This window comes from Enterobacter sp. NFIX59, from assembly GCF_900113755.1.
In the GTDB taxonomy this organism is placed as follows: domain Bacteria; phylum Pseudomonadota; class Gammaproteobacteria; order Enterobacterales; family Enterobacteriaceae; genus Enterobacter; species Enterobacter pseudoroggenkampii.
In genome coordinates this window covers 173015-287099 of record NZ_FOQN01000004.1, presented here as the reverse complement: position 1 = coordinate 287099, position 114085 = coordinate 173015, and the positions used below count along the sequence as shown (strand labels likewise).

Genomic DNA, 114085 nt, shown 5'->3' with positions numbered 1-114085 from the left:
CGGCATCGTCCGCCTCGACTACGGCCAGGCTGCGCTGCAAAATGCGTATTCCGATGAGTATGTGAATAACGGCACGGCGGCAAAAGCGTGTCAGAGCATGGGTTATGCCACTGCCTCAGCCTATGGTCAGCCCATTAAAACCTGCACTCTGACCAGCGGCTCTTTGTGCCTGAACGAGAGCGTGACCATCCAGTATAAATGTATGGGTTACGCCGTTAATCCTAAGTCAACTAATCCGTGGTATTAATCGAAGCTGCCAGCGCATGCTGGCAGTTTATTTCATTACGAACAAAAATAATTCTCATTAATAAGTTATAAAAATCGCCAATGCGTTTTATTCCCATTCGTATTTTAAATAAATAAAATAAAGATTTTACGTTTTGCAAATAATTAAATAACAAATTATAGTGTCGCTCATTGTGAACCAGAAATAATAATCCGGAGCGTCACCATGCTGAAAACTGAAATGATCGACAAGCTCAACGCACAAATGAACCTTGAGCTTTTTTCATCCCTGCTCTACCAGCAGATGAGCGCCTGGTGCAGCTACCACAGTTTCGAGGGCGCTGCCGCGTTTCTGCGTCGTCACGCTCAGGAAGAGATGACCCACATGCAGCGTCTGTTTGATTATCTGACAGATACGGGCAGCCTGCCGCGCATTGAAACCGTGGCATCACCGTTCGCTGAGTATAATTCTCTTGATGAACTGTTCCGCGCCACCTACGAGCACGAGCAGCTTATCACGCAGAAAATTAACGAACTGGTTCATGCCGCGATGACCAGCCAGGATTATCCAACCTTTAATTTCCTGCAGTGGTACGTCGCTGAGCAACACGAAGAAGAGAAGCTGTTTAAATCCGTGCTGGATAAATTATCTCTGGTCGGGAAATCCGGCGAAGGTCTTTACTTTATCGATAAAGAACTCTCCACTCTTGATACGCAGAATTAATTTCAGCGCGGTGCCGGTTTCCGGCACCGCGTTAATTTACATACACCCCGCACAGCTGGTGCAACGCCAGTCATGGGGATTCACGGCCTGGTAAAAATAGCGGTAGCTGGACGTCTCCAGCGGAATACCCACCTCGAAAAACAGATCCGTTAACCAGTCGACATTCTCGATGATCCACTCATCTTCCTGTAAGCCTTGTGCAAAGGTTTCATCTTCAGGATCAATAACCGAATAGATTGCCCAGGTGCCCATATCCTTTTCGCGACGGGACTCGGGAAGGTTCAGGGGCTGATTCTGCCAGCTGATTATCCAGTGACCATGGCACAACAGGTTACCTCCCCGGCTCCATGCCGCGGTAAAGGGATTCTCCCCTGCCATAAGACCCTCACTTAATTTGATAATTTGTATTTATTGTTTACGTTACGCCGGAATGTCGCGCAGCAGTATTGCCCTTATGAGGTAGGCACAGGCCTGGGTCATTAATACGTAAAAAATTTTTTACACCACTTGTAACGGTGATTTGACGAGTAACGGCTTTTCCCTTACTCTGCGCCGCAGATTTTGTCGCGGTTAAGAAGCGTTGTAGAGGAAAGCGTGAAAAACAGAACTCTGGGAAGTATTTTTATCGTCGCCGGAACGACAATTGGCGCAGGAATGCTGGCAATGCCCCTGGCAGCCGCGGGCGTGGGATTTGGCATGACCCTGCTGCTGCTGGGAACGCTCTGGGCGCTGATGTGTTACACCGCACTGTTGCTGCTTGAGGTTTACCAGCACGTACCCGCCGACACCGGTCTGGGTTCGCTTGCGGCGCGCTATCTCGGACGCTACGGCCAGTGGATAACCGGCTTTAGCATGATGTTCCTGATGTACGCCCTGACCGCCGCCTATATCAGCGGTGCCGGGGAGCTCATCGCCTCCAGCGTCAACGACTGGTTTGGCTCTGACATTACCCCTGCGACGGGCGCCATCTTCTTTGCGCTCATCGGCGGCGGCGTGGTCTGCGTGGGCACATCGCTGGTCGATCTGTTTAACCGTTTTCTGTTCAGCGCCAAAATTCTCTTCCTGATTGTCATGCTGGTGCTGCTGGCGCCGCACGTGCACAAGGTTAACCTGCTGACGCTGCCGCTGGAAAAAGGGCTGGCGCTCTCCGCGATCCCGGTCATTTTCACCTCGTTTGGCTTCCACGGCAGCGTGCCAAGCATCGTCAGCTATATGAACGGCGATATCCGAAAACTGCGCCGGGTCTTTGTTATCGGCAGCGCGATCCCGCTGATTGCCTATATTTTCTGGCAGCTGGTGACGCTGGGCAGCATTGACTCTTCAACCTTTATTGGGCTGATGGCGCAACACGCTGGCCTGAACGGTTTTCTGCTGGCACTGCGCGAGGTCGTCACCTCCCCACACGTGGAGCTGGCGGTACACCTGTTTGCCGACCTGGCGCTGGCAACCTCATTCCTGGGCGTGGCGCTCGGCCTGTTTGATTATCTGGCCGACCTGTTCCAGCGCCGCAATACCGCGGCCGGACGGTTACAGACGGGCGCAATTACCTTCCTGCCGCCGCTGGCGTTCGCGCTGTTTTATCCGCGCGGATTTGTGATGGCGCTGGGCTACGCAGGGGTAGCGCTGTCGATCCTTGCCCTCCTCCTCCCTTCCCTGCTGGCATGGAAAAGCCGTCAGCAACATCCTCAGCAAGGGTATCGCGTGGCGGGGGGAAAACCGCTGCTGTGCGTTGTCTTTGGCTGCGGGGTGGTGATTATACTGGTGCAGGTGTTGATTGCAGCCGGGATGCTGCCGGAAGTGGGTTAAATAAAAAAAGGGGCTGTCATCAGCCCCTTTTTTATCAGTGCAAACAGCAGCTCTTAAACTTCTTCCCGCTGCCGCAAGGACACGGATCGTTACGCCCGACCTTTGTGCCGTTCACAATCGGCTTCTTCGCTTCCGGCTGCTGCGGATTGTTTACCCAGTATTGATATAAACGCAGTGCCGCAGGCTGGATGCTCTCGATGCTGGCGATGTACTCCTCTTCGGACAGTTCATCCAGCTTGTCGCTGTTCTCTTCCGTGCCGTGCAGCGCAATCACCTCAAGATCGGCCTTCAGGGCTTCCGGCAAGGCAGACCAGTCCGTCAGCGCCACGCCGCGCATGTAGCCGTAGCACCACTCTTCCACCACGGTATAACTCTCACCGTCAACGTCGTTATAGCCAAACATCGGTTCGAACTGATCCGGGTATTCGCTCAGACGCTCGGCAATATCGTTCATGTGCTTAAAGCAGAGATCGATAAAACGGTTCATCTCACGATCGTTTTTCCAGCGCGGAATGTACTTCTCGCCACCCCAAACCGCCACCAGCCAGGCATCTGGCTCAACGACAACAGGACCGGAAAGCACTGCGGTAAGCATGCCGTCCAGTTCGGACACGTCAATCACGGACGCGTCATCATGACCGTAAGACATTAACGTCTCTTCAAGCCACGCCATTTCGCTTTCATTCAATGGGCCTTCAGTCATCGCTGATACTCCTGCAAAAAAGGAAACGATCCTAACACATATCTCACCCCTCTCCGGGCTGAAGTTTAGGTCTTTATTGCTGCAAAAACGTGCAAACCGTGAGCTTTGCACAACTTATGGGCTTTATTGTTAACGATATGTGATCTCCGCTGTAATTTCTTCTCCTCCCGCAAGGCGGCATAACGCGGCGCTCTATACTCAAACATGTCGCATGCTCGTCAATGGGTTAACCATTCTGGCAACGTTTTTGCTTAACGTTCTTCGCGCGTCCCTGCGCAGGGAAATCTCGCCGTAATATGCAGGATGCCGTCTGTATCTTGTTCGTTTAGTGCATTTTGTTCTTGCTCGTGTTTCGGATTGGCTGCGCCGTCGGGCGTTCGGGTTTACGCCGTGGTGCAAAAACCTCTTTGCTAAGGAACATAATAATGTCGCTGAAATTTATCAGAACTCCTCTTTCTCTTGTGTTGGCCGGTTGCCTGGTGACGGCGTTTTCCGCCCGGGCAGATATTGTGATTGGCGTGGCCGGACCGTTCACGGGTCCGAACGCCACCTATGGCGATCAGTACTGGCACGGCGCAACGCAGGCCGCTGAAGACATTAATGCCGCAGGCGGCATTAACGGTGAGAAAATCAAACTGGTTCAGGGGGATGATGCCTGCGAGCCCAAGCAGGCCGTGGCCGTCGCCAACCGTTTAGTTGACCAGGATAAAGTCAACGCCGTGGTCGGCCATTTCTGCTCCTCTTCCACCATGCCCGCATCCGAGGTGTATAGCGACGCAGGCATTATTGCGATTACCCCCGGCTCAACTAACCCGCTGATCACCGAGCGCGGCATGAGCGATATGTTCCGCATGTGCGGCCGCGACGACCAGCAGGGTCAGGTTGCCAGCGACTTCATCATCGACAAGCTGAAAGCCAAACGCGTAGTGATCATTCACGACAAAGACACCTATGGTCAGGGTCTGGCTGACGCCACCAAAGCGGCGCTGGCGAAACGCGGGGTTCAGGATGTGATGTACGAGGGGTTATCCCGCGGTGAAAAAGACTTTAACGCGCTGGTCACCAAGATCGGCGCGCAAAAACCGGACGTCGTGTTCTTCGGTGGCTGTCACCCGGAAGCCGGCCCGCTGGTTCGCCAGATGCGTGAGCAGGGCGTACAGGCAAAATTCTTCTCCGGGGACTGTATTGTCAACGAGGAGATGGTGACCGCCGCGGGCGGCCCGCAGTACACCAATGGCATTTACATGACCTTCGGTAAAGACCCGCGCCTGATCCCGGACGGCAAAGCGGTTATCGAGAAATTCCGCGCCGGTAAATTCGAGCCGGAAGGTTACACCCTCTACTCCTATGCCTCCGTACAGGCCATTGCCGCGGCCTTCAAGGCCACCGGCGGCAAGGACTCCGCCAAAGCCAGCGAGTGGCTGAAGGCCAATTCCGTCGACACGGTGATGGGAAAAAAAGCCTGGGACAGCAAAGGCGATCTGAAAGTGTCTGACTACGTGGTTTACCAGTGGGACGACAAAGGGAAATATAAGGAAGTGCAGTAACGGGACGGAGTCACGCTCAACGTCGGCGGGCCTGCCCGTCGGCGCGTAATAAACATCAGGCTGCGCGGCTCGCGCAGCCTATAAAACGAGCGCGCTAAGATGAGTACATTCTTCCTGCAACAGTTAATCAATGGCTTAACGCTGGGTTCCGTCTACGGCCTGATCGCCATCGGCTACACCATGGTGTACGGCATTATCGGGATGATCAATTTCGCCCACGGCGAAGTGTATATGATTTCCGCCTATCTTTGCGCCATTGGCCTGGCGCTGCTCTCGTTCTTCGGCCTGCAGTCCTTCCCGCTGCTGATCCTCGGCACGCTGGTGTTCACCATTGTGGTCACCGGGGTGTACGGCTGGACTATCGAGCGTATCGCCTACAAACCGCTGCGCAACTCCACGCGCCTGGCGCCGCTGATCTCCGCCATCGGGATGTCGCTTATCCTGCAAAACTACGCCCAATTGAGCCAGGGCCCGCGCCAGCAAGGGGTACCGACCATGCTGGACGGCGTCATTCGCCTGCATCTGGGCGAAGGGTTCGTGCAGATAACCTACACCAAAGTGTTTATCCTGGTTGCCTCGTTTGCCGGCATGCTGGTGCTCACCTGGATAATCAACCGTACCCGGCTGGGGCGGATGTGCCGTGCGGTCCAGCAGGATCGCAAAATGGCCTCCATTCTGGGCATTAATACCGACCGGATTATTTCGCTGGTCTTTGTCATCGGCGCGGCGATGGCGGGCCTGGCGGGGGTGCTGATCACCATGAACTACGGCACCTTTGATTTCTACGTCGGGTTCGTGATCGGCATTAAAGCCTTTACTGCAGCAGTACTCGGCGGCATCGGCTCCCTTCCCGGCGCGATGCTCGGTGGCCTTATCCTGGGCGTGGCGGAAGCGCAGTTCTCGGGCATGGTGAACTCGGACTATAAAGATGTCTTCTCGTTCGGCCTGCTGGTCATGATCCTTATTTTCCGTCCTCAGGGCCTGCTTGGACGCCCGATTGTGGCCAAAGTGTGAGGCAGAGAATGATGACATCACACGGTTTTTCACTTAAACGCTGCATTCTGGACGCGATTTTTTCCGGGCTGATTGCGCTGATTATCTTCGGCCCCATCGCGGGCGTGGTGCTGGACGGGTACAGCTTTAACTTCGCCGGGCAGCGACTGGCCTGGATGGTTGGCATCGTCATGCTCGGACGCTTTCTGTTGAGCGCCTTTTTAGGTACCGCCCCGGGGGCCCGTTTCCAGGAGCGCTTCGAGGCCGATAGCGCGGGCGTATATGTCCGGCCACCGGAATACAAAAGCCGCATGCGCTGGATTATTCCTCTGGTGATTACCCTTGCTATTTGCTTTCCGTTTGTCGCCACTAAATATGTGCTGACCGTCGCCATTCTCGGGCTGATCTACGTGCTTCTCGGTCTGGGACTGAACATCGTCGTGGGCCTGGCCGGTCTGCTGGATCTGGGATATGTCGCGTTCTACGCGATTGGGGCGTACGGTCTGGCGCTGGGGTACCAGTATCTCGGCTTAGGCTTCTGGAGTATGCTGCCGCTGGCGGCAATCATGGCCGCCGCCGCAGGCGCCCTGCTCGGTTTCCCGGTACTGCGCATGCACGGTGACTATCTGGCCATCGTCACCCTCGGGTTCGGAGAGATTATTCGCCTGATACTGAACAACTGGCTGACCTTCACCGGCGGACCCAACGGCGTGTCGGCCCCTCCCCCCACCTTTTTCGGTCTGGAATTTGGACGACGGGCGAAAGAAGGCGGCGTGCCCTTCCACGAGTTTTTCCACCTGACCTACAACCCGAACATGAAGTTTATCTTTATCTACGCGGTGCTCTTTCTGGTGGTGATGCTGGTGCTCTACATCAAGCACCGCCTGACGCGCATGCCGATTGGCCGGGCGTGGGAAGCCCTGCGTGAAGACGAAATTGCATGCCGCTCAATGGGGTTGAACCATGTTCTGGTGAAGCTTTCCGCCTTTACGCTGGGTGCGTCGACCGCGGGCATTGCCGGGGTGTTCTTCGCCACCTATCAGGGGTTCGTGAATCCAACCTCCTTTACCTTCTTTGAATCGGCACTGATCCTCGCCATTGTGGTGCTGGGCGGTATGGGCTCGACGCTGGGCGTGGTGCTGGCCGCCTTTGTGCTCACGGTCACGCCGGAACTGCTGCGCAGTTTTGCCGAGTACCGCGTCCTGCTGTTTGGCATGCTGATGGTGGTGATGATGATCTGGCGTCCACGCGGTTTGATCCGCATTAACCGCAGCGGGTTTGCCGTGCGTAAGGGCGTCGCGCCATGAACGAAACGATATTACGCGTTGAACATCTGATGATGCATTTTGGCGGGATTAAGGCGCTAAACGACGTCAACCTGGAGGTGCAGCGCGGCTCCATTACCGCCCTGATTGGGCCAAACGGGGCGGGAAAAACCACCGTCTTTAACTGCCTGACGGGGTTCTACAGAGCCTCCGGCGGCAACATTTTGTTTAACACCCGCAATAAAACGACCAACGTGATTCAGGTCCTTGGACAAAAATTCCAGCCGGGTGACTGGATTAACCCCGCGCAGTTCGGGCAACGTCTGTTCTACAAAATGTTTGGCGGAACCCACCTGGTCAACCGAGCCGGGCTGGCGCGCACGTTTCAAAATATTCGTCTTTTTCGCGAGATGTCGGTCGTGGAAAACCTGCTGGTCGCGCAGCATATGCGGGTGAACCGCAATCTGCTCGCCGGGATCCTGAATACGCCGTCCTACCGGCGGGCGGAAAGCGACGCCCTGGACAGAGCCTTCTACTGGCTGGAAGTGGTGGATCTGGTGGAGTGTGCCAATCGCCTGGCGGGAGAGATGTCGTACGGCCAGCAGCGGCGTCTGGAAATTGCGCGGGCAATGTGCACTGGGCCAGAAATGATCTGTCTGGATGAACCCGCCGCAGGGCTGAACCCGGTTGAAACGCATAAGCTGAGCAGCATTGTTCGCTTTCTGCGGGATCACCATGACATCACGGTATTACTGATTGAGCATGATATGGGGATGGTGATGGACATTTCGGACGACATTATCGTGCTCGACCACGGCGATGTGATTGCCAGAGGAAAACCCGAGCAGATCCAGCATGACGAAAAGGTCATTGCCGCCTATCTGGGCACGGATGAAAGCGAGGTCACCCTATGAACGAACCGCTGCTGGCTTTTCGCGAGGTGGATGTGTTTTACGGCGTCATTCAGGCGCTGAAGCAGGTCTCCCTCGAGGTGAATAAGGGTGAAACCGTGGCGCTGATTGGCGCAAACGGCGCGGGTAAATCGACATTGCTGATGTCCATCTTTGGTCAGCCTCGTATTCGCAACGGACAGATCCTTTTCCGCGGTGAAGATATCAGCCATAAGTCCACCCACTACGTCGCGTCCGGCGGCATTGCGCAGGCGCCGGAAGGCAGACGAATCTTCCCGGATATGACCGTTGAAGAGAACCTGCTGATGGGGACCATTCCCATCGGCAGCCAGTTTGCCGCTGAAGATATGCAAACCATGTTTGACCTTTTCCCTCGTCTTAAAGAGCGGCGTAAACAGCGCGCGATGACCATGTCAGGCGGGGAACAGCAAATGCTGGCGATCGCCCGGGCGCTGATGAGCCGTCCGAAGCTGCTGCTGCTGGATGAACCGAGCCTGGGCTTAGCCCCGATTGTGGTGAAGCAGATCTTCCAGACGCTGCGCGAGCTGGCCCGCAGCGGCATGACCATTTTTCTGGTGGAGCAGAATGCGCACCACGCATTGAAGCTATCTGACCGGGGGTATGTGATGGTGAACGGACAGATCCGGCTGAGCGGCAGCGGTGAGGAATTGCTGGGCAATCAGGACGTGAGGAAGGCGTATTTGGGCGGGGTGTGATTTGACACCTGCCGAATGGGCTTATGCCGTGATGGATCTTTTCGGCACATACGGGATAGAAGCACTGGAGGATACGTTAGTCGATATCGCCTCTTTGTTTGGATTGCTTCCGGCAGTACTTACAGGTTTGTTAGTAAGAAAAGCAGTAAAAAGAATGTGACTTATGAGCCTTCAGGCTTAGCCTCGAAGGCTTTTTTGACTCGGAAACGCAAAACCCCGAAAGTTGGATACCCAACTTTCGGGGTTCACTTCATTTCTGTGGTTTCACGATAACGTCGTTAAATAAAACTGTCGTCGTCATTGCTATAGTCGTCATCTACATCGTCGTTCTGCCAGGTGTCGTTATTATTGCCGAACGGATCGTTCTGGTTGAGGAAACGGGTGTCAGAGACGTTATTAACGTCGCCGTATTGATTACCGACCAACGGTTCACCACCGACAGGCATTGTCGGTTCTTCGATAATGTTCACGATCTCTTCCGGCCGCGACTGATGGAACATGCTGGTAAGCATCTCGGCCAGCGCGATGCCACCGGCCACGCCAGCGGCTGTCTGGAGTGCGCCAGCCATAAAACCGCCGCCGCGAGTAGCCGGCGCTGGCGCCCGTGAGTAATCCTGCGCCGGTGGCTGTTGCGGCTGGGCATTCCAGCTGTTGTCAGGCTGCGGGTTACTTTTCCCACCACCAAACAGGCCGCCGAGGAAACTGCCGCCCGTCGAGGGTTTGCTTTTTTGCGCGGCTAATTCGCTTTCAAGCTCCAGAACGCGGGCCTGCAGGCGTTTCAGCGCCGCTTCCTGAATCAAAATCGATTGCGCCATATAGTAGGGGGCCGCAGGCTGCTGTCTGACGAATTCGGCGATCTGACGCTCTGCATCTGCGTCCCGTTGGCTGTTTTGTTGTCCGGCCTGTTTCAGACGCTCGAAAAGGCCGTTGATAAGCTGCTGTTCTTCATATTGCATGACAATAACCTTCCGCTCTCCAGGGTGGATACCAACCAGTTTATCAGCGGCGGCAACCTGTGTCTGGCGAGTGAAATCTTTGTTTAAGATTGGTTGCAGGTTTGCTGAAAATCGCCCTGCTTTCCGGGCTTGATATTAGAGAATTAGGCTTAACGTTCTGGTATGGCAGCAAATTCTCGGGCACAGCACGATCGTGATGACGATGAGATACGCTCACTTCGCGCTAAACTGGAGGCACAAAAAAACCACCATTCGGTGGTTTCACGACACTGCTTATTGCTTTGATTATTCTTTGTTTCCCATGGTAGCCGGAGTGGGACTTGAACCCACACAGCGCAAACGCCGAGGGATTTTAAAACTATAAGGAAGGTTAGAAATGGACAGCGCGAAATCCTGGCTGAAGAGTCTGGGTGCTGGCGATTCCGGCTTCCAGGTTTCTGTAGCGCAGGGAATGCTCTATTTTCCGGTTAGCATGTATTACCTCGGTTATGACTTCATAGACACGGCTCATCGCCATGCTAATTTTGATGGTCGTGTGAGGATGGCGAACATGTTCAAACGAGGAATATCGGTTACTCAGGAAACTCAAAAAATAGTTAACGCTGTTATCAGAGAGTTCATGTCAAAAGTTAACATGGATAATATTCAGGGGATTGCACAAAATTTTACCGGCGTAATGGCTGGTAAATTCATATTCGCTGAGCTAACCGGAGTAAAACTAGGTGCTGCCGTATCGTCACGCATTATGACCTCGTTCGCCGCAGGCGTGGTCATCGGAAGCGCTCTCACAATTGGCGCAGAAACATCGAGAGCTATCTATACGGCTAGAAAGCTTGAAAACCAGAACCCTGTACTCTACTACCGACTTAAGAGTATGGGTGATTTAGATCTTCTGTATTTTCTTGTTGAAGAAAAATTGAAACCTTTTCTTGACGCATGCAGCGTAGCAGATGTAAACAAGCATGAATTTAACGAAGTATGTAAATACTTTTTTGGTGGGTTATGAACGCTCAGGACATTATCAAGTTAATAGCATCCCGAATTTTGCGCGGGTTGGGAATGGGAATTGCTTCTGCGGGCCTATTGTCCTGTATTTACTTCTTTTCATTTTCAAAAGACGAATCCCGTTTTATCTGGGGTGCAGCGTCAGGTGCTCTCATTGTCCTTGGTTACTTTATATACCGAATTGCGATACTCAAGGTTTTTGACGAACGTTGAAGACCTCAATTGCTCATACTCCATCAAAAAGCCCACCGATTGGTGCGCCTGGCGTTAGAGGGTCAGGGTTAACTGCTTCCTACCATAATGAGATGACGGAAAAGCATCGGATGGGATGAAATCAGCTGGTAACTTATCGCGTGGTGCGCGTTTGGTTGATGATCGCGGGGCAGTAATGCCCTCTTCTTGTGTCGAAGATGAATGGTGAAAAATAGACAATAAAAAACCACCTTTCGGTGGTTTACACGACACTGCTTATCATTGATTTTATTCTAGTTTTCCCATGGTAGCCGGAGTGGGACTTGAACCCACACAGCGCGAACGCCGAGGGATTTTAAATCCCTTGTGTCTACCGATTCCACCATCCGGCCAGGGAAGAAAGTGGAGGCGCGTTCCGGAGTCGAACCGGACTAGACGGATTTGCAATCCGCTACATAACCGCTTTGCTAACGCGCCGTTAAATCTTTAAAGCTGACACCCGCTACTGCGCATGTCTTTAATTTGGAGCGGGAAACGAGACTCGAACTCGCGACCCCGACCTTGGCAAGGTCGTGCTCTACCAACTGAGCTATTCCCGCATGTCATCAAGTAACTGTCTAACCACTTGATTTCATTATCGTCCGGCTGGCTGTGCCGCCGTTCGATGCGTTGCATTCTACTGATATGACGTTATGAGTCAACGTTATTTTTTACATCCCCGAATCGTTTGCTGAAATTTACGGCGAAACGATCACTGATCAAGCAAATCCCCGCGCGCAGCGTTCAAATATTGCAGCATGGACCACAGCGTCAGCACTGCCGCGACCCACAAGAGGCCAATCCCCGCCCACTCAACCCAGGCGTTCGGACGCCAGAGCATCCAGACCAGCGCGGCCATCTGCGCCGTCGTTTTGACTTTACCTATCCACGAGACCGCTACGCTGCTGCGTTTCCCCAGCTCCGCCATCCACTCGCGCAGTGCAGAAATGATGATCTCACGGCCGATCATGGTTGCCGCAGGCAGCGTTACCCACCAGGTATGATAGTGCTCGGCCACCAGCACCATGGCGATAGCGACCATCACTTTGTCCGCCACCGGATCGAGGAAGGCACCGAAACGGGTGCTTTGATTCCAGCGGCGCGCCAGATAGCCATCAAACCAGTCTGTTACCGCTGCGATCAGGAAGAGCAATGCACAGGCAAAAGGTGCCCAGACAACCGGCAGGTAAAACGCCAGCACAAAGAACGGGATGAGTACAACACGAAAAAGAGTGAGCAACGTAGGGATATTATATTGCATAGTGACGGTAACTATTTGTTGTCAGTAAAATTTAGCTCTATGTTGCTACAGAGCCCTCAATGTTTCAACGAGTAGTAGATCTTTTCTGCCAGCCCTTGCGAAATACCCGGCACTTTTGCAATTTCCTCCATGCTGGCGTTGAGTAATCCTTGCAATCCGCCCATATATTTCAGCAGCATCTGACGACGTTTTGGCCCCACGCCTTCGATCGTCTCCAGTGAACTGGTGTTTTTCACCTTCGCCCGTTTTTTGCGGTGACCGCTGATGGCGTGATCGTGCGATTCATCGCGAATATGCTGGATGACGTGCAGCGCCGGGGAGTCCGGTGGCAGACTGAAGCCCTCACCTTCCGGCTCGAAGAACAATGTCTCCAGCCCGGCCTTACGATCGGCCCCTTTTGCAACACCCAGCAGCAGCGGATGGTTTTTATCCCAGCTGACATCAAGCGACTCAAATACTGCTTTCGCCTGGCCGAGCTGCCCTTTCCCGCCGTCAATCAGGATCACATCCGGGATTTTGCTCTCCTCTATGGCTTTACCATAGCGACGACGCAGCACCTGATTCATCGCCGCATAGTCATCACCCGGCGTGATCCCGGTGATGTTATAGCGGCGATACTCGGCGCGCAGTGGGCCATTCGCATCAAACACCACGCAGGACGCTACCGTCTGTTCCCCCATCGTATGACTGATGTCGAAACACTCCATCCGTTTCACTTCCGGAAGCTTCAGCAGCGCCGCCAGGGCCGTTAAACGCTGGTGCACCGTCGACTGCTGCGACAGCTTAGTGGTGAGTGCCGTCGCCGCGTTGGTTCGCGCCAGCTTGAGATAACGCGCACGATCGCCGCGCGGTTTGGTTTGAACATTCACCCGGCGGCCCGCCAGTTCAGAGAGCGAATCGGCCAGCAGGGTTTTATCGTCAAGATTAAAATCGAGCAGGATCTCAGAAGGCAACGTGCGCATCTGGCTCCCCTGCAGATAGAACTGGCCGACAAAGGTTTCCACCACTTCACCCAGCTCGGTACCGCCAGGGACCTTCGGAAAATAGCTGCGGCTGCCGAGCACTTTGCCCTGTCGAATGAAAAGAACGTGCACGCAGGCCATCCCGGCGTCAAAGGCGACGCCGATGACATCAAGATCGTCACCGGTATTCGAGACAAACTGTTTCTCTGTGACTCTGCGCACCGCCTGAATCTGGTCGCGGATACGCGCTGCCTCTTCGAACTCCAGAGCAGCGCTGGCTTTTTCCATCCGCGCGATCAGCTGCGTTAAGACCTGATCGTCTTTTCCGGCTAAGAACAGGCGCACATAATCCACCTGCTGCGCATACTCTTCTTCACTCACCAGTCCGGCCACGCACGGTCCCAGGCAGCGGCCAATCTGGTACTGCAGGCACGGGCGCGAGCGGTTACGGTAAACGCTGTTTTCACACTGGCGGATCGGGAAGATTTTTTGCAGCAGCGCCAGCGTTTCACGCACGGCATAACCGTTAGGGAACGGCCCGAAATATTCACCCTTCGCATGTTTTGCCCCGCGATGCATGGCGAGGCGCGGATGGGTGTCGCCGCTCAGAAAGATAAACGGGTAGGATTTATCATCCCGCAACAGGACGTTATAGCGCGGCTGGTAGAGCTTAATATAGTTGTGCTCAAGCAGCAGCGCTTCTGTCTCTGTATGCGTGACGGTAACATCAATATTCTGAATGAGTGAGACCAGCGCTTCGGTCTTACGGGAGGCCAGATTGCTGCGAAAATAGCTGGAGAGACGTTTTTTAAGATCTTTAGCCTTCCCCACATAGATAACCGTACCGCCAGCGTCATACATGCGATAGACGCCAGGCTGGCTGGTTACGGTTTTCAGAAATGCTTTTGAATCGAACACATCACTCACTGACTTAACAACGTCTCCGCATTACACAAACCATGTCGGATGGCCAGATGCGTCAGTTCGACGTCACCATGAATGTTCAGTTTACTGAACATCCGATAACGATAGCTGTTTACCGTTTTCGGGCTGAGATTCAGCTGTTCCGAGATCTCATTCACCTTCTGACCTTTGGTGATCATCAGCATAATCTGCAATTCACGCTCGGACAAACTGGCAAACGGTGATTCGGTTTTCTCGGGCTCAATCTGACTCAGCGCCATCTGCTGAGCGATGTCGGACGCAATATAACGCTGTCCGGCAAACACGGAACGGATAGCATTGACGACTTCCTGCGGTGCAGCACCTTTACTCAGGTAACCCGCGGCCCCCGCCTGCATCACTTTCGCGGGCAGTGGATTTTCGGTATGCACGGTCAGCATGATGACTTTGGTGTCTACAAAGGTACGCGCGATTTTGCGTGTTGCCTCAAGACCACCGATACCGGGCATGTTCATATCCATCAGCACCACATCGGCGGAGTTAGTACGGCACCATTTTACCGCATCTTCACCACAGCATGCCTCACCGGCAACTTTAATACCTTTAATATCTTCAAGAATGCGTCGTATCCCTGCGCGCACCAGTTCGTGGTCATCAACAAGAAGGACGTTGATCAAAGGAAATGTCTCCAGAATAGGGATAACGCTACTGAGTGATAATTTGGTTTATATTAACGGTTTTCCTGACAAGATTAAAACGTTAAAAAACCGGCTATTCGATTTTGCTCTCGTTTTTGGAAATTAGCCTGTACAGGCGGTGGAAAGAGAGGCCGTGTTTTTAGGGCTCTTGCGGCTTTTTTTAATCATCTGTATTCAAAAAGTTACAAAAAACTTGCAGGCTTTCCCTGCAAAAAAAACAGATCTCAAATTTTTGTAACAATAATTAACGGCAAGCGAACCGGGCATAAGCAATTAATAGCCTGTAACAGCGCTTCAGTTTACCGGTACGTTCTGTTTACGCAATTAAACATCCACGTAAAAGTACGAAAAACAACCGCTGCATTTTTTGCTTCAGCTTGTGGTATACTCCGCCGCCTTGACTTTCGTCGTCGCGCTTTAGCGCCGTTTAATAATGAGGAAAATAAATGAGCACACCTGAATTTGCCACTGCGGAGAATAACCAGGAACTGGCACAGGAAGTAAACTGCCTGAAAGCACTGCTGACGCTGATGCTGCAGGCGATGGGCCAGGCTGATGCCGGTCGTGTGATCATTAAAATGGAAAAACAAATCGCGGAGATGGAAGACCAGGCTGAATCAGCGGTATTTGCTAACACCGTTAAGCAAATCAAGCAAGCGTACCGCCAGTAACAAAAAACGGCTGGATGCAGTGCATTCAGCCGTTCGCTCGTCTGTCACGCAGAACGTTTTACGGAGTCAGATCAGTCCCGTTGCCGCCGCATAGCATGCGATCTGGGTCTTATTGGGCGCGTTAAATTTCTTCTGCATATTCTTCTGATGGAAGTTAACGGTATTCTCTGAGATCGAGAGAATGATCGCTATTTCCGCTGACGTCTTCCCTTCCGCAGTCCATTTCAGAATTTCACGTTCGCGCTTGCTGAATTTCATTTCGGGTGGCATGACCATCTCATGGTCAAAACGCATCAGAGAGGTTAAGGCCATTTGCACCAGCATTTGCAACCGCAGTTCTATTTCCTCATGGGATAATGGCCCTTCCTGTACACGTGTACGAGAAACAGAGAGGAAGCCGAGCGCATGATTCGGCAGCATCAGGCACTGCGTTATTCCCGCGCGTAAACCGTGGTCCTGGGCGCTATGCCATAATTCCTGCGCCTCAGCGAATAATGCGTCTGTCCAGGGGAGATGCCCCTGAATGAAATTCTCCGCTTTTAAAACCGGATCGATCGCGAAATAGTTCGCGGATTGATATTGCGCCATCCACAGCTTGGGGTAAGTGGTTTGCAGGGAGATCTTAGGGCGGGTAAATGGCACGGGATGGCGCACGCAGAGCGCGTAATAATCAAATTCCAGCGCCTGAGTTTGTCGCTCCAGCTCCTGATATACCTCGGCGGCACAGGTCAACTCCTGAAACCGGAGGGAGCAATCCCGTCGCCAGGTGAAAAAGTCTAAATCCTTCATACTTACTAAATGAAGCCTCTGAACAGATAATCATTATTATGGTGAATATAAGCTAACACAGAAAACTTTTTTCTAACCACAAAATATCGGCAATAGCACAATTAACTTTACTATTGATAAGGTTTATCCGAGCCGGATGGAATAAAAAAACAGAGGCCTTCACAAAGAGGGAGAATAATTTGCTCCAGGGTAATTTTCTGGAGCAAATGCGTGCAAAAATGCTACTGCATAAGGAATTTTTCAAGGAACTGACGGGTTCGCGGCTGTTGAGGGTTGGCGAATAAGCTTTTCGCCGGCCCCTGCTCCACAATCCGCCCCTGATCCATGAAGATGGCTCTGTCAGCAACATCGCGGGCAAAGCTCATCTCATGCGTCACGATCACCATCGTCCGTTTTTCCTGCGCCAGCTGGCGAATGGTATTCAGCACCTCACCTACCAGTTCCGGATCGAGCGCTGAAGTCGGTTCATCAAACAGGATCACGTCCGGGCGCATCGCCAGCGCGCGCGCTATCGCCACGCGCTGCTGTTGCCCTCCCGACAGACGCCGCGGATAGCTGGTCTCTTTCCCCGCCAGCCCGACTTTGGCCAGCAGCTCGCGAGCGCGCGCCGTCGCTTCCTCTTTAGGCTCACCTTTAACGATAACCGGCCCTTCAATAATGTTCTCCAGCACCGTACGGTGCGGGAAGAGGTTGAAGTTCTGGAAAACGAAGCCGACATGCTGGCGCAGACGGCGAATCAACCCTTTCTGCTGGCTGATAGATTTCCCGGTATCAATCGTTATCTCCCCGACCCGAATGGTACCGCCTTCCGGCTGTTCAAGCAGGTTAATGCTGCGCAGCAGCGTGGTTTTCCCTGAGCCGCTCGGCCCAATGATTGCCACCACTTCGCCCTGCTCGACTTCAAGATCGATCCCGTGGAGCACCGTTTGACCGTGGAATTTTTTCACCAGGTTTTTGACGTCGATAGCACTCATTTTGGATCACGCTCCTGGCGATTAAGCTGGTTTTCGAAATAGTTTTGCAGGGCAGACAGCACCGTCGCCATCACCCAGTAAATCAGCGAGGCAGCCAGATACATGGTAAAAACTTCAAGCGTACGGGAGGTGATGAGCTGTGCCTGACGGAACAGCTCCGGTACCTGAATCGTTGCCGCCAGGGAAGTATCTTTCACCAGACTGATGAAGCTGTTGCTCAGCGGTGGAAGCGCCACGCGCGCCGCCTGCGGCAGAATGGCCCGGCGAAGCGTCTGCCATGGCGTCATCCCGATACTGGCCGCCGCTTCCCACTGGCCTTTGTCAATGGAGGAGATGGCCGCACGCAGGGTTTCAGAGGTATACGCCGCAGTATTGAGCGACAGACCAATCATCGCTGCGGGAATCGGATCCAGCTCGATACCAAACTGCGGTAAGCCGTAGTAGATCATAAAGAGCTGGGCGATAAGCGGCGTACCGCGAAAGACGGAGATATAAAAACGCGCCAGCCAGCGCACCGGCAGGATGGGTGACATGCGCATTAAGGCCAGCACAAATCCCAGTACCAGCCCGAAGAACATCCCGCCGATACTGAGCTGCAACGTAAATACCGCACCTTTCAGCAGATACGGCAGAGAATCAATAACCAGTTGAATACTTTCTTGCATTATTATTTTTCGACCTGACTTTTAGACATGAGGATGGTAGGCAAACAGCGCAGGCGCCCCGCCTGTATGGACAAATAAAATCGGCCCTTCATCCTTAAAGCGTTTCTGCGCAATGCCATCAATCAGTCCGGCCATCGCTTTGCCGGTATACACCGGATCGAGCAGTATCCCCTCGAGGCGGGCCAGCAGTTTCACCGCTTCCATGCCCTCTTCGTTCGGCGTGCCGTAACCCGGCGCAAAATAGTCATCCCAGAGCAGAATATCGGCCTTTGCCTTCAGCTCCAGCTGCGCGGCGACCGCCTGCTGTAAAGTGACCACTTTCGGCTTCTGATCCGCGACGCTACGGGACACCGTCACGCCAATCAGCTCGACCTCCGGCAGCAGTTGCTCCAGCCCTACCGCCAGCCCGGCATGCGTGCCTGCACTGCCGGACGCGACCACCACGGAGGAGAGGCCCACCGCGCCCTCGCACTGTTGGGCAATTTCCAGCGCACTTTCCACATACCCCAGCGCGCCCAGTGCATTCGAACCGCCAACAGGGATAACGTAGGGGCGGAAACCCTGCGCTTCCAGACGCGTCGCCAGCTCATCGAGCTGGGCGGTCGGGTCGGTCAACGCATCCACCATTTCGACCTGTACATTAAACAGGTCCAGCAGCAGACGGTTACCGTTGGTGAGATAGTTTTCTGCCCGCGTGCCAATCGGGTTTTCCAGCAACGCCACGCAATGGAGTCCGAGCTTTGCCGCCACTGCCGCCGTCTGACGAACGTGGTTGGACTGGATAGCCCCGGCAGTGATGAGCGTATCCGCGCCCTCGCGCAGGGCGTCCGCCGCCAGAAACTCCAGCTTACGCAGCTTATTGCCCCCCATCGCCATGGGCGTCACGTCATCACGCTTAATAAAAATATCGCGCCCTAAATAATCAGAAAATCGCGGCAGGTACTCCAGCGGCGTCGGCGCGCCGATAAACTCCAGGCGAGGAAAGCGCGTTAAATTCTGTAGTGACATGGGTTCTCCGGTAACTCTGACAAAATGTGATATTTTTCATTATGCACGCAGACGCGAAAGAAATAAAAAAGGCGCTTTTAAAAGCGCCTTTTTTTACGTCAGAAACTTATTTCGTGACGTCTGCACCGAACCACTTCTCGGAGAGCGCTTTCAGGCTTCCGTCTTTTTGCATGTCAGCAATCGCGGAATCAATCGCTTTGACCAGGTCTTCGTTACCTTTACGCACGGCCACACCTGATTCCTGACGAGAGAACGCATCACCCGCTACCGCCAGGGTGTTGTTGGTTTTCTTCACCAGATCCAGCGCTGCCAGGCGGTCAACCAAAATAGCGTCGATACGGCCCACGCGCAGATCCTGGTATTTCGTCGGGTCATCATCATAGGTGCGGATATCCACGCCCTGCACGTTCTGGCGCAGCCACTCTTCGTAGTTAGTCCCCAGACCAACACCGACTTTCTTCCCTTTCAGGTCTGCGGCAGTTTTAATCCCGCCTTCGTTGCCTTTCTTCACCAGCGCCTGAATACCGGACACGGTGTACGGCGTAGAGAAGTCATACTTCTTCTTACGCTCGTCAGAAATGGTCACCTGATTAATCACCACATCAATACGTTTGGAATCCAGCGACGCCAGCATACCGTCCCATTTGGTCGGTTTCAGTGACGCTTTAACGCCGAGGTGCTTCGCCAGCTCTTCAGCAAACTCCACTTCGAAACCGGTCAGCTTACCGTCATCGCCCTGGAAGCTGAACGGAGGATAGGTTCCTTCCAGCCCGACCAGCAGCGTACCGCGCTCTTTTACTTTATTCAGCAGGTTTTCTGCGGCGAACGTTTTCACGCTCATGCCCGCAACCAGCGCAACGGCCATAACACCCATCAGCGCCTGACGACCCAGAAGTGCAAATTTCATAAATACCCCGATATAGTGGAATTTTTACGTAGTGTAGAGAAATCGCCTGTAACGTCAAAGGCGACTGCGCTACATCTTATTCTTTTTTAATATATATCAGAAGTTGTTCCGGCGTGGGCTTTCTGCTTTATGGCACCCGGCATTTGTACCTTGTATTGCGCATACTTGCGCAGCGCAATTCGGTAGTTATTGGTGCTGGTCGCAGGCAGCCACGGCTCCAGATTTTCATCCAGATAACCGGTTTTCAGCAGATCGCGAGAAATATTGTTTACGGTCAGATGTTGCCCAAGGCGACGCAGGCGAACCACATATTCGCGAACGGTGCCGTGGCTCATCTCCGTTTGTTCAAACAGGAATTGCTTGAAGCCGATGATGTCGAAGAAGTCGCTTTGCTCTTTGCAGTGGAGATCCCCACAGAAACGGCAAAGCGCCACCCACTCTTTTTGCTCTTCGAGCCATGCTGCTTCGTCCATCAACGTGTCGAGACGCGAAATCGCAATCTTATTGACGATTTCGCCCCGGCGAACCAGCGTGATACGATCGAGTAACTTGTTACAGTGGGCGCAATGCGTCTGGCTGTGTTTAAAGTCTTTCAGGTAGCGGCTTAAAGGCCGTCTTTTAGATTGCTGCACCGTCATGATAACTCCTGGTTGTCAATACGTTGTGCGGCATTTTTCAGGTGAATCAATCACCTATAACTTACCCAGCTTGGTTCGTAAGCGTTTAATGGCCTGGCTGTGCAGCTGGCTCACCCGCGACTCTCCCACCTCCAGAACAGCGCCAATCTCTTTGAGGTTAAGCTCTTCCTGGTAATAAAGGGTCAATACCAGCTGTTCGCGTTCAGGCAGAGCTTCAATAGCCTCCATGACGCGCTGGCGTAAATTCCCTTCCATTAAATGGTGTAACGGGTTTTCTTGCTGGTGCTCATCCGTCACCAGCTCGATGCTATCGCCATGCTCTTCGCGCCACTCGTCATAAGAGAAGAGTTGGCTATTATTGGTATCGAGCAACATCTGACGATACTCTTCAACAGCAATGCCAAGACGTTCCGCCACTTCGGTTTCCGTTGCGTTACGTCCCAGTTCCTGTTCCAGCTGCCCCATCGCATGCGCCACTTCGCGCGCGTTGCGGCGAACACTGCGCGGCACCCAGTCGCGGCTGCGCAGCTCGTCCAGCATCGCACCACGAATACGCTGAACTGCGTAAGTCGTAAATGCCGTTCCTTGCAGAGCGTCGTATCGGTCAACTGCATTCAATAACCCGATACCGCCCGCCTGTAGCAGATCGTCGAGTTCCACGCTCGCCGGCAAGCGCACCTGGAGGCGCAATGCTTCGTGACGCACCAGCGGGACATAACGCTGCCACAGCGAGTGTTTATCCATTACACCTTCAGCGGTATAGAGTGAATTCACGATAAACAGCCCTGCGTTAGTTGAGTTATCGGCATGATTATCCGATTCTGCAGGGCGTTCAATTGGATGAAAAAGGGGGATAAAATGAGGTTATTCTGAGGTTGCCCACAACAGGGGCAACTTTTCTGCCTAAATTAACAGTTGTAACAATGAAAGATCGTCGCCCAGTTTGACGCTATCTATATGTTGATGAAAGAGCTTTCCCGCTTCCTGATTATGCTGGCTAAGGGAGTGGAAGCTGTAAATAACATCAATAATATTATCTTGTTCAATTTTTCCCGCCACGAGAGCCTGACCGGCAAGTAACGTTTTCAGGAAATAGAACTCCGCAACGATTAAATAAAGATTATTCAACATGCTGCGGCCATTGTTCTGTGGGAAGCCCTGCTCCCAGAGTTTGTATTTAAAAAAGTTCTTAAATAAATGGTCATTGGTCGCCAGGTAACTGCCCGCCACATCGCGCCAGACGGACTCGATGTTCTCCATGACCTTCTCTGCCGGTACGGCATCACCGACAGATTCGAACTGTTGATAAAGCTGAGTAAAATAGCGGTTTAATACCGCGCCGCCGCGAGCGGTCGCTTTCTTCGTAAAGTAGCTCTGGATAAGCGAAATTAACGCGAATTTCAGGCTGTAGTTCTGATTAAACCCGCCCAGTTCCGTTTTGATTTTACCGCTCACCAGTTCGTTAACCAGCGAGAAATAAACCGTTTCAAGCGTGCCGATATTCTCTTCGAGACTCTCGAGCTTTTCAGCCACCATGAGGAATTTCACCACGGCGTAAACCTGCTCTTCAACGCAGACCGCTTCAACGCTGAAAAGGTTTTGGCAGAAGAGATTGATGACCTTTGCTTTTAAATCAATCATTGGCGCAGTATTGACGTCCTGCTGGACAATGACAGATTCCATCATCGACATAGACTCCCGATCGTTCAACAGAAGTCGGGTCACTTCCGGACACGAGAGGTTCAGCGATTTTTCGATTTCATTTTTATAGACCCGGTTTGTCCGTGGAAACGACGAACAGGTTGGGCTTAACGCCTGCGCGCCCATGGCGCTATGAATAGAACAGAGTTTTTCAGTATCCATAAACGGGCAGTTTTTACTTTCCGTATGGAAAATCACTTCGCCCCAGTTGCCATACTGTTTTTTGGTAACTTTTATCGCCGTTTTCGCCGTATGACGAATGGCGGCATTTTTGCTGTTCAGGTAACGGTTAACGGAGGATTTATCAAACGCGATGGTCCAGCCCTGACAACAATGTTCACGGCATTCCCCACCGACACATGAAAAATCTGCGACCAGCTTTGGTTGAGTGACACTGATTTGTTTCACAGGTGGATTCTCAAATAGCAGAGATAAAAAAACCCCGCCGAAGCGGGGTTTCACGCGTAATATTAACGCAGCAGAGACAGAACGGTCTGTGGAACCTGGTTTGCCTGAGACAGAACAGAAGTACCAGCCTGCTGCAGGATCTGCGCGCGGGACATGTTGGAAACTTCAGTTGCGTAGTCAGCGTCCTGGATACGGGACTGAGCAGCAGACAGGTTGTTAGAGGTGTTGTTCAGGTTGTTGATTGCAGAAGTGAAGCGGTTCTGCACAGCACCCAGACCAGAACGTGCTTTATCAACGGTAGCGATAGCTTTGTCGATGGTGTTCAGGTCAGTAGCGGTCATTGCTTTCAGGTCGATAGCGTTCACGCCCAGAGTAGTAGAGTCAGCTTTAGCGCCGCTCAGATCCAGGTTGATGGTGTCGCCGTCGTTAACGCCAACCTGAATTTTAACCACACCAGCAGTACCTGCAGTGCCGTCCAGCAGTTTGATGCCGTTGAAGTCAGTTTTGCCCGCAACACGGTCGATTTCAGCCAGACGAGCGGTAACTTCATCCTGCAGAGAAGCCAGGTCAGATGCGCTGTTGGTGCCGTTGCTTGCCTGAACAGCCAGTTCACGAACACGCTGCAAGTTGTTGTTGATTTCGTTCAGAGAACCTTCAGCAGTCTGCGCCATGGAGATACCGTCGTTGGCGTTACGTGCAGCCTGGGTCATCCCTTTGATCTGAGCGGTCATGCGGTTTGCAATCGCCTGGCCAGCAGCATCGTCTTTCGCGCTGTTAATACGCAGACCGGAAGACAGACGCTCGATAGCAGTGCCCAGAGAAGACTGAGATTTGTTCAGGTTGTTCTGAGTGGTCAGGGACAACAGGTTAGTATTGATAACTGCCATAATTTTGTTTCCTTCAAAAATTGGGTTTTAGGTCCGGTGCCTAACACTCACAGCGTCTCTCACCGTCAACAAGGTTATCGACGGGTCCCCAAAAGACTTTAGAATCAATTTTGAAAAAATTACAAGCCGATGATTATTAATGATTTTATTTTTAAAAAAATCAATTAAGGTCCGCCAGAGGCTTATTATTTACGCTTTTTAAATGCACAAAGAGATGACAAAAAAGGCACACACTTATTCGTGTTTTCAATGCTGTGATAATGACCCTAAAGTGCAATCCTTTCATTTACCCCGCCAGGACGCGTCTATTCTTTGGATTATTTTTTTCTCGCCATCGTAAACTTTTACCTTGAGAGGCCGATAAGAGTCCTGAACTACTTTCGTATTTTAAGGAAAATATGCATGGCTACTATCAGTAACCTCGGGATAGGTTCTGCAGGACTCGGGGATTTATATAATCAGTTGGAAGCGGCAGAGAAAACCAAGCTGACGACGATTACTTCCCAGCAATCAACGTATAACGCACAGCTAAGTGCTTACGGCAAGCTGCAGAGCGCCATGACATCGCTGCAGACTGCGACCGCTGCACTGGGTAAAGCAACCACCTGGAACTCAACGTCCGTTAGCAGCACCAACACGGCCTTTACTGCCACCACAACGGCTGACGCGTCCGTGGGTTCCTTTGTTGTCAACGTCAACCAGGTTGCGAAAGCACAGGCACTCACTACCGGCTCCTATGCTAACAACACGGACCTGCTGGGCGATACGACAGGTACAACGCGTAAAATCACCATCACCCAGCCGGGTACCACAACGCCTTTAGAGGTCACCCTGGCAGATGGCGATACGTCGCTGGCCGGGATCGCGAGCGCCATTAATAAAGCGAACGGCAACGTCACCGCCAGCGTCATTAAAGCGAAAGACGGTGATTACCGCCTGATGCTGTCATCAAAAACCACCGGTACCGATGGTGCGATGACGGTAAGCGTTACCGGCGACGCCAAGCTGCAAAGCGCCATTGGCTACGATTCAACCACCAAAACGGGCGCGCTGACGGTGAATACCGCCGCACAGAACGCGATTGTGGTGGTGAACAACATCTCGATCGAGCGCCAGTCAAATACCATTACCGATGCGCTGCCTGGGGTCACCTTCAGCGTGAAAGCGCAAAGCACGGCAGACGAAACCCTTGAGGTTTCACGCGCAACGGATGCGAACCAGAAGGCGATCACGGACTGGGTCACAGCGTATAACTCGCTGCAGTCTACCATTAACAGCCTGACGAAGTATGTTCCGGTCGATGCAGGCTCCGGCAGCCAATCTACCAGCAACGGCGCGCTGGTCGGTGATGCGAACGTGCGTGGGGTTCAGTCTCAGCTGCGCGGCCTGCTGACCGAAGTGCAGACCGGCTCCATTCAGATTATGGCCCAGTTGGGGATTACCCAGGATCCGGTGAAAGGCGCGGACGGTACCGTCGGTAACCTGAAAGTCGACACCGATAAGCTGAAAAAAGCGCTGACCGACAACCCGAACGCCGTACAGCAGTATTTTGTCGGTGACGGAAAGAAAACCGGTATGGCGACCCAGATGAACAACACGCTGACCACCATGCTCAGCACCAGTACCGGCAGCGCCGGGGTGATCCAGAACGCGAAAGACGGGATCAACAAAACGCTGAAAACGCTGGGCGAACGTTACGATGCCATGGATGCTCAAATTGAAGCCACCATGGCACGTTACAAAACCCAGTTCACCAGTCTGGACGTATTAGTCACCAAAATGACCAGTACAGCCAACTACCTGACCCAACAGTTCTCACAAAAGTAGTCGTAGCCTTCAGGAGTGGATATGTATAAGACCTCTGGTGTTCAATCCTATCAGCAGATAGGAGTCGAAAGCGCAGTCATGAATGCCAGTCCACACCAGCTGATTGTCATGTTGTTCGACGGGGCGCATAGCGCCCTTGTTCGCGCGCGTCTGTTCATGGAAGCCGGACAAATTCGCGAAAAAGGCGAAGCCTTATCCAAAGCCATCAACATCATCGACAACGGTTTAAAAGCAGGACTGAACATGGAGGTTGAGAGCGAGTTGTCCGGTAACCTTGCCTCCTTGTACGAATATATGGTTCGACGTTTGTTACTGGCGAATGTCAGTAATGACGTAGACGCAATTGTTGAAGTCGAGGGTTTATTAAACAACATTGCGGATGCGTGGAAGCAAATCGGCCCCAATGCGTCCTCTATATCAGGATAATTTTTGATGAATAATCCCAGCGCAGCGCTTAGCCACTGGCAGGCGCTACATGCTCAGAGCATTGCTATGCTAAATCTCGCACATTCTGGTCAATGGGATGCGCTTATCGAGCAGGAAATGCATTACGTACAACTGGTGGAAAAGATTTCGCAAACGCCCATCATGTCATGCCCTCCGGCTCAGGTTGAGCAAGCGCGTGCGCTGCTGGAAATGATCCTTGAAAATGAGAATGCGCTAAAGGCACTGTTGAAAGTCCGCATGGACGAACTGCGCAGTCTGATTGATCAAACCGGTAAACAGCAATCCATCACTTCTACCTATGGAAAGCTGTCAGGGAATATTCTTTATCCAGAAAGTTTTACCCGCGACACACAACTATGATTTCTTCATCCATACTCCAGAAGTCTGCCAACCGGCTTCTGGAGCAAGGATGATGAAAAACCCCACCCTGTTACAATGTTTTCACTGGTATTACCCTGCTGGCGGTGAATTGTGGCGAGAGGTCACGGCGTTAGCTCCCAATCTTAACGAAATCGGCATCAACATGATCTGGCTGCCACCCGCCTACAAAGGTGCGTCCGGCGGGTATTCTGTCGGCTATGACTCTTACGACCTGTTCGATCTCGGCGAGTTTGACCAGAAAGGCAGTATTGCCACGAAATACGGCGACAAAGCGCAGCTGCTGGAGGCCATTAACGCCCTCAAAAGCAACGACATTGCCGTGCTGCTGGACGTGGTGGTCAACCACAAAATGGGTGCAGATGAGAAGGAATCTGTCCGCGTTCAGCGTGTGAATGAACAGGACCGCACGCAAATCGATGACGAGGTCATCGAGTGTGAAGCCTGGACCCGCTATACCTTCCCTGCCCGCGCCGGGCAATATTCCCGGTTTATCTGGGACTACAAATGCTTCAGCGGCGTCGACCATATAGAAAACCCCGATGAAGACGGCATCTTTAAAATCGTCAACGACTACACCGGCGAAGGCTGGAACGATCAGGTTGATGATGAGATGGGTAACTTCGATTACCTGATGGGCGAAAATATCGACTTTCGCAATCACGCCGTGACCGAGGAGATCAAATACTGGGCCCGCTGGGTCATGGAACAGACGCGCTGCGACGGTTTTCGTCTGGACGCCGTCAAGCATATTCCCGCCTGGTTTTACAAAGAGTGGATTGAGCACGTCCAGGAAGTCGCCGACCAGCCGCTGTTTATCGTGGCGGAATACTGGTCCCACGAGGTGGACAAACTTCAGGCCTATATTGACCAGGTCGAAGGCAAAACCATGCTGTTTGATGCTCCCCTGCAGATGAAATTCCACGAGGCGTCACGTCAGGGTCGGGATTACGACATGAGCCAAATCTTCACCGGTACCCTGGTGGAAGCCGATCCATTTCATGCTGTCACCCTCGTCGCGAACCATGACACCCAGCCTCTGCAGGCGCTCGAAGCGCCGGTCGAAGCCTGGTTTAAACCGCTGGCGTATGCGCTGATCCTGCTGCGGGAAAATGGCGTGCCAAGCGTCTTTTATCCGGACCTCTTCGGCGCCAGCTATGACGACACGGGAGGAGACGGTGAAACGTACCATATTGATATGCCGGTCATTGAGCAGCTTCACGAGCTGATCCTCGCGCGTCAGCGTTTTGCCCACGGCGTGCAGACGCTGTTTTTCGACCATCCTAACTGCATTGCCTTCAGCCGCAGCGGCACGGATGACGATCCCGGCTGCGTGGTGGTGATGTCAAACGGGGACGATGGTGAAAAAGTGATTTGTCTTGGGGAAAACTACGGCAACAAAATGTGGCGGGATTTTCTCGGCAATCGCGAAGAAACCATCACTACGGCGGCGGATGGCGAAGGCACTTTTACCTGCAAAGGCGGAAGCGTGAGCGTGTGGGTAATAGAGGATGCGCTGTAGAACGGGAAACGTGCGGCCTGATGCCCTCACCCCGTCCCTCTCCCACAGGGAGAGGGCGCAAACACCAAAAACGGCAACGAGGTTGCCGTTTTGCGTTTACCTTTAGGGCAGTTTACTCGCCAGCGGATTCTTGCTCAGGTAATCGGCACACTCAACCGTTGGACGATCGACCTTCTGCAGCTCCAGCCCGTCGTACTCAAGCGTCAAGCCATCGCGCTCCAGCGGATAGATATCGAGCTTACGCGTCACGTTGTAATAACTGTCTGAACGCAGCATGATTTTACCCGGCACGGCAATCACGCGCTGCCACTGACGGCAGTCCAGCGTATCGCCCTCCTCCGTCACCACCAGCGTGGCAATCGCATTCGGGCTGACCATGTTGCTCTGCGGCCCTTTCGACTGCCAGTACCCTGCCAGATGCGCCGGGACAGGATGCTTAATCACGTCGTTATAGTTATCGACCTGAACGCACCCGGTCAGTGCCAGCAGCGCGCCAGCAATTGCTATTTTTTTCATCATCTTTCCTGCAATCGAAGAAAAAAATATTGTGGCATTAAAGCGCTGCGGCTGCCAGCGAAGATCGCCAGGTCTTAAACCTGCATCCCCATGACCTCTTGATAGGCCGACACCAGCTTGTTACGCACCTGGATCCCCATCTGCAGGGAAACCGAGGCTTTTTGCAAATCGGTCATCACATCATTCAGCGCCACGCCCGGCTCACCGAGGGTGAACTTTTCTGCCTGAGTGCGCGCTGCGGTCTGGGTATCACTGATACGGTCAAGAGCGGCATGCAGTTGCCCTGCGAAGCTGATGCTCGGCTGCTGATCTGCCACATTCTGATTACGGGCCGTCATCGCCGTTGCCTGCAACTGACTGATTACCCCTTCAATGCCCTGTATAGCCATAACTTTCCCCTGGATGGTTTTTTACGCGGTCAAGACTAACAGCTTGTCAATAAGATAATGGCGGTAAATAGCATGAAAAAACCAGGTTATTTGACGCATAGAAAATCACGAATCATCAAATAATGGCAGGGCCATCAATATGGAACTTTTGTCGTGTTTGCCGACCCGGGAGTCAGTTTTGTTTCTCTACACGAATAACGTAAACCACCAGGATTTAAGAGGTGCGCAATGAGTGCAACAGCATCGACAGCGCCGCAGAATAAATCACTCGAGTGGATGAACCGCCTTCGCGCGAATCCTAAAATCCCGTTGATCGTGGCAGGCGCTGCCGCAATTGCGATCCTTGTAGCGATGGTCCTGTGGGCGAAAAGCCCTGATTACCGGACACTCTACAGTAACCTTTCCGATCAGGATGGCGGCGCCATCGTCACCCAGCTTACCCAGATGAACATCCCTTATCGCTTTGCCGATAATGGCGGTGCGCTTGAGGTACCGGCAGATAAGGTGCACGAACTGCGTCTGCGTCTGGCTCAGCAGGGGCTGCCGAAGGGCGGCGCGGTGGGTTTTGAGCTGCTGGATCAGGAAAAATTCGGTATCAGCCAGTTCAGCGAGCAGGTGAACTACCAGCGTGCGCTGGAAGGTGAACTGGCCCGCACCATTGAAACATTAGGCCCGGTGAAGAGTGCCCGCGTGCACCTGGCGATGCCTAAACCTTCTTTATTTGTCCGTGAACAGAAATCACCTTCGGCTTCCGTTACCGTGAACCTCGAACCTGGCCGCGCGCTGGACGAAGGGCAAATCAGCGCGGTGACGCATCTTGTCTCCAGCGCCGTCGCCGGTCTGCCACCGGGTAACGTAACGCTGGTTGACCAGAGCGGTCACCTGCTGACGCAATCCAACACCGCCGGTCGCGATCTCAATGACGCGCAGCTGAAATATGCCGCCGATGTCGAAAGCCGTCTCCAGCGTCGTATTGAAGCGATCCTCGGCCCGGTTGTGGGTAACAGCAACGTGCACGCGCAGGTTACCGCGCAGATCGACTTCGCGAATAAAGAACAAACTGAAGAACAATACAGCCCGAACGGCGATGCGGCTCAGGCGGTAATGCGTTCACGCCAGATCAATTCGAACGAACAGGTCGGCGGTGCATACCCAGGCGGCGTGCCGGGTGCGTTGTCTAACCAGCCGGCCCCGGCTAACGCGGCGCCGATCTCTACGCCTCCGGCCAATCAGCAGAACGGTCAGCAAAATAATCAGCAGACCACCTCAACGGCCAGTAACGCCGGTCCGCGTACCAGCAGTCGTAACGAAACCACGAACTACGAAGTGGACCGGACGATTCGCCACACTAAACTGAACGTGGGCGATATTCAGCGTCTTTCCGTTGCGGTAGTGGTGAACTACAAAACGCTGGCGGATGGCAAACCGTTGCCGCTGACCGCCGAGCAGATGAAGCAGATTGAAAACCTGACCCGTGAAGCGATGGGTTACTCCGAGAAGCGTGGCGATACCCTCAACGTGGTGAACTCACCGTTCAACTCGGTTGAAGAGACCGGCGGTGAACTGCCGTTCTGGCAACAGCAGGCGTTTATCGACCAGCTGATGTCCGCAGGACGCTGGCTGCTGGTGCTGATTGTCGCGTGGCTGCTGTGGCGTAAGGGCGTTCGTCCGCAGCTCCAGCGCCGCGCTGAAGCCGAAAAAGCGGCTCGCGAGCAGATGAATGCGCGTCAGGAAACCGAAGAAGCGGTTGAAGTGCGCCTCAGCAAAGATGAACAGATGCAGCAGCGTCGTGCTAACCAGCGCATGGGAGCTGAGGTCATGAGCCAGCGCATTCGCGAAATGTCAGATAACGATCCGCGCGTCGTGGCGCTGGTCATCCGCCAGTGGATGGGTAACGAACATGAGTAATACGCTTACGGGCACCGATAAAAGCGTCATCCTGCTGATGACCATTGGCGAAGATCGCGCGGCAGAGGTGTTTAAACACCTCTCCCAGCGAGAAGTGCAAATTCTCAGTGCGGCCATGGCCAACGTGCGTCAGATCTCCAACAAGCAGCTGACTGAAGTGCTGGCAGAGTTTGAACAGGAAGCCGAACAGTTTGCCGCGCTGAACATCAACGCCAACGACTACCTCCGTTCCGTGCTGGTCAAGGCGCTAGGCGAAGAGCGTGCCTCCAGCCTGCTGGAAGACATTCTGGAAACCCGCGATACCGCCAGCGGTATCGAAACGCTCAACTTTATGGAACCGCAGAGTGCCGCCGACCTTATTCGCGACGAGCACCCGCAGATTATCGCCACCATCCTTGTCCACCTTAAACGTGGTCAGGCGGCCGATATTCTGGCGCTGTTCGAAGAGCGCCTGCGTCACGATGTGATGCTGCGTATCGCCACCTTCGGTGGCGTCCAGCCTGCCGCGCTGGCGGAGCTGACCGAGGTGCTGAACAACCTGCTCGACGGCCAGAACCTCAAGCGCAGCAAAATGGGCGGCGTGAGAACGGCGGCGGAAATCATCAACCTGATGAAAACGCAGCAGGAAGAGGCTGTCATTACGGCGGTTCGCGAATTCGACGGCGAGCTGGCCCAGAAAATCATCGACGAGATGTTCCTGTTCGAGAACCTCGTCGAAGTGGACGACCGCAGCATCCAGCGCCTGCTCCAGGAAGTGGATTCCGAGTCGCTGCTTATCGCCCTCAAAGGCGCCGAGCAGCCGCTGCGCGAGAAGTTCCTGCGCAACATGTCTCAGCGTGCGGCCGATATCCTGCGCGACGACCTTGCCAACCGCGGCCCGGTTCGTCTGTCTCAGGTGGAAAACGAACAGAAAGCCATTCTGCTTATTGTTCGTCGTCTGGCGGAAACCGGCGAGATGGTGATTGGCAGCGGAGACGACACCTATGTCTAATGAGCTGCCGTGGAAGCGCTGGACGCCGGACGATCTGGCTCCTCCCCTCTCCGAGTTCACGCCAGCCGCGCTCCCGACCGAGGAGCTTGACCCGGACGTCGAGCAGCCCGAGCTGAGCGAAGAAGAGCAGCAAGCACAGATGCTGGCTCAGTTGCAATTGCAGGCGCACGAGCAGGGCTACAATGCCGGTCTGAACGAAGGCCGGCAGAAAGGCCACGAGCTGGGGTACCAGGAAGGCCTGTCGAAAGGGTTAGAGCACGGTATCGATCAGGCGCGCCAGCAGCAGGCGCCGATCCATGCCCGCATGCAGCAGCTGGTCAGCGAGTTTCAGCACACGCTGGACGCGCTGGACAGCGTGATAGCCTCGCGACTGATGCAGATGGCGCTGGAAGCCGCGCGTCAGGTCATAGGCCAGACGCCCGTAGTGGATAACACTGCGCTGATTAAACAAATTCAGGGCCTGCTGCAGCAGGAGCCGCTGTTCAGCGGGAAGCCGCAGCTGCGCGTCCATCCGGACGATCTGCAGCGTGTGGAAGAGAGCCTGGGCGCGACGCTAAACCTGCACGGCTGGCGCCTGCGTGGTGACCCGTCGTTACATCACGGCGGCTGCAAAGTCTCTGCCGATGAAGGTGACCTGGATGCCAGCGTCGCCACCCGCTGGCAGGAACTGTGCCGCCTGGCGGCACCGGGAGTCGTCTGATGACCGCACGCCTCACCCGCTGGCTCACCACGCTCGACAACTTTGAGACGAAGATGGCGCAACTGCCATCTGTTCGTCGTTATGGGCGACTGACGCGCGCCACCGGTCTGGTACTGGAGGCCACCGGCCTGCAGCTGCCGCTGGGCGCGACCTGCGTGATCGAGCGTCAGGACGGTCTGGAAACGCGTGAAGTGGAAAGCGAAGTAGTCGGGTTCAACGGCCAGCGCCTGTTCCTGATGCCGCTTGAAGAGGTGGAAGGCATTCTGCCCGGCGCGCGCGTGTACGCCAAAAACACGTCTGGCGACGGGCTGCAAAGCGGGAAGCAGCTGCCGCTTGGCCCTGCCCTGCTGGGCCGCGTGCTGGACGGCAGCGGGAAGCCGCTCGACGGACTGCCCTCCCCGGACACCACCGAAACCGGCGCGCTGATCACCCAACCGTTTAACCCCCTGCAGCGAACCCCTATCGAGCATGTGCTCGACACCGGCGTGCGCCCGATTAACGCCCTGCTGACCGTGGGACGCGGGCAACGTATGGGCCTGTTCGCCGGGTCAGGCGTGGGTAAATCCGTCCTGCTCGGCATGATGGCGCGCTACACGCAGGCTGATGTGATCGTTGTAGGTCTGATTGGCGAACGTGGTCGTGAAGTAAAAGACTTTATTGAAAACATTCTGGGAGCGGAAGGCCGCGCCCGCTCGGTGGTCATCGCCGCGCCGGCGGACGTGTCGCCGCTGCTGCGTATGCAGGGTGCCGCGTATGCCACCCGTATTGCCGAAGATTTCCGCGACCGCGGCAAGCACGTGCTGCTGATCATGGATTCCCTGACCCGCTACGCGATGGCGCAGCGTGAAATCGCGCTGGCCATCGGTGAGCCACCGGCGACCAAAGGCTACCCGCCTTCGGTCTTCGCCAAACTCCCTGCCCTCGTTGAGCGCGCGGGGAACGGCATCAGCGGCGGCGGCTCCATCACCGCGTTCTATACGGTACTGACGGAAGGCGATGACCAGCAGGACCCGATTGCCGACTCCGCGCGCGCGATCCTTGACGGTCATATTGTGCTGTCGCGTCGTCTGGCCGAAGCCGGACACTATCCGGCCATTGATATTGAAGCCTCTATCAGCCGTGCAATGACGGCGCTGATAACCGAGAAGCACTACGCCCGCGTGCGTAACTTTAAACAACTGCTCTCCAGCTTCCAGCGCAACCGCGATCTGGTCAGCGTGGGGGCGTATGCCAAAGGCAGCGACCCGATGCTCGACAAAGCGATTACCCTGTGGCCGCAGCTGGAGGCATTTTTGCAACAAGGCATTTTTGAACGCGCCGACTGGGAAGATTCAATTCAGGCACTGGAGCTGATTTTCCCGCAGGTGTAACACAGGTGGAGGGCGAAGGTCATGGCGCAAAACAGCGCGTTATCAACGCTGAAAGATCTGGCTGAAAAAGAAGTTGATGATGCCGCATTGCAGCTTGGCGCAATGCGACGCGGGTGCCAGCAGGCTGAAGAACAGTTGAAGATGTTGATCGACTATCAGCATGAATATCGCACCAACCTCAATACCGATATGACACAGGGCATTGGAAGCCAGCGCTGGATTAACTATCAGCAGTTTATCCAGACGCTGGAGAAGGCGATAGATCAGCATCGCCAGCAGCTTAACCAGTGGACCCAGAAAGTCGATACCGCGCTGAATTTCTGGCGTGAGAAGAAGCAGCGGCTGCAGGCCTGGCAGACTTTACAGGACCGACAGATCGCGGCAACGACCCTGGCGGAAAACCGTCTGGATCAGAAGAAAATGGATGAGTTTGCCCAGCGCGCATCAATGAGGAAACCGGAATGATCACACTGCAACAACTGCTGATGAGCGACAGCGACCTGTCAGGCGGCATGCAAACAGGGAAAGGCACCGACGGTGCACAGGACTTTCTCTCTCTGCTGGCGGGCGCCCTGTCGGACGCAACGGGCAAGGGCAAAGATGCGCCGCTGACCCTGGCTGACCTGAAAGCCGCCGGCAGTAAGCTGTCAAAAGTGGCTCAGGACGCCAAAGGGGATACCACCCTGCAGGCCAAAATTGCCGACCTGCTCTCGCGCCAAACCGCGCTGAATGGCAATGAAACGTCGCCCATCACCTCGCTTGATACGCTGGTTTCCGGGCTGGTACCGCTGTCTAAAGGTGACGCACTGAAGACGCTCAATGCGGCGAACAGCAAGGATGACGGTAAAAGCGAGCTGAGCGAAGAAGAACTGGCCGGATTGAGCGCCCTGATGGCGATGCTGCCGCACCAGCAAACTACCGCCTCTCGCGTGGCGGGCAGTGACGGCGTTTCGGCCACCGCAACGCTGAATTCCGCGACGCTTTCGCACAATGGTGCGGACCAACCGTCCCTGAACGCGCCTGCGGGAAGCCATGATAAAGCGCAGAATTCTACGCCTTATCAGAGCCAGGTGAAAAATAACGAACCTGCCCTGTCGGGCAACGCGCCGACAACCCCGGCCCTGGCCGCGGCGGCAGAGAAGCAGGAGCTCGCCAGTTCCTCCTCCTCAGCCTCCCCAACGGCTACCCTGGCACCGATTATGTCCAGCCATGCGACCAGTCAGACGGCCGCCACCGTCGCCACCGCGCCGGTGTTAAGCCAGCCTCTGGGCACCCACGAATGGCAGCAATCCCTGAGCCAGCACATCACCCTGTTCACTAAACAGGGCCAGCAGACGGCCGAGCTGCGTCTGCACCCGGAAGATCTGGGTCAGGTGCAAATTTCGCTTAAGCTGGATGATAACCAGGCGCAGCTGCAGATGGTCTCTGCGCACAGCCATGTTCGTGCGGCGCTGGAAGCCGCGCTGCCGGTACTGCGGACCTCACTGGCGGAGAACGGCATTCAGCTTGCGCAGAGCAGCGTCAGCAGCGAGAGTTTTGCCGGGCAGCAGCAGTCCTCATCCCAGCAGCAGCACCAGGCTTCGCGTTCCGGCAACGCCGGCGGTTTTAATGAAGAGAGCGATGAGCTACTGCCTGTTCCTGCTGCCCTGCAATCCGCCGCACGCGGTAACAGTGCCGTAGACATCTTCGCCTAAACGCCAGAGGTAGCGTGATTATCCCCGTCTTTTCCACGCTTTGACGACAGCAGGACACGGGATAATCACCTTATTAAGCTGTACCGAAACAGGAAGCTCGTATCAGATGACTGACTCCGCTATCACCAAAAAAAGTAAGCGCTCCATCTGGATCCCGCTGCTGGTGTTGATCACGCTCGCCGCCTGCGCCACCGCGGGCTATAGTTACTGGCGTATGCAGCAGAAACCTACCACCGCTGCAGCCAAAGCTGAAGCGCCGCCTCCGCCGGCTCCAGTTTTCTTCCCGCTGGATACCTTCACCGTCAATCTGGGTGATGCGGATCGTGTGCTTTATGTTGGCATTACGCTGCGCCTGAAAGATGAAGCCACTCGTTCACGTCTGAACGATTACCTTCCGGAAGTGCGCAGCCGCCTTCTGCTGCTGTTCTCTCGTCAGGACGCTTCGACGCTGGCCACCGATGTGGGTAAGCAAAAGCTGGTCGACGCCATTAAACAAACGCTGGCGACCCCGCTGGTAAACGGCCAACCTAAGCAGGAAGTCACTGACGTTCTGTATACAGCATTCATTCTGCGGTAACGACATGGGCGACAGTATTCTTTCTCAGGCAGAAATCGATGCGCTGCTCAACGGCGACAGCGATAACAATGATGATCCTAAACCGGGTATTGGCGGCGATAGCGATATTCGTCCCTATGACCCGAATACCCAGCGTCGCGTGGTACGTGAACGTCTGCAGGCGCTGGAGATCATTAACGAACGTTTTGCACGTCAGTTCCGTATGGGGCTGTTTAACCTGCTGCGTCGTAGCCCGGATATCACGGTCGGTGCGATCCGCATTCAGCCGTATCATGAGTTTGCCCGCAACCTGCCGGTGCCAACCAACCTTAACCTGATTCATCTGAAGCCGCTGCGCGGCACCGGTCTGGTGGTGTTTTCCCCAAGCCTGGTGTTCATCGCGGTGGATAACCTGTTCGGCGGCGACGGGCGTTTCCCGACCAAAGTAGAAGGTCGTGAATTCACCCACACCGAACAGCGCGTCATTAACCGCATGCTGAAGCTGGCGCTGGAGTCCTACAGCGACGCGTGGAAAGCGATTAACCCGCTGGAAGTGGAGTACGTCCGTTCTGAGATGCAGGTGAAATTTACCAATATCACCACCTCCCCGAACGATATCGTCGTTAACACCCCGTTCCACGTAGAGATCGGTAACCTGACCGGCGAGTTCAACATCTGCCTGCCGTTCAGCATGATCGAACCACTGCGCGAGCTGCTGGTTAACCCGCCGCTGGAGAACTCCCGCAACGAGGACCAGAACTGGCGTGAGAACCTGGTCCGCCAGGTCCAGCATTCGCAGCTTGAGCTGGTGGCGAGCTTCGCCGATATCCCGCTGCGGTTATCTCAGATTCTGAAATTACAACCCGGTGATGTTTTGCCGATAGAAAAACCCGACCGCATTATTGCCCATGTGGATGGTGTCCCCGTGCTGACAAGCCAGTACGGCACGATTAACGGTCAGTATGCGTTACGCGTTGAGCACTTGATCAACCCGATTTTGAATTCGCTGAATGAGGAACAGCCCAAATGAGTGACATGAACAATCCGTCCGATGAAAACAGCGGAGCACTGGACGATCTGTGGGCTGACGCGTTAAACGAGCAAAAAGCGACCCCGGCCAAAAGCGCAGCGGATGCCGTATTCCAGCAGCTCGGCGGCGGTGATGTCAGCGGCACGCTGCAGGACATCGACCTGATTATGGATATCCCGGTTAAGCTGACCGTTGAACTGGGACGCACCCGCATGACTATTAAAGAGCTACTGCGCCTGACGCAGGGCTCCGTGGTAGCCCTTGACGGTCTGGCCGGTGAGCCGCTGGATATTCTGATCAACGGCTATCTGATTGCTCAGGGTGAAGTGGTGGTGGTGGCCGATAAATACGGCGTACGTATCACCGACATCATTACCCCGTCTGAACGTATGCGTCGTCTGAGCCGTTAAGCATGAAAACCCAGGCAACACTATCGCAACCTTCTGCCGTTCCCGGCTCGCCTCTGCTCCAGGTGAGCGGGGCGTTGTTCGGTATTATTGCCTTTATTCTTATCGCCGCCTGGCTGGCAAAGCGCTTTGGCCTGGCGGGTAAAACCGCCGGTGCCCGCGGCCTGAAGGTCAGCGCCAGCACCACGCTGGGGCCACGCGAACGCGTGGTCATCGTCGAGGTGGACGACGCGCGTCTGGTTCTGGGCGTAACGGCCTCAAACATCAGCGTATTACATAAACTGCCGCCCGCCCCTGCTGTGGTGGACGAGCGCGCAGACGCCCCTGCGGATTTTCAGTCCGTCATGAAGAGTTTGCTTAAGCGTTCCGGGAGATCCTGATGCGCCGTTTGTTATCCCTGACGCTTGCGGGCGTTGGCCTGTTTGCTCCCGCGGTTTATGCACAGCTGCCCGGTCTGGTCTCCACCCCTCTCGCGGGCGGCGGCCAAAGCTGGTCGCTTCCGGTTCAGACGCTGGTGTTCATCACCTCGCTGACGTTTATTCCGGCTATCCTGCTGATGATGACCAGCTTCACCCGCATCATCATCGTCTTTGGTCTGCTGCGAAACGCGCTGGGCACTCCTTCCGCACCGCCAAACCAGGTTCTGCTTGGGCTGGCACTGTTTTTGACCTTCTTCATAATGTCGCCGGTGATCGATAAGATTTATACCGACGCCTACCAGCCGTTCAGCGAAGATAAAATCTCCATGCAGGAGGCGCTGGATAAAGGCGCGCAGCCGCTGCGGGAATTTATGCTGCGCCAGACGCGCGAAGCCGACCTGGCCCTCTTTGCCCGCCTGTCCAACACCGGCGAGCTGCAGGGACCGGAATCAGTGCCAATGCGTATTCTTCTGCCTGCCTATGTCACCAGCGAGCTGAAAACCGCGTTCCAGATTGGCTTTACCATCTTTATTCCGTTCCTGATTATCGACCTGGTGATCGCCAGCGTCCTGATGGCGCTCGGGATGATGATGGTGCCGCCCGCGACCATTGCCCTGCCCTTTAAGATCATGCTTTTTGTGCTGGTCGACGGCTGGCAGCTGCTGGTCAGCTCGCTGGCACAGAGTTTCTACAGTTAAGGAACGGCAATGACACCCGAATCGGTCATGATGATGGGCACGGAGGCGATGAAAATCGCGATTGCCGTTGCCGCTCCGCTGCTGCTTGTCGCGCTGGTTACCGGTCTGATTATCAGTATTCTGCAGGCCGCCACGCAGATTAACGAAATGACGCTGTCGTTCATCCCGAAAATCATCGCCGTGTTCGTGGCGATTATCGTGGCCGGACCGTGGATGCTGAACCTGTTGCTGGACTATATGCGCAACCTGTTTACCAATCTGCCGTACATCATCGGCTGACCTGACGATGCTGCATTTCACCAGCGACCAGTGGGTTCAGTGGCTCGGCGTCTATTTCTGGCCGATGCTGCGCATCATGGCGTTGATCTCCACCGCCCCCATTCTTAGCGAGAAATCGATACCCAAGCGCGTCAAGGTGGGGCTGGGCATTATCATCTCCATTATCGTCGCGCCCTCTCTCCCTCCTGTGGATATTCCGATCTTCTCGGCGAACGCGGTGTGGGTCGCCCTGCAGCAGGTGATGATTGGCGTCGCCGTCGGCTTTACCATGCAGCTCGCCTTCGCCGCGGTGCGTACCGCAGGGGAACTGATCGGTCTGCAGATGGGGTTATCGTTCGCCACGTTTGTTGATCCCGGTAGTCATCTCAACATGCCCGTGCTGGCGCGCATTATCGATCTGCTCGCCATGCTGCTGTTCCTGTCTTTCAACGGCCATCTGTGGCTTATCTCCATGCTGGTGGATACATTCCATACGCTGCCGATTGGCGAAAATCCGGTGAACAGCAACGCTTTCCTGGCGCTCACCCGCGCGGCGGGGCTGATCTTCCTGAACGGGCTGATGCTGGCGCTGCCGATCATCACCCTGCTGCTGACCGTCAACCTGGCATTAGGTTTACTGAACCGAATGGCGCCGCAGCTTTCGGTGTTTGTCATTGGTTTTCCGCTGACGCTGACGGTTGGAATTTTATTAATGTCATTACTGATGCCACTTATCGCTCCCTTCTGTGAACATTTATTCGGCGAGATATTCAACCTGTTAGCGGATATTGTCAGCGAACTGCCTCGTAAATAATAGCCCGCACTGTTGCTACTGTCTTTCTGAGGATATTCCTAAAATAAAACGCGAAAAACATCTTCCAGGATATATCTGACGCGGTTTAATTGTTTCTAACCATCTCACAATACTTAATATTTACTTTACTTTAAGAAGATTCCTGGCAAATTATACGTAACTTTACGGGATAGTGAGTCCGCCTGAAAGTCTTTGTCATGCTCACAGGTTTATTATTTTTTTCCATCCCGTATGGCTGTTTTGAGCTCTCAGGCAGATGGTGAATTATCGTTACGCATTGAGTGAGGGTATGCCATGTCAACGATCATTATGGATTTATGCAGCTACACCCGGCTAGGGTTAACCGGGTACCTGGCAAGCAGAGGGGTAAGAAAGAGAGACATCAACGATGCACACACCGTTGACGAACTCGCAGCCGCTTGTGACGAACTAAAACCAGGCGTGGTGTTTATTAATGAGGACTGTTTCATTCACGATCCAGCCAACAGTCAGCACATTAAGCAAATCATTAATCAGCATCCTAAAACCCTGTTTATTGTTTTTATGGCGATCGCGAATATCCATTTCGATGAGTATTTGTTGGTCCGTAAAAATTTATTGATCAGTTCTAAATCGATTAAACCCGAGTCGCTGGATGACATTCTGGGTGATTATTTGAATAAAGAAGTTAAGAATGTAGGAGCGGTTAACTTACCCACCCTATCATTAAGCAGGACTGAATCAAGTATGCTGCGAATGTGGATGGCGGGACAAGGAACTATTCAGATCTCGGACCAGATGAATATTAAAGCGAAAACCGTTTCGTCACACAAAGGAAATATTAAACGGAAAATTAAAACGCATAATAAGCAAGTGATCTACCACGTGGTACGCCTGACCGATAATGTGACGAACGGGATTTTCGTCAACATGCGTTAGTCGCTTAAGACCCTGTGCACCCTACCTTTGATCTCTGGCCTGGCCAGAGATTTTTGCTTCTATGAGGTTGTCGGGCACGCGCTGTGCTACCCGACGCCGTGCTAGTCAGCTTTCTCAACAAAAATGCCGTCCGGATGCCCCAGTTCGTTAAAAAACCAAATGCCGAGCGGGTAGTCTTCCAGTGATACCAGGTACATTGTACCTTCGCTAAACTCTTCAATTGCCAGCACCACGCCCGGGCGGCGTGGCCCACCGTCCGTTTTAACCGTTACCCGATCGTTGACCTTCATACATTCCTCCTCTGGTTTTGAGCCAGTGTAGAACAAAACGCAAAAACGCACATCGCCGCCCGGCGTGAATGGCGTTTTTATCTACAGTCTATACTTAGCGATGGACCCGGCTGAATGAGGAACCCCGCAATGAAGACCGATAAAGAGTACAGCGACACCATCAAGCGCGAAGTCGAGGTGGATGTCGATGCCCTGCTGGCCGCCATCAATGAGATCAGTGAGTCAGAAGTCCGCAGGACGGACGACAATTCGGACCGCGTCATTGTTAACGGAAGGGATTATCACACCTATCGTGAGCTGGCCGAGGCCTTCGAGCTTGATATTCACGACTTTAGCGTGTCTGAAGCCAATCGGTAAGGCGAAAAAAATCCCGGTCATGGGGATGACCGGGATCAAAACTTGCTTATGCAAGAAGCACTTGAAAATTCGTTACACCAGGAAATCTGATGTACACGCCACACTATCCCCAACGAATTTGTCTGACAAGCATATATTCTTATGATGAATATAATATTTTTAACATAATGCTTTTTGTTATGAGCAATAACATACGCCGAATGCGGGTTTGCCAGGGACTGTTCCCATTTCTCCTGTTAACACCTCGGTCATTTTTTAGGAATTTTCTTAGAGCGCAACGCAGCTATCACGGGAGTCACTATGCCTTCACTGCGGGATACCTTGCTGATTTTTTCTGACCTGGATGGCTCGTTGCTGGATATTCATACCTATGAGTGGCAGCCCGCAATGCCCTGGCTGGACAGGCTACTGGATAATCAGATACCGGTCATTCTCTGCAGCAGCAAGACCGCGGCAGAGATGCTGGATATCCAGCAGGATCTGGGTCTGGAAGGCCTGCCTTTTATTGCCGAGAACGGCGCGGTAATTCAGCCTGACGTGCGTTGGGAGAAGGTTCAGCGCCAGATCAGGGGGATGACGCACCGGGATATTCGCCCGCGGGTCGAACACATTCGCCTGCAGACGGGCTTTAAGTTCACCACCTTTGACGACGTGGACGATCGCGTTATTAGCGAGTGGACCGGACTGACGCGCTACCGTTCGGCGCTTGCCCGCAAGCATGAAGCATCCGTCACGCTCATCTGGCGCGATACCGACGAGAAACTGGTTCAGTTTGAAGAGCAGCTGGCGCACAGCGGTCTGAAATGCCTGCAGGGAGCGCGCTTCTGGCATATTCTGGACGGCCGCTGCGGTAAGGACGTGGCGGTTAACTGGCTGATTGCGCAGTACCGCGAGCAGGAAGAGATCGAACCCACCACGCTGGGGCTCGGCGACGGCCCTAATGATGCACCGTTGCTCGACAGCGTTGACTTCGCGGTGGTCATCAAGGGTATTAACCGCCAGGGCATCACGCTACGGGACGATAACCCCGGGCGGGTTTATCACACCCGGCAGCCCGGCCCCGCGGGCTGGCAGGAGGGACTGGATCACTTCCTGTCCTAATCCCGCCAGACGACCCGATTACGGCCGCACTGTTTGGCCTGATACAGCCGGGCATCCGCCACGGACTGCAGCTGTTCAAACTCGTAGTTACCCGCTTCATCCGCGCTGCTGACCCCCAGCGATGCGCTGATGCGCAGAGTCGTGCTCTTCTTCACCAGGATCTCCTTGCTGTCGATCCGGCAGCGAATGCGCTCGGCGACGCCTCTCGCCTCTTCCAGACCGATCCCCGGCAGGACAACGCAAAACTCTTCCCCGCCTACACGCCCTGCCACATCATTTTTGCGTAGCGCGCTGGCAATCAGTCCTGCTGTATGCGATAGCACCTTATCACCGGCCTGATGGCCGAAACGGTCGTTGATGTTCTTAAAATGGTCGAGATCGATCTGAATCACCGAGAACGGCAGCGACTGCTGGCGACAGGTTTCCGCCAGCAATTTTGCGCGATCGAACAGCGCGCCGCGGTTATTCAGCCGGGTAAGCGGATCATGCCAGGCCTGCCACTGGAGCGAGTGCTGAAGCGTGTACATGTTACTCACCATCCGACGGATCACCAGCCACGAGATCAACAGCATGGCGGTAAAGAGCGCCCACAGCAGCGCCAGAACAATACTGATGCTGCCGAAGTCGTCCTGCACTCCTTCGTGCAGGGTGTGGATCCGCAGGACAACGCCATCGAAGTGATCGAGCCGCTCCCAGCTAACGAAACGGCTTCCGAGGCGGATCCCGCCGCCGGTAGCGTGCTCAATCGCCTGCGCAATCTGCGCCGTTTCGCGTTCGTCAAAATGGTTAACCACGTTTTCCGCGTGGGCTGAGGTGGCAATCATATTGAGCCGGGTATCGTACAGCTGATACTCCCCCTCCGTTCGATCTTCCGTCGCATCGGCCAGCAGACGCTGCATCGTGTTCAACGTAAAATCCATCGCCACGACGCCATACCAGTAATGATCGAAATAGATGGGAACGCTGGCGGTGATCGTACGTTCATCATTGGTCCAGGATGAAGGGGTAGAGATAAACCAGCGCACCGCGCGAGTGCGATTGTTCCGTTCCGACTGCTGGGTAAACCAGGACTGCGTGACCAGATGATAATAGCGGGAGGTGATATCACCCGCCTGGTCAGGTGTATCCGTGGAAACGAAAAATCCGGCGCGGGACACGTAGATCACGCGCGCTTCCGTTTGCGCTCTCGATGACGCCAGCCTGAGCAGATACCCCACTTCGAGCGCGGCAGAAATTTCGTGGCTGAGGCGCTCGGCGTCACGATTCAGAAGCGTGGTTTTTTCGACGAACGCGTCCGAAACGCCATTAATGGGAAGGGTGCGTTTTTTATCAACGGCAAGCTGCCAGGTGGGGAGCGTGCGGACGGTCTTAAAGCGTGACACGGCGTTCTGTAATGCATCAAATGCCAGCGGCGTCTGGATTGCATCACGCATGCCCTGACGGAACAACAGCATCCTGTCCACGCTGTTCTGTAACTGCCTGTCCAGCGAACTGGCCACCGTATCCAGATGGTTGCGCTGGCTGGAGATATACGCCTCTTCGAGGACCACCACCTCACGCCAGGTCAGAAGCGTGGAAAACACCAAAACGACCAGAAAACAGAGATTAACAATCAACCCCGGATTGCTACGCTTATGCAGCCACTGCAAAAATGATTGTCTTACAACAAAGGTATCGCGCTGCACACACACTCCATGATGACGGCCTTACACCCGGTACGTGAGATAAAAACGCCCGGCAAAGCCGGGCGTTATGTGATTAAGCCTTGTCCCGCTGGTGCTGCCCGTCCCCCGGCTGAAGCTCATCTTCACGAAATGCTTCCCGCTTGATGCTATAGCCATCGTGCCACCGACATTCCACCATTCCGCTGGAATACCCGGTGACAATCATACGTGGGCCGCCCTTCTTAGGCTTAACTTCATCACTGACCAAAAAGACCATACCTGCCTCCTGTATCAGGGTGAAACTGTTTCAATTTAGACGAGGAATGGTCTTTTTGCATCCCACAACGGGTAACAATTAGTGCGACGTGCCGCGTATTTTTTCAACCAGCTTGACCGCCGCGACCACGATAGCGCCAATGATAAAGCCCAGCACCAGATTCAGCAGCGTGGGCAGAATCGCCGCGACAACGGCACCCTGCGTCGAGGAAAAATGTTCGATAGCATGGTGCAGCGGCGCAATGCCGTGAACCACGATCCCGCCGCCCACGAGGAACATCGCCAGCGTGCCCACTACCGACAAACTCTTCATCAGCCACGGAGCCAGCACCAGCAGGCTTTTGCCGATGCCTCTTGCCACCGCGCTCGATTTCTCCTCCAGCCAGTAGCCGATATCGTCCAGCTTCACGATCAGTCCCACCAGGCCGTACACGCCTACGGTGACCAGAATGGCGATGCCGGAAAGGATAAGAACCTGATTCAGGAGCGGAGCGTCGGACACGATGCCCAGCGTAATGGCGACAATCTCCGCGGACAGGATAAAGTCGGTCCGAATGGCGCCTTTGACCTTATCGCGTTCGAAGGTTTTCGGATCCTGCGCGGCCAGCGCTTCAAGACGCTGCTGGCGCACCTCCGGCGTATCGCTCTGCTTGCGCGCGCTAAAGGAGTGCAGAACCTTCTCAACGCCCTCGAAGCAGAGAAATGCCCCGCCAATCATCAGTAACGGCGTGATGGCCCAGGGAATGAATGCGCTGATCAGCAGCGCCAGCGGGACCAGAATCACCTTATTCAGGAAGGAGCCTTTTGCTACGCCCCACACCACCGGCAGTTCACGGTTTGCCCTTACCCCACTCACCTGCTGGGCGTTAAGCGATAAATCATCTCCCAGCACGCCTGCGGTTTTCTTCGCCGCCAGTTTTCCCATCACTGAAATGTCATCCAGTAAGGTGGCAATATCATCCAGCAATGTTAATAAGCTACTTCCTGCCAAAATCTTAATCCTTCATTTTTTGGTAATTAAGTGAATAGTATGGAGCAAAAGCGCCAACCCGGAAACAGGCACCTGACGTCAACAAAAAATTCACATCCGCTACACAATTAAAGGGCTCGCCAGCGCGATAGTTTTCGCGTTTACTATCAGCGAACTTTTTATTTCGTCGTGAGGGATTATGCGTTTCCGGCAACTGCTACCGCTCATCGGGGCACTCTTTTCGCTGTACATCATCTGGGGTTCAACCTACTTTGTCATTCGCATCGGCGTGGAAAGCTGGCCGCCGCTGATGATGGCGGGCATTCGCTTCCTCTCGGCGGGCATCCTGCTGCTGGCCTTCCTGCTGCTGCGCGGGCATAAGCTTCCCCCGCTGCGCCCGATGCTGAACGCCGCCCTGATCGGCCTGCTGCTGCTGGCGGTGGGTAACGGGTTTGTGACGATTGCCGAGCACCAGAAGGTCCCGTCCGGGATCGCCGCCGTGGTCGTTGCCACCGTACCGCTGTTTACCCTCTGCTTTAGCCGCCTTTTCGGCATCCGCACCCGCAAGCTGGAATGGCTGGGGATTGGCATTGGCCTGGCCGGCATTGTTCTGCTCAACAGCGGCGGCAACCTGAGCGGGAATCCGTGGGGGGCGGTGATTATCCTGATTGGCTCGATGAGCTGGGCGTTTGGTTCCGTCTACGGTTCGCGTATCGAACTGCCAACCGGCATGATGGCAGGCGCGATAGAGATGCTCGCCGCGGGGATTGTCCTGCTGCTGGCCTCCGCGCTGACGGGAGAAAAGCTGACCGCACTGCCGGACCTGTCGGGCTTTCTCGCGGTAGGGTATCTGGCGCTGTTTGGCTCTATCATCGCCATTAATGCCTATATGTTCCTGATCCGCAACGTCTCCCCGGCTGTCGCCACCAGCTACGCCTACGTCAACCCGGTCGTGGCCGTACTGCTCGGGACAGGACTGGGGGGAGAAACGCTCTCACCTGTGGAATGGATTGCTCTTGGGATCATTGTGTTTGCCGTCGTGCTGGTCACGCTGGGCAAATACTTGCTGCCGGCAAAACCGGTGGTCACCCCTTGCGAGGTTGAGAAACCGTAAGCAGGTGAATGCCCTGCGTGTCGATCTGCGCGGTCTGGCCGCCGCCGCAGATCCACTCTTCCAGCCGTTCGCTCAGGTCGGCATCGTTCAGCTTTAATCTGCCTCTCAGCGCACACTCCCAGACGATCAGCACCCGCCAGCCCTGCGTAATCAGCGTGGTCAGATCCCGCCTGTCGCGCTCGACGTTCTTGCCAATCTTATCCAGCCAGAAATCAGTGCGCGTCGCGGGGACTTTAAACAGGTAGCAGTCGTGGTGGTGCCAGAAACAGCCGTGGGTAAAGATGATGCACTGCCAGGCGTCGATGACGAAATCCGGCCGTCCCGCAAGCGCGGGATCCTGCACGCGGAAATCAAACCCCGCCTGCGTCAGTAGCCCGGCCAGTCGCTTTTCGATGGCGGTGTCACGCGTGCCGATGGCACGCATGTTTTTGCTGCGCGTCGCCTTATCGTGAACATCCGTCATTGACGGCCTCACCCTGACGGAACGCCACCGCCTGTCTGATGCGCGAGGCCAGCAGTTTGGCCACAGCGGCGAACGCGGGAACCACCACCGAATTACCAAACTGGCGGTACGCCTGGGTATCCGAGACCGGAATGCGGAAGCGATAACCCTGCGGCGTTTCAAAGCCCATCAGCCGGGCGCATTCGCGGGGCGTTAAGCGTCGCGGACGGTGACGCTGATTATGCGGATCGTCAAAATCTTTTTCACCCAGCGCCTTGTCCCACCCTCTGTCGATCAGGATTTCCGCGCCGTCTTTGTAGTAGCGAGCAGACAGCGTGCGGGTCACGCTGTGCGGATCGTTCGGGTTTACCATCCCAAAACCGAAGCCGTTACCCTTTGCCTGATGTTTCTTGGCATAGCGGTAGAGGTATTTCCACAGCACCGGGGTGAGGATAAATTTCGCGTCAACGACGGGTTCCAGCAGGTCGGCCACGGTAGGACGCCGCTCGGGATACAAAGACGGGATATCCCGCAGGGTAAAATCCCCCTTGAGATTGAGATCGCGGCGGAAACCCACCAGCACGATACGTTCGCGATGCTGGGGCAGGAAATGTTTCCCATCAATGATTTTGGGATCGTCCGCGCCCATGTCCTGTGAATCGGCCACGTCATAACCCAGCTCATCCAGCGTTTGCATGATAATGCGGAAGGTTTTCCCGCCGTCGTGGCTTTTTAAGTTTTTGACGTTTTCCAGTACAAAAATGGCCGGACGACGGGCGTCAATGATGCGCGCCACGTCAAAAAACAGCGTTCCCTGGGTATCGCAGGCGAAACCGTGGGCGCGTCCAAGCGCATTCTTTTTAGAGACGCCAGCCAGCGAGAAAGGCTGACACGGGAAGCCAGCCAGCAGCACATCATGCGCCGGGATCGTCTGACGAATGTGTTCGGCGGCCTGTTCATCGCTCACCCCGCTTTTATGGCTCAGGGTCACATCGCGGATATCTGCGTTGAAATGATGCTCGTGCGGATCGCAGTACCAGTTGGCCTTGTAGGTACGCACGGCGTGTTTGTTCCACTCGCTGGTAAACACGCACTGGCCGCCGATGGCTTCAAAACCGTGCCGAATGCCGCCGATACCGGCAAACAGATCGATAAAGCGGAAGGCATAGTTCGGGTGCGCGGCAGAAGGACGCGGAAGCAGGTTTTGCAGATAACGAAATTCGCCTTCGCTCAGGCGACGCCCTGCGCGGTCGCTGGTCAGCAGACGTTTAAGGATCGCCGGGCTCCAGTGGCTCTCGCCGTGCGCCACCAGCAGACTGGCCAGCGTTTTAGCATCATAGATATCCAACAGCTGACGCAGTAAGGCCTGCACCGTTGCCGTTGATTTCTCAGCCTGCGCGGGCGCGGGCTCTGTCACTGATCGATTTTCCTGCATTCTTTTAACCGGAGAATAAAGACTGGGAACAGATTACCACAGTTCAGTTGCGCAAACTGCGACGGAAGCGGTTCAACACCTGGCTATCCAGCCCGAGGCAGTCGCCGTGTAATTCGGCGCTGAGTTTCGCCATAAACTGGATCAGGAAATCGGCATTGTGCCGTGCCAGTTCGCGGCCCATTTCCGTTTGCATTGTATCAGGCAATCTCAGCAGCTTGGTCTGAAAATGGTCGAGGGCAAACGCACGGTCGTCGAGGGGACGCGCATCGGCAAAGGGATCGTCGGCGTCAAAAAGCGGCACGCCCAGCGCGCCCGATATGGCAAAGACGCGCGCCAGGCCGATAGCGCCTAACGCTTCCAGCCGATCAGCATCCTGCACAATTTTGGCTTCCATACTCTGCGGCGCAATCCCGGCGCTGAAGCTGTGTGCCTCAATCGCGTGCGCAACGGCGGCAGCGTGCTCTGGCGGAAAGTCCGGGAAGTCGCGGCGCAGAATGTCACCCGTCTTGCGTGCTGCCAGCTCTGATGACCGGCTGCGTTCGGGATGGTTTTTCGGCAGGCTGACAATATCGTGAAAATAGCATGCGGTCAGGATCACCAGCGGCTCCACCGTGTGGTGAACCATGATTTTTTGCGCCGTCATCCAGACCCGTCGAAAATGCGAAATGTCATGTGCGGTATCGTCGGTGCTGTGGTTTTCCTCGAGCCAGCGCTCAAATCTGTGCTGCCACCGGGCAAGTTCCATCGTCATGTCCTGTTTGTTCAATGAGAATGAAATATAAAATAGCTGAATTAAAACAATTTAAAAATAGAATTTCGAAATACTTAATAATAATTACACCATATAAATTCAATGAATTAATTCACTTGAATAATAAAGAGATCAATAGAAATATTTAGCAATATTTCATCGAATTTAATTACATTTATTTTTGAAACTAAATAACATCTTCTGGAATAGTATCGACCCTGTAATTACGGAGAGTGATTACATATATTCATATAAATTATCTTTTAAGGGAATATATAATGAAAAGAAAAGTTCTGGCAATTCTGGTACCCGCGTTATTAATGGCAGGCGCAGCAAATGCGGCTGAGATGTACAACAAAAACGGCAACAAAGTTGACCTGTACGGCAAAGTCGATGCGCGTCACACCTTCTCTGACCACGCTGGCGACGACGGCGACGAAACCTATGTGCAGATTGGTTTCAAAGGCGAAACCCAGATCGCTAACGACCTGATCGGTTACGGCCAGTGGGAATACAAAACCTACGCTAACGATACCGAAGGCGCGGGTGACAAATCCTTTAACCGTCTGGCATACGCTGGCCTGAAATATGGCGAATACGGTTCATTTGATTATGGCCGTAATTACGGCGTCGTGTACGACGTTGAAGCCTGGACTGATATGCTGCCTGTATTTGGCGGTGATTCTTACACCTGGACCGATAACTTTATGAACGGTCGTGCTAACGGTCTGGCAACCTACCGTAACCAGGATTTCTTCGGTCTGGTTGAGGGGCTGAATTTCGCGCTGCAGTATCAGGGCGCGAACGAAGGCCAGGATGCAACAGAAGATCAGGAAGGCACGAAAAACGGTCATAAAGACGTACGCTTCCAGAACGGCGACGGCTTCGGCATGTCTACCTCTTATGACTTCTCTGGCGATCTCACCGGTCTGAGCCTGGGTGCGGCGTACTCGTCTTCTGATCGTACCAACAAGCAGGTTGGATACGGTAAAAGCTATGAAAGCATCGGTTATGCGGGTGGCGAAAAAGCTGAAGCCTGGACCGTTGGCGCAAAATACGATGCTAACAGCGTCTACCTGGCAATGATGTATGCTGAAACCAGCAACATGACGCCAATCGGTAACTTTGGTATCGCCAACCAGACTCAGAACTTTGAAGCGGTTGCTCAGTACCAGTTCGACTTCGGTCTGCGCCCTTCCCTGGCGTGGGTCTACTCAAAAGGTAAGGACCTGGACGGTAAAGGATTCAATCAGGATCTGGTTAACTACATCGACCTGGGCATGACCTACAGCTTCAACAAAAACTTCTCCACCTATGTTGATTACAAAATCAACCTGCTAGATAACGACGAAGCGCTGTATGACGCATACGGTATTTCCACCGACGACATCGTTGGCGTAGGCATGACCTACCAGTTCTAATCTCCAAAAATATCAAAGGCCGCAATTGCGGCCTTTTTTATATCTTCACTTTATATTACGGCGCTTCCTGCAGCGCCACGCGGATAAACCCGTTATTCTGCGCCAGCAGTTCATGGGCTTTCCATGCATCCAGCCCTGTCAGCACCATCAATACCGCCGTTTTACAGTGATGGTTACACCTCTCCAGCGCCGCTTTTGCCTCCGCCCGGGAGCATCCCCCCGCTTCCATCACAATGGCGATTTGGCGTTCAGCCCATTTGGTACTGCTTGCCTCAAGATCCACCCGCAGGTTGCTGTAAACGCGCCCGGTCCGAACGGCCAGCCCGGTAGCGATCATCGAGAGGATCATTTTCTGCGCAATCCCCGCTTTGGTGTTGAGATAGCCTGCCACCACCTCGGCCCCCAGTTCGGGAGCAATAACCATACTCGCCAGCTGCGCGGCTTCACTTTGCGCATCACCGGTAATAACGGCGACCGGCGCCCCCAGCGACCATGCATGGCGCATTGCCCCCCACACCCACGGTGTTTTTCCGCTGACGGTCACGGCCAGCATCATATCGTGTTCACCAAACTTAATGGCCTGCAAATCGGCAACGCCATTCTCGTAGCTCCCTTCCCCCTCTTGTGCCGTAACGGCCACCACCGGGGTTTTGCCCGGCGCATAATCATCGGCAACCTGTTGCGCAATGCGCCCTGACGGCCCAGCGCCAACGATGACCAGTCGACCGCCGTGGCTGAGCGTCGCAGCGGCGTTGTCCACCACGCGGGCGAGAGTAGGTAAACAGGGGGTAATCGCAGCAGAAATGAGTGCATCATCCTGGTGAATGACTTTCAGCATGTCCAGCGTGGACAATCTATCAATATTCATCGTGCTGGCGTGCCGTCTTTCCTTGACCGAACCGGTAAGCATAATGCTCATAAACAGCCTCCTTATTATGAGTACCCACACACTATAAAGTGTTTTATATAGATGACCTGCGAGGAGGGTCACGAAAAGAGGACCAAATCCACGCCTTTACACGGCTTTAAGAAAAGCGCGTCATCGGCGATAATTACCCCTTTCTTAATCCTCGCGGAGTGTTGATGAGCGATTTGCAGCCTTTCCTTTCGACGCGCAAGCGCCCCATGAAACTGAACACGCTGGTCACGTTGATGGTGTGCGCGATTATTGCCTCTGTGCTGCTGGTGGTTTTTGCGCTCTACTCCGTACAAATCACCCGGGCGACCCGCGATGATGTTAAAGACACTGCGCTCGGCATTGCCCGCACCCTCGCCGACAGCCCCGAGATACAGCGCGGCCTGATGCAGGCACCGCAGGAGAATATTATTCAGCCCATCGCCCAGGCGGTGACAAAACGAAACGATCTGCTGTTCACCGTGGTCACCGATATGCGCGGGATCCGCTATTCACACCCGAACGAGGCGCTGCTGGGGCTGCATTTTATCGGCGATGATTTAACCCCCGCGCTGGAAGGCAAAGAGAACGTATCGGTTAACCGGGGCGCGCTCGCCGAAGCGCTACGCGTTTTTACGCCCGTCTACGACGGCCAGCACGAGCAGATCGGCGTGGTGGTGGTCGGTATCTCCCTGAATAAGGTTGAAGAGCAGATTGCCCGCGGGCGGCTAAACGCCGTCTGGACCATTTTATTCAGTATTTTTATGAGCTCCATGGCAATTTGGGGCCTGGTGCGGGTCCTGAAACGCATCCTGTTCGGACTCGAACCTTACGAAATTTCCGCCCTGTTCGAACAGCGTCAGGCAATGCTGCAGTCGCTTCGGGAGGGGGTGCTGGCCGTCGATATTCACGGACGGGTGACGATGATCAACCAGACTGCCAGAGAAATATTGCTTCTCCCCTCCGGCAAGCAGACCGAAAACGCCAGCGCGCCCCTGCTGGCCAGCCTGCGTGAAGTCTCGAAGACGGGCGTCCCACGCCAGGATCAGGAGATCAGCTGTAACGGGCGTCTGTTGCTGTGCAATATGGTGCCCGTTAAAAGTCAGGATCGGGTGATCGGCGCCATCACTACCTTCCGTGATAAAACGGAAATCAGCCAGCTGATGCAGCGTATTGATGGCATGGTCAACTACGTCGACGCCCTGCGCAGCCATACGCACGAGTTTATGAATAAACTGCATGTGATCCTGGGCCTTCTGCACATGAAGCGCTACGACAAGCTGGAAGAGTACATCATTCAGACGGCACAAAATTACCAGACGGATATCGGTACGATACAGAGCAAGGTAAAATCCCCGGTTATCGCCGGGTTCCTGCTGGGTAAAATCAACCGGGCGAAAGAAGCGGGCGTCACCCTGACGCTGGCAGATGAATGCCAGATACCGGATACCGCGAGTGAAGAACAGGTCGCGGTGCTGATCACCGCGCTGGGTAACCTCATTGAAAACGCGCTTGACGCGATGGAAGGACAGCAGGAAGGTGAGATCGGCCTGCTGCTGCATTATCAGAATGGCTGGCTAAGCTGTGAAGTCAGCGACGATGGCCCCGGCATTGATCCCGCTCAGCTGGAGTCTATTTTTACCAAGGGCTTCTCAACAAAAGGTGAAAACCGCGGCGTTGGGCTGTTCCTTGCTCGCCAGCAAATCCAGAACCTCGGCGGCGATATCACCGTCGAGTCTGAGCCAGGCGTATTTACCCAATTTTTTGTTCACATCCCCTGGGATAGCGAGAGGAATATCGCGTGATAAATGTATTAATTGTCGATGATGACGCCATGGTAGCCGACCTCAACCGTCTGTATGTCAACCGTGTTGAAGGTTTTAGCTGCTGCGGCGTCGCCTCCACGCTAAACCAGGCCGAGGCCATCATTAATAACCCCGGACAGCCTGTCGATCTGGTGCTGCTGGATGTCTATATGCAGCAGGATAACGGTCTGGATTTGCTGCCCGTTATTCGCGCATCCGGTCGCCCAATCGATGTGATTATGATCTCGTCCGCTGCCGACGCCGCCACGATCCAGACCTCCATTCATTACGGCGTGGTGGATTATCTGATCAAGCCGTTCCAGTTCCCCCGCTTTGAAGAGGCGCTGAACGGCTGGAAGGCAAAGCACAATCTGATGGGTTCGCACCAGTATTATGAGCAGGCCGACGTCGACCGGCTGATCCACGGCGGGGCGCCGGAACTGGCCGACAGTAAAAAGCTGCCGAAGGGGTTAACGCCGCAAACGCTGCGCACGATTTGCCAGTGGATTGACGCTCACCCGGAGACGGAGTTTTCTACCGATGACCTGGCAAACGCCGTCAATATTTCCCGCGTGTCCTGCCGTAAATACCTGATTTGGCTCGCGCAAATCAATATTCTGTTCACCAGCATTCATTACGGCGCCACCGGCCGGCCGGTGTATCGCTACCGTCTCCAGCCGGAGCAAACCGGCCTGCTCAAGCAATACTGTCAGTAACGCGGTAGTCGTTATCCAGCAGGGTAAAGCGGAAGTGGTGCATCGAGGAGATCACCACTTCTTTTTTTTTGGTCACAAAGATTGCTTCAATATCGGGTCGCGCGCGCAGGGCAGCACAGCCCTTCTCCACACCCATGCCGTACATCAGCGTGGTCCAGATATCACCGTCGATGGAGTCTTTCGAAATAATCGTCACGCTGTCCAGTTCGTTGTCCAGCGGATAGCCGGTGCGCGGATCGAGAATGTGGTGATAGCGCTTGCCGTTTTGTTCGAAGTAGCGCTCATACGTTCCCGACGTCACGACGGACAGGTTCTCTACGGTCATCGTGCCGATCAGCGCGTCACCGGCGAACGGTTTTTTCAGCCCCACGCCCCAGCCCCCCTCCGGCGAGCCTAACGTCTGGATGTTTCCGCCAAGGTTGATCAGCCCCAGCTCAGCCCCCTCTTTACGAAGGTAATCACGCACCCTGTCGGCGATATAGCCTTTGGCGATGGCCCCCAGATCGATCTCCATCCCCGCCCGGGTCAGAAACACGCTGCTGCTGGCCTCATCAAGGAGAACATCCTCTGGGCGGGTCATCGCCAGCAGCGACGCGATTTCATCGGCAGGCGGAACGCTGTCCCCCTGAAAACCAATCTTCCAGCGCTTCACCAGCGGACCGATCGCCAGATTAAAGGCGCTGTCCTTGAGCAGGCTTGCCGCTTTTGCACAGCGGATCAGCTCAAACACCGGTCGGCTGACGGTAACCGGATGCTGGCCGGCCGCATGGTTGATATCCATCACCTGCGAGTGCGCGCGGTTAACGGTAAGCAGGTCTTCGTACTGTTTGATCAGGCGAAACACGCGGGACGCGAGGGCTTCGTCATGGGAGAAGAGCTTCAGGAGGATGGGTGAGCCCATCAGGACGGCGGAGTAGCTGTAAACGCGATGGCTATCAGGCATGGTATGAGTCCTCAGATGTAGCCCCGGCAAGCACCGCGCCGCCGGGGAAAATGCCGGATAGCGCTGCACGCATCCGGCCTACATAGCAGGTGCCTTACCTCTTTTTCGAACGCAGAGCCGCCTGATGTCCTGCAAGGGTACCAAAAATAATGATATCTGCCACCGCGTTACCGCCGATACGGTTACCGCCGTGGATCCCGCCGACCACTTCACCGGCCGCAAACGCCCCTGGCAGCACGTTGTGGTTGCTGTCCAGCACGCAGGTTTCGGTGTTGATGGTCACGCCGCCCATGGTGTGGTGCACGCCCGGCGCAATCTGAATGGCGTAGAACGGCCCTTCGTTGATCGGTGCACGCAGCGCGGTGGTACGACCAAAATCGTCATCGTGCTGTTTCTCAACGAAACCGTTGTAACGTTCCAGGGTCGCGAGGAAAGCGTGGTAATCCATGCCGAGCGCTTCTGCCAGGGCTTTCGGCGAGCTGGCGCTGGTCACGAAGCCTTTGGCAATGTACTCATCCGCGGCTTTGTTTTTGGCGCGTACGTGCTCGTCAAAGACGATGTAAGCGTATTTCTCCGGCAGCGCGATGATTGACGCCGAGACTTTATCGCGGGTCGACATTTCGTTGTAGAAGCGCTCCCCTTTCTGATTGACCAGAATCGCCCCCCCGCCGCGAATGGATTCGGAAATCAGGTACGAGGTTTTCTGCTCGACGGTTGGGTGAATTTGGATTTCGCCCATATCCACAGTGCCCGCCCCGATACGCTCCAGCAGCGCGATGCCGCCGCCGGTAGCCCCTTTGTGGTTGGTGGTGACGAACCCTTCCAGATCCGGACGGTATTTCACAACCATCTGGCTGTTGGCGCTGAAGCCGCCGGTTGCCACAATCACGCTTTTCGCTGCCACGGTGATGGTTTCATTCTCTTCGGTGGTCAGGCGCACGCCGGTGACTTCACCGTTTTCGAAGAGGATGTCGCTGACGGAGGTATCCAGCATCACCTCGATGTTGCGTTTGTTAACGTTACGCACCAGGCCGCTAATCAGGTAACCGCCCACCGCAGAACCGTCTTTTGGACGGTGAGTACGGTCGATGCTCATCCCGCCGGTGGTGGTGATGTCGTTCAGCATAATGCCGCGGGTTGCCAGCCACTCAATTGCCTGCGGCGCGTTCTCGACAAAGCGACGCAGCAGTTCAGGGTTGTTCTTGTTGCCGCCGCCTTTCAGGCTTTCCTGGTAGAACAGCTCTTTGCTGTCCTGAATGCCCTTCACGCGCTGGAAGCGGGTTTCAGCGGCGTTCATACCGGCAGAGGCTTTAATGGTGTTCCCGCCGATGGTCGGCATTTTCTCGACAATCAGCACGCTCGCGCCTTCGTCGTGCGCCTGAATCGCCGCCGCCAGACCGGCGCCGCCGCTGCCGACAACCACCACGTCCACGCTGCGGGTTTCGTTCGGGTCAACGCCCTCTTCCGCTGCCAGCGCCTTGCTGGACTTCAGCATCGCTTTCGAGACCGCTTTCTTCACCGCTTCACTCTGGCTGGTTGCGCCGGTGATGGCATCCACGTGCGGGGTATTAGCGTCCAGAATGCGGGTACGGATCTCTTCAAAGCTGGTCACAAACTCAACGTCTTCACTCGGGCCGGAGGCCAGCTCGATGTCCGCAATGCGGTCGGTTTCCAGGCTGACGTTAATCACCAGTTCGTTAGCGTCATCCTGCACTTTCTCAGCAAAGGTACCCGGTTTGAATTTGGATTCGCCCATGCTCATGTCGCGGATCATCGCTTCTACCAGCGAGAAGCGCCACAGCGGTTCAGGAATGCTCAACGCCTCGCGTTTGGTGCTGTCCATAAACAGCTCAAGGCTTTCGCCAGCCGCGATACGGTCTGTCCAGTCCGGATAAGCGATGGTGGCGCGGCCCACGGCAATCAGGTCGTAACCGTGGTCAAGCGCTTCATTCACGTCTGAAGCATTCACCACGCCGCCCACGCCCATGACCGGAACCTGCGCCAGCGTTTCAGAACGCATCGCGCAGTATTTTTCGATAAGCGGCGTCGGGTCCTGGGTGTCGACAATGGAAGGTCGCAGGGTGGCGCCGACGGAGAAGTGCAGGTAGTCCACGCCGCGCGCCGCCAGTTTCTCCAGCAGGTACATGGTGTCGTCAAAGCGGATGCCCGGGATTTCCATCTCTTCTGGGGAGAAACGGTAGCCAATAATAAACGCGTCGTCCGCGTACTGGCGCACCATCTTATGGGTGATATCCAGCACCGCCAGCGGGAACTTCGCGCGGTTATCGCGGCTGCCGCCCCACTCGTCGTCACGCTGGTTAGAGTTTGGCGAATAGAACTGCTGAATCAGATAGGTATTCGCCCCGTGGATTTCCACGCCGTCGAAACCGGCCTGGATGGCGCGGCGCACGGCCTCACCAAACTTGCCGATCATGCCTTCCACTTCTTCAGCGGTCAGAGCTACTGGCGTTGCGGCACCTTCACGCGGCGCAGCTACGGCGCTCGGGCCAACCGGGGTACGGCCACCAATCAGTTTCGGGTCAACCATGCGGCCGCCGTGGTAGATCTGCAGCAGCGCCTTAGAGCCTTTGGACTTAATGGCCTCTGCGATTTTCGCCAGCCCGGCAATTTTCTCGTCATTATCAATACCGATTGCGCCCGGGAAGGCAAGGCCGAGATCGTCGACGAAGCAGCACTCCACAATGATGGTGCCGATACTGCCGGAACGGGCACGATAGTACTCCACCAGTTCACTGGTAACGGTGCCGTCGTAATAGCCGGTACAGGTGGTCATAGGGGCCATTAACAAACGGTTTTTCAGTTCAGTACCATTCGGTAATGTGAAGGGGCTAAGAATGCGTTCGTTAGTGCTCATAATAGAAACTCCAAACTTTAAAAATTAAGAATTCGTTATCGGATTGGTTTTTTAGTTCGTCGTTATTTGCCGATGTCATGATATTAATATAATGATTTTTTTAGTTTCTAAAGTTATTACGTTAGTTAAAAAACTATTTAATCCCTGCAATAACACAAATAACACATTGGTGTTAGCGGATGTAATTCAGTCATTCACAATAATTTAAAATTCGTTAAATAATCAATGGTAAAACCATTTCACCGAAACACATTAAAATCATTTAAAATCAATACAATAGAAAATAACAAAAGGTAAAAATGTTACAAGAATGATAAAATTTACTCATAAAATACGCAATCCCCACATACGCCTGAGTGGTTATTAATAAAAGCATAAAAATAACGCTGCAATTCTGTTTTTTTGATCCCGATCAATAGTTATGGCATCCAAAAGCGCAATATAAAAACATCATCATTTTTTAATTTAGCGTCTCAATAAAAGCGTTAAATTGCTATTACTGAAAATACAAAACAGCATCTTTAATAACTAAAAAAAGCAAAGAAACTTAAGAAAGTGATTTTGTTTTTTCAGTACGACCGAATCTTTGACAACTTAAGACGTGAAACTATGAATACAAAAACTGCTGTAACGCCCCCTGTGGCGAACCAGGCATCAAATGGAAACGCAAAACGATTGCTGATGATGGCGTTACCCATCATCGTCGCCGTACTGCTGCTGTTTGTTCCGGTACCGGAAGGACTGCCTCCTTACGCATGGCACTACTTCGCCATCTTCGTCGGCGTGATCGTCGGTCTGATCTTCGAACCGCTGCCGGGCGCGGTGATCGGTCTGACCGGCGTGGTCGCCATTGCCCTGTGCAGCCAGTGGGTGCTGTTCAGCCCTGAGCAGCTGGCTGATCCGAAATTCAAGCTGGCAGGCGCCTCCTTTAAGTGGGCGGTGAGCGGGTTTGGTAACTCGACCGTCTGGCTGATTTTCGGTGCCTTCATGTTCGCCGCAGGCTATGACAAAACCCGCTTCGGCCGCCGTCTGGCGCTGATTCTGGTGAAATACCTTGGCCGTCGCAGCCTGACGCTCGGTTACGCGATTACGTTTGCTGACCTGCTGCTGGCACCGTTCACCCCATCCAACACCGCGCGCAGCGGCGGGACCATCTACCCGATTATCGCTAACCTGCCGCCGCTGTACGGTTCAAAACCGAACGACCCAAGCGCGCGTAAGATTGGTTCTTACCTGATGTGGGTGGCGATCACCGCGGCCTGTATCACCAGTTCAATGTTCCTCTCCGCCCTCGCGCCAAACCTGCTGGCTCTGGCACTGGTGAAAAGTACGGTTGGTATCGACATCTCCTGGGGCACCTGGTTCCTCGCCTTCCTGCCGCTGGGTATCCTGCTGATTCTGGCCATGCCGCTGCTGGCCTACTGGTTCTACCCACCAGAAGTGAAGGTGAACAACGAAGTGCCGCTGTGGGCGACCCGTGAGCTGGAAAAACTGGGCAAACTGTCCCGCAATGAAATCCTGCTGCTGGTGTTCGTGTGCTGCGCGCTGCTGATGTGGATCTTCGCCGCTGCGTGGATTGAACCCGCTATGGCTGCCCTGCTCATCGTGGGCCTGATGCTGTGGACCGGCGTGCTGGAGTGGAACGATATCACCGGTAACAAAGCGGCGTGGAACACCTTCGTCTGGTTCGCGACCCTGGTTGCGCTGGCGGATGGCCTCTCCTCTACCGGCTTTATCAGCTGGTTAGGCAAAGAAGGCGGTCTGTTGATGAGCGGTATCTCTCCGGGCGTGGCGACCATCGTCCTGCTGCTGGCGTTCTACCTGCTGCACTACCTGTTTGCCAGCACCACCGCGCACACCACGGCGCTGCTGCCAGCGATGCTGACCATCGCCTCCACCATTCCGGGCATGAATATGGAAGTGTTTGTTCTGCTGATGGTGACCTCGCTGGGCGTGATGGGGATCATCACCCCGTACGGTACTGGCCCAAGCCCGATTTACTACGGTAGCGGCTACCTGCCAACCAAAGACTACTGGCGCCTCGGCACCATCTTCGGTGCCATCTTCCTGGCGGCCCTGCTGCTGATTGGTTATCCGTGGATGTCCATGATGTTCTGATTCCTGACCGCCGGACTTCTCCTCCGGCGGTTTTATTTTTGTGGAGCAATACGCTATGTCAAACAAACCGTTTATCTACCAGAACCCCTTCCCTCTTTCGCATGACGACACCGAATACTACCTGCTGACCAAAGAGCACGTCTCCGTTGCCGAGTTCGAAGGCCAGGAGATCCTGAAAGTGGAGCCGGAAGCGCTGACCCTGCTGGCGCAGCAGGCCTTCCACGACGCCGCATTTATGCTGCGTCCTTCCCACCAGAAGCAGGTTGCCGCTATCCTCAACGACCCGGAAGCCAGCCAGAACGACAAGTACGTTGCCCTGCAGTTTCTGCGCAACTCTGAAATTGCCGCAAAAGGCGTGCTGCCAACCTGTCAGGATACCGGCACCGCTATCATCATGGGTAAAAAAGGCCAGCGCGTCTGGACCGGCGGCGGTGACGAAGCGGCCCTGAGCCAGGGCGTGTATAACACCTACATTGAAGATAACCTGCGCTACTCGCAGAATGCGGCGCTGGACATGTATAAAGAGGTGAATACCGGCACCAACCTGCCCGCGCAGATCGATCTCTACAGCGTGGACGGGGACGAATACAAATTCCTGTGCATGGCAAAAGGCGGCGGTTCTGCCAACAAAACCTATCTGTACCAGGAAACCAAAGCGCTGATCACCCCGGCAAAGCTGAAAAACTATCTGGTTGAGAAAATGCGCACTCTGGGAACTGCGGCCTGCCCGCCTTACCATATCGCGTTTGTGATTGGCGGTACGTCAGCGGAAAGTACGCTGAAAACCGTGAAGCTGGCCTCCACGCGCTACTACGACGCACTGCCAACCGAAGGCAACGAACACGGCCAGGCGTTCCGCGACGTTCAGCTCGAACAAGAGCTGCTCCAGGAAGCGCAGAACCTCGGCCTCGGCGCGCAGTTTGGCGGTAAATACTTCGCCCACGATATCCGCGTGATCCGCCTGCCGCGCCACGGCGCCTCCTGTCCGATCGGCATGGGCGTCTCCTGCTCCGCGGACCGCAACATCAAAGCGAAAATCAACCGCGATGGGATCTGGATTGAAAAACTGGAGCACAACCCGGGCCAGTACATTCCTGAATCACTGCGCCAGCAGGGTGAAGGCGACGTGGTGAGCATCAATCTGGACAAGCCGATGAATGAGATCCTGGCGCAGCTCTCCGCTCACCCGGTCTCTACCCGCCTGTCGCTGAACGGTACCATCATCGTGGCGCGCGACATCGCCCACGCGAAGCTGAAAGAGTTGCTGGATAACGGTGAGGAACTGCCGCAGTACGTCAAAGATCATCCGATCTACTACGCTGGCCCGGCCAAAACGCCGGAAGGCTACGCGTCTGGCTCACTCGGCCCGACCACGGCGGGACGTATGGACTCGTATGTGGACTTACTGCAGTCCCACGGCGCGAGCATGATCATGCTGGCGAAAGGCAACCGCAGCCAGCAGGTAACCGACGCCTGCCATAAGCACGGCGGCTTCTACCTGGGCAGCATCGGCGGCCCGGCGGCGGTACTGGCGCAAAACAGCATTAAGAGCCTGGAGTGCGTCGCGTATCCGGAGCTGGGCATGGAAGCCATCTGGAAGATCGAAGTCGAGAACTTCCCGGCGTTTATCCTGGTGGATGACAAAGGCAACGATTTCTTCCAGCAGATCCAGAACCAGCAGTGTAAAGGCTGTTCACAGCGCTGAGTAAGAGATGCCGGGCGGCGCAACGCTGCCCGGCGGTAACTGGTTACTCTGCGTCTGCGTTATGTCACAAAACCGAGATATCAGCCACTTAGCCACATTAGGTGAATAAAAAATCAATTAGTTGTTAAGTTATTGTTGCCATTAATTGTATTTGTCCGGCGAATAATATTCATGCAAAAAATGCATCAGCCGATGCGGCATTTGCGCTTATCTATTTCCTCATCCTGATCCAGTTTTCAGAAACAGACGCGTAAAACGTCAACAATAAACTGGAGATAACCATGTTTTCCTCAACCTCACCTGCAACCGTACGGTCGAAGGCGGGCGCGATACTTCGCGTCACGTCCGGCAACTTTCTTGAGCAATTCGATTTCTTTCTGTTCGGCTTCTATGCCACCTACATCGCCCACACGTTCTTCCCGGCGAGCAGTGAATTTGCGTCGCTGATGATGACCTTCGCCGTCTTCGGCGCGGGCTTTTTAATGCGTCCAATCGGTGCAATCGTGCTTGGCGCGTATATCGACAAGGTGGGGCGCAGAAAGGGGCTGATCGTCACGCTGTCCATCATGGCGGCGGGGACGTTCTTGATTGTGCTTATCCCCTCTTATCAAAGCATCGGCCTGTGGGCGCCGCTGCTGGTGCTGACGGGCCGTCTGCTGCAGGGCTTTTCCGCCGGTGCCGAGCTTGGAGGCGTCTCAGTCTATCTGGCCGAAATCGCCACGCCGGGCCGCAAAGGGTTTTACACCAGCTGGCAGTCCGGTAGCCAGCAGGTCGCCATTATGGTCGCCGCGGCGATGGGCTTTGCCCTGAATGCCCTGATGGAGGAGAGCGCTATTCGCGAATGGGGCTGGCGCATCCCGTTCCTGTTCGGCTGTTTAATCGTGCCGTTTATCTTTTTCCTGCGCCGCAAGCTGGAGGAAACGGAAGAGTTCAGCGCGCGCCGCCATCATCTGGAGATGCGTCAGGTCTTTAAAACGCTGCTTGGCAACTGGCAAGTGGTGGTCGCGGGCATGCTGATGGTGGCGATGACCACCACCGCGTTCTATCTGATCACCGTCTACGCACCCACCTTTGGCAAAAAGGTGCTGATGCTGAGCGCCTCGGACAGCCTGCTGGTCACGCTGCTGGTGGCGATCTCTAACTTCATCTGGCTGCCGGTGGGCGGTGCCCTGTCGGACCGTTTCGGGCGCAAGCCGGTGCTGATTGCCATGACCCTGCTGGCGCTGGCGACCAGCTACCCGGCCCTGACGCTGCTGGCGAGCGCGCCCAGCTTCTCGATGATGCTGAGCGTGCTGCTGTGGCTCTCCTTCCTCTACGGCCTCTATAACGGCGCAATGATCCCGGCTCTGACGGAAATTATGCCGGCTGAAGTGCGCGTGGCGGGCTTCTCGCTGGCTTACAGCCTGGCAACGGCGGTCTTTGGCGGCTTTACCCCGGTCATGTCCACCGCGCTGATTGAATACACCGGTGACAAAGCCTCGCCGGGCTACTGGATGAGCTTCGCTGCGGTATGTGCCCTGCTGGCAACGCTCTACCTCTACCGCCGCCGCGCGGTATCGCTGCAAAACACCGTCAAGTCAGAGGGGGCAGTATGAAACGCACTTATCGCTATACCGCCAGCGCGCTGGCGCTGACGTTCCTGAGCGTCAATGCCTTTGCCCAGGACGTGAAGGTGATGATCTCAGGCGGTTTTAAAGCCGCCCTTGAAAAGCTGGCCCCGGAATATGAACACCGGACCGGGGATAAAATTGTGATCATCCCCGGCCCCTCAATGGGCAATACGCCGCAGGCGATCCCAAACCGACTGGCGCGCGGCGAGAAGGCCGACGTGGTGATTATGGTGGGCGATGCGCTGGAGAAGCTCGAAAAAGCCGGCCAGACCCAGCCGGGTTCGCGAACGGAACTCGCGGATTCTCCCGTTGGCATGGTGGTAAAAAAAGGAGCGAAAGTACCGGATATCAGCAGCGACGCGAAACTGCGTGAAACGCTGCAGCAGGCCAGTTCCATCGCCTACTCTGACAGCGCCAGCGGCAGGTACGTCAGCCAGGCATTATTCAAAAAGTTGGGAATAGAAAAAGAGGTGGCGGGTAAAGCGACAAAGGTCGAGCGTATTCCGGTCGCCTCAGAAGTGGCGAAAGGAAAATACGCCGTGGGCTTCCAGCAGGTCAGCGAACTGCTGCCGGTTCAGGGCGTCACCTTTGTCGGCAAAATCCCTGATAGTCTGCAATACATCACGCGCTTCGCGGGCGCGGTTACCCGCCATGCAGAACATCCCGAGGAGGGGAAAGCGCTGTTGACCTATCTTGCCTCACCGCCCTCAAGGGCCGTCATCACGGAGACGGGGATGATCCCCGTTACGTCCGGCGATACTGCTCGGTGATCTGCTTTTCCAGTTCAGCCGCAATGTAAGACTGGATGCGCCCCCGGCGCCGGATAAGCCCCACGGTGCGTTTCACTTCCGGCGCCACCAGCGGCAAATGCGTCAGCAGCGTGTGCTCTGAGGTCGGCATCGACATGGCGGGGACGGCAGCGATGCCGATCCCCGCCTCTACCATACCGAGCATCGTGGTGACGTGGCGTGTTTCACAGACGCTGGGGCGCTCGGGAACAATATCCCCCAGCATCCGATCGAGCAGGTTACGGTTGCCTGACGTTTTATCGAGGGAGATATAATCCTGCTGGTAAAACGCCTTCCAGCTCAGGTGACTCTTCTGCGCCAGCGGATGATCCTTTCTGCACGCCGCCACATAGACATCCTCCACCAGCGGGAAAAATTCGATTTCAGACGGCAGGTTTCCTGCAAAGCAGATACCAAAATCCGCCTGGCTGCGGGCCACGGCGTCAATCACATTGCCCGCGCTGCTGTCGATGAGCTTAATGCGAACGCGCGGATAGCGAGACTGAAAACGCCGGATCACGTCAGGCATAAAGTAACAGGCCGCGGAAGGAACCGTGGCAACCGTGATCAGCCCCGTCCGCTCTTCGCTGGCCTTATCGACATCCGCCAGCATTGACTCAACGCTGTCGAGCAGCTGCGCGGAGCGCTCGGCAAAGTTTTGTCCGTAGAGCGTCAGCGCCACGCGGCGGGTGGTGCGATCGAACAGCCTGTTTCCCAGCGCGGCTTCCAGCTTTTCAATCCTGCGGCTCAGCGCCGACTGGGATAAACAGATAGATTCAGCGGCGACACGGAAGTTACCGTATTCCACTAACGCTCTGAAAGCATAAAGATCGTTAAGGTCAAAATTCACGGGCATAGCGTCTGGATGTCCTGTCAGGGAATACGCAACAAAGTCAAAAATAATAGCGTCTTATTGACCTGCCGCAACCGCCCAGGCGTTGAAATACCGCTCAGAGGTCGTTGAGATGCAGGCGGACGTACTCGGCGCGGTCTGCAATGGCCTGCCGATCCTCTTCCGTCATGTCCGCTAGCTGTTTAAAGACAATGCCCAGGCGGGGATTGTTACCGAGACGCGCCTTATTGCGCGCAAAGAAGTCCCAGTAAAGGGCATTGAAGGGGCAGGCCTGCTCTCCGGTACGCTGGTTGTGTTGATACCGGCACCCCTGACAGTAATTACTCATCTTATGAATATATGACGCGCTCGAGACGTAGGGTTTACTCGCCAGTAATCCGCCATCGCCAAACTGGCTCATGCCGAGGGTGTTGGGCAGCTCCACCCACTCAAAGGCATCAATATAGACTCCCAGATACCATTCATGGACCGCCTGCGGCGACAGGCCGCTGAGCAGGCTAAAGTTGCCGATGACCATCAGGCGCTGGATATGGTGGGCGTAAGCCTCGGTGAGCGACTGCCCAACGGCATGCGCCAGGCAGCGCATCTGCGTCTTTCCCGTCCAGAACCAGTCAGGCAGCGGGGCATGCTGGTCTAAGGCATTCAGCTCCCGATAGCCCGGCATCTGCGACCAGTAGATCCCGCGCACATACTCCCGCCATCCGAGAATTTGTCGGATAAACCCTTCAACGGCAGGCAGCGGCGCGTGGCCCGAACGCCACGCCTGCTGGGCGGCCGCGACCACTTCCCGCGGATTCAGCATTTTAGCGTTCAGCGCAAATGAAATTAACGAGTGGAAAAGAAAAGGTTCCTTCGCGTGCATCGCATCCTGCCAGTTTCCAAACTGCGGGAGCACGTGCGCGATAAAATCATCCAGCCTGGCTTTGGCTTCCGCACGGTTGAGCGGCCAGCGAAAATTGTCGGCCTGCGGTTCGCCGAAGGTCTTTACGCCGCAGCGTTGGATCTCAGCCCATAAGGCGGAACGATCGTGGCAGGGACGCGCGTCCACCGGCGCGGGAGGCTCGCCGGACCAGCGCTTGCGGTTTTCAGCATCGAAATTCCATTTCCCCCCTTCCGGCTCGCCTGCTGAGGTCAGCAGTACGCCGTGCTGACGACGCATTTCCCGGTAAAAGTACTCCATTCGCCAGCTTTTGCGTGACGCAAAGAACGCGCTGACCTGTTCCCGAGTGGTGAAAAAATGCTCGCTGCTGACGCAGGCCGTTTCAACGGAGACCGTTTTCGCCCACGCCTGCAGCTGCGTATCAAGACGCCATTCGTCGGGCTCCTGCCATGTCACTCTGCCAGCGCCGTAATGCGCGACAAGCGCGTTGAGATTGTCTTCCAGCGCGCCGCGGTTTGAGCTATCAGAAAGTCGAACATACCTCACCCGATGCCCCTTCTCCTTTAATGCAGAGGCAAACGCGCGCATGGCGGCGAAGATAGCGATAATTTTCTGGGCGTGATGAAGCACATAGGCGGTTTCGGCCCGGAGTTCCAGCATCACGTAAATGATGTTCGGACTGGAGGTATCAAACCAGCTGTGATGCGGATTAAGCTGATCGCCCAGGATCAGACGCAGCTCGGTCAACGGTGGCTCCTGCGGCAACGCTCAGAACAGTATTTAACCTCATTCCAGCATTTCGCCCATTTCTTGCGCCACGTCATGGGCCGCTGGCAGTGCACACACAGTCGACTGGGCAGGTCCTGCTTGTTACCTTTGAAATCGCTCATCTTTTCAATACCGCACTGATTAATTCACCCCACCTGCGGATAAAGGCCACGACAGACTTCACAAAATGAAGGTGATGCCCGCAAACCGCTACCCACCGCTACGTACGAAATGATAGTTTATTCAGGCTGGATTTGTCGCAGTGAGCGATTTTCTGGCATCTTAACCGAACCTGACTTTCCCATTTTTGTTCAAGTGACGAGTTTGCGAGCAAAGCGATGATAAAGTGGCCCTGGAAAACGAATGAGGCTGGCCGGGATATGGCGCTGCCATGGGATGACGCACTGACGATCCCTGTTCTGGCTAATCTTAAACCGGATGAACAATCGAAACTGGTTCAGCTGGCGGATCGTTTTTTACAGCAAAAACGCCTGGTGCCACTGCAGGGTTTCGAACTCGATCCCCTGAAAAACGCCCGCATCGCCCTGCTTTTCTGTCTGCCGGTGCTTGAGCTCGGCATTGAGTGGCTGGACGGTTTCCACGAAGTGCTTATCTATCCCGCACCGTTCGTGGTGGATGACGAATGGCAGGACGATATCGGGCTGGTGCACAACCAGCGCGTGGTGCAGTCCGGACAAAGCTGGCAGCAAGGGCCGATAATCCTCAACTGGCTCGATATTCAGGACTCGTTCGACGCCTCCGGTTTTAATCTGATTATCCATGAGGTGGCGCACAAGCTGGATACCCGCAACGGCGATCGCGCCAGCGGCGTACCGCTGATCCCGCTTCGCGAGGTGGCGGGCTGGGAGCACGACCTGCACGCGGCGATGGATAACATCCAGGATGAAATAGACCTGGTCGGCGAAAGCGCGGCCAGCATTGACGCCTATGCGGCAACCGACCCGGCTGAGTGCTTTGCGGTGCTCTCGGAGTATTTCTTCAGCGCGCCCGAGCTTTTCGCGCCCCGCTTCCCGGCGCTGTGGCAGCGTTTCTGCCAGTTTTATCAGCAGGATCCCCTGCAGCGTCTGCGGCAACATGAGGAGTCTGGCGGACATTCCTCCCGCCAGATCCATTAAGGTTTTTCAACAGGGGTCCGCTCGGTTGACCGTACCCCTATGCTCAGGGCTAAAAACAGCACCGCCATTCCCCATGCGGCCACCGTTAAAGACTGCTCCCCGTAAAAACGCGTCACGACCGGCACCAGCAGCGCGCTGACGCCGTAACCTAACGTGTGGCTTGTGGCGATGACGCCCGCCCCTTTCCCGGTGGTCAGCCTGTCGTTCAGCAGCAGCTGGTAGCCCGGCGTGGCCATCGCCGCCCCGAGTGACGTGATAACAATCCCTACGTAGAACAACGCTAAACCGGAGACAGACATCAGCCCAAGCCCGGCCACCATTAACACCGCCGCGATACAGAGCAACGTCACCGGGCTGAAATGCTGCGGGCGGACCACCAGAAACTGTGCCGCGAGCGTGGCCAGCGCGGCCAGGCTCAGCAGGAGCGCGACATGATGGCTGATCTCCCGGGCGTTACCGTCCAGCAACGGGCTAAGATGCGGTGACAGGCCAATCTGCATCAGGCTCACCAGCGCCGCCAGCAGCAGCGCCAGCAGCAGGAACGGCAGCATGGAGGCCTGCAGGCGGGTTGCCTGGTGGGCTACCGGCGGCAGCGGCGGGTCAGCGACTTCGCGAAGCACCAGCAGCAGAGCGATAAGCGGCGCAACCGCCATCAGCCAGAGCGGCGCAACCGGATTAACGCTGAGCATCAGCGCCGCCAGCGGTGGGCCGAGCAAACGCCCGCAGCTGAGGCCGGAGCTTATCGTCGCCAGCGCCGCCATTCTTTTCTCCAGTCCCGCACGCTGAATCGCCCACGTCTGGGCCGCAGGCACCAGCCCCGAGACCGTCAGTCCGTAGAGCAGGCGCGAGAAAATAAGCCCCGCCAGCCCCCAGACCGTATCCAGCCTTCCGGCCGCCATCGCCCAGACCACCAGCGCCATCACGGCAAAACTGGCCAGGTATCCGCTTAGCGAGGCCAGCATGACGGACTTACACCCCTTCCGCTCGCTCTGACGCCCCCACCAGGGCGATGCCGGTAAAAAGAGCATGGATCCAAACATTAACAGTCCGGCCCAGACCGAGAGCGGCAGCCCGGTCAGGGTGACCAGCTGCGGGAGCATCACCAGCAGGCCGTTTTGACCGATGCCCAGTAAACCCGCAGATAGCGCCAGGGGCCAGTTAGCTTTTGAGGTGACGTTTTCGGTCAATATTTCTGAGTCAGTGCGCATGAGAATGTGAACATAGTGTCAATAAATGTGTGGAAATTATGAAGTTTATGAAAACAAATATTGCAAAAATGGTTGCGACTGTAAACAGAATGAATATCATAACGAGAATCATTATCAATCATGGAATGAGGTACATCTATGCGTGCTCTGCTCCGCGCCGCCGGTACAGACGTTGCAGCCCAGTGTTTTTTAAACGCCCTGTTGCGCGAAACGAAGGACTGGCGCTATCTCCCCGCTACCGATGCGGATGCGCTATCTGAGATCCATATCCCGCTTTCCCAAACCCAGGCGCTTCGGGTGCCGGTACGCTATTTCTCTCCCACCCAGCATCATCAGTACCGTTTCCCGGCAACGCTTATTCAGAGCAATAGTGATAACGGTGACGCTGTCACATTCTCTCAACTGGTTGATTTAATTCTTGAAAAACCGTCCGTAAAAGGCTCGCTGGATGCCAATACGCTGGCGCGTTTTAAGCAGCGGGTTCTCGAAAGCCATGCGCACACCTGGCAGGCGATCGATCTGCGCCACGGCTGGGCAACCCTGCGCGATAGGCCGCTGACGTTTGCCGAAGCGGAACAGGCGCTGCTGGTCGGCCATGCGTTTCACCCGGCACCGAAGTCGCACGAGCCGTTCAACGAAACCGAGGCGCGTCGCTATCTGCCCGATTTCGCCTCCCGCTTCCCGCTGCGCTGGTTTGCCGTTGAGAGCACGCTCGTTGCCGGCGACAGCCTGAACGTCTCCCTGCGTGAGCGTCTGCTGCGCTTCGCGGCCCAGAGCGCGCCTGAGCTGCTCGGCCACTTCACGGACACCCGCTGGCTGCTGCCGATGCATCCGTGGCAGGCCGACTATCTGCTGGAGCAGGAGTGGTGCCAGCGTCTGGCGGAAGACGGTTCACTGCAGGATCTGGGTGAAGCGGGCGCACAGTGGCTGCCCACCAGCTCCTCCCGCTCGCTGTACAGCGAGACCAACAGCGACATGATTAAGTTCTCCCTCAGCGTGCGCCTGACGAACTCCGTGCGCACGCTGTCGGTGAAAGAGGTGAAGCGAGGCATGCGCCTGGCGCGCCTTGCGAAAACGGAACGCTGGCAAGATTTGCAGGCGCGCTACCCGACCATGCGCGTGATGCAGGAAGACGGCTGGGCGGGACTGCGCGATGACAGCGGCGTCGTTCAGGAAGAGAGCCTGATGGCCCTGCGCGTTAATCTGCTGTTCGATACGCCAGACACCCAGACCAACGTGCTGGTGAGCCTGACGCAGGCCGCGCCGGACGGCGGTGACAGCCTGCTCGCCGCGGCAGTGCGCCGTCTGAGTCAGCGTCTTGATTTACCGCTCGCCCAGGCCGCCCGCTGCTGGCTGGACGCCTACTGCAACCGCGTATTGCTTCCGCTGTTCAGCGCCGAGGCGGACTACGGTCTGGTCCTGCTGGCGCACCAGCAAAATATCCTCGTTGAGATGCAGCAGGATTTCCCGGTCGGGCTTATCTACCGCGACTGCCAGGGCAGCGCGTGGACCAAAGGCGCCGACGCGTGGCTGAAAGAAGCTGGCGAAACTGAGGTGGAAAACCGCTTCGGTGAGAGCCAGCTGCTGCGCTACTTCCCTTATTACCTGCTGCTGAACTCTACCCTTGCCGTTACCGCCGCCCTTGCTGCCGCCGGCTTTGACAGCGAGGAGAGCCTGATGTCCCGAGTGCGCGACGCGCTGGCGGAACTGCGCCGCACGGCGAAGCAGACCCGCTGCCTCGACTACGTGCTCGACAGCCCGACCTGGAACTGCAAAGGCAACTTCTTCTGCTACCTGCACGATCGTAATGAAAACACCATCGCCGATCCGGCGGTGATCTATTTCGACTTTAGCAACCCGTTCTACAAGGAGAAGGCGTGATGGCTATCGCGAATATCGTCCATTCCGGCTACGGCTTTCACTGCACCGCAACGGATCGCACCCTGCCGCTGGCGTTGGGTCTCGACGGCAGCGCGGTGCTGGAGCGTTTGAAGGGGATCCCGGACGGCTGGCTGGTGGAAGCCCTGGATCAGCTGTTTGTGGCCGCCCCCGCGCTGACCGGCATTACGTTACCCTGGGCGGACTGGCAGGATGAACCCCAGGCGCAGGCGCTGTTTCGTCTGGCAAGCGGGGATTATCTGGCGCGCGATGCCTTCTGGCAGCTGCCGCTGTGGCTGAAAGGCGAACGGCATCAGGCCAGCGGCGGCATGCAGTTTGACGAGAGCCGTCAGCTGTACTTCCCGCTGCGCCCTCACCGCCCGCAGGGCGAAGTGTACCGCCGTTACGATCCGCAAATTAAGCGCACCCTCAGCTTCCGCGTCGCCGACGTGGCGCTGGACGGCGAGCGCTTTACCCGCTGGATGAACAACCCGCGCGTGAACGCCTTCTGGGAGATGGCGGGCCCGCAGGCCGAGCAGGAAAGCTACCTGCGTCGTCAGCTTGACTCGACCTACTGTTACCCGGTTATCGGCTGCTTCGACGACCAGCCGTTCGGCTATTTTGAGCTCTACTGGGCCGCGGAAGACCGCATTGGCCGCCACTACCGCTGGCAGCCGTTTGACCGCGGCCTGCATATGCTGGTGGGCGAAGAGAACTGGCGCGGCGCGCAGTATATCCGCAGCTGGCTGCGCGGCCTGAGCCACTACCTGTATCTCGATGAACCGCGCACCACGCGAATTGTTGCCGAGCCGCGCTTCGACAACCAGCGCCTGTTCCGCCATCTGGCCTCCGCCGGTTTTGACACGGTGAAAGAGTTCGACTTCCCGCATAAACGCTCGCGCCTCATTATGAGCCAGCGTCACCGCTTCTTCAGCGAGGTGGGCCTGTGAACGCGCTCTGGCAGAAAGTGAACCGCGAGATGGTGGCGAAGATCCTCGCCGAGCTGGAATACGAACGCACCCTGCGCGCCGAGCCGCTTGAGTCTGACGCCTGGCGCATCACTATGGGCAACGAGTCCTGGCAGTTTCGCGCCACGCGCGGGATCTGGGGCTGGCTGCATATCGACCCGGACAGCCTGACCACCGCCAGCGGCGATGCCATCGAAGCGGAAAGCGCGCTGCTGCAGCTGGCTGCGGTGCTGGAGATGAGCGACGCGCAAACGGCAGAGCACATGGAAGATCTCTACGCCACGCTGCGCGGCGACATGCAGCTGCTGCAGGCGCGTGAAGCGCTGGACGCGGACGCGCTGATCCATCTCGACCCGGACGAATTACAGTGCCTGATGCGTGGTCACCCGAAGTTTATTTTCAACAAAGGCCGCCGCGGCTGGGGTCTGGACGCGCTGCGTCAGTACGCGCCTGAGTATCGCGGACGTTTTCGTCTGCACTGGGTTGCCGTTCAGCGGGAGCATCTGGTCTGGAGCAGCGACGGCGATTGCGATATCAGCACCCTGCTGGCTAGCGCCATGGACGAGGCCGAGTGCGCCCGCTTTGACGCCCTCTGGCAGGCGCTGGGTCTTGACGACGGCTGGCTGCCCGTGCCGCTGCACCCGTGGCAGTGGCAGCAGAAGATCGCCATTCATTTCCTGGCGCAGCTGGCGCGCGGTGAGATGGTTGAGCTGGGCGAGTTTGGCGATGAGTACCTGGCGCAGCAGTCTCTGCGCACGCTCACCAACGCCAGCCGTCGCGCGCCGTTTGACATCAAGCTCCCGCTGACCATCTACAACACATCCTGCTATCGCGGTATTCCGGGCAAGTACATTGCCGCCGGACCGCTGGCCTCGCGCTGGCTACAGCAGCAGTTCGCCAGTGACGCCACGCTTGTCCGCTCTGGCGCGCAGGTGCTTGGCGAACCCGCCGCCGGATACCTGTCACATCCGGGCTATGCGGCGCTGCCGAAAGCGCCCTACCGCTACCAGGAGATGCTGGGAGTGATCTGGCGCGAGAACCCGTCCTGTTATTTAGAAGACGGTGAACAGGCGGTGCTGATGGCGGCGCTGATGGAAACCGATAACGACGGGTGTGCGCTGATCGACGCGTGGATCAACCGTTCCGGGCTCAGCGCCGACGCGTGGCTGGAAAAGCTGTTTGAGGCATCGGTGATCCCGTTCTATCACCTGCTCTGCCGCTACGGCGTGGCGCTGATCGCCCACGGCCAGAACGTGACGCTGGTGATGAAGGACTCTATTCCGCAGCGCATTCTGCTGAAAGATTTCCAGGGCGATATGCGCCTGGTGGATGAAGATTTCCCGCAGGCCCAGAGCCTGCCGGAGCAGGTGAAGGCCGTCACGGCGCGCCTGAGCGCGGATTACATTATTCACGACCTGCAAACCGGCAACTTTGTGACGGTGCTGCGCTTTATCTCGCGACTCACGCTGCAAAGCGGCGTCAGCGAAACGCGTTTCTATCAGATCCTCGCCGGGGTGCTGCACCGCTATATGGCCGCGCACCCCGAGCTTGCTGAGCGCTTCGCGAAGTTCGACCTGTTTAAGCCGCAGATTATTCGCGTGATCCTCAACCCGGTCAAACTGACCTTCTCCGAACACGACGGCGGCAGCCGCATGCTGCCGAACTACGTTACCGACCTTGATAACCCTCTTTTTCTCGCCTCCCGGGAGTCAGCGCAATGAAAACCTATGATTTCATCGGCATTGGTATTGGCCCGTTTAACCTCAGCATCGCCGCGCTGGCGGAAGGGCTGGACGGCTTTAGTTCGCTGTTTCTTGAGCGTAAACCGCACTTCTCCTGGCACCCCGGCATGATGGTGCCGGACTGCCACATGCAGACCAGCTTCCTGAAGGATCTGGTCAGCGCCGTGGAGCCGACCAACCGCCACAGCTTCCTGAACTACCTGGTGCAGCGCAAAAAGTTCTATCGCTTCCTGACCACCGAGCAGCGCACCGTTTCCCGCGAGGAGTTTGCGGACTATCTGTGCTGGGCGGCGGAAAACCTCACTAACCTGTCCTTTAGCCAGCAGGTGCAGCAGGTGAGCTTTGATGAGAAAAACGGCCTGTTTGAGGTGGTGACCCAGCGCGACCGCTTCCTGGCACGCCACGTCTGCGTGGGGATCGGTAAGCAGATCAACCTGCCGGACTGCGTCACCCTGCAGGACGATACCTGCTTCCACGCCAGCGAGATGATGCTGCGCACGCCGGATCTTACGGGCAAGCGCGTCACCGTCGTCGGCGGTGGCCAGAGCGGCGCCGACCTGTTTTTGAATATCTTCCGCGGCGAATGGGGCCAGCCGCTGAGCCTGAACTGGGTCTCGCGCCGCAACAACTACAACGCGCTGGATGAAGCCGCCTTTGCTAACGAGTATTTCACGCCGGAGTACGTGGACAGCTTCTCCACGCTCGGTGAAGAGGCGCGTCGGCAGATGCTGCACGAGCAGAAGATGACCTCCGACGGTATCACCACCGAGTCACTGCTGGCGATTTACCGCGCCATGTACCACCGCTTCGAAGTGCTGCGTGAAAAACCCTGGGCGCACCTGATGCCGTCCCGCTCGGTGACAGCCCTGACGCGCCTGGAAAACGGCCAGCGCCTGAGCATACAGCATCACCTTGACGGCGGTCGCGAGCAGCTGGAGAGCGACGTGACGATCTTTGCCACCGGCTATCGCGCCGTGCAGCCTGCGTTCCTGGCGCCGCTGTCTCACCGCCTGCATCTGGATACGGACGAAGCCTTCTGCATCAACAACGATTTCACCCTCGAATGGGACGGTCCGCAGAGCAACCGCCTGTTCGCCGTGAATGCCGGGATGCACCGTCTCGGCATTGCCGAACCCCAGCTCAGCCTGATGGCCTGGCGCGCAGCGCGAATTCTGAATCGCGCGCACGCCGACGAGCCGTTTGAGCTGGCCACCACTCCTGGCGTTATCCACTGGCGAAGCACCACCAGCCCGGAGAACAGTCAGGTTTTTAAATCATTAGCAAAAACCACCGAGTACTGACACACACAATCAGGGTCAATATAACAATGAAACGTTCTCATCTTTGGGTTTTAAATCCTTGTTTGCTTGCAATGCTTTCTACCTCTGCGTGGGCGGAAGAACAAAAGGAAGAAAATATCGTTGTCTCCGCCAGCCGCGCGCACCGCAGCGTGGCGGAGATGGCGCAGACCACCTGGGTCATTGAGCGGGCTGAAATTGAGCAGCAGGTTCAGGGCGGGAAAGAGATTAAAGAAGTGCTGGCGCAGCTGATCCCGGGCATGGACGTCAGCAGCCAGGGACGTACCAACTACGGCATGAACCTGCGCGGCCGCTCCATGATGGTGATGGTGGACGGCGTGCGCCTGAACTCGTCCCGCAGCGACAGCCGCCAGCTCGACTCTATCGATCCGTTCAACATTGACCGTATCGAAGTCATCTCCGGCGCCACGTCACTCTACGGCGGCGGCAGCACCGGCGGCCTGGTGAACATCGTCACCAAAAAAGGCCAGCCTGAGACCGAAGTCGAGTTCCAGACGGGTGCTAAAAGCGGGTTCAACAGCCACAACGACCATGATGAGAACGTATCGGCAGCGGTCAGCGGCGGCAACGATAACGCATCCGGTCGTCTGTCGGTGTCGTATCAGCGCTACGGCGGCTGGTATGACGGCAACGGCGACGAGGTAATCATTGATAACACCCAGACCGGCCTCCAGTATTCCGACCGTATTGATGTGATGGGCACAGGCACCATCAATATTGACGATCACCAGCAGCTGCAGCTGACGACCCAGTACTACAAGAGCGAGTCCGACGGCAAGCATGGGCTGTATCTCGGGAAGAACTTCTCGGCGGTAACGGGGGATGCGACCGCCTACAACAAAGGTAACCTCGATTCTGACCGCGTGCCGGGTACCGAGCGCCATCTGATTAACCTGCAGTACTCCAACACCGACTTCTGGGGCCAGGATCTGGTCGCGCAGATTTACTATCGCGACGAGAGCCTGACCTACTATCCGTTCCCGACCCTGACCAAAGGCGTAGTGAGCAGCATCGGCGCGTCGCAGCAGAAAACCGATTTTTACGGCGGCAAGCTGACGCTGAACAGCAAGCCGGTGGACGATTTGACGCTGACCTGGGGTATGGATGCCGACCACGAAACCTTCGACGCCAACCAGCAGTTCTTTAACCTGAGCAAAGCCGCGGCGAGCGGCGGCATGGAGCTGGATAACGCCTACAACGTGGGCCGCTACCCGGGCTACAGCATCACCAACCTCGCCCCGTTCCTGCAGGCCAGCTACGATATTGACGCCATCACCCTGAGCGGCGGCGTGCGCTACCAGTACACCGAGAACAAGGTAGACGATTTTGTCGGTTACACCCAGCAGCAGGCCATCGCTACCGGGAAAGCGACCTCCGCCGACGCGGTGCCGGGTGGGAAAACCGATTACAACAACTTCCTGTTTAACGCCGGGATCCTTGGTCGCCTGACCGAACAGCAGCAGGTATGGTTTAACTTCTCCCAGGGCTTCGAAATTCCGGACCTGGCGAAGTACTACGGCTCCGGGACCTATCAGCTCAGCAACGGTCACTATCGCCTGCTGAACAGCGTCAACGTGAACGACTCGAAGCTGGACGGTATCAAGGTCAACGCTTATGAGCTGGGCTGGCGCTACACCGGGGATAACCTGCGCACGCAGGTTGCGGCGTATTACTCACTCTCGGATAAAACCATCACCATCAACAAGACGGACATGACCATCAACCTGGAAGACGACAAGCGTCGTATCTACGGGGTGGAAGGTCAGGTGGACTATTTCTTCACCGACAGCGACTGGAGCACGGGCGCGAACTTTAACGCCATTAAGTCTGAAACCCGCGAAAACGGGAAATGGGAGAAGCTGACGGTCGACAGCGCCAGCCCGTCGAAAGCCAGCGCGTGGGTCAACTGGGCGCCGGGCGACTGGACCCTGCGCGTGCAGAGCACGCAGACCTTTGACGTGTCAGACTCCGACGGCAAGAAGATCGATGGCTATAACACGGTCGACTTCCTGGGCAGCTACGCCCTGCCGGTGGGTAAAGTCAGCTTCAGCGTGGAAAACCTGCTGGACAAAGACTACACCACCGCCTGGGGCCAGCGCGCGCCGGGGCTGTATAGCCCAACCTACGGTGCACCGGGTCTGTATACCTACAAAGGCCGCGGACGTACCTTTGGTCTGAACTACTCCGTTCTGTTCTGATCCTGCGCGCCGCCTGCGGGCGGCGCATTTTGTTGTGTAATTTCAACGCGAATTTGCCATAAAATCAGCGATTTGCTGAAATTGTCGGCAAACGAACGAAAAGTGCGTTTTCACCCTTTGACAAGGCGTACCGAGGTCGCTACTATGCGCCTCGTTCACACGATTCCTCTGTAGTTCAGTCGGTAGAACGGCGGACTGTTAATCCGTATGTCACTGGTTCGAGTCCAGTCAGAGGAGCCAAATTTGAAAAGCCTGCTTTTAAAGCAGGCTTTTTGCTTTTCATTATTCCCACGCTAGCTCAAGATAGCCTCTCGTCAGGCAGACCCTTCATTTGCAGCACCATAAGAATGCGTTCCAGTTGTTTGAACGCTAATTCCTCTCAGTAAAACTGGAAAACATATTAGCCGCTGTTACTCATATTGTATTTCCATACGAAGATGCCCCCTTTGGTAGGGTTAAAATATCTGCCTCTGTGTTATTCTCTAACCATTAATTTCAGGGAGATACTCAGGTTAAGGCTCTTTTAGCATGATGCAAAACTCGTCTAAGGATATCCTTTCTGCGTGGCATGATTATGTGAAATTCAGTGGCGCAGAAAAGAGTAAAATACCGGCCAGCAAGGTGCATGAGCACCAACAACTCATGCTCGGTATAAATAACTGTGAAGAAAACCAGAGCGGGGTAATACTCCGTGTTACGCCTGAAATGCGCAACCACTGGCGCCAGCGTTTCGTCGAATATGACGAAAAGGGTAGAATTACCCATATTGAGCCTGTTAACCTGCTTTTTCCGGTACTGCGCTGTATCGAAAACGAGCGAGGTAAGGCCAATGTAAAATACCTTCCGCTGTTCTCTTTCCCCCTCCCCAAATCATTTTTTGAACAGAACGAAAACACCCTGCTAGTTCCCGTCAAAGATGGACAACTTGTTAGCGCATTCCCCTTCGCTTTTCGCGAAATGTTTGGTATTCAGCTGGATGAGCTCGGTGAAAACCGTCATATGATGAGTATCGTTAGCGCGCTCACGGGATGTAAATATGACACGTTCCTTGAGGCGTTTAAGGCTCTTCAGAAATGGGTCACTCAGCAATCAAACAGTAAATATCAGGGGCTGGAAACTGCGTTTAATGCCCTGGTGGCTCCGCTGCATAATGAGGATTACAACCTCAAGCGTGATGCGGAAGATTTCACCTGGCTGTGTAATAACGCAGTTGGTGATTTCCCGTTACTGGAGCAGTATCTCAGCCATATCCATAGTGACGAGAAGGCCCCACATATTCACGAAGTGGTGACTGGCGGTTTGTTTGAAACACAATATCCTCTGGGCCATGGGCAGATGGCGGCAATACAGGCGATTAATCAGGATGAGCGCCTGGTTGCTGTACAAGGCGCGCCTGGTACGGGTAAAACCACGCTATTCAAGTCACTCATCGCACAACAACTGGTTGCCAGAGCACTGGCGATTGCTGATGGAAAGGACCAGAATTTCGGCATGCTGGTCACGTCCACGGCAATAAAAGCGGTGGAGAATATCATTGACGATCTGCGCAGTGACCCTGCAACTGAGGATCTAGACTGGTTATGGTTTCATAGCGGCTCGAACGAACAGGTTCAGCATGAGCTTACCCGGCTTGAGAAACTGATTGGTCGTTGGCGACAGGAAAGCTATGACCAACAGCAGCAGCACGATTTTTTAGCGGTTTTACTCAAGCATCGTGACGAGATGAACGCTTGTTACCGGGCGTATCTGAATGAAAAGGCAGTAGCGATACAATCTGTTGTGGATTGTGGTCTGGACACCCAACTAGCAAAAGAGCTACCAGCTCGTTTCATGGAAAAAATTCCCTCGCTCGCCGCTCATGCACAGGTACTCGGCATTGATGTTTCGCTTCATCGCCCCGACGACCTGGATACCTTAGCCTGTCAGTTAGAACAGCGCCTGCAGGAAATTAGGGAGATAAAAACGCAGCGTCTACAGGCCAGCAGAATTTACCAGACGTTGCAGGCGACATGGCCGCAGCAGCATAGTCTGGAGCAGATACTTAGCTGGATGGATTCACCGCTACGCCCAGCCCTGGAGCTGCATTACCGCGACTACCCGCGTAAAGGGATAAAGCGTTATCTGGCTCGTTTTTTCGAGAGGAAATATCCAGCAAGGTTGCAACAGATGAGCCTGGCTGCACCGGAGGACTTTCTCAAATTCAGGCTTTCTTCCCTTCCCCATCGTCAGCTGGCTGCTCTGGCTGATGCTGGGGAAATGCTTTCACAGCAGGTAGATAGCCTGGCGCTACTGGCGCTGCTCCTGCATGCGGAACCCGAAGCTCAACAGGAAGTTGACCTGCTGACTCTTAATACTGAAGTAGAAGAATTGCAGGCACAATGGCGTCAGGTCATCCGGGCGCAACAGCTAACGGCACAGTATCAACAGCGTTATCCGGAAGGTAACTGGTGCGACATTTTGCGTAAACGCTTTATCAGGCAACACCGGGAAATGTTCGAAGCCGCTATCGGTTATCTCTGGCAGGAACAACTGAAACGGAAAATTGAGCTTGAAGAGGTGCTGACCCACTGGCGGGCCCTGATGAGTAAGCGTCGCAGTGCGGGCTACTATCGCTGGCTGGATAAGCTAGATGATTTCTATCGCGCACTGTCTCTTGTATATCCAGTAATGGCGACCACGCTGGTTTCCGCGTGGAAGGTTGCTGGTTATCGTAAGCTCGATGAACTCAAGGGGCATAAACCATGGCACCTGGCACTGTGCGACGAAGCGGGCATGATTTCGCTTGAATCCCTCGTGCCCCTTTTGAGTCGCAGTGAGAAAGCGATGATTGTTGGCGATCCTCTGCAAATTGAACCCATTAGAAACCTGTCAGAAAACATGCAAACACAGTTGCGTGAGCGTCATTTCGCCAGCAACAATACGTTGTATGAGCGTGTTTCACCTGCAAGCGTCACGGGCTGGCACCGTGCTGCTGGTACGCTTTCCGGCAAGGTAGACGATACGGGTAATGGCATCATTCTCGATGAGCATCGCCGGTGCCAGCAACCTATTGCCGACCTTTTCATCCGACTGGCGAACTACCATGGCGTCAGCGTGGAAACTGCCCCCCCTTCCAGCCGTATTGCCAGCGCGTTTGAGAAATCAGGCGGGCATCATTTGATGTTCTACAGCGTAGAAGGCCAGAAAGGCGATACGGTTAACACTAATCTGGATGAAGTTGATGCTATCGAGCTATTGCTGGATAAGCTGGAAGAAGCTGGTTACGATCTGACTGCCGATGTTGGCATCGTCACTCCCTATAGCAATCAGAAGTCATTGTTGATTAAACGTCTTGCGCAACGAATGAATCACTGGCAGAAAAACTGCATTGGTACAGTGCATCAGTTTCAGGGCGTAGGCTTTGAGGTCATCATTTATAGTCCGGTTATTTTTCATCCTCTTGATAATCCGAATTTTCAAAACGACGCACCAAACATGCTGAATGTCGCGGTTTCACGCGCAAAGCAGCAATTTATCGTCGTAGGTAACCATCATCGATTGCGGCAAGCAGGTGGATACCTGAAAGTCCTTGCAGATAGCGTTGCCGAAAGCTTCCTGCTTGAACAGGGTAGCCAGCATCCGAATTTTGCCAGTCTAAGCCAGACTCCCCGTCTACAGCGTTATTATCGCGACTGCGAACATATTGCCGCATTTAGCGCTCTGGCCAGCCAGTGTGAACAGGAGCTGGTTATCATCGCTCCGTGGATCCGTCGAGGAGGTAAGAATTATCAGAGGCCGGAGTTGGCGCAGTTGGTAGCCACGCAGCGGCGTGGTGTCAGGGTTAAAGTTTATTACGGCTACTATCACCAGTGCGTGGATCGTGCGGAAGATAATGATGAGACTCTGGTTGCCGAGTACCGCGAACAACTAGGAAAAGAGAATATTATCCGGTTGACGGAAGGGACACATGAAAAGGTAATGATGATCGATGGCCGCTACATTGTTCTCGGGAGTTGGAACTGGCTATCTCATGGTTATCACCATAGCTGCGAGCGCAGTAAACAGTTCACTAATGCGATTCGTCATGAGATCAGTGCAGAGCTGGATGATGCATCGCTGGTGAGGGAGCTTAGGGAGAGGTTGCGGCTGGAATAACAGACTCATTGAATGCTCCCAGTCTGATGAGACAAATTTGAAAAGCCTGCTTTTGAAGCAGGCTTTTTTATTTTTCTCCCCCACATCAGAAGAATTACGAAGTCATGATGAGGTCCCCCGTTCATGGCTTCATAACGATACGACCAAGCGGTTTCGCTGTCTCAGCGTATTCATGGGCCGCGGCGGCGTTAGCCAGGGGGAAGACACGGTCAATGACAACCCTGATGTGCCCTGCAGCCACAGCCTGCAACATGTCGTCCACGCTTGTCCGAACGCCAGGCCTTTCAAAAAGAGGCCCCATAAATACCCCCATGAGCGTCTGGTTAGACTGCATTGGCGGCCACAGGTCGACGGTCAGGCTACCGCCGCCCGCATTACCGACGAAGACGAGACGTCCTTCCGGAGCGAGTGCAGAAAGCGAAGCTGGCAACGTCGTCCCTACCGGATCGATGACGAGGTTAACACCGGTGCCATGGGTGAACTGTCGGACACTGTCCACAACGTTATTCTTTGCACGATCCACGACGTGATCGGCGCCAAGTTCCAGCAGCCGGTTTATTCGCTGCGTTCCGCTTGCCACGGCGATGACCGTCGCGCCTGCCTGTGAGGCAAGCTGAACGGCGGCGAGCCCCAGGCCCCCCGCCGCTGCCTGAATTAGGACGGTTTCTCCATGCCGGAGCATCCCTCGTGTGAAAAGGCAATGATGCGCGGTTCCAAAAGAGATCGGTACCACCGCCGCGTCTGCTGCATCCACCCCATCCGGTATAAGCCAGGTACGTTCCGCCGGCACAGCCCAACGTTCCGCATGCGATCCCTGCATGCTAAAAGCAGCCACTCTGTCTCCAACCTTACGGCTACGGACTTTCGATCCGACAGCAACCACTGTGCCCGCGGCCGCGTAGCCGACGACCCATGAAGGGCCAGGCGGCGGAGTTGAGCGGCGGTTGATCAAATCTCCCCCTTCAATCGAGATAGCCTCGACAGAAATCAGGACATCGTCAGGCCCTGCGACCGGATCCGGGACATCGATATATCGCAGGACGCTGGGAGCGCCTTCCACGTCATAAACCGCTGCTTTCATCAATTTACCTCTGTCTTATCATGACTCGTGGGCAGCCGGGCAATCACCTTAATCTCAAACTGGAATCCGTACAGCCACGTCACGCCGATCCCCGTCAACGTCGGGTAAGGCGCTTCCCCCCAATATTCTGGCAGGATACTCCAGATAGCGTCGAGGTTTGACTCGGGATCGACGACAAAGAGGGTCACGTCAACCACGTCACTGAACGTGCAGCCCGCAGCCGTCAGAACAGCATTAAGGTTTTCGAATGCCAGCCGGACCTGCGCGTTGAGATCCTCTTCAGGCGAACCATCCTCCCGGCTACCCACCTGCCCCGAAACAAACAGGAAGCCGTTAGATTTAATGGCGGGTGAATACCGATTGCGCTCATAAAGCGCCTGGCGTCCGAAGGGAAAAACGGCTTCGCGTGTTGTCATGTCTGTACCTTTGCAATGGGGCGAAATCTGCCCGGTGAATATAAAGACACTTTACAGGCGCCACATCGGACGGATAAACAAGCGACTTTGTCCATCATTGTTTGTAATATCCAAACAATCGGTGAAAAGAGAGGACAAGGGATGGATCGTTTCGATGCGATGCGCGCCTTTGCTCGCGTGGTGGAAGCAGGCAGTTTCACAAAGGCTGCCCAAACGCTTCATATGAGCAAAACCACGGTGACGCAGCTTATTCAGCAGCTGGAAGCGCGCCTGCGCGTCAGGCTGCTCCATCGCACTACCCGCAGGCTCGGTGTGACTCCTGATGGCGCGGTCTACTACGAGCGCGTCATCCGCCTGCTGGCGGACATGGAGGATGCTGAAAACAGCCTGTCCAGTGCGACGATGACCCCCAGGGGACGCCTGCGGATAGATGTGCCCACTCCTCTTGCCCGCTTTGTTCTGGTGCCCGCGCTACCGGCTTTTCATGCACGCTACCCTGATATCCAGTTCGACATGGGCGTGAGCGACCGGGTGGTGGATCTGATCGGTGACAATGTGGATTGCGTCCTGCGCGGTGGCGAAATCAACGACCAGTCCCTGATCGCACGCCATGTCGGCGATTTGCAAATCGGTGTTTACGTCGCCCCTAGTTATGTGGAACGCCTCGGCGCCCCTGCGCACCCGCGAGAGCTGGAAAACACCGACCATCGCATAGTGGGATTCTTGTCCTCACGCACCGGTAAGGTTGATTCTCTGGTACTGCATGGTGAGAGTGAACATATTGAAATCACGGGTAACTATGTACTTGCCGTGGATGATGGCAATGCTTACCTCGAAGCTGGATTAGCCGGGTTAGGCGTGATTGCGCTACCCGCCTATATGGCGGCAGCACATCAGGCTTGTGGCTCCTTGATTCCGCTATTTGAACAATGGCGGATTAAGCCAATGCCCCTGTACCTGGCGTTTCCGCCGAACCGCCATGTCAACGCCAGACAGCGCGTTTTTATTGATTGGATCGTTGAATTGATGCAGCAGCATGTCCCTAATTCCAATAATAAGTCATTCCCTCCCAGCCCCTGATTCGCTCATTAGGGTTGGTTACTTTCCACAGCACTCACCGCTCGCCGCCAGGCCGCCACTTCCTCCTCCAGCCATGCCTTAAAGAGTGTCACCTCCGGCTTCGCCTCCGTTGACTGCGCCGTTACCAACCAGTAAGGCCAGGGATAAGGTGCGGTGATGGAGGTTAGCTGGACCAGTTCACCTCGGGTGATGGCATCCTGAACCAGAGAGCGACGCTCCAGCGCGATACCTTTCCCGAGTCGAACGGCTTCGATAATGATATTGGAGTCGTTAATGCATAAACCGTCAGGCACGATCTCTTTCTCAAGACCCGCATTCATGCACCACGTTTTCCACGACTCCATAGAGAAAATAATATGACTCTTTGCAATCTCCGCTGGCGTAGCGGGCAGCACGCCCCCGTTAAAGCCCGGTGCGGCCACCACAATAAGCTCATCGGAAAAAAGGTAATGGCTTTCACTCCCTTCCCAGTTCCCCTGCCCCATCCGTATCGCGATGTCTATCCCTTCCTGCAGCAGGCTGGTGACCGTCAGGCTGGCCTGGATCCGCAGGGTGATAAGCGGATATTTCGCCCGAAAACGAGCCAGACGCGGTAATAACCAGTGGCATCCAAATGACGGCACCATCGCCAGCGTCAGCTCCTGCTTTCTCGGCTTCACCTGTACGAGTCGGGTAGCATCCGCGATGTGGTTCAACGCCTCGCGTACCTGTAAGGCATAGAGCCGCCCTTCTTCGTTGATCTGCACTCCTCGCCCCTGACGGATAAACAGCTTTACGCCCACCATCTCCTCCAGCACTTTGATCTGCTGACTGATAGCGGAATGGGTAACGTGGAGTTCTTTCGCCGCCAGCGTCACGCTGCCGAGACGGGCGACTGCTTCAAAGCTTCGCAAACTGGCAATAGGTGGAAAATCCGACATGAAAGCACTTCCTTATCTGTGCTGGATATACAGCGGCAACCTGACCATATGTCAGTAATACTAACCCTTACGGTAAGATACTGAAGATATTCGCCATGCAAATTGTATTGTAATGTCTGGTCATCCTCTTCAATGACGCGTTATTTCACAGAGACAGGAAAACGGAAACGATGATTAAGCTTGTTGGCATGATGGATTCACCTTATGTACGGCGCGTGGCGATTTCCCTTGAGCTTTATGGCGTTGAGTTTGAAAGCCAGCCGCTGTCAGTCTTTAGCACCTTCGACGCGTTCTCCCGGATCAACCCCGCGGTAAAAGCCCCGACGCTGGTTCTGGATAACGGAATACGGCTGATGGACTCCTCGCTGATACTGAACTATTTTGAGGCTCAGGCTGCCCCCGAGCGGAAACTCCTGCCCGTCGCGCCGGATGCGCTGGCAAAGGATCTTCAGGCGCTGGGCTTTATCCTCGCCGCCGCTGAAAAAGCGGTGCAAAATGTGTATGAACACAACCAGCGCCCGGTGGAAAAGCAGCACGCTATATGGGTCGAGCGCATTACAATTCAGCTGCTGGCGGCCTGCAGGGAATGGAATGCCTTACTGGAGACACGTCCGGCGACCGCAACTCTCGATCAGGTTGCCGTCACGAGCACGGTTGTCTGGACGTTTATTCAGTCGATGATCCCGCACGTTGTTAACGCGGCGGATTTTAGAGAGATTCAGGCGTTTACCGAATCATTCGAATCACAGGTAGTTTTTAAAAAATATCCGTTCAACTAAATGACGAGCCCGGTCAGTGCAGCGCTACCGGGCAAGCCAACACTTAAATCTGATAATCAATCGCCACTTCTTCCGGCTCCATCACCTGACGTTTAATCTCATCCACCGACAGCCCGGCATTGCACAGCTCGATAAAACGCCACACATAGTTGCGCTGCAGCTGCCCGCGCTTCAGGCCAAGCCATACGGTATTGGCGTCAAACAAATGACGCGTATCAAGACGCACCAGGTTCCCGTCCTCGCGTTCTCCGCTGGACTGTTCCGCCACCAGGCCAATGCCCAGACCCAGCTCGACGTAGGTTTTAATCACATCAGAATCCTGCGCGCTCAGCACCACGTCCGGCGTTAGCCCTTTGCGGTTGAAGGCCTCGTCTATCCGCGAACGTCCCGTAATCCCCTGCCGGTATGTGATCAACGGCCATTTGGCAACGTCTTCCAGCGTCAGGGGAGAGACCTGATTCAGCGGATGATCGACCGGAAGTAATAAGCTGTGGTACCAGCGGAACCAGGGGAAAGCCACCAGCAGCGGGTCGTTGCTCAGGCGTTCGCTGGCAATGCCGATATCCGCCCCACCGTTTTGCAGCAGCACTTCGATTTCCTGCGGCGTGCCCTGGATGAGCTCCAGACGGACGTCAGGGAAAAGTTCGCGGAACGCTTTGATCACCGGCGGCAGGCTGTAGCGCGCCTGGGTGTGGGTGGTGGCGATGGTGAGTACGCCCGAGGCGTCATTGGTGAAGAGATCCGCCAGACGACGCACGTTGCTGGCCTCGTTGAGGATCCGCTCTGCAATGGTGAGCAAAGCCTTACCCGGCTCCGTCATGCCGAGCAGCCGCTTGCCGCGACGGATAAAGATCTCTATGCCCAGTTCCTCTTCCAGCTCGCGGATATGGCGGCTGACGCCGGACTGAGAGGTATAAAGCATATTGGCGACCTCGGTCAGGTTGTAGTCCCGCCTGGCCGCCTCACGGATAATTTTAAGTTGCTGGAAATTCACGATTCACTCCGGCGCATCTGACATAGCTCTATTGTTAGAGTCAGCCGAGCTGCAGAACAAATAATAAAAACCAGCATCTTATTCTTTTATGGAATATCAGCTCACGAGCTGGAGTTCACGGTTCTCAAGCGATGGCTTGCTGACCAGCGACATCAAAATCTCTTTTACCGCCTGCGCCTGTGGCGACAGCGAACCGCGTGCGGACATGTTCAGCGACAGCGGCAGGCTCATGGAAGGCGTGGTGATCCGCGCCATCCAGCCGTTTGCCGCACTGCACAGCGAGCGGGCTGCGGATTCTGGCAGAACGGTCACCCCCATGCCGCTGGCAATAGCTGCGGTCAGCGTGGAGATCGAGTCGATTTCGCCGATGATTTTGGCCGTCAGGCGGCGCAGGGAGAACGCTTCGTCCACGCGCACGCGCACGGCGCTGTAGTCGCGCGGCAGATAGAGGTTCATCTCTGCCACGGCGGCAAGGTCGACGCTCTGGCCCGGGCAGTCGCGGGTGCCCACGAGGTAGAGATCTTCTTTCAGCAGCGGCTGGCTGGTGATGCCGGCGACCGGGGAGCGATCGTAAAGGACCGCCATATCCAGCTGGCCGCTGAGCAGTTTGTCATTCAGTACGGAACCGCTGTTTTCATGCAGGTATACCAGCACTTCAGGCAGCTCAGCGCGAACGGCCTGCAGCAACGGCATGGTAATAGAGGACGCGGCCGTTCCCGGCGCCAGGCCGATAGAAACGTGCCCGCTCAGGGTCTGACCCACGTTATTCACCGCCAGCTGCGCCTGTTCACACTGGCGAAGAATGGTGCGCGCATGGGTATACAGGATCTTACCGGCTTCCGTTGGCGTGACGCCGCGTTTGGTGCGGATCAACAATTGCTGATCCATCTCGCCTTCCAGAGTAGCCACCTGCTGGCTCAGCGCAGGCTGCGCGATATGCAGCACTTCTGCCGCTTGAGTCAGGCTGCCGATATCGACGATTTTTACGAAGTATTTCAGTCGTCTTAAGTTCATTTTGCCCCCTGTTCGAAATGCTGTGCCGGAACCGGCTGTCGTTGTTGAACAGGTTTTGCAATATGAATGCCACTTTTACCAGGCGGTCTGAATTGTTCGCTAAGCGTCTGAAAATAAGGAATCCTAATTACAGAGGGGGATTTAATTACCGAAACAGCAGTTTATGATCTGCCCCATTAGAGGTATACCCGCACCAAAGCGGTGCAATCCGCTGCCAAAAACATCACTTTGCCGATTTTGTCAGCAAACGATCGAAAGGCGGCGATCCACCCTTTGACAAGGTGAACGCAGGTCGATAATATGCGCCCCGTTCACACGATTCCTCTGTAGTTCAGTCGGTAGAACGGCGGACTGTTAATCCGTATGTCACTGGTTCGAGTCCAGTCAGAGGAGCCAAATTTGAAAAGCCTGCTTTTAAAGCAGGCTTTTTGCTTTTCTGCACAAGGTAAATGCAAAACGGCAACAAGGTTGCCGTTTTTAGTGTGTGCACCCTCTCCCGTGGGAGAGGGCCGGGGTGAGGGCACCAGCCCGCACAATCCCCTTACATGCCTACCTTAACCGGCATCCCTGACCGCCGTTCCAGTTCGGCTCCCGCCCCCTCGTTTATTAACTGCGTCCGCTGCGCGGCTGACATTGGCAGAGGCACTTTCCGGGTCGATTCAAATTCCGCACGGTTACGCGATAATGGCTCGTGAACCTCCACCCAGCGGCTGCCGTCCGGCTCCGTGGTGACTTTAACGGGCCGATCGATAAGCTGCACGCGGGTTCCGACGGGAACATGATCAAAAAGATATTTGATGTCGTTATTACGCAGACGAATACAGCCCTGGCTCACCCGCAGCCCGATGCCAAAATTCGAGTTTGTGCCGTGAATGGCATAGAGCCTGCCGATATAAATGGCATACAGCCCCATCGGGTTATCCGGCCCGGCGGGCACGAATGCCGGGAGCGTTTTCCCTTCTGCCGCATAGGCACGGCGCGTATTCGGCGTCGGAGACCAGGTTGGCCCCACCTGCTTACGCTCAACGGCCGTCACCCAGTTTCGCGGGGTTTCACGCCCGGCCTGACCGATGCCGATGGGCAGCACTTCAACGGTATTGCTGCCGGGTGGATAATAGTAGAGGCGCATTTCCGCCACGTTAACGACAATCCCCTCGCGAACGGTGTCGGGCAAAATCAGCTGCTGAGGGATCACCAGCCGGGTGCCGGATTTGGGTAAAAAAGGATCCACCCCCGGGTTGGCTTCCAGCATATTGCTTAGCCCCTGCCCGTACTGCGCGGCAAAGGCCTCAAGCGGTAATGTATTATGATCCGGCACGGTAATGACCTGCGAACTCCCTACCAGACGGCTGCCCGCCGGCGGTAAAGGATAGCTCACCGCCTGCACGCTCTGGCTGATAAGTAATGCAGCAAGACAGCCCAACGCCTCTTTACGACACATCTTCCCTTCCTCAGTCGCTTCGCTCTTTATTAAGCATAGCGTAGCCGTTTTGCATTACCCATCAGGAAATAAAATCAGTTTGCACAGGCCCCCTGTCGCGGTAGTCTCATAGATTCCGTTTATATGACGGGCGCAATGTGAGTGACCTTTTCTTATACCAATAATTAAAAATAAGTGCAGACAGGACAACTATGGACTCCACCCTCATCTCCGATCGTCCCAACGAGGAGACCCCTTCGCTCAATCGTGCCCGCCGCGCCGCACTCGGCAGCTTCGCGGGTGCCGTCGTCGACTGGTATGATTTTCTGCTTTACGGCATTACCGCCGCGCTGGTGTTCAACCGCGAGTTTTTTCCCCAGGTCAGCCCCGCGATGGGCACGCTCGCCGCGTTTGCCACCTTCGGCGTCGGCTTTCTGTTTCGCCCGCTGGGCGGGGTGATCTTCGGCCACTTCGGCGACCGCCTCGGCCGCAAGCGCATGCTGATGCTCACCGTCTGGATGATGGGGATCGCCACCGCATTGATTGGCATTCTCCCGTCGTTTTCCGCCATTGGCTGGTGGGCCCCAGTGTTGCTGGTGACATTACGCGCCATTCAGGGCTTCGCCGTGGGCGGCGAATGGGGCGGCGCGGCGCTGTTATCCGTTGAGAGCGCCCCGAAAAACAGGAAAGCGTTTTACAGCAGCGGCGTGCAGATCGGGTACGGCGTAGGGCTGCTGCTTTCCACAGGGCTGGTATCGTTAATCAGCCAGCTCACCACCGACGAGCAGTTCCTGAGCTGGGGCTGGCGCATTCCGTTCATCTTCAGCATCGTGCTGGTCATCGCCGCGCTGTGGATCCGTAACGGAATGGAGGAGTCGGCAGAGTTCGAAAAGCAGCAGGAAAAACTGGCCGTCAAAAAGCGACTGCCGGTGATGGAAGCCCTGATTCGGCACCCTGGCGCTTTTCTGAAAATTATCGCCCTGCGCCTGTGCGAGCTGCTGACGATGTATATCGTCACCGCCTTTGCCCTGAACTATTCGACGCAGAATCTCGGCCTGCCGCGCGAGCTGTTCCTGAATATCGGCCTGCTGGTCGGCGGGATCAGCTGCCTGACGATACCCTGCTTCGCCTGGCTGGCGGACCGGTTTGGCCGCCGTCGCGTCTACATCACCGGCGCGCTGATTGGGTGCCTCAGCGCCTGGCCATTCTTTATGGCGCTGGAGGCGCAGTCGATCTTCTGGATTGTCTTCTTTGCTATCATGCTCGCGAACATCGCTCACGATATGGTGGTCTGCGTACAGCAGCCGATGTTTACCGAACTGTTCGGCGCCAGCTACCGCTACAGCGGCGCGGGCGTGGGTTACCAGGTCGCAAGCGTGGTCGGCGGCGGGTTTACGCCGTTTATTGCCGCCGCGCTGGTAACCTTCTCGGGCGGCAACTGGCACAGCGTGGCGATTTATCTGCTGGCCGGCTGCCTGCTGTCGGCGGCAACGGCGCTACTCATGAAAGAGACGAGCCACCGCTGATCTCACTTTTGTTTCACAGGCGTGTGACATACTATCGGGTAGAGTCGCACACCTGTGGAACAAGGAGACAGAGATGAATAATAAGGGCTCCAGCCTGACCCCGGCTCAGGCGCTGGAAAAACTCGACGCGCTGTACGAACAGTCCGTCAACGCGCTGCGCAGCGCCATCAGCGAATATATTGAAACAGGGAAACTTCCCGACGAAAAGGCCAGAACCGAGGGCCTTTTTGTTTATCCATCGCTCTCTGTGACCTGGGACGGCAGCGCCAGCACGACACCGAAAACCCGCGCCTACGCCCGTTTTACCCACTCCGGCTGCTACAGTACCACCGTTACCCGCCCGGCACTTTTCCGCCCGTATCTTGAAGAACAGCTGACGCTGCTGTATCAGGATTACGGCGCGCACATTCACGTTGAGCCCTCGCAGCATGAAATCCCTTATCCGTACGTGATAGACGGCTCGGCGCTAACGCTGGATCGCTCAATGAGCGCGGGGCTGACCCGCCACTTCCCGACGACGGAGCTTTCACAGATTGGCGATGAGACGGCCGATGGGATCTATCACCCGGCAGAATTTTCTCCCCTGTCGCACTTTGATGCTCGCCGGGTCGATTTCTCCCTGGCGCGTCTGCGCCACTACACCGGCACACCCGTCGAACATTTCCAGCCGTTCGTCCTCTTTACCAACTACACCCGCTACGTTGACGAGTTTGTCCGCTGGGGCTGCAGCCAGATCCTCGACCCGGAAAGCCCCTATATTGCACTGTCCTGCGCGGGCGGGATCTGGATCACCGCCGAGACCGAAGCGCCCGAGCAGGCTATCTCCGACCTGGCATGGAAAAAGCACCAGATGCCCGCCTGGCACCTGCTCACCGCCGACGGTCAGGGCATCACGCTGATTAACATTGGCGTGGGCCCGTCAAATGCCAAGACCATCTGCGACCATCTGGCGGTGCTGCGTCCGGACGTGTGGCTGATGATCGGCCACTGCGGCGGCCTGCGTGAAAGCCAGCTGATTGGCGACTACGTGCTCGCCCACGCCTATCTGCGTGATGACCACGTGCTGGATGCGGTGCTGCCGCCGGATATCCCAATCCCGAGCATCGCCGAAGTGCAGCGCGCGCTGTATGACGCGACCAAAGAGGTCAGCGGCATGCCGGGTGAAGAGGTTAAACAGCGCCTGCGCACCGGTACGGTCGTCACGACGGATGACCGCAACTGGGAGCTGCGTTACTCCGCCTCCGCGCTGCGGTTCAACCTGAGCCGCGCGGTGGCAATTGATATGGAGAGCGCCACCATCGCCGCGCAGGGGTATCGCTTCCGCGTCCCGTACGGCACGCTGCTGTGCGTCTCCGATAAGCCGCTGCACGGCGAAATTAAGCTGCCCGGTCAGGCCAACCGTTTCTATGAAGGGGCGATATCCGAACATCTGCAAATTGGCATTCGCGCCATTGACCTGCTGCGGGCGGAAGGTGACAGGCTCCATTCCCGCAAGCTGCGCACCTTCAACGAGCCGCCGTTCCGCTAATAACGATAAGGAAAAACAATGTCCAGCACATCTCCGCTCTCTGCCCTGCGCCACTGGCTCGAGGCCAGCCATCTCGACGGGATGATCGTCCCGCGTGCGGATGCCTGGCAGAGCGAATACTGCGCGCCATACGACGAAAAGCTGGCCTGGCTGACGGGCTTTGACGGTTCGGCCGGCATGGCGCTGGTGCTGAAAAACAAAGCGCTGCTGTTCGTCGACGGGCGCTATCAGGTTCAGGCTCGCGTTCAGGTCAATACGGATGAGGTTGAGATCCACCACCTGCACAACGAGCCGCTGGCAGAATGGCTGGCGGAAAACGTGGAGGCCGGGACGCGCATCGGTTTTGATCCGCTGCTGATGACCAACTCGGAGTTTGAGCAACTGTCTGCCACGCCGTGCGAGCTGGTTCCTCTGAAGGCCTCGCCGTTTGACGCCCTATGGGTTGACCGCCCTGCCGCACCGGCGGGGCTTATCCGGGAAATGCCGGTTGAACACAGCGGCGAACGCAGCGCGGACAAACGTCTGCGCGTCGCCGCCGTGCTGGCCGCAAACAATGCTGATTATCTCGCCGTTACGCTGCCGGATAACATTGCCTGGCTGCTGAACGTGCGTGGCGCGGATATCCCTTACAGCCCGGTACCGCTCTCCTTTGCTCTTCTGGGCCGTGACGGTCACGTTGAGTGGTTTGTTAACGACAATAAGCTCAGCGCCCTGCCTGAAGAGGTGCGCAATGCGTTTACCATTGCGCCGCAGGACGCTTTTATCGAACGCTGTCAGCAGATTGCTGCGGGCAAACGGGTGATGATTGATGCCGATTCCGCGCCGGTGGCTCTGCGCTTCGCCATTGAGCCACGGGGAGAAATTGTCTGGCGGACTGACCCCATCACCCTGATAAAGGCCACCAAAAACCCGGTTGAGCTCGCAGGTTATCGCGAGTGTCATCACCAGGACGGTGCCGCCTGGGTCAACTTCCTGGCCTGGCTGAGCCGTGAAGTGCCGCTGCGCGAGGCGGCAGGGAATCCGCTAACAGAGCTGGAGGTTCAGGCGCAGCAGCTTGCGTTCCGTCAACAGCAGCCTGGGTTCATCGAGCAGAGTTTTGCAACCATCTCCGCCTCTTCGAGCAATGCAGCGATGTGTCACTACCATTCGAGCGAGGCCAGCAATAAGCATATCGGCCACGATCATTTTTACCTGAACGATTCTGGCGGCCAGTATGTGAATGGCACCACCGACGCTACGCGCACGCTGGCATGGGGTAAGGTCGATCCGCAGCAGCGCCTTCACTACACCGCCGTGCTGAGAGGCTTCCTGTCGCTGATTACCCTGCAGTTCCCTTCCGGGACTCAGGGGCATCAGCTGGATGCCTTCGCGCGTCGTCCGCTGTGGGAGATGGGGCTGGATTACGATCACGGCACGGGGCATGGCGTGGGACACCAGTTGCTGATCCATGAGAACCCGCATCGCATCGCCAAAAAGGTCAACCCGTGGCCGCTGGTGGCGGGCAATATCATGACGATTGAACCGGGCTACTATCTGGGCGACAGCCACGGTATTCGTATTGAAAACCAGGTGGAGATCGTGGAGAGCCGTCCGGGGTTCTGCAGGTTTGCCTCGCTGACGCTGATCCCGATCGACTTAAGTCAGGTTGAGCTGCATTTGCTGAGTGAGCAGGAGAAGCAGTGGCTGGATGCGTATCACCAGCAGGTACGCGAGGCGCTGTCACCTCTGGTGAACAGCGATGCGCGTCCGTGGCTGATTGAGGCGACGGCGCCGATTAGTTTGTAATTTCGTGCGGTCTGGTGCCCTCACCCCACCCCTCTCCCACGGGAGAGGGTGCACACACTAAAAACGGCAACAAGGTTGCCGTTTTGCATTTACCTTGCGCAGAAAAGCAAAAAGCCTGCTTTAAAAGCAGGCTTTTCAAATTTGGCTCCTCTGACTGGACTCGAACCAGTGACATACGGATTAACAGTCCGCCGTTCTACCGACTGAACTACAGAGGAATCGTGTGAACGGGGCGCATATTATCGATGCCTCCCCGGGATGTCAAAGGCAGAATGCATATTTCCGATCGTTTGCCGAATTATTCTCCATTTCGCGCAATTGTCAGGCATTTTTTCGCGGATATTTCCACAGCCAGCGCCCGCTGACCATCCGCCAGTAGAACAGCGCGCCCCGCACGGCCCAGTCGAGGAACATCCCCAGCCAGACGCCGACCACTCCCCATCCGAGCATCACCCCGAGCGTATACCCCGCCACGACGCGACATCCCCACATGCCTAGCATCGACACCCACATCGCAAAACGGGCATCGCGCGCGCCCTTTAGCCCGGCGGGCAGTACCCATGAGGCCGCCCAGATGGGCATAAAGGCCGCATTGAGCCAGATGAGGATCTTAACGACCTCTTTAACGTCGTCTTCGTGGGTATAAAACGAGGCCATCAGCCCGGCAAACGGGGCGGTTCCCCAGGCAATCACGGTCAGTCCAATGGTCGACAGCCAGAAGACGTGCCGCAGCTGCCGCTCCGCCTGGCCTATCTGCCCTTTCCCGAGCCGTTTCCCGGTGATGATGGTTGATGCAGAGCCCAGCGCGTTACCCGGCAGGTTAATTAGCGAGGCGATGGAGAAGGCGATGAAGTTACCGGCGATCACGTCGGTGCCCATGCCGGCGACAAACATCTGCGTCAGCAATTTCCCGCCGTTAAACAACACCGACTCAATGCTTGCAGGAATGCCGATCCCCATCACTTCCCAGATAATGGCGAAATTAAAGGGGCGGAAATAACTTTTCAGCGTCAGACGTAGCGAGGGGGTGATCCCCGCCATCAGCACCCCGATGATGGCAGCCGCACCGATATAGCGTGAAATGGTCAGCCCCAGTCCGGCGCCGACGAACCCCAGCCCGTCCCATGAGAACACACCGTAGATCAGAACGCTGCTGATAATGATATTCAGGATATTCATTCCGCCGTTGATCAGCAGCGGAATTTTGGTGTTGCCCGCCCCGCGCAGCGCACCGCTACCAATCAGCGCAATGGCCGCCGCCGGATAGCTGATGACGGTCATTTCCAGGTAGGTCAGCGCCAGGTCTTTAACCTCATTCGTGGCCTCCCCGGCGACAAAGTCGATAATCTCTTTGCCGAAATAGTGGATTACCGCCGCCAGAACAATCGAAAAAATGGTCATGATCATCAGCGACTGGCGGGCCGCCTCGCGTGCACGTTTGGGGTCAAGCTTGCCGAGGCTAAAGGCCACCACCACCGTCGTCCCGAGGTCTATGGCGGCAAAGAACGAGATCACCACCATGTTAAAGCTGTCCGCCAGCCCCACCCCGGCCATCGCCTCTTTCCCCAGCCAGCTCACCAGGAAGGTGCTCAGGACCCCCATCAGCAAAACGCAGGTATTTTCCAGGAAGATAGGCACGGCAAGAGGGGTGATTTCACGCCAGAAGAGAACCCGATAGCTTTTACGTTTTGCATACCATGGCGTGCGCACGATCGCCTGGCGTAAGGAGGCAGTAACGTTCAAAATGGACCTTAGCGAGAAAAGTTGAAACTCCATTTCAAATGATGGGGGAGAAATGCTCATCCTGCAAAGTATTTTCCGGAAAAAGATGTGTGGAATTACAACAAACTGACGACAGAATCAGCAATCAGTCGATTTTCCCTAAGATCAGGTTTGACAAAACTTTTTTCGCCGCTAAGATAAGCCTCCACAACGATTCCTCTGTAGTTCAGTCGGTAGAACGGCGGACTGTTAATCCGTATGTCACTGGTTCGAGTCCAGTCAGAGGAGCCAAATTTAAAAAGCCTGCTTTTAAAGCAGGCTTTTTGCTTTGCGGATGAGGGAAAATGAACGCTCTGTTTGTCTACGGCACGCTGCGACCGGGCCACTCTAATGCGCATATTCTTGAAAAGATTGGCGGCGAATGGCTGGCCGGTTCCGTATCCGGTACGTTTTACGAACGCGGCTGGGGCGCTGCGGCGGACTTTCCGGGGATCGTGCTCCACCCTAACGGACCCCGCGTCGAAGGCTATCTGTTTATCTCTGATAGCCTTGCCGCACACTGGCCAATGCTGGATGAGTTTGAAGACGGCTACGATCGGGTTGAGGTCACGGTGACCACTGCTGAAGGCAAGCAGGTCCAGGCCTGGATTTATCAGCTACAGCCCCATTCTGCGTCATAAAAAAAGGCTCTCTGTCACCAGAGAGCCTTTTTCACTATTCGCTGCGATTACTCGCTTTTTGCTTCGCCGTTTTTGATTTCGCCCATCACTTTCAGCTTCTTGGAGATGTCGCGACGCTCTTTGGACAGCTCAGCGTTTTTGATGATGTAGTCATCAACACGGTCTTCATAGTCGCTCTTCATGCTGGCGATGATGCCCTGAATAGCTTCAACGCTCATGCCTGGCTTGATGTAGTCGCTCAGGTTGTCGAGCAGCAGAACACGTTTCTGGTTGTCACGGATCTTCTTCTCAACGTCCTGGATTTCACGCTGCAGTTTGTTTTTGCGGCGGAACAGGCGGACGAATTCCAGAACATCCTGGAACGAAGGCTTGGTAGTTTCCATTTTTACACCCCTGATAATGTGAGATTCGGATTCGTTAAGGCAACCGTTGTAACAATAACCTTACTGACAGCGGCTGCGAATGACAATGAGTATATCGTTTAAAGCTATCATAACCCCAATTGCTGCTGAATCGAAGCAGCAGCCGTCACATACGCCTTTTATTTGCGCAGCGCCCGGCAAATCAGGTGCGATAACAGCTCAAGCTGCCGCGCCAGTTCCATGCTCAGCCAGACGTAGCCATGAATAGGCGTTTCCGCCACGTTATCGCTCTGGCGTTCATTGATTAACTGCTTCAGCTCCGCGACGATCTCGTTCAGTCGCTCGCTGTTGGCCAGTATCGGCTGCGGGTTCCCTTCATAGAGCGCATGAGCGATGGTCAACAGCGTTTGCTGCGTCATCTGCTGGGTCTCTTTGAGGGTCTGCGCGTTAAGCATCAACAGATGGCTGGGGCGCGTGGCCCAGTGTGCGTTGATTTGCAGCTCAAGCATGCAGACCAGATTGCGGCTTACCGTCTGGATGGCTTCAAAAATCGATTTCTGAATATGGGTTTCTTTGCTGGCGGGCGTGATCAGGCCGCGCATTTTGACCACGTCGTTAAGGATGGTCTGCAGGTGCTTTTCCAGGCGCGGGCGTTCAACCAGATTCGGGGAAAAACCGGCTTGATAGACGCGGTTAAACGCGGTGACGTAGCTGGCCATCTGAATACGCCAGTGCAGAAAAGCACGCTGCGGCCAGATACCGGTGAAGAGCATCGCCAGCAGTGAACCCAGGATGACATCCCCGCTTCGCCACAGCGCCGTGGTCATATCCCCGGCGGGCGCACCGACCACCACCGCGAGCGTAATACCGATCAGCAGCGCCTGATACGGCTTTTTACCCAACGCCAGCCAGCCGCACAGGAACATGGCGGCACCGCACCATGCCAGCATCACCGGAAACGAGATAAGTTCCAGCTTGAGGGCGATAAGCCCCAGAGCCGAACCTAACACGGTCCCGCCAATGCGCTCCAGGGCGCGCGGAACAACGTTCCCCCAAAACGAGATGGGCCCCATCACCACCACCAGCGTGATCAGCGGCCACGTCCCTTCCGGAACATCCAATAAACGCACCAGTACAAACGTCAGCACGAAAGCCAGCGCGATGCGGCACCCATGCACCACGCGGTAGTGTTTGTACAACCGAATTTCAAAAGGGGTTAATGATTTGTCGGGACGCACACCCGCTCTCCAGCTACACGGCAAATCACAATTGTACTGTGTTTTCGGCCGGGCGGATCGCACCCGGCTGAAAAACCCTTTACTTAGCAGGCTTAAACCGTTTTATGCTCTACCGCGATATACATTTCGATATCCCAGTAACCGTCCGCATTGCCATCATTGAGATAGCGCTCGAAGCAGGGTTTGAGCGCCATCTGGTACTTATTGTCCTGCAGCAGGGAATTGAAGAACTGATACCACGGCGTGGCGAAGTCGTAGTTTTCCACGCGCGCCGTCGCCACGGCATAATCCCCGGCCGCGATTTCCGTCATCATGACGCCTTCGCTGTTTTCCGGGATAACGAAATCATCCGGTACCGTAACGGCCGTATCACAGCGCAGTTTTTCTGGCGGGACTTCATCCGGGTTATCGTAGTAAACTGCAACCCACTCCAGCGGCTCAATGTGACGCCCGTCGACCCACATCACCAGCTGTTCAAAGCCCTGTTTTACCGTTTGCTCCCACGGTCCGACCAAATGAAAACCGGCAATCTTACGTTTCTGTTGCTGCTTAATGCTGTAGTCCATGCTGCCTCCGCTTATTACTGTATATTTATACACTATAAAACCGGATTACTATTATCAGCAAACGAGGAGTGTTTATTATGTGAGCAGACTCGCAACCCTGCCAGTCTGCTCATCTGCCGTTAGAGCGTGTGGTGCAGATAATCGCTCAGGCGAGAGAACAGGCCGCCTTTATCAACGGCTTCCAGCGTCACCAGCGGCCAGTGCGCCACCACTTTGTCGCGGTCGTAGAGCTGGATCTCCCCGACCCGCTGGTGCGCGGCAATCGGCGCTTCCAGCTCTTTTTTATCCAGCACGTATTTGGCTTTGATGTTGGGCACTTCCGCTTTCGGCAGGGCCAGCCAGAAGTCCTGGTCGGTACCCAGTTTCACCTGCTCCTTATCGCCGTACCAGATACGCTCTGTCCCCACTTTTTTACCGCTATGCAGGATCTGCACCGTATCGAAATTCTGCTGCCCCCAGTGCAGCAGTTTCCGGGCCTGATCTTCGCGCCCTTTCGGGCTGTCCGCCCCCATCACTACCGCGATTAACCGGCGCTGGCCGTCAACGGCGGACGCAATCAGGTTAAAACCCGCCCCCGAGGTATGCCCTGTTTTCAGCCCGTCCACGTTCATGGTTTTATCCCACAGCAGGCCGTTACGGTTTTGCTGGGTGATCCCGTTCCAGGTCAGGCTCTTTTCGCTGTACATATGATAAAACTCGGGCTCACCGTGGATGATGGCGCGGGAGAGTACGGCCAGGTCATAGGCCGAGCTGTGCTGGCCCGGCGCATCCAGCCCGTGGACGGTTTCAAAATGCGTATCGCGAAGGTTCAGCTTCTGCACGTAGTCGTTCATCATCTTCACAAACTGCGGCTGCCCACCCGCCACGTGATCGGCCAGCGCCACGCAGGCGTCGTTGCCGGAATCGACAATCAGGCCGCGGCTCAGATCGCGCACGGAGACGCGATCGCCCTCTTTCAGGAACATCAGCGATGAACCGTCAAACACCGGGTTCCCTTTTGCCCAGGCATCACGTCCTACGGTGACGATGTCATCCGGGGTAATGCGGTGGCTATCAATGGCCCGATCCACCACATAGCCCGTCATCAGCTTGGTCAGGCTCGCCGGATTACGTTGTTGATGTTCGTTGCCCGCCGTTAAAATCTGACCAGTCGTGTAATCCATCAGCACCCAGGAGCCAGCCTGAATGGCCGGAGGCTGCGGCGAAAAATCCAGTGGTTCGGCCGCAAAAGCAGATGAGACACTCGAAGCGAGTAAAGAAACAGCAATAAACAGACGGCGTTTCAACGGTATATCCTCAGGTCATTAAAAATCGATGACCTTTTTACGGGAGTTCTGATGTCGTTACCTGGCTTAATTGCAAAAAAATGTGACAGAACGCAGATTTTTCTCTGAAGCTGGCGCGCAAATTTGCGACGCGGCGGTGCTTTTTATTCGGTCTGACCCGCACGATCGTTTACCATAGTGACGTCATTTTTTAACAGGATGGTATTACTGGTGTCTGACTCTGCCGCTCGCCCGACTTTTTTGTTCCACGATTACGAAACCTTTGGCACGCACCCGGCGCTGGACCGACCGGCGCAGTTTGCCGCCATCCGTACCGACGACGAATTCAACATCATTGGCGAGCCCGAGGTCTTTTACTGCAAGCCTGCGGATGACTATCTGCCGCAGCCCGGCGCGGTCATGGTCACCGGGATCACCCCTCAGGAAGCGCGGGAAAAAGGCGTTAACGAGGCAGAATTCGCCCGACGCATCCACGACTTGTTTACCGTCCCCAACACCTGCGTGGTCGGTTACAACAACATCCGCTTCGATGACGAAGTGACGCGCAACATCTTCTATCGTAACTTCTACGATCCCTATGCCTGGAGCTGGCAGAACCGCAATTCGCGCTGGGATTTGCTCGACATCATGCGCGCCTGCTACGCCCTGCGTCCTGAGGGCATTCACTGGCCGGAAAATGAGGAAGGGCTGACCAGCTTCCGGCTGGAACACCTGACGCGCGCCAACGGCATTGAGCACAGCAATGCCCACGACGCGATGGCGGACGTCTATGCCACCATTGCCATGGCGAAGCTGGTGAAAAGCGCACAGCCCCGGCTGTTCGAGTATCTGCTGAGCCACCGCAGTAAACAGAAGTTGACCACGCTGATTGATGTGCCGCAGATGAAGCCGCTGGTGCATATTTCCGGCATGTTTGGCGCATGGCGCGGCAATACCAGCTGGGTCGCGCCGCTGGCGTGGCATCCGGACAACCGTAATGCGGTCATCATGGTGGATTTGGCGGGCGATATTTCACCGTTGCTGGAGCTCGACAGCGATACCCTGCGTGAACGGCTGTACACGCCGAAGAATGAACTCGGCGATCTGCCTGCGGTGCCGGTCAAACTGGTGCATATCAATAAATGTCCGGTCCTGGCGCAGGCGAATACGCTGCGCCCGGAAGATGCGGACAGACTCGGCATTAACCGCCAGCACTGCCTCGATAATCTCAAAGTGCTGCGTGAAAATCCGCAGGTGCGCGAGAAAGTGGTCGCCATCTTTGCCGAAGCCGAGCCGTTCGTGCCGTCTGAAAACGTGGACGCCCAGCTCTATAACGGTTTCTTCAGTGATGCCGATCGCGCGGCCATGAATATCGTTCTGCAAACCGAGCCGCGCAACTTACCTGCGCTGGATATCACCTTCGCTGATAAGCGCATCGAAAAGCTGATGTTTAATTACCGCGCGCGTAATTACCCGGGAACCCTGGATGAAGCAGAGCAGGAACGCTGGCTGCAGCACCGTCGTAACGTGTTTACGCCAGAATATCTGCACAGCTACGCCCAGGAGCTGGAAATGCTTTATGGCCAGTATGAAGGGAATGCTGAGAAACAGGCGCTGCTGAAATCCCTGTACCAGTACGCGCAAGAGATAGTTTGATCGATGGGTATAAAAAAGCCGGAGGCGATGTCTCCGGCTTTTTTTTTGCCCGGTGGCGCTGCGCTTACGCGGGCCTACGGGGTATGTAGGTCGGGTAAGGCGTAGCCGCCACCCGACACAGTCTTACGCGACGTCTTCGTACTGAGGAACCGGGTTACGGAAACTCTTCGTGACGCAGGCCAGGTAAACCAGGCCGATACCCGCCCAAATCAGGCCAAGCACCATCGAGCTCTCTTCCAGGTTAACCCACAGCGCGCCCACGGTCAGTGCACCACACATCGGCAGGAACAGATACTGGAAGTGATCTTTCAGCGTCTTGTTACGCTTTTCACGGATCCAGAACTGAGAGATAACCGACAGGTTAACAAAGGTAAACGCCACCAGCGCACCGAAGTTAATCAGCGCCGTTGCCATCACCAGGTCAAAGTTAATTGCCAGAAGCGCGATCGCACCGACCAGGATAATGTTCATCGCCGGGGTACGCCAGGTTGGATGCACGTAGCCGAAGAAGCTTTTCGGGAATACGCCATCGCGACCCATTACGTACATCAGACGCGCAACGCCTGCATGCGCGGCCATACCGGACGCCAGTACGGTGATGGTGGAGAAGATCAGCGCGCCAACCTGGAACGCTTTACCCGCCACATACAGCATAATTTCCGGCTGAGATGCATCCGGATCCTTGAAGCGAGAGATATCCGGGAAGTACAGCTGCAGGAAATAGGTCGAGAAAATAAAAATCAGACCGCCAATCAGCGCCGTCAGGAAGATGGCGCGCGGGATCACGCGCTCTGCATCTTTGGTTTCTTCAGACAGGTTGCTGATCCCGTCAAAACCGGTAAAGGAGAAGCACAGAATGGTTGCCCCGGTAATCATCGGGATCACATGCGCATCACCAGACCAGAACGGTTTGCTGCTCGCCAGCGTGCCAGCGCCTTCACCGTGGAACACGCCATAGATCACCATGCCAAGAATAACGGCAATCAGGACAACCTGAAGCACAACGATAACGGAGTTAAAGTTGGCAACGGACTTGATGCTGCGCAGGTTAAAGGCCGTCATAAAGGCCACCAGCGCCACGACGAACATCCAGGAGGGAATCGACGGCACCAGCGCTTCAAAATAGATTTTTGCCAGCAGAATGTTGATCATCGGCGCGAACAGGTAGTCGAGCAGCGAAGACCAGCCCACCATAAAGCCAACCGTCGGGCTGATGGATTTCTGGGCATAGGTGTAGGCGGATCCGGCAGACGGATAGCGACGCACCAGCTTACCGTAGCTCAGCGCGGTAAAGAGGATCGCAATCAGCGCGAAGCCGTAAGCCGTCGGCACATGACCGTCGGTGAGGCCCGATACGATACCGAATGTATCGAACAGCGTCATTGGTTGCATATAGGCCAGGCCCATCATAACAACCGGAATCAACGTAAGCGTTTTACGTAATTCCACGCGAGAGGTGTTTGGAGTTGCGTTATGCGACATAGTTATTCTCCTTTACGGTAATAACCGCCACGTAAGCGAAAAATTGCCCCATTTCTTTCTTCCTCAGCGACAACAACTGTCGGATTTTAGTAAATATCTATCCGGTACGAAGCCCGGCCTCTTGGTTTTTAGTTTCGTTTCGTACATGCAAAAAAAAATAACCGACGCCTTTTATATCGTCGATTATTCATTTGGTTGCAGCGGCGGCATTTTGCCCCACATCGGATACAAAAGGCAATACTTTGCAACGCAGCGGGTAATTTTCTTTTTCCTAACTGGCTGATTTCTCGACACTGCCCTGAGCATATACAGCGGCGATAGCACTATTTGCTAAAATTTCGTCCCGCCACCAGGCGCTGGCCAGCCCGGAGGTCTGTTCATTCCAGCCCACCCATACCGATTCATGGCTGTTTTGAGCAAGTACCTGTTTTTCAACAAGCGCACCGCTGTCAATGTACCGCTGTGCCAGATAGCGGGGTAAATAGCCGCAGCCCAGGCCGCTGATTTGCAGCTCCAGCTTGGTTTTAAAGTCGAAAACGGTGATAGCCTCCTGCTCGTCAAGCAGCTGCGAGGAAACCGCACATTCCGGACGAGAGCTGTCCCCCACCACAATCGCGCGGTAGCCTTTAATCACGCGGCGGTTAAGCGGTTCAGGCTCCTGAGCCAGCGGATGATGGGGCGCCACGGCGAACACCTGCTCCAGCACGCCCAGACGCGCAAAACCAAACTCGCTCAACTGGGGAGGCTCGTGGAGTGCACCGACAAAAATATCCGCCCTACCCTGAGTTAAGGCATCCCAGGAGCCCCCCAGCACGCCGTTGATAAAGATCAGCCGCGTCACGCTGTGGTGTTGATAGAAGGCCTCAATCAGCGGCGTCAGGAGAGAAAAGGGAAAGGTATCATCCACGCCAATCACCAGCTCGTTTTCCCAGCCCTGATGGAGTTTTACGGCCTGTTTTTCGAGTTCACGAACGGTGTGGAGGACTTCCCGTCCCTTTTCCAGCAGCATTTGCCCGGTACGGGTAAAACGGGCTCGATGCCCGGAGCGATCGAGGATCTGGATATTGAGATCGCTTTCAAGTTTTTGAACGGTATAGCTCAACGCAGATGGGGTTTTGTAGAGCTTTGCCGACGCAGCGGCAAAGCTCCCCTCTTTTTCCAGTGCATCCAGAATAATAAGAACATCCAGCAGCGGTTTCATGCTCGCCCCCTTCTGGTGTGCGATCGTCTCCGCTGCGGGACTTATTCCATGGGCATCACCAGCGGATCGGGATACTGATACTCAAACCCCAGCTCATGACAAATGCGATTGCCATCAACAATTTTGCCTTTACTGTCATCCTTTGCCTCACCAAAGACCGGCGGCGCCAGGCCCAGCTGACGTGCCATCAGCGGGTAAAACGTGCTGCGCGCCGGATGAGACGGTGCACATATATTATAGATGTGTCCACCTTTCGGAGCCTGTAAGAGTAGCTCAATCGCGGCAACAACATCGTCAAGATGCACAAGATTGACAACATGCTGGCCATCTGGCGCAGACTTCCCGGCGAAAAAACGTCCCGGATGACGGCCAGGGCCCACCAGCCCCGCCAGACGTACGATATCAACCTGCGTGCCGGGAAGATTATGCAGCCAGTCTTCCAGCTCTTTCAGAACCTGACCGCTGGCCGTAACGGGACGGCGCTCGGAATTTTCTTTCACCACGCCCTCAACCTCACCATAGACCGAGGTCGAGCTGGTAAAAATGATGCGGGGAACATGGTGCGCCAGCGCGCTGTCGACAATCTCCTGCATCGCCTGCAGATAAAACGACTCGCCCGGGCCACTGCGCCGTGCGGGGAGAGTGATCACCAGCGCATCGACGTTCATCAGCGTGTCCAGGTCGTCAGCGTCACACACCAGTTCCGGTTCAAGACGCAGTTCAACGCCATCAATACCGCACATGCGCGCTGCCTCTACCCCATCCGCCGTGGTTTTGCTCCCGGTCACCTGCCAGCCTTTCGCGGCTAATGACATCGCCAGCGGCATTCCCAGCCATCCTAAACCGACAATCGCGACCTTTTTCATGCGAATTCTCCTGACTCTCACTCGTCTTTTATAAGGCTACGCCAGCCCGGCAGAACACACAATTCATAGCATCAATATGAAATGAATTAATGATCAAAAAAAGCCCTTGCAATATGTCGTACAACTGGTTTACGTTAAAAGACATCAAATGAATAAGCATTCATCGAGAATTTATATGACACGCGTTCAATTTAAACACCACCATCATCACCATCATCCTGACTAGTCTTTCAGGCGATGTGTGCTGGAAGACGTTTGGATCTTCCAGTGGTGCATGAACGCATGAGAAAGCCCCCGGAAGATCTTCTTCCGGGGGCTTTTTTTTGGACCGAATTCAGACAGGTTAAAACAGGTTAACGAGGAATAAAGAATGTTAGATAACTCACGTTTACGCATAGCTATTCAAAAATCAGGCCGTTTGAGTGACGATTCACGCGAATTGCTGGCCCGCTGCGGGATTAAAATTAACCTGCACACCCAGCGCCTGATTGCTCTGGCTGAAAACATGCCCATCGACATTCTGCGCGTGCGTGATGACGATATTCCCGGCCTGGTCATGGATGGCGTCGTTGACCTCGGCATCATCGGGGAAAACGTGCTGGAAGAAGAGCTGCTGACCCGCCGCGCGCAGGGCGAAGACCCACGTTACTTCACCCTGCGTCGTCTGGACTTCGGCGGCTGCCGCCTGTCGCTGGCGACGCCGGTTGATGAAGCCTGGGACGGTCCGGCCGCGCTGAACGGCAAACGTATCGCCACCTCCTACCCTCACCTGTTAAAGCGTTATCTGGATCAGAAAGGCGTGCAGTTTAAATCCTGTCTGCTGAACGGCTCTGTTGAAGTGGCCCCGCGTGCGGGTCTGGCGGACGCCATCTGTGACCTCGTCTCTACCGGCGCGACGCTGGAAGCGAACGGTCTGCGCGAAGTGGAAGTGATCTACCGCTCCAAAGCGTGCCTGATTCAGCGTGACGGCGAGATGGCCGACGCTAAGCAGCAGCTGATCGACAAACTGCTGACCCGTATTCAGGGCGTAATTCAGGCGCGTGAGTCCAAGTACATTATGATGCACGCCCCGACCGAGCGTCTGGATGAAGTGATTGCCCTGCTGCCTGGCGCCGAGCGTCCAACCATCCTGCCGCTGGCGGGCGATCAGCAGCGCGTGGCGATGCACATGGTGAGCAGCGAAACCCTGTTCTGGGAAACCATGGAAAAACTGAAGGCGCTGGGCGCAAGCTCCATCCTGGTGCTGCCGATTGAGAAGATGATGGAGTAATGGCCATGAGCTTTAACACAATCATCGACTGGAATACCTGTAGCGACGCACAGCAGCGCGAGCTGCTGATGCGCCCGGCGATTTCCGCCTCTGAAAGCATCTCGCGCACCGTAGCGGAGATTCTGGATAGCGTCAAAGCCCGCGGCGATGACGCGCTGCGTGAATACAGCGCAAAGTTTGATAAGACGGAAGTCGGCGCATTACGGGTTACCGAGCAGGAAATCATGGATGCCAGCAATCGTCTGGGTGACGACATCAAGCAGGCGATGGCCGTTGCGGTGAAAAATATTGATACCTTCCACACCGCGCAAAAGCTGCAGACCGTAGATGTCGAAACCCTGCCCGGCGTGCGTTGCCAGCAGGTAACCCGCCCGGTTGCCTCCGTCGGTCTCTATATTCCCGGCGGCTCTGCCCCGCTTTTCTCCACCGTACTGATGCTGGCGACACCCGCGCGCATTGCCGGGTGTCAGAAAGTGGTGCTTTGCTCACCGCCACCGATTGCCGACGAGATTCTGTATGCGGCGAAGCTGTGCGGCGTGCAGGCGGTCTATAAAGTGGGCGGCGCGCAGGCGATTTCCGCCCTGGCGTTCGGCACGGATTCCATTCCCAAGGTCGACAAAATCTTTGGCCCTGGCAATGCGTATGTGACCGAAGCTAAGCGCCAGGTCAGCCAGCGTCTGGACGGTGCGGCCATCGATATGCCTGCCGGTCCGTCTGAAGTGCTGGTGATTGCCGACAGCGGCGCCACGCCGGACTTCGTGGCGTCTGACCTGCTTTCCCAGGCGGAACACGGCCCGGACTCGCAGGTCATCCTGCTGACGCCGGATGCCGATATAGCAAAACGCGTAGGCGAAGCCGTGGAGCGTCAGCTTGCCGACCTGCCCCGCGCCGACACGGCACGCCAGGCGTTAGCGGCCAGCCGCCTGATTGTGGCGCGCGACCTGGACCAGTGCATTGCCATTTCTAACCAGTACGGCCCGGAGCACCTGATTATTCAGACCCGCAACGCGCGCGATCTGGTCGACAGCATTACCAGCGCGGGCTCGGTGTTCCTCGGCGACTGGTCACCGGAGTCTGCGGGCGATTACGCCTCCGGCACCAACCACGTGCTGCCAACGTATGGCTATACCTCAACCTGTTCCAGCCTGGGCCTGGCGGATTTCCAGAAACGCATGACCGTGCAGGAACTCTCCCGCGAAGGGTTTGCCTCACTGGCGTCTACTATTGAAACCCTGGCCGCCGCCGAGCGCCTGACTGCCCACAAAAATGCCGTTACGCTGCGCGTTGCAGCCCTGAAGGAGCAAGCATGAACATTGAAGAATTAGCCCGCGAAAATGTCCGTCGCCTGACGCCCTATCAGTCTGCGCGTCGTCTGGGCGGTAAAGGGGATGTCTGGCTGAACGCCAACGAATATCCAACGGCGGTGCAGTTTGAGCTGTCGCAGCAAACGCTGAACCGCTATCCGGAGTGTCAGCCAAAAGCGGTGATTGAAAACTACGCGCAGTACGCGGGCGTGAAGCCGGAGCAGGTGCTGGTCAGCCGCGGCGCGGATGAAGGCATTGAACTGCTGATCCGCGCCTTCTGCGAGCCGGGCAAAGATGCGGTGATGTACTGCCAGCCAACCTACGGCATGTACAGCGTCAGCGCGGAAACCTTCGGGGTGGCGTGCCGCAACGTGCTCTCACTGGAGAACTGGCAGCTGGATCTGCAGGGCATTGCCGACAATCTTGACGGCGTAAAGGTCGTGTTTGTCTGTAGCCCGAACAACCCCACCGGACAGATTATCAACCCGCAGGATATCCGCACCCTGCTGGAGATGACGCGCGGTAAAGCCCTGGTGGTGGCCGACGAAGCCTACATCGAGTTCTGCCCGCAGGCGACGCTGGCAGGCTGGATTGAAGAGTATCCGCACCTGGTGGTGCTGCGTACGCTGTCGAAGGCTTTCGCCCTCGCGGGCCTGCGCTGCGGCTTTACGCTGGCCAATAAAGAGGTCATCGACCTGCTGCTGAAGGTGATCGCTCCGTACCCCCTCTCCACGCCGGTTGCCGACATTGCCGCACAGGCGCTGGCGCCGCAGGGCATCAACGCCATGCGTGAACGCGTGGCGCAAATTCTGGAAGAGCGTCAGTACCTGATGACGGCCCTGAAAGATATCCCGTGCGTGGAGAAGGTGTTCGACTCGGAAACCAACTACATCCTGGTGCGCTTTACCGCTTCCAGCGCCGTATTTAAATCTTTATGGGATCAGGGCATTATCTTACGAGACCAGAATAAACAACCTTCTCTGAGCGGATGCCTGCGCATTACCATCGGCACCCGTGCAGAGAGCCAGCGCGTGATTGACGCCCTGAAAGCGGAGAAAGTATGACCCAGAAGATCCTTTTCATCGATCGTGACGGCACCCTTATTTCGGAGCCACCAGCTGATTTTCAGGTCGACCGATTCGACAAGCTGGCGTTCGAACCTGACGTAATCCCGGTGCTGCTTAAGCTGCAAAAAGCCGGATACAAGCTGGTGATGATCACCAACCAGGACGGTCTGGGTACCGACAGCTTCCCGCAGGCAGACTTTGACGGCCCGCATAATCTGATGATGCAGGTTCTGACCTCTCAGGGTGTGATATTTGATGAGGTACTGATTTGCCCTCACATGCCGGCCGACGAGTGTGACTGCCGTAAGCCAAAGGTGAAGCTGGTCGAGCGCTATCTGGCGGCGGATGTGCTGGATAAGGCCAACAGCTATGTCATCGGCGATCGTATCACCGATATTACGCTCGCGGAAAACATGGGCATCGCGGGGCTTCGCTACGACCGCAACAACCTTAATTGGGCGATGATTGGCGAACAGCTGACAAAACGTGACCGCTTCTCGCACGTTGAACGCAACACCAAAGAGACGCAGATTGATGTGAAGGTCTGGCTGGACCGCGAAGGCGGCAGCAAGATCCACACCGGCGTCGGTTTCTTCGACCACATGCTGGACCAGATTGCCACCCACGGCGGTTTCCGCATGGAGATCACGGTAAAAGGCGACCTTTATATTGACGATCACCACACCGTGGAAGATACCGGCCTGGCGCTGGGCGAAGCTCTCAAGCTGGCGCTTGGTGATAAACGCGGCATCAACCGTTTTGGCTTTGTCCTGCCGATGGACGAGTGCCTGGCGCGCTGCGCGATGGACATCTCAGGTCGTCCGCACCTGGAATATAAAGCAGACTTCAATTACCAGCGCGTGGGCGATCTGAGCACCGAAATGGTGGAGCACTTCTTCCGTTCATTGTCCTACACCATGGGCCTGACGCTACACCTGAAGACCAAAGGCAAGAACGACCACCACCGCATAGAGAGTCTGTTCAAGGCCTTCGGCCGAACGCTGCGCCAGGCAATCCGCGTGGAAGGCGATGCCCTGCCCTCATCAAAAGGAGTCCTGTAATGAACGTGGTGATTCTGGATACCGGATGCGCCAACCTGAACTCCGTAAAGTCGGCGATTGCGCGCCACGGCTACGAGCCGGTGGTCAGCCGTGACCCGGACGTGGTGCTGCGTGCAGACAAACTCTTTTTACCGGGCGTGGGAACCGCGCAGGCCGCGATGGATCAGATTCGCGAACGCGAGCTGGTCGATCTGATCAAAGCCTGTACCCAGCCGGTGCTGGGGATTTGCCTGGGCATGCAGATCCTGGGCCGCCGCAGCGAAGAGAGCAACGGCGTTGACCTGCTGGGCATTATCGACGAAGACGTGCCGAAAATGACCGATCACGGCCTGCCTCTGCCGCATATGGGCTGGAACCGCGTGTACGCCAAAGCGGGCGACAGGCTTTTTCGCGGCATTGAAGACGGTGCGTATTTTTACTTCGTGCACAGCTACGCCATGCCGGTGAACGTGAATACGATCGCCCAGTGCACCTACGGCGAGGCGTTTACCGCGGCCGTACAGAAAGACAATTTCTTCGGCGTGCAGTTTCACCCGGAGCGCTCTGGCGCCGCAGGCGCGCAGCTGCTGAAAAACTTCCTGGAGATGTGATGATTATTCCCGCTTTAGATTTAATTGACGGCACGGTTGTTCGTCTCCACCAGGGCGATTATGGCCAGCAGCGCGACTACGGAAACGACCCGCTGCCGCGTCTGCAGGATTATGCCGCCCAGGGTGCGCAGGTGCTGCATCTGGTGGATTTGACGGGCGCGAAAGACCCGGCGAAGCGACAGATCCCCCTGCTGAAAAATCTGGTCGCCGGTGTTGATGTGCCGGTACAGGTCGGCGGCGGCGTGCGTACGGAAAATGACGTTGCGGCGCTGCTGGACGCGGGCGTAGCGCGCGTGGTGGTCGGTTCAACCGCCGTGAAAGAGCCTGAGATTGTAAAAGGCTGGTTCCGCCGCTTTGGCGCCGACGCTCTGGTGCTGGCACTGGACGTGCGCATTGATGAACAGGGTAATAAGCAGGTGGCGGTCAGCGGCTGGCAGGAAAACTCCGGCGTGACGCTGGAGGCGCTGGTCGAGATGTATCTCCCCGTTGGCCTGAAGCACGTGTTATGCACGGACATCTCTCGCGACGGCACGCTGGCGGGCTCCAACGTCTCGCTGTATGAAGAGGTCTGTGCGCGTTATCCGCAGGTAGCCTTCCAGTCTTCGGGCGGAATTGGTGATTTAAACGATATTGCCGCGCTGCGCGGAACGGGCGTACAGGGCGTGATTGTAGGCCGAGCCCTGCTGGAAGGTAAATTTACTGTGACGGAGGCGATTCAATGCTGGCAAAACGGATAATCCCTTGCCTGGACGTACGTGACGGCCAGGTCGTGAAAGGCGTGCAGTTCCGCAACCACGAGATCATTGGCGACATCGTTCCGCTGGCAAAACGCTATGCTGATGAAGGCGCAGACGAGCTGGTGTTCTACGATATTACCGCGTCCAGCGATGGCCGCGTAGTCGACAAAAGCTGGGTAGCTCGCGTGGCGGAAGTGATCGATATTCCGTTCTGCGTGGCGGGCGGGATTAAATCCGCTGACGATGCGGCCCAAATTCTCTCGTTTGGTGCCGACAAGATTTCCATCAATTCCCCTGCCCTGGCCGACCCGGAGCTGATCACCCGCCTTGCCGATCGTTTTGGCGTGCAGTGTATTGTGGTTGGGATCGACACCTGGTATGACGCCGCAACGGGCAAGTACCACGTCAATCAGTATACGGGAGATGAAAGCCGCACCCGCGTGACGCAGTGGGAAACGCTCGACTGGGTGCAGGAAGTGCAGAAGCGTGGCGCGGGCGAGATTGTCCTCAACATGATGAACCAGGATGGCGTGCGTAACGGGTATGATCTCGAGCAGCTGAAAAAAGTCCGTGCGGTTTGCCACGTTCCGCTGATCGCCTCCGGCGGCGCGGGCACCATGGAGCACTTCCTCGAAGCCTTCCGCGATGCCAACGTGGACGGTGCGCTGGCCGCGTCCGTGTTCCACAAACAGATTATTAATATTGGTGAGCTAAAAACGTACCTGGCCGACCAGGGCGTGGAGATCAGGGTATGTTAACAGAGCAACAACAGGCGCAGCTGGACTGGAAAAAAACGGACGGATTACTGCCGGTAGTTGTCCAGCATGCCGTCTCAGGCGAAGTGCTGATGCTGGGGTATATGAACCAGGACGCGCTGGAAAAAACGATCGACAGCGGCAAAGTGACGTTTTTCTCGCGCACGAAACAGCGTCTGTGGACCAAAGGGGAAACCTCGGGTCATTTCCTGAATGTGGTCAGCATAACGCCTGACTGCGATAACGACACCCTGCTGGTGCTGGTCAATCCGATCGGGCCGACCTGCCACAAGGGCACCAACAGCTGCTTCGGTGAGACGAGCCACCAGTGGTTGTTCCTGTATCAACTGGAACAGCTGCTGGCAGAGCGTAAAACGGCGGATCCGGAGAGTTCTTATACCGCGAAGCTGTACGCCAGCGGAACCAAGCGTATCGCACAGAAGGTAGGAGAAGAAGGCGTTGAGACCGCGCTGGCCGCGACGGTGCATGACCGCGAGGAACTGACGAATGAAGCGTCTGATTTGATGTATCACCTGCTGGTGCTGCTGCAGGATCAGGAGCTGGATTTGACGGCGGTGATAGAGAATCTTCGTAAGCGTCACAAATAAAAAAACCGGGGTATATCCCCGGTTTTTTTTAATCTGCAAATCAGGCTTTTGGTTTGTAGTTGCGTAAGGCGTTACGGCCAAGCACGAAACCTGAACCGATAATACCACCCAGCAGCACGGCAAGAATCAGAACAACCGCTTTTTTCGGACTGTCACGATGTACTGGGAGTTCCGGCTTCATGACATACCGGTAAACGTGGATCGTGTCAGGGTTTACATTCAGATTCTGGATGTCCAACAGATTTCGCTTGGTCTGGTAATAGGCCGTTGGGAAGACCAGCGGACGAGAAGCCTCATTGTCAATCATCGATTTCAGCCCCTCGCTACCCAGCAGGAACAATGTTTCCTGAGTCACTTCTTGGGTTTGCTGGACCTGCGGCGAGGTTATTTTCGCTGCTTCAGCGTTCTTGAGTGCCTCAGCAATCTGTTTGATACGCAGATCTTTTTGCTCCTGAGCAACCTTCTCCTGGTTTTGCAGGGAGTCATTCAGGGTTTTTATCTGTTCCTTGATGTTGTCCTTAAGGTCAACGGCAAGTTCTTTCGCCGTTTGCTCATCGACCTGCTGGATATACTGCGCCAATTGCTTTTGTGCGGCTTCTGCGGATGTACTGGTATAGGAGACGCTTAATGGTAACGGCTGTCCTTTAACCGTGGGCTCAATGGTAAGTTTTTCAGGCACTGACTGATTTTCCAGCGCCTGCGACAACGCGGAGAATGAGGAGTTAAAACGACCAATAGCACGTGTTTGATTATCAAGCATTGAAGGTGCTGCGGTACCGTAGAGGATATTCAATGCATTAGAATAGCTGGCTATCTGAGCAGCATCAGGTTGTGCAATAATTGCACTTGACGTCCATTTTTCCTTTACAATAGATAAAAAACCAATAGCAAGGGCAATAAAAACAACAACAAAGACTGCTATCGTCCACTTTCCACGCCACAGTTGCAGTACTAAATCAAATAAATCAATTTGCTCAGGGTCATTGCTTCGGCTGACCTGGCTATTGTTGTTTTGTGTCATACAATCCCTAACAGATGAAAAAGGGCAAACATAATGTTGTTCGCATAGTTTATCTATTGCTGGCAATTTTTCTATAAGAATCCGATGAGTAATATCGGAAAGATCGGTTATGTAACTTACCTCCCTTCGCGGTATCATAGAGGCCATGTGATGCGCTATGGCATCTGTAAGAATATAGGCTATGAGGGAAGAGATGAAATTTCTGGTAACGGGTGCAGCTGGTTTTATCGGTGCAAATGTCAGTAAACGCCTCCTTGAGGCCGGTCATCAGGTTGTCGGTATTGATAACCTTAATGAATACTACGATGTCAACCTGAAGCTGGCACGCCTGGAACTGTTAAAATCTGAGAGTTTCACCTTTCACAAGCTGGACTTAGCTGACCGGGAAGGTATGGTCACGCTTTTCGCCAGTGAGAAGTTTGATCGTGTGATTCATCTTGCCGCGCAGGCTGGCGTACGCTACTCCCTTGAAAACCCACATGTGTATGCTGATGCCAACATTATTGGTCATCTCAACGTGCTGGAAGGCTGCCGCCATAACAACGTTCAGCATCTGCTTTATGCCTCATCCAGCTCCGTATATGGCCTCAACCGCAAGATGCCCTTCTCGACTGACGATTCCGTGGATCACCCGGTTTCGCTTTATGCCGCGACCAAAAAAGCCAATGAGCTGATGTCGCACACCTATTCGCATCTCTACAACCTGCCGACAACTGGGCTGCGCTTCTTTACCGTATACGGTCCGTGGGGACGCCCTGACATGGCACTGTTTAAGTTTACCAAGGCGATGATTGAAGGCAAAAGCATCGATGTCTATAACTACGGTAAGATGAAGCGCGACTTCACGTACATTGATGATATCGCTGAAGCCATTATTCGCCTTCAGGATGTTATTCCTCGGTCAGACCCAAACTGGACCGTTGAGGCCGGCTCACCTGCGACCAGCTCAGCGCCTTATCGGGTTTATAACATCGGCAACAGTTCACCAGTAGAGCTGATGGACTACATCACCGCTCTGGAAGAGGCCCTGGGTAAAAAAGCGGAAAAAAATATGATGCCACTCCAGGCCGGGGATGTTCTGGAAACCAGCGCCGATACCCAGCCACTTTATGACGCGATCGGATTTAAACCGCAAACCTCGGTTAAAGATGGGGTGAAGAACTTTGTAGACTGGTACAAACGTTTCTATAAAATTTGAATACATTCAATATGTCTACGCAAAAAGGAACTGCTATGTCTATTCCAGTAATTCACCAGACAGATCTTATCGTAGGTCGCTCTGTTAAACTTCGAAATGTAAAAATCGATGACGCAGCTTTCATTGTTGCGCTGAGA

Annotated in this window: 111 protein-coding genes, 7 tRNA genes, 1 pseudogene and 1 other annotated feature (2 of these 120 cut by a window edge); of the genes and pseudogenes, 68 read left to right on the top strand and 51 right to left on the bottom strand. The window is 55.5% G+C overall.

Annotation, left to right across the window (positions count from 1 at the left end; genetic code table 11):
* Both yecR and ftnA read left to right on the top strand, forming a co-directional pair.
* Positions 1 to 247: the 3' portion of a YecR family lipoprotein gene (gene yecR / locus BM007_RS15810; protein WP_024909785.1), read on the top strand. 92 nt of this gene lie to the left of the window's left edge; the window shows 247 of its 339 coding nt (coding positions 93-339); its start codon lies beyond the left edge, outside the window; it ends in the stop codon at positions 245 to 247.
* Positions 248 to 451: 204 nt separating this feature from the next.
* On the top strand, positions 452 to 949 hold the full coding sequence (ftnA, locus tag BM007_RS15805; RefSeq protein ID WP_014884366.1) for a non-heme ferritin: 498 nt from the start codon (positions 452 to 454) through the stop codon (positions 947 to 949).
* A gap of 36 nt (positions 950 to 985) precedes the next feature.
* Here the strand turns inward: ftnA and BM007_RS15800 are convergent, their stop codons facing one another.
* Entirely contained in the window at positions 986 to 1327 is a 342-nt protein-coding gene (locus BM007_RS15800; RefSeq protein WP_032646247.1) for a hypothetical protein, read from the bottom strand.
* Positions 1328 to 1603: 276 nt separating this feature from the next.
* Here BM007_RS15800 and tyrP point away from each other — a divergent pair, with 276 nt between their 5' ends.
* Entirely contained in the window at positions 1604 to 2755 is a 1152-nt protein-coding gene (gene tyrP, locus BM007_RS15795) for a tyrosine transporter TyrP (RefSeq protein WP_233099212.1), read from the top strand.
* Positions 2756 to 2789: 34 nt separating this feature from the next.
* Here tyrP and BM007_RS15790 read toward each other — a convergent pair whose 3' ends face one another.
* On the bottom strand, positions 2790 to 3458 hold the full coding sequence (locus BM007_RS15790) for a YecA/YgfB family protein (RefSeq protein ID WP_024909782.1): 669 nt from the start codon (positions 3456 to 3458) through the stop codon (positions 2790 to 2792).
* Positions 3459 to 3883: 425 nt separating this feature from the next.
* On the opposite strand from BM007_RS15790, the gene BM007_RS15785 reads away from it, so the two are divergent.
* The 6 genes from BM007_RS15785 (at position 3884) to BM007_RS23240 (ending at position 9050) form a co-directional block, all read left to right on the top strand.
* Positions 3884 to 5005 carry a branched-chain amino acid ABC transporter substrate-binding protein gene (locus BM007_RS15785; RefSeq protein ID WP_023312277.1) on the top strand — a complete coding sequence of 374 codons (1122 nt, stop codon included), beginning with the start codon at positions 3884 to 3886 and terminating at the stop codon, positions 5003 to 5005.
* 99 nt (positions 5006 to 5104) lie between these two features.
* On the top strand, positions 5105 to 6019 hold the full coding sequence (locus BM007_RS15780; protein ID WP_032646250.1) for an ABC transporter permease subunit: 915 nt from the start codon (positions 5105 to 5107) through the stop codon (positions 6017 to 6019).
* 11 nt (positions 6020 to 6030) lie between these two features.
* Positions 6031 to 7305 carry a high-affinity branched-chain amino acid ABC transporter permease LivM gene (livM, locus tag BM007_RS15775; RefSeq protein ID WP_061714857.1) on the top strand — a complete coding sequence of 425 codons (1275 nt, stop codon included), beginning with the start codon at positions 6031 to 6033 and terminating at the stop codon, positions 7303 to 7305.
* Positions 7302 to 8177: an ABC transporter ATP-binding protein gene (locus tag BM007_RS15770; protein WP_061714856.1), complete on the top strand. Its 876-nt coding sequence runs from the start codon at positions 7302 to 7304 to the stop codon at positions 8175 to 8177. The genes livM and BM007_RS15770 overlap by 4 nt, the downstream gene beginning before the upstream one ends.
* Positions 8174 to 8890, top strand: a complete 717-nt coding sequence (locus BM007_RS15765; protein ID WP_061714855.1) for an ABC transporter ATP-binding protein — start codon at positions 8174 to 8176, stop codon at positions 8888 to 8890. The genes BM007_RS15770 and BM007_RS15765 overlap by 4 nt, the downstream gene beginning before the upstream one ends.
* A 1-nt stretch (position 8891) precedes the next feature.
* Positions 8892 to 9050, top strand: a complete 159-nt coding sequence (locus BM007_RS23240; protein WP_155725187.1) for a hypothetical protein — start codon at positions 8892 to 8894, stop codon at positions 9048 to 9050.
* A gap of 118 nt (positions 9051 to 9168) precedes the next feature.
* On the opposite strand, the gene BM007_RS15760 is transcribed toward BM007_RS23240, so the two are convergent.
* The gene (locus BM007_RS15760; RefSeq protein ID WP_090419729.1) at positions 9169 to 9846 is read right to left on the bottom strand and encodes a DUF2076 domain-containing protein; all 678 of its coding nucleotides are present in this window, start codon (positions 9844 to 9846) and stop codon (positions 9169 to 9171) included.
* 151 nt (positions 9847 to 9997) lie between these two features.
* Here BM007_RS15760 and BM007_RS23440 point away from each other — a divergent pair.
* Positions 9998 to 10210 (top strand): annotated as a pseudogene (locus BM007_RS23440) (hypothetical protein); the annotation flags it as partial.
* Positions 10211 to 10222: 12 nt separating this feature from the next.
* Positions 10223 to 10852, top strand: a complete 630-nt coding sequence (locus BM007_RS15755) for a hypothetical protein (protein ID WP_232473024.1) — start codon at positions 10223 to 10225, stop codon at positions 10850 to 10852.
* Between the two features lie 496 nt (positions 10853 to 11348).
* Here BM007_RS15755 and BM007_RS15745 read toward each other — a convergent pair.
* From BM007_RS15745 to uvrY, 6 genes are all read right to left on the bottom strand, one after another.
* Positions 11349 to 11435 (bottom strand) — tRNA-Leu (locus tag BM007_RS15745).
* 11 nt (positions 11436 to 11446) lie between these two features.
* Positions 11447 to 11520, bottom strand: a tRNA-Cys gene (locus tag BM007_RS15740).
* 46 nt (positions 11521 to 11566) lie between these two features.
* Positions 11567 to 11642 (bottom strand) — tRNA-Gly (locus BM007_RS15735).
* A 152-nt stretch (positions 11643 to 11794) separates the two neighbouring features.
* The gene (gene pgsA, locus BM007_RS15730) at positions 11795 to 12343 is read right to left on the bottom strand and encodes a CDP-diacylglycerol--glycerol-3-phosphate 3-phosphatidyltransferase (RefSeq protein WP_023336158.1); all 549 of its coding nucleotides are present in this window, start codon (positions 12341 to 12343) and stop codon (positions 11795 to 11797) included.
* Positions 12344 to 12399: 56 nt separating this feature from the next.
* Entirely contained in the window at positions 12400 to 14232 is a 1833-nt protein-coding gene (gene uvrC / locus BM007_RS15725; protein WP_024909772.1) for an excinuclease ABC subunit UvrC, read from the bottom strand.
* Positions 14229 to 14885 carry a UvrY/SirA/GacA family response regulator transcription factor gene (uvrY, locus tag BM007_RS15720; protein ID WP_013096026.1) on the bottom strand — a complete coding sequence of 219 codons (657 nt, stop codon included), beginning with the start codon at positions 14883 to 14885 and terminating at the stop codon, positions 14229 to 14231. Before uvrY ends, uvrC begins: the two co-directional genes overlap by 4 nt.
* A gap of 467 nt (positions 14886 to 15352) precedes the next feature.
* Here uvrY and BM007_RS15715 point away from each other — a divergent pair, with 467 nt between their 5' ends.
* The gene (locus tag BM007_RS15715) at positions 15353 to 15577 is read left to right on the top strand and encodes a DUF2594 family protein (protein WP_008500345.1); all 225 of its coding nucleotides are present in this window, start codon (positions 15353 to 15355) and stop codon (positions 15575 to 15577) included.
* A gap of 66 nt (positions 15578 to 15643) precedes the next feature.
* Here the strand turns inward: BM007_RS15715 and sdiA are convergent, their stop codons facing one another.
* From sdiA to BM007_RS15670, 9 genes are all read right to left on the bottom strand, one after another.
* The gene (gene sdiA, locus BM007_RS15710) at positions 15644 to 16366 is read right to left on the bottom strand and encodes a quorum-sensing transcriptional regulator SdiA (RefSeq protein ID WP_024909771.1); all 723 of its coding nucleotides are present in this window, start codon (positions 16364 to 16366) and stop codon (positions 15644 to 15646) included.
* A gap of 221 nt (positions 16367 to 16587) precedes the next feature.
* Positions 16588 to 17340 carry an L-cystine ABC transporter ATP-binding protein TcyN gene (tcyN, locus tag BM007_RS15705; protein WP_008500343.1) on the bottom strand — a complete coding sequence of 251 codons (753 nt, stop codon included), beginning with the start codon at positions 17338 to 17340 and terminating at the stop codon, positions 16588 to 16590.
* Positions 17337 to 18005 (bottom strand): cystine ABC transporter permease, encoded by a 669-nt coding sequence (tcyL, locus tag BM007_RS15700; RefSeq protein ID WP_014884380.1) that lies wholly within the window; start codon positions 18003 to 18005, stop codon positions 17337 to 17339. The genes tcyN and tcyL overlap by 4 nt, the downstream gene beginning before the upstream one ends.
* Positions 18006 to 18026: 21 nt before the next feature.
* Positions 18027 to 19013 carry a D-cysteine desulfhydrase gene (gene dcyD / locus BM007_RS15695; RefSeq protein ID WP_090419726.1) on the bottom strand — a complete coding sequence of 329 codons (987 nt, stop codon included), beginning with the start codon at positions 19011 to 19013 and terminating at the stop codon, positions 18027 to 18029.
* A gap of 106 nt (positions 19014 to 19119) precedes the next feature.
* The gene (gene tcyJ / locus BM007_RS15690; protein WP_023336163.1) at positions 19120 to 19920 is read right to left on the bottom strand and encodes a cystine ABC transporter substrate-binding protein; all 801 of its coding nucleotides are present in this window, start codon (positions 19918 to 19920) and stop codon (positions 19120 to 19122) included.
* Positions 19921 to 20006: 86 nt separating this feature from the next.
* The gene (gene fliZ / locus BM007_RS15685; RefSeq protein ID WP_008500339.1) at positions 20007 to 20558 is read right to left on the bottom strand and encodes a flagella biosynthesis regulatory protein FliZ; all 552 of its coding nucleotides are present in this window, start codon (positions 20556 to 20558) and stop codon (positions 20007 to 20009) included.
* A gap of 54 nt (positions 20559 to 20612) precedes the next feature.
* Positions 20613 to 21332: an RNA polymerase sigma factor FliA gene (locus tag BM007_RS15680; RefSeq protein ID WP_014170714.1), complete on the bottom strand. Its 720-nt coding sequence runs from the start codon at positions 21330 to 21332 to the stop codon at positions 20613 to 20615.
* A 129-nt stretch (positions 21333 to 21461) separates the two neighbouring features.
* Positions 21462 to 22667: a flagellin lysine-N-methylase gene (gene fliB / locus BM007_RS15675; RefSeq protein ID WP_090419723.1), complete on the bottom strand. Its 1206-nt coding sequence runs from the start codon at positions 22665 to 22667 to the stop codon at positions 21462 to 21464.
* A 62-nt stretch (positions 22668 to 22729) separates the two neighbouring features.
* A complete protein-coding gene (locus BM007_RS15670) occupies positions 22730 to 23554 on the bottom strand; it encodes a flagellin N-terminal helical domain-containing protein (RefSeq protein WP_023312294.1) in 825 nt (274 codons plus the stop codon).
* A gap of 402 nt (positions 23555 to 23956) precedes the next feature.
* Between BM007_RS15670 and fliD the strand changes: the two genes are divergently transcribed.
* Genes fliD through amyA form a run of 4 tightly spaced genes read left to right on the top strand, consistent with a single transcriptional unit; the run spans position 23957 to position 27728 of the window.
* On the top strand, positions 23957 to 25381 hold the full coding sequence (gene fliD / locus BM007_RS15665; RefSeq protein WP_024909768.1) for a flagellar filament capping protein FliD: 1425 nt from the start codon (positions 23957 to 23959) through the stop codon (positions 25379 to 25381).
* A 21-nt stretch (positions 25382 to 25402) separates the two neighbouring features.
* Positions 25403 to 25807, top strand: coding sequence for a flagellar export chaperone FliS (fliS, locus tag BM007_RS15660; RefSeq protein WP_023312296.1), 405 nt, complete (start codon positions 25403 to 25405; stop codon positions 25805 to 25807).
* 6 nt (positions 25808 to 25813) lie between these two features.
* Positions 25814 to 26188: a flagella biosynthesis regulatory protein FliT gene (gene fliT, locus BM007_RS15655; RefSeq protein ID WP_024909767.1), complete on the top strand. Its 375-nt coding sequence runs from the start codon at positions 25814 to 25816 to the stop codon at positions 26186 to 26188.
* A 52-nt stretch (positions 26189 to 26240) separates the two neighbouring features.
* Positions 26241 to 27728, top strand: a complete 1488-nt coding sequence (gene amyA, locus BM007_RS15650; protein ID WP_090419893.1) for an alpha-amylase — start codon at positions 26241 to 26243, stop codon at positions 27726 to 27728.
* A gap of 102 nt (positions 27729 to 27830) precedes the next feature.
* Here amyA and yedD read toward each other — a convergent pair whose 3' ends face one another.
* Entirely contained in the window at positions 27831 to 28244 is a 414-nt protein-coding gene (gene yedD, locus BM007_RS15645; protein WP_024909765.1) for a lipoprotein YedD, read from the bottom strand.
* Between the two features lie 74 nt (positions 28245 to 28318).
* Positions 28319 to 28633 carry a flagellar hook-basal body complex protein FliE gene (gene fliE / locus BM007_RS15640; RefSeq protein ID WP_008500329.1) on the bottom strand — a complete coding sequence of 105 codons (315 nt, stop codon included), beginning with the start codon at positions 28631 to 28633 and terminating at the stop codon, positions 28319 to 28321.
* A gap of 228 nt (positions 28634 to 28861) precedes the next feature.
* Here fliE and fliF point away from each other — a divergent pair, with 228 nt between their 5' ends.
* The 14 genes from fliF (at position 28862) to rcsA (ending at position 40396) form a co-directional block, all read left to right on the top strand.
* Positions 28862 to 30541 carry a flagellar basal-body MS-ring/collar protein FliF gene (gene fliF, locus BM007_RS15635; protein ID WP_024909764.1) on the top strand — a complete coding sequence of 560 codons (1680 nt, stop codon included), beginning with the start codon at positions 28862 to 28864 and terminating at the stop codon, positions 30539 to 30541.
* Positions 30534 to 31532 carry a flagellar motor switch protein FliG gene (gene fliG, locus BM007_RS15630; protein ID WP_023312301.1) on the top strand — a complete coding sequence of 333 codons (999 nt, stop codon included), beginning with the start codon at positions 30534 to 30536 and terminating at the stop codon, positions 31530 to 31532. Before fliF ends, fliG begins: the two co-directional genes overlap by 8 nt.
* On the top strand, positions 31525 to 32232 hold the full coding sequence (gene fliH, locus BM007_RS15625; RefSeq protein WP_090419721.1) for a flagellar assembly protein FliH: 708 nt from the start codon (positions 31525 to 31527) through the stop codon (positions 32230 to 32232). The genes fliG and fliH overlap by 8 nt, the downstream gene beginning before the upstream one ends.
* The gene (fliI, locus tag BM007_RS15620) at positions 32232 to 33602 is read left to right on the top strand and encodes a flagellar protein export ATPase FliI (protein ID WP_008500325.1); all 1371 of its coding nucleotides are present in this window, start codon (positions 32232 to 32234) and stop codon (positions 33600 to 33602) included. Before fliH ends, fliI begins: the two co-directional genes overlap by 1 nt.
* Before the next feature lie 21 nt (positions 33603 to 33623).
* Positions 33624 to 34067 (top strand): flagellar export protein FliJ, encoded by a 444-nt coding sequence (fliJ, locus tag BM007_RS15615; protein WP_023312304.1) that lies wholly within the window; start codon positions 33624 to 33626, stop codon positions 34065 to 34067.
* Positions 34064 to 35296 (top strand): flagellar hook length control protein FliK, encoded by a 1233-nt coding sequence (fliK, locus tag BM007_RS15610; RefSeq protein ID WP_024909762.1) that lies wholly within the window; start codon positions 34064 to 34066, stop codon positions 35294 to 35296. Before fliJ ends, fliK begins: the two co-directional genes overlap by 4 nt.
* Before the next feature lie 106 nt (positions 35297 to 35402).
* Positions 35403 to 35873 (top strand): flagellar basal body-associated protein FliL, encoded by a 471-nt coding sequence (gene fliL / locus BM007_RS15605; protein WP_024909761.1) that lies wholly within the window; start codon positions 35403 to 35405, stop codon positions 35871 to 35873.
* A 4-nt stretch (positions 35874 to 35877) separates the two neighbouring features.
* Positions 35878 to 36882, top strand: coding sequence for a flagellar motor switch protein FliM (gene fliM / locus BM007_RS15600; RefSeq protein ID WP_023336184.1), 1005 nt, complete (start codon positions 35878 to 35880; stop codon positions 36880 to 36882).
* A complete protein-coding gene (gene fliN / locus BM007_RS15595) occupies positions 36879 to 37292 on the top strand; it encodes a flagellar motor switch protein FliN (RefSeq protein WP_008500318.1) in 414 nt (137 codons plus the stop codon). Before fliM ends, fliN begins: the two co-directional genes overlap by 4 nt.
* 2 nt (positions 37293 to 37294) lie before the next feature.
* Positions 37295 to 37669: a flagellar biosynthetic protein FliO gene (gene fliO, locus BM007_RS15590; RefSeq protein WP_032641435.1), complete on the top strand. Its 375-nt coding sequence runs from the start codon at positions 37295 to 37297 to the stop codon at positions 37667 to 37669.
* Positions 37669 to 38406 carry a flagellar type III secretion system pore protein FliP gene (fliP, locus tag BM007_RS15585; protein WP_024909733.1) on the top strand — a complete coding sequence of 246 codons (738 nt, stop codon included), beginning with the start codon at positions 37669 to 37671 and terminating at the stop codon, positions 38404 to 38406. The genes fliO and fliP overlap by 1 nt, the downstream gene beginning before the upstream one ends.
* A gap of 9 nt (positions 38407 to 38415) precedes the next feature.
* Entirely contained in the window at positions 38416 to 38685 is a 270-nt protein-coding gene (gene fliQ, locus BM007_RS15580) for a flagellar biosynthesis protein FliQ (protein WP_008500315.1), read from the top strand.
* A 7-nt stretch (positions 38686 to 38692) separates the two neighbouring features.
* On the top strand, positions 38693 to 39478 hold the full coding sequence (fliR, locus tag BM007_RS15575) for a flagellar biosynthetic protein FliR (protein WP_008500314.1): 786 nt from the start codon (positions 38693 to 38695) through the stop codon (positions 39476 to 39478).
* A 294-nt stretch (positions 39479 to 39772) separates the two neighbouring features.
* Positions 39773 to 40396 carry a transcriptional regulator RcsA gene (rcsA, locus tag BM007_RS15570; protein WP_008500313.1) on the top strand — a complete coding sequence of 208 codons (624 nt, stop codon included), beginning with the start codon at positions 39773 to 39775 and terminating at the stop codon, positions 40394 to 40396.
* Positions 40397 to 40497: 101 nt separating this feature from the next.
* Here the strand turns inward: rcsA and dsrB are convergent, their stop codons facing one another.
* Entirely contained in the window at positions 40498 to 40686 is a 189-nt protein-coding gene (gene dsrB, locus BM007_RS15565; protein ID WP_008500312.1) for a protein DsrB, read from the bottom strand.
* A 129-nt stretch (positions 40687 to 40815) separates the two neighbouring features.
* On the opposite strand from dsrB, the gene yodD reads away from it, so the two are divergent.
* Positions 40816 to 41043, top strand: coding sequence for a YodD family peroxide/acid resistance protein (gene yodD, locus BM007_RS15560; protein ID WP_013097742.1), 228 nt, complete (start codon positions 40816 to 40818; stop codon positions 41041 to 41043).
* 300 nt (positions 41044 to 41343) lie between these two features.
* Positions 41344 to 42144, top strand: coding sequence for a mannosyl-3-phosphoglycerate phosphatase-related protein (locus BM007_RS15555; RefSeq protein ID WP_061714845.1), 801 nt, complete (start codon positions 41344 to 41346; stop codon positions 42142 to 42144).
* Here the strand turns inward: BM007_RS15555 and dgcQ are convergent.
* The 3 genes from dgcQ to BM007_RS15540 form a co-directional block, all read right to left on the bottom strand.
* Positions 42141 to 43829 (bottom strand): cellulose biosynthesis regulator diguanylate cyclase DgcQ, encoded by a 1689-nt coding sequence (dgcQ, locus tag BM007_RS15550; protein WP_090419719.1) that lies wholly within the window; start codon positions 43827 to 43829, stop codon positions 42141 to 42143. The genes BM007_RS15555 and dgcQ overlap by 4 nt on opposite strands.
* Before the next feature lie 73 nt (positions 43830 to 43902).
* Complete coding sequence (locus tag BM007_RS15545) at positions 43903 to 44085, bottom strand: YodC family protein (protein ID WP_023618677.1); 183 nt, start codon at positions 44083 to 44085, stop codon at positions 43903 to 43905.
* Between the two features lie 78 nt (positions 44086 to 44163).
* Positions 44164 to 45075 carry a DUF808 domain-containing protein gene (locus BM007_RS15540; protein WP_032646386.1) on the bottom strand — a complete coding sequence of 304 codons (912 nt, stop codon included), beginning with the start codon at positions 45073 to 45075 and terminating at the stop codon, positions 44164 to 44166.
* 178 nt (positions 45076 to 45253) lie between these two features.
* Here BM007_RS15540 and yedA point away from each other — a divergent pair, with 178 nt between their 5' ends.
* On the top strand, positions 45254 to 46168 hold the full coding sequence (gene yedA / locus BM007_RS15535) for a drug/metabolite exporter YedA (RefSeq protein ID WP_090419716.1): 915 nt from the start codon (positions 45254 to 45256) through the stop codon (positions 46166 to 46168).
* Here the strand turns inward: yedA and BM007_RS15530 are convergent.
* The 3 genes from BM007_RS15530 to BM007_RS15520 all read right to left on the bottom strand — a co-directional run bounded on the left by BM007_RS15530 (position 46140) and on the right by BM007_RS15520 (position 48790).
* A complete protein-coding gene (locus BM007_RS15530) occupies positions 46140 to 46631 on the bottom strand; it encodes a very short patch repair endonuclease (protein WP_090419713.1) in 492 nt (163 codons plus the stop codon). The genes yedA and BM007_RS15530 overlap by 29 nt on opposite strands.
* Positions 46612 to 48027 (bottom strand): DNA cytosine methyltransferase, encoded by a 1416-nt coding sequence (locus BM007_RS15525; protein ID WP_090419712.1) that lies wholly within the window; start codon positions 48025 to 48027, stop codon positions 46612 to 46614. Before BM007_RS15525 ends, BM007_RS15530 begins: the two co-directional genes overlap by 20 nt.
* A 61-nt stretch (positions 48028 to 48088) precedes the next feature.
* Complete coding sequence (locus BM007_RS15520; RefSeq protein WP_090419710.1) at positions 48089 to 48790, bottom strand: phosphohydrolase; 702 nt, start codon at positions 48788 to 48790, stop codon at positions 48089 to 48091.
* 284 nt (positions 48791 to 49074) lie between these two features.
* Between BM007_RS15520 and ompC the strand changes: the two genes are divergently transcribed.
* Positions 49075 to 50217 carry a porin OmpC gene (ompC, locus tag BM007_RS15515; RefSeq protein WP_090419707.1) on the top strand — a complete coding sequence of 381 codons (1143 nt, stop codon included), beginning with the start codon at positions 49075 to 49077 and terminating at the stop codon, positions 50215 to 50217.
* Positions 50218 to 50272: 55 nt separating this feature from the next.
* Here the strand turns inward: ompC and BM007_RS15510 are convergent, their stop codons facing one another.
* Positions 50273 to 51136: an N-acetylmuramic acid 6-phosphate etherase gene (locus BM007_RS15510; RefSeq protein WP_090419704.1), complete on the bottom strand. Its 864-nt coding sequence runs from the start codon at positions 51134 to 51136 to the stop codon at positions 50273 to 50275.
* A 164-nt stretch (positions 51137 to 51300) separates the two neighbouring features.
* On the opposite strand from BM007_RS15510, the gene BM007_RS15505 reads away from it, so the two are divergent.
* Positions 51301 to 52917, top strand: a complete 1617-nt coding sequence (locus tag BM007_RS15505; RefSeq protein WP_090419701.1) for a sensor histidine kinase — start codon at positions 51301 to 51303, stop codon at positions 52915 to 52917.
* Positions 52914 to 53633 carry a two-component system response regulator DcuR gene (gene dcuR, locus BM007_RS15500; RefSeq protein WP_023336197.1) on the top strand — a complete coding sequence of 240 codons (720 nt, stop codon included), beginning with the start codon at positions 52914 to 52916 and terminating at the stop codon, positions 53631 to 53633. Before BM007_RS15505 ends, dcuR begins: the two co-directional genes overlap by 4 nt.
* On the opposite strand, the gene BM007_RS15495 is transcribed toward dcuR, so the two are convergent.
* Both BM007_RS15495 and BM007_RS15490 read right to left on the bottom strand, forming a co-directional pair.
* On the bottom strand, positions 53614 to 54576 hold the full coding sequence (locus BM007_RS15495) for an FAD:protein FMN transferase (RefSeq protein ID WP_090419698.1): 963 nt from the start codon (positions 54574 to 54576) through the stop codon (positions 53614 to 53616). The genes dcuR and BM007_RS15495 overlap by 20 nt on opposite strands.
* A gap of 94 nt (positions 54577 to 54670) precedes the next feature.
* Positions 54671 to 57451 carry a flavocytochrome c gene (locus BM007_RS15490; protein ID WP_090419695.1) on the bottom strand — a complete coding sequence of 927 codons (2781 nt, stop codon included), beginning with the start codon at positions 57449 to 57451 and terminating at the stop codon, positions 54671 to 54673.
* A 609-nt stretch (positions 57452 to 58060) separates the two neighbouring features.
* On the opposite strand from BM007_RS15490, the gene BM007_RS15485 reads away from it, so the two are divergent.
* The 4 genes from BM007_RS15485 (at position 58061) to BM007_RS15470 (ending at position 63654) form a co-directional block, all read left to right on the top strand.
* Entirely contained in the window at positions 58061 to 59569 is a 1509-nt protein-coding gene (locus BM007_RS15485) for an anion permease (RefSeq protein WP_075201615.1), read from the top strand.
* Positions 59570 to 59624: 55 nt separating this feature from the next.
* Positions 59625 to 61274, top strand: a complete 1650-nt coding sequence (fumA, locus tag BM007_RS15480) for a class I fumarate hydratase FumA (RefSeq protein WP_048990634.1) — start codon at positions 59625 to 59627, stop codon at positions 61272 to 61274.
* Positions 61275 to 61555: 281 nt separating this feature from the next.
* Complete coding sequence (locus tag BM007_RS15475) at positions 61556 to 62869, top strand: MFS transporter (RefSeq protein WP_048990635.1); 1314 nt, start codon at positions 61556 to 61558, stop codon at positions 62867 to 62869.
* Positions 62866 to 63654 carry a substrate-binding domain-containing protein gene (locus BM007_RS15470; RefSeq protein ID WP_048990637.1) on the top strand — a complete coding sequence of 263 codons (789 nt, stop codon included), beginning with the start codon at positions 62866 to 62868 and terminating at the stop codon, positions 63652 to 63654. The genes BM007_RS15475 and BM007_RS15470 overlap by 4 nt, the downstream gene beginning before the upstream one ends.
* On the opposite strand, the gene BM007_RS15465 is transcribed toward BM007_RS15470, so the two are convergent.
* The 3 genes from BM007_RS15465 to BM007_RS15455 form a co-directional block, all read right to left on the bottom strand.
* The gene (locus BM007_RS15465) at positions 63629 to 64528 is read right to left on the bottom strand and encodes an L-proline-binding transcription factor PsrA (RefSeq protein WP_061714834.1); all 900 of its coding nucleotides are present in this window, start codon (positions 64526 to 64528) and stop codon (positions 63629 to 63631) included. The two genes, BM007_RS15470 and BM007_RS15465, sit on opposite strands and share 26 nt — an antisense overlap.
* A gap of 94 nt (positions 64529 to 64622) precedes the next feature.
* Positions 64623 to 66152, bottom strand: coding sequence for a cryptochrome/photolyase family protein (locus BM007_RS15460; RefSeq protein WP_090419692.1), 1530 nt, complete (start codon positions 66150 to 66152; stop codon positions 64623 to 64625).
* Complete coding sequence (locus tag BM007_RS15455) at positions 66149 to 66295, bottom strand: DUF2256 domain-containing protein (protein ID WP_071530926.1); 147 nt, start codon at positions 66293 to 66295, stop codon at positions 66149 to 66151. The genes BM007_RS15460 and BM007_RS15455 overlap by 4 nt, the downstream gene beginning before the upstream one ends.
* A gap of 216 nt (positions 66296 to 66511) precedes the next feature.
* On the opposite strand from BM007_RS15455, the gene mtfA reads away from it, so the two are divergent.
* The gene (mtfA, locus tag BM007_RS15450; protein WP_048992302.1) at positions 66512 to 67309 is read left to right on the top strand and encodes a DgsA anti-repressor MtfA; all 798 of its coding nucleotides are present in this window, start codon (positions 66512 to 66514) and stop codon (positions 67307 to 67309) included.
* On the opposite strand, the gene BM007_RS15445 is transcribed toward mtfA, so the two are convergent.
* Complete coding sequence (locus tag BM007_RS15445) at positions 67306 to 68517, bottom strand: MFS transporter (RefSeq protein ID WP_090419689.1); 1212 nt, start codon at positions 68515 to 68517, stop codon at positions 67306 to 67308. The genes mtfA and BM007_RS15445 overlap by 4 nt on opposite strands.
* Before the next feature lie 138 nt (positions 68518 to 68655).
* Here BM007_RS15445 and BM007_RS15440 point away from each other — a divergent pair, with 138 nt between their 5' ends.
* The 7 genes from BM007_RS15440 to BM007_RS15410 all read left to right on the top strand — a co-directional run bounded on the left by BM007_RS15440 (position 68656) and on the right by BM007_RS15410 (position 80756).
* Positions 68656 to 70398: an IucA/IucC family protein gene (locus tag BM007_RS15440; protein WP_090419687.1), complete on the top strand. Its 1743-nt coding sequence runs from the start codon at positions 68656 to 68658 to the stop codon at positions 70396 to 70398.
* A complete protein-coding gene (locus BM007_RS15435) occupies positions 70398 to 71345 on the top strand; it encodes a GNAT family N-acetyltransferase (RefSeq protein WP_090419684.1) in 948 nt (315 codons plus the stop codon). Before BM007_RS15440 ends, BM007_RS15435 begins: the two co-directional genes overlap by 1 nt.
* Positions 71342 to 73084 carry an IucA/IucC family protein gene (gene iucC / locus BM007_RS15430; RefSeq protein ID WP_090419681.1) on the top strand — a complete coding sequence of 581 codons (1743 nt, stop codon included), beginning with the start codon at positions 71342 to 71344 and terminating at the stop codon, positions 73082 to 73084. Before BM007_RS15435 ends, iucC begins: the two co-directional genes overlap by 4 nt.
* Positions 73081 to 74406, top strand: coding sequence for a lysine N(6)-hydroxylase/L-ornithine N(5)-oxygenase family protein (locus tag BM007_RS15425; RefSeq protein ID WP_090419678.1), 1326 nt, complete (start codon positions 73081 to 73083; stop codon positions 74404 to 74406). The genes iucC and BM007_RS15425 overlap by 4 nt, the downstream gene beginning before the upstream one ends.
* A 26-nt stretch (positions 74407 to 74432) precedes the next feature.
* Entirely contained in the window at positions 74433 to 76622 is a 2190-nt protein-coding gene (locus tag BM007_RS15420; RefSeq protein WP_061714827.1) for a TonB-dependent siderophore receptor, read from the top strand.
* 164 nt (positions 76623 to 76786) lie between these two features.
* Positions 76787 to 76862: transfer RNA gene (locus tag BM007_RS15415), tRNA-Asn, on the top strand.
* Positions 76863 to 77150: 288 nt separating this feature from the next.
* Positions 77151 to 80756 carry an AAA domain-containing protein gene (locus tag BM007_RS15410; RefSeq protein ID WP_254780651.1) on the top strand — a complete coding sequence of 1202 codons (3606 nt, stop codon included), beginning with the start codon at positions 77151 to 77153 and terminating at the stop codon, positions 80754 to 80756.
* Positions 80757 to 80877: 121 nt separating this feature from the next.
* Here BM007_RS15410 and BM007_RS15405 read toward each other — a convergent pair whose 3' ends face one another.
* The gene (locus BM007_RS15405) at positions 80878 to 81837 is read right to left on the bottom strand and encodes a quinone oxidoreductase family protein (protein WP_090419675.1); all 960 of its coding nucleotides are present in this window, start codon (positions 81835 to 81837) and stop codon (positions 80878 to 80880) included.
* On the bottom strand, positions 81837 to 82253 hold the full coding sequence (locus BM007_RS15400) for a RidA family protein (protein ID WP_090419673.1): 417 nt from the start codon (positions 82251 to 82253) through the stop codon (positions 81837 to 81839). The genes BM007_RS15405 and BM007_RS15400 overlap by 1 nt, the downstream gene beginning before the upstream one ends.
* Before the next feature lie 141 nt (positions 82254 to 82394).
* Between BM007_RS15400 and BM007_RS15395 the strand changes: the two genes are divergently transcribed.
* Complete coding sequence (locus BM007_RS15395) at positions 82395 to 83333, top strand: LysR family transcriptional regulator (protein WP_090419670.1); 939 nt, start codon at positions 82395 to 82397, stop codon at positions 83331 to 83333.
* Between the two features lie 8 nt (positions 83334 to 83341).
* On the opposite strand, the gene gcvA is transcribed toward BM007_RS15395, so the two are convergent.
* Complete coding sequence (gene gcvA / locus BM007_RS15390; protein ID WP_090419667.1) at positions 83342 to 84253, bottom strand: transcriptional regulator GcvA; 912 nt, start codon at positions 84251 to 84253, stop codon at positions 83342 to 83344.
* A gap of 170 nt (positions 84254 to 84423) precedes the next feature.
* On the opposite strand from gcvA, the gene BM007_RS15385 reads away from it, so the two are divergent.
* Positions 84424 to 85032, top strand: coding sequence for a glutathione S-transferase family protein (locus BM007_RS15385; RefSeq protein ID WP_090419664.1), 609 nt, complete (start codon positions 84424 to 84426; stop codon positions 85030 to 85032).
* 43 nt (positions 85033 to 85075) lie between these two features.
* Here BM007_RS15385 and cbl read toward each other — a convergent pair whose 3' ends face one another.
* Together cbl and nac are read right to left on the bottom strand one after the other, a co-directional pair.
* Positions 85076 to 86026, bottom strand: coding sequence for an HTH-type transcriptional regulator Cbl (gene cbl / locus BM007_RS15380; RefSeq protein ID WP_023336219.1), 951 nt, complete (start codon positions 86024 to 86026; stop codon positions 85076 to 85078).
* Between the two features lie 96 nt (positions 86027 to 86122).
* On the bottom strand, positions 86123 to 87040 hold the full coding sequence (nac, locus tag BM007_RS15375; protein ID WP_024908060.1) for a nitrogen assimilation transcriptional regulator NAC: 918 nt from the start codon (positions 87038 to 87040) through the stop codon (positions 86123 to 86125).
* Between the two features lie 320 nt (positions 87041 to 87360).
* Between nac and BM007_RS15370 the strand changes: the two genes are divergently transcribed.
* Positions 87361 to 87436: transfer RNA gene (locus tag BM007_RS15370), tRNA-Asn, on the top strand.
* A 145-nt stretch (positions 87437 to 87581) separates the two neighbouring features.
* Here the strand turns inward: BM007_RS15370 and ldtA are convergent.
* Positions 87582 to 88481, bottom strand: coding sequence for a L,D-transpeptidase (gene ldtA, locus BM007_RS15365; protein WP_090419661.1), 900 nt, complete (start codon positions 88479 to 88481; stop codon positions 87582 to 87584).
* Positions 88482 to 88672: 191 nt separating this feature from the next.
* On the opposite strand from ldtA, the gene shiA reads away from it, so the two are divergent.
* The 3 genes from shiA (at position 88673) to BM007_RS15350 (ending at position 93299) form a co-directional block, all read left to right on the top strand.
* Entirely contained in the window at positions 88673 to 89986 is a 1314-nt protein-coding gene (shiA, locus tag BM007_RS15360) for a shikimate transporter (RefSeq protein WP_090419658.1), read from the top strand.
* Positions 89987 to 90059: 73 nt separating this feature from the next.
* On the top strand, positions 90060 to 91514 hold the full coding sequence (locus tag BM007_RS15355; RefSeq protein ID WP_090419655.1) for an AMP nucleosidase: 1455 nt from the start codon (positions 90060 to 90062) through the stop codon (positions 91512 to 91514).
* Positions 91515 to 91532: 18 nt separating this feature from the next.
* Entirely contained in the window at positions 91533 to 93299 is a 1767-nt protein-coding gene (locus BM007_RS15350; RefSeq protein ID WP_090419652.1) for an aminopeptidase P family protein, read from the top strand.
* A 142-nt stretch (positions 93300 to 93441) separates the two neighbouring features.
* Here BM007_RS15350 and BM007_RS15345 read toward each other — a convergent pair.
* A tRNA-Asn gene (locus tag BM007_RS15345) sits at positions 93442 to 93517 on the bottom strand.
* Between the two features lie 103 nt (positions 93518 to 93620).
* Positions 93621 to 95075, bottom strand: a complete 1455-nt coding sequence (gene emmdR / locus BM007_RS15340) for a multidrug efflux MATE transporter EmmdR (RefSeq protein WP_139210916.1) — start codon at positions 95073 to 95075, stop codon at positions 93621 to 93623.
* Positions 95076 to 95236: 161 nt separating this feature from the next.
* Here emmdR and BM007_RS15335 point away from each other — a divergent pair.
* A tRNA-Asn gene (locus BM007_RS15335) sits at positions 95237 to 95312 on the top strand.
* Between the two features lie 53 nt (positions 95313 to 95365).
* Positions 95366 to 95701: a gamma-glutamylcyclotransferase family protein gene (locus tag BM007_RS15330; RefSeq protein ID WP_024908066.1), complete on the top strand. Its 336-nt coding sequence runs from the start codon at positions 95366 to 95368 to the stop codon at positions 95699 to 95701.
* A gap of 47 nt (positions 95702 to 95748) precedes the next feature.
* On the opposite strand, the gene BM007_RS15325 is transcribed toward BM007_RS15330, so the two are convergent.
* The 4 genes from BM007_RS15325 to dacD form a co-directional block, all read right to left on the bottom strand.
* The gene (locus BM007_RS15325; RefSeq protein WP_008499467.1) at positions 95749 to 96084 is read right to left on the bottom strand and encodes a DUF496 family protein; all 336 of its coding nucleotides are present in this window, start codon (positions 96082 to 96084) and stop codon (positions 95749 to 95751) included.
* A gap of 158 nt (positions 96085 to 96242) precedes the next feature.
* Complete coding sequence (locus BM007_RS15320; protein ID WP_024908067.1) at positions 96243 to 97301, bottom strand: FUSC family protein; 1059 nt, start codon at positions 97299 to 97301, stop codon at positions 96243 to 96245.
* Positions 97302 to 97393: 92 nt separating this feature from the next.
* Positions 97394 to 97867 carry a DNA gyrase inhibitor SbmC gene (sbmC, locus tag BM007_RS15315; protein ID WP_024908068.1) on the bottom strand — a complete coding sequence of 158 codons (474 nt, stop codon included), beginning with the start codon at positions 97865 to 97867 and terminating at the stop codon, positions 97394 to 97396.
* 119 nt (positions 97868 to 97986) lie between these two features.
* Positions 97987 to 99153, bottom strand: coding sequence for a serine-type D-Ala-D-Ala carboxypeptidase DacD (gene dacD, locus BM007_RS15310; RefSeq protein ID WP_032646438.1), 1167 nt, complete (start codon positions 99151 to 99153; stop codon positions 97987 to 97989).
* 207 nt (positions 99154 to 99360) lie between these two features.
* Here dacD and sbcB point away from each other — a divergent pair, with 207 nt between their 5' ends.
* Positions 99361 to 100788, top strand: coding sequence for an exodeoxyribonuclease I (gene sbcB, locus BM007_RS15305; RefSeq protein WP_175557808.1), 1428 nt, complete (start codon positions 99361 to 99363; stop codon positions 100786 to 100788).
* A 123-nt stretch (positions 100789 to 100911) separates the two neighbouring features.
* On the opposite strand, the gene plaP is transcribed toward sbcB, so the two are convergent.
* From plaP to BM007_RS15290, 4 genes are all read right to left on the bottom strand, one after another.
* Positions 100912 to 102270: a putrescine/proton symporter PlaP gene (gene plaP / locus BM007_RS15300; RefSeq protein ID WP_008499462.1), complete on the bottom strand. Its 1359-nt coding sequence runs from the start codon at positions 102268 to 102270 to the stop codon at positions 100912 to 100914.
* Positions 102260 to 102322 carry a membrane protein YoeI gene (yoeI, locus tag BM007_RS23065; RefSeq protein WP_099458931.1) on the bottom strand — a complete coding sequence of 21 codons (63 nt, stop codon included), beginning with the start codon at positions 102320 to 102322 and terminating at the stop codon, positions 102260 to 102262. Before yoeI ends, plaP begins: the two co-directional genes overlap by 11 nt.
* Positions 102323 to 102541: 219 nt before the next feature.
* Positions 102542 to 103471, bottom strand: a complete 930-nt coding sequence (locus BM007_RS15295; protein ID WP_024908071.1) for a LysR substrate-binding domain-containing protein — start codon at positions 103469 to 103471, stop codon at positions 102542 to 102544.
* 41 nt (positions 103472 to 103512) lie between these two features.
* Complete coding sequence (locus tag BM007_RS15290; RefSeq protein WP_032646443.1) at positions 103513 to 104337, bottom strand: SDR family oxidoreductase; 825 nt, start codon at positions 104335 to 104337, stop codon at positions 103513 to 103515.
* Between the two features lie 175 nt (positions 104338 to 104512).
* On the opposite strand from BM007_RS15290, the gene hisL reads away from it, so the two are divergent.
* The 9 genes from hisL (at position 104513) to hisIE (ending at position 111729) form a co-directional block, all read left to right on the top strand.
* The gene (gene hisL, locus BM007_RS23060; protein WP_001364200.1) at positions 104513 to 104563 is read left to right on the top strand and encodes a his operon leader peptide; all 51 of its coding nucleotides are present in this window, start codon (positions 104513 to 104515) and stop codon (positions 104561 to 104563) included.
* Positions 104539 to 104662, top strand: a sequence feature (His leader region). It overlaps the preceding gene by 25 nt.
* 45 nt (positions 104663 to 104707) lie before the next feature.
* Positions 104708 to 105607: an ATP phosphoribosyltransferase gene (gene hisG / locus BM007_RS15285; RefSeq protein WP_000886595.1), complete on the top strand. Its 900-nt coding sequence runs from the start codon at positions 104708 to 104710 to the stop codon at positions 105605 to 105607.
* A gap of 5 nt (positions 105608 to 105612) precedes the next feature.
* Positions 105613 to 106917 carry a histidinol dehydrogenase gene (gene hisD / locus BM007_RS15280; protein WP_090419887.1) on the top strand — a complete coding sequence of 435 codons (1305 nt, stop codon included), beginning with the start codon at positions 105613 to 105615 and terminating at the stop codon, positions 106915 to 106917.
* Positions 106914 to 107975, top strand: a complete 1062-nt coding sequence (gene hisC, locus BM007_RS15275; protein ID WP_090419646.1) for a histidinol-phosphate transaminase — start codon at positions 106914 to 106916, stop codon at positions 107973 to 107975. The genes hisD and hisC overlap by 4 nt, the downstream gene beginning before the upstream one ends.
* Complete coding sequence (gene hisB, locus BM007_RS15270; protein WP_090419643.1) at positions 107972 to 109039, top strand: bifunctional histidinol-phosphatase/imidazoleglycerol-phosphate dehydratase HisB; 1068 nt, start codon at positions 107972 to 107974, stop codon at positions 109037 to 109039. Before hisC ends, hisB begins: the two co-directional genes overlap by 4 nt.
* Positions 109039 to 109629: an imidazole glycerol phosphate synthase subunit HisH gene (gene hisH / locus BM007_RS15265; RefSeq protein ID WP_032646447.1), complete on the top strand. Its 591-nt coding sequence runs from the start codon at positions 109039 to 109041 to the stop codon at positions 109627 to 109629. The genes hisB and hisH overlap by 1 nt, the downstream gene beginning before the upstream one ends.
* Positions 109629 to 110366, top strand: coding sequence for a 1-(5-phosphoribosyl)-5-[(5-phosphoribosylamino)methylideneamino]imidazole-4-carboxamide isomerase (gene hisA / locus BM007_RS15260; RefSeq protein ID WP_061714815.1), 738 nt, complete (start codon positions 109629 to 109631; stop codon positions 110364 to 110366). Before hisH ends, hisA begins: the two co-directional genes overlap by 1 nt.
* The gene (hisF, locus tag BM007_RS15255; RefSeq protein WP_048029350.1) at positions 110348 to 111124 is read left to right on the top strand and encodes an imidazole glycerol phosphate synthase subunit HisF; all 777 of its coding nucleotides are present in this window, start codon (positions 110348 to 110350) and stop codon (positions 111122 to 111124) included. Before hisA ends, hisF begins: the two co-directional genes overlap by 19 nt.
* The gene (gene hisIE / locus BM007_RS15250) at positions 111118 to 111729 is read left to right on the top strand and encodes a bifunctional phosphoribosyl-AMP cyclohydrolase/phosphoribosyl-ATP diphosphatase HisIE (RefSeq protein WP_090419640.1); all 612 of its coding nucleotides are present in this window, start codon (positions 111118 to 111120) and stop codon (positions 111727 to 111729) included. Before hisF ends, hisIE begins: the two co-directional genes overlap by 7 nt.
* Positions 111730 to 111769: 40 nt before the next feature.
* Here hisIE and wzzB read toward each other — a convergent pair whose 3' ends face one another.
* Complete coding sequence (gene wzzB, locus BM007_RS15245; RefSeq protein WP_061714812.1) at positions 111770 to 112750, bottom strand: LPS O-antigen chain length determinant protein WzzB; 981 nt, start codon at positions 112748 to 112750, stop codon at positions 111770 to 111772.
* A 193-nt stretch (positions 112751 to 112943) separates the two neighbouring features.
* Here wzzB and BM007_RS15240 point away from each other — a divergent pair, with 193 nt between their 5' ends.
* Complete coding sequence (locus BM007_RS15240; protein ID WP_090419638.1) at positions 112944 to 113948, top strand: NAD-dependent epimerase; 1005 nt, start codon at positions 112944 to 112946, stop codon at positions 113946 to 113948.
* A 35-nt stretch (positions 113949 to 113983) separates the two neighbouring features.
* A protein-coding gene (locus BM007_RS15235) for a GNAT family N-acetyltransferase (RefSeq protein WP_061714810.1) crosses the window boundary here: on the top strand, positions 113984 to 114085 show its 5' portion. The gene runs 453 nt beyond the window's last position; 102 of the gene's 555 nt are visible here — the first part of the coding sequence; its start codon is at positions 113984 to 113986; the stop codon falls past the right edge of the window.

Bases quoted from the DNA above. Each gene is read 5' to 3' on its own strand.
- ftnA (WP_014884366.1), top strand. From the start codon at position 452: ATGCTGAAAACTGAAATGATCGACAAGCTCAACGCACAAATGAACCTT.
- BM007_RS15800 (WP_032646247.1), bottom strand. From the start codon at position 1,327: ATGGCAGGGGAGAATCCCTTTACCGCGGCATGGAGCCGGGGAGGTAAC.
- tyrP (WP_233099212.1), top strand. From the start codon at position 1,604: ATGCTGGCAATGCCCCTGGCAGCCGCGGGCGTGGGATTTGGCATGACC.
- BM007_RS15790 (WP_024909782.1), bottom strand. From the start codon at position 3,458: ATGACTGAAGGCCCATTGAATGAAAGCGAAATGGCGTGGCTTGAAGAG.
- BM007_RS15785 (WP_023312277.1), top strand. From the start codon at position 3,884: ATGTCGCTGAAATTTATCAGAACTCCTCTTTCTCTTGTGTTGGCCGGT.
- BM007_RS15780 (WP_032646250.1), top strand. From the start codon at position 5,105: ATGAGTACATTCTTCCTGCAACAGTTAATCAATGGCTTAACGCTGGGT.
- livM (WP_061714857.1), top strand. From the start codon at position 6,031: ATGACATCACACGGTTTTTCACTTAAACGCTGCATTCTGGACGCGATT.
- BM007_RS15770 (WP_061714856.1), top strand. From the start codon at position 7,302: ATGAACGAAACGATATTACGCGTTGAACATCTGATGATGCATTTTGGC.
- BM007_RS15765 (WP_061714855.1), top strand. From the start codon at position 8,174: ATGAACGAACCGCTGCTGGCTTTTCGCGAGGTGGATGTGTTTTACGGC.
- BM007_RS15760 (WP_090419729.1), bottom strand. From the start codon at position 9,846: ATGCAATATGAAGAACAGCAGCTTATCAACGGCCTTTTCGAGCGTCTG.
- BM007_RS15755 (WP_232473024.1), top strand. From the start codon at position 10,223: ATGGACAGCGCGAAATCCTGGCTGAAGAGTCTGGGTGCTGGCGATTCC.
- pgsA (WP_023336158.1), bottom strand. From the start codon at position 12,343: ATGCAATATAATATCCCTACGTTGCTCACTCTTTTTCGTGTTGTACTC.
- BM007_RS15715 (WP_008500345.1), top strand. From the start codon at position 15,353: ATGAGCACACCTGAATTTGCCACTGCGGAGAATAACCAGGAACTGGCA.
- sdiA (WP_024909771.1), bottom strand. From the start codon at position 16,366: ATGAAGGATTTAGACTTTTTCACCTGGCGACGGGATTGCTCCCTCCGG.
- tcyN (WP_008500343.1), bottom strand. From the start codon at position 17,340: ATGAGTGCTATCGACGTCAAAAACCTGGTGAAAAAATTCCACGGTCAA.
- tcyL (WP_014884380.1), bottom strand. From the start codon at position 18,005: ATGCAAGAAAGTATTCAACTGGTTATTGATTCTCTGCCGTATCTGCTG.
- dcyD (WP_090419726.1), bottom strand. From the start codon at position 19,013: ATGTCACTACAGAATTTAACGCGCTTTCCTCGCCTGGAGTTTATCGGC.
- tcyJ (WP_023336163.1), bottom strand. From the start codon at position 19,920: ATGAAATTTGCACTTCTGGGTCGTCAGGCGCTGATGGGTGTTATGGCC.
- fliZ (WP_008500339.1), bottom strand. From the start codon at position 20,558: ATGACGGTGCAGCAATCTAAAAGACGGCCTTTAAGCCGCTACCTGAAA.
- BM007_RS15670 (WP_023312294.1), bottom strand. From the start codon at position 23,554: ATGGCAGTTATCAATACTAACCTGTTGTCCCTGACCACTCAGAACAAC.
- fliD (WP_024909768.1), top strand. From the start codon at position 23,957: ATGGCTACTATCAGTAACCTCGGGATAGGTTCTGCAGGACTCGGGGAT.
- fliS (WP_023312296.1), top strand. From the start codon at position 25,403: ATGTATAAGACCTCTGGTGTTCAATCCTATCAGCAGATAGGAGTCGAA.
- fliT (WP_024909767.1), top strand. From the start codon at position 25,814: ATGAATAATCCCAGCGCAGCGCTTAGCCACTGGCAGGCGCTACATGCT.
- amyA (WP_090419893.1), top strand. From the start codon at position 26,241: ATGAAAAACCCCACCCTGTTACAATGTTTTCACTGGTATTACCCTGCT.
- yedD (WP_024909765.1), bottom strand. From the start codon at position 28,244: ATGAAAAAAATAGCAATTGCTGGCGCGCTGCTGGCACTGACCGGGTGC.
- fliE (WP_008500329.1), bottom strand. From the start codon at position 28,633: ATGGCTATACAGGGCATTGAAGGGGTAATCAGTCAGTTGCAGGCAACG.
- fliF (WP_024909764.1), top strand. From the start codon at position 28,862: ATGAGTGCAACAGCATCGACAGCGCCGCAGAATAAATCACTCGAGTGG.
- fliG (WP_023312301.1), top strand. From the start codon at position 30,534: ATGAGTAATACGCTTACGGGCACCGATAAAAGCGTCATCCTGCTGATG.
- fliH (WP_090419721.1), top strand. From the start codon at position 31,525: ATGTCTAATGAGCTGCCGTGGAAGCGCTGGACGCCGGACGATCTGGCT.
- fliI (WP_008500325.1), top strand. From the start codon at position 32,232: ATGACCGCACGCCTCACCCGCTGGCTCACCACGCTCGACAACTTTGAG.
- fliJ (WP_023312304.1), top strand. From the start codon at position 33,624: ATGGCGCAAAACAGCGCGTTATCAACGCTGAAAGATCTGGCTGAAAAA.
- fliK (WP_024909762.1), top strand. From the start codon at position 34,064: ATGATCACACTGCAACAACTGCTGATGAGCGACAGCGACCTGTCAGGC.
- fliL (WP_024909761.1), top strand. From the start codon at position 35,403: ATGACTGACTCCGCTATCACCAAAAAAAGTAAGCGCTCCATCTGGATC.
- fliM (WP_023336184.1), top strand. From the start codon at position 35,878: ATGGGCGACAGTATTCTTTCTCAGGCAGAAATCGATGCGCTGCTCAAC.
- fliN (WP_008500318.1), top strand. From the start codon at position 36,879: ATGAGTGACATGAACAATCCGTCCGATGAAAACAGCGGAGCACTGGAC.
- fliO (WP_032641435.1), top strand. From the start codon at position 37,295: ATGAAAACCCAGGCAACACTATCGCAACCTTCTGCCGTTCCCGGCTCG.
- fliP (WP_024909733.1), top strand. From the start codon at position 37,669: ATGCGCCGTTTGTTATCCCTGACGCTTGCGGGCGTTGGCCTGTTTGCT.
- fliQ (WP_008500315.1), top strand. From the start codon at position 38,416: ATGACACCCGAATCGGTCATGATGATGGGCACGGAGGCGATGAAAATC.
- fliR (WP_008500314.1), top strand. From the start codon at position 38,693: ATGCTGCATTTCACCAGCGACCAGTGGGTTCAGTGGCTCGGCGTCTAT.
- rcsA (WP_008500313.1), top strand. From the start codon at position 39,773: ATGTCAACGATCATTATGGATTTATGCAGCTACACCCGGCTAGGGTTA.
- dsrB (WP_008500312.1), bottom strand. From the start codon at position 40,686: ATGAAGGTCAACGATCGGGTAACGGTTAAAACGGACGGTGGGCCACGC.
- yodD (WP_013097742.1), top strand. From the start codon at position 40,816: ATGAAGACCGATAAAGAGTACAGCGACACCATCAAGCGCGAAGTCGAG.
- BM007_RS15555 (WP_061714845.1), top strand. From the start codon at position 41,344: ATGCCTTCACTGCGGGATACCTTGCTGATTTTTTCTGACCTGGATGGC.
- BM007_RS15545 (WP_023618677.1), bottom strand. From the start codon at position 44,085: ATGGTCTTTTTGGTCAGTGATGAAGTTAAGCCTAAGAAGGGCGGCCCA.
- yedA (WP_090419716.1), top strand. From the start codon at position 45,254: ATGCGTTTCCGGCAACTGCTACCGCTCATCGGGGCACTCTTTTCGCTG.
- BM007_RS15530 (WP_090419713.1), bottom strand. From the start codon at position 46,631: ATGACGGATGTTCACGATAAGGCGACGCGCAGCAAAAACATGCGTGCC.
- BM007_RS15520 (WP_090419710.1), bottom strand. From the start codon at position 48,790: ATGGAACTTGCCCGGTGGCAGCACAGATTTGAGCGCTGGCTCGAGGAA.
- ompC (WP_090419707.1), top strand. From the start codon at position 49,075: ATGAAAAGAAAAGTTCTGGCAATTCTGGTACCCGCGTTATTAATGGCA.
- BM007_RS15510 (WP_090419704.1), bottom strand. From the start codon at position 51,136: ATGAGCATTATGCTTACCGGTTCGGTCAAGGAAAGACGGCACGCCAGC.
- BM007_RS15505 (WP_090419701.1), top strand. From the start codon at position 51,301: ATGAGCGATTTGCAGCCTTTCCTTTCGACGCGCAAGCGCCCCATGAAA.
- BM007_RS15495 (WP_090419698.1), bottom strand. From the start codon at position 54,576: ATGCCTGATAGCCATCGCGTTTACAGCTACTCCGCCGTCCTGATGGGC.
- BM007_RS15490 (WP_090419695.1), bottom strand. From the start codon at position 57,451: ATGAGCACTAACGAACGCATTCTTAGCCCCTTCACATTACCGAATGGT.
- BM007_RS15485 (WP_075201615.1), top strand. From the start codon at position 58,061: ATGAATACAAAAACTGCTGTAACGCCCCCTGTGGCGAACCAGGCATCA.
- fumA (WP_048990634.1), top strand. From the start codon at position 59,625: ATGTCAAACAAACCGTTTATCTACCAGAACCCCTTCCCTCTTTCGCAT.
- BM007_RS15475 (WP_048990635.1), top strand. From the start codon at position 61,556: ATGTTTTCCTCAACCTCACCTGCAACCGTACGGTCGAAGGCGGGCGCG.
- BM007_RS15470 (WP_048990637.1), top strand. From the start codon at position 62,866: ATGAAACGCACTTATCGCTATACCGCCAGCGCGCTGGCGCTGACGTTC.
- BM007_RS15465 (WP_061714834.1), bottom strand. From the start codon at position 64,528: ATGCCCGTGAATTTTGACCTTAACGATCTTTATGCTTTCAGAGCGTTA.
- BM007_RS15455 (WP_071530926.1), bottom strand. From the start codon at position 66,295: ATGAGCGATTTCAAAGGTAACAAGCAGGACCTGCCCAGTCGACTGTGT.
- mtfA (WP_048992302.1), top strand. From the start codon at position 66,512: ATGATAAAGTGGCCCTGGAAAACGAATGAGGCTGGCCGGGATATGGCG.
- BM007_RS15445 (WP_090419689.1), bottom strand. From the start codon at position 68,517: ATGCGCACTGACTCAGAAATATTGACCGAAAACGTCACCTCAAAAGCT.
- BM007_RS15440 (WP_090419687.1), top strand. From the start codon at position 68,656: ATGCGTGCTCTGCTCCGCGCCGCCGGTACAGACGTTGCAGCCCAGTGT.
- BM007_RS15435 (WP_090419684.1), top strand. From the start codon at position 70,398: ATGGCTATCGCGAATATCGTCCATTCCGGCTACGGCTTTCACTGCACC.
- BM007_RS15425 (WP_090419678.1), top strand. From the start codon at position 73,081: ATGAAAACCTATGATTTCATCGGCATTGGTATTGGCCCGTTTAACCTC.
- BM007_RS15420 (WP_061714827.1), top strand. From the start codon at position 74,433: ATGAAACGTTCTCATCTTTGGGTTTTAAATCCTTGTTTGCTTGCAATG.
- BM007_RS15410 (WP_254780651.1), top strand. From the start codon at position 77,151: ATGATGCAAAACTCGTCTAAGGATATCCTTTCTGCGTGGCATGATTAT.
- BM007_RS15405 (WP_090419675.1), bottom strand. From the start codon at position 81,837: ATGAAAGCAGCGGTTTATGACGTGGAAGGCGCTCCCAGCGTCCTGCGA.
- BM007_RS15400 (WP_090419673.1), bottom strand. From the start codon at position 82,253: ATGACAACACGCGAAGCCGTTTTTCCCTTCGGACGCCAGGCGCTTTAT.
- BM007_RS15395 (WP_090419670.1), top strand. From the start codon at position 82,395: ATGGATCGTTTCGATGCGATGCGCGCCTTTGCTCGCGTGGTGGAAGCA.
- gcvA (WP_090419667.1), bottom strand. From the start codon at position 84,253: ATGTCGGATTTTCCACCTATTGCCAGTTTGCGAAGCTTTGAAGCAGTC.
- BM007_RS15385 (WP_090419664.1), top strand. From the start codon at position 84,424: ATGATTAAGCTTGTTGGCATGATGGATTCACCTTATGTACGGCGCGTG.
- nac (WP_024908060.1), bottom strand. From the start codon at position 87,040: ATGAACTTAAGACGACTGAAATACTTCGTAAAAATCGTCGATATCGGC.
- ldtA (WP_090419661.1), bottom strand. From the start codon at position 88,481: ATGTGTCGTAAAGAGGCGTTGGGCTGTCTTGCTGCATTACTTATCAGC.
- shiA (WP_090419658.1), top strand. From the start codon at position 88,673: ATGGACTCCACCCTCATCTCCGATCGTCCCAACGAGGAGACCCCTTCG.
- BM007_RS15355 (WP_090419655.1), top strand. From the start codon at position 90,060: ATGAATAATAAGGGCTCCAGCCTGACCCCGGCTCAGGCGCTGGAAAAA.
- BM007_RS15350 (WP_090419652.1), top strand. From the start codon at position 91,533: ATGTCCAGCACATCTCCGCTCTCTGCCCTGCGCCACTGGCTCGAGGCC.
- emmdR (WP_139210916.1), bottom strand. From the start codon at position 95,075: ATGGAGTTTCAACTTTTCTCGCTAAGGTCCATTTTGAACGTTACTGCC.
- BM007_RS15330 (WP_024908066.1), top strand. From the start codon at position 95,366: ATGAACGCTCTGTTTGTCTACGGCACGCTGCGACCGGGCCACTCTAAT.
- BM007_RS15325 (WP_008499467.1), bottom strand. From the start codon at position 96,084: ATGGAAACTACCAAGCCTTCGTTCCAGGATGTTCTGGAATTCGTCCGC.
- sbmC (WP_024908068.1), bottom strand. From the start codon at position 97,867: ATGGACTACAGCATTAAGCAGCAACAGAAACGTAAGATTGCCGGTTTT.
- plaP (WP_008499462.1), bottom strand. From the start codon at position 102,270: ATGTCGCATAACGCAACTCCAAACACCTCTCGCGTGGAATTACGTAAA.
- BM007_RS15295 (WP_024908071.1), bottom strand. From the start codon at position 103,471: ATGAAACCGCTGCTGGATGTTCTTATTATTCTGGATGCACTGGAAAAA.
- BM007_RS15290 (WP_032646443.1), bottom strand. From the start codon at position 104,337: ATGAAAAAGGTCGCGATTGTCGGTTTAGGATGGCTGGGAATGCCGCTG.
- hisG (WP_000886595.1), top strand. From the start codon at position 104,708: ATGTTAGATAACTCACGTTTACGCATAGCTATTCAAAAATCAGGCCGT.
- hisD (WP_090419887.1), top strand. From the start codon at position 105,613: ATGAGCTTTAACACAATCATCGACTGGAATACCTGTAGCGACGCACAG.
- hisC (WP_090419646.1), top strand. From the start codon at position 106,914: ATGAACATTGAAGAATTAGCCCGCGAAAATGTCCGTCGCCTGACGCCC.
- hisB (WP_090419643.1), top strand. From the start codon at position 107,972: ATGACCCAGAAGATCCTTTTCATCGATCGTGACGGCACCCTTATTTCG.
- hisH (WP_032646447.1), top strand. From the start codon at position 109,039: ATGAACGTGGTGATTCTGGATACCGGATGCGCCAACCTGAACTCCGTA.
- hisA (WP_061714815.1), top strand. From the start codon at position 109,629: ATGATTATTCCCGCTTTAGATTTAATTGACGGCACGGTTGTTCGTCTC.
- hisF (WP_048029350.1), top strand. From the start codon at position 110,348: ATGCTGGCAAAACGGATAATCCCTTGCCTGGACGTACGTGACGGCCAG.
- hisIE (WP_090419640.1), top strand. From the start codon at position 111,118: ATGTTAACAGAGCAACAACAGGCGCAGCTGGACTGGAAAAAAACGGAC.
- wzzB (WP_061714812.1), bottom strand. From the start codon at position 112,750: ATGACACAAAACAACAATAGCCAGGTCAGCCGAAGCAATGACCCTGAG.
- BM007_RS15240 (WP_090419638.1), top strand. From the start codon at position 112,944: ATGAAATTTCTGGTAACGGGTGCAGCTGGTTTTATCGGTGCAAATGTC.